This is a genomic window from Pseudomonas sp. GW822-FHT06D10 (assembly GCF_058799535.1).
Genome location: NZ_JBXALN010000001.1, coordinates 1,038,173 through 1,152,043, shown reverse-complemented (window position 1 = coordinate 1,152,043; position 113,871 = coordinate 1,038,173). Strand labels below are relative to the sequence as shown.

General features: G+C 65.1%; 94 protein-coding genes and 2 pseudogenes (1 of these 96 running past the window's edge). 38 read left to right on the top strand and 58 right to left on the bottom strand.

Features of this window, described 5'->3' with window-relative positions; genetic code table 11:
• Window positions 1-89: 89 nt before the first annotated feature.
• Window positions 90-323 carry a DUF3203 family protein gene (locus AC1RL5_RS04955; protein ID WP_011061159.1) on the bottom strand — a complete coding sequence of 78 codons (234 nt, stop codon included), beginning with the start codon at window positions 321-323 and terminating at the stop codon, window positions 90-92.
• A 257-nt stretch (window positions 324-580) separates the two neighbouring features.
• Between AC1RL5_RS04955 and AC1RL5_RS04950 the strand changes: the two genes are divergently transcribed.
• Entirely contained in the window at window positions 581-1,084 is a 504-nt protein-coding gene (locus AC1RL5_RS04950) for an MgtC/SapB family protein (RefSeq protein WP_011061160.1), read from the top strand.
• 57 nt (window positions 1,085-1,141) lie between these two features.
• Here AC1RL5_RS04950 and AC1RL5_RS04945 read toward each other — a convergent pair whose 3' ends face one another.
• Window positions 1,142-1,306, bottom strand: a complete 165-nt coding sequence (locus AC1RL5_RS04945) for a hypothetical protein (RefSeq protein WP_019095231.1) — start codon at window positions 1,304-1,306, stop codon at window positions 1,142-1,144.
• A gap of 201 nt (window positions 1,307-1,507) precedes the next feature.
• Here AC1RL5_RS04945 and AC1RL5_RS04940 point away from each other — a divergent pair, with 201 nt between their 5' ends.
• The 3 genes from AC1RL5_RS04940 (at window position 1,508) to glgB (ending at window position 9,192) form a co-directional block, all read left to right on the top strand.
• Complete coding sequence (locus AC1RL5_RS04940; RefSeq protein ID WP_072450472.1) at window positions 1,508-3,496, top strand: alpha-1,4-glucan--maltose-1-phosphate maltosyltransferase; 1,989 nt, start codon at window positions 1,508-1,510, stop codon at window positions 3,494-3,496.
• Window positions 3,497-3,616: 120 nt separating this feature from the next.
• Window positions 3,617-6,964, top strand: coding sequence for a maltose alpha-D-glucosyltransferase (gene treS / locus AC1RL5_RS04935; RefSeq protein ID WP_401332800.1), 3,348 nt, complete (start codon window positions 3,617-3,619; stop codon window positions 6,962-6,964).
• On the top strand, window positions 6,961-9,192 hold the full coding sequence (gene glgB, locus AC1RL5_RS04930; RefSeq protein WP_072450469.1) for a 1,4-alpha-glucan branching protein GlgB: 2,232 nt from the start codon (window positions 6,961-6,963) through the stop codon (window positions 9,190-9,192). The genes treS and glgB overlap by 4 nt, the downstream gene beginning before the upstream one ends.
• A 118-nt stretch (window positions 9,193-9,310) precedes the next feature.
• Here glgB and AC1RL5_RS04925 read toward each other — a convergent pair whose 3' ends face one another.
• The 24 genes and pseudogenes from AC1RL5_RS04925 to AC1RL5_RS04810 form a co-directional block, all read right to left on the bottom strand.
• Window positions 9,311-10,000 carry an alpha/beta hydrolase gene (locus AC1RL5_RS04925; RefSeq protein ID WP_015635519.1) on the bottom strand — a complete coding sequence of 230 codons (690 nt, stop codon included), beginning with the start codon at window positions 9,998-10,000 and terminating at the stop codon, window positions 9,311-9,313.
• Window positions 10,001-10,105: 105 nt separating this feature from the next.
• Entirely contained in the window at window positions 10,106-10,912 is an 807-nt protein-coding gene (locus tag AC1RL5_RS04920; RefSeq protein WP_011061165.1) for an endonuclease/exonuclease/phosphatase family protein, read from the bottom strand.
• Between the two features lie 83 nt (window positions 10,913-10,995).
• Entirely contained in the window at window positions 10,996-11,754 is a 759-nt protein-coding gene (locus tag AC1RL5_RS04915; RefSeq protein ID WP_072450467.1) for a PIG-L deacetylase family protein, read from the bottom strand.
• A gap of 282 nt (window positions 11,755-12,036) precedes the next feature.
• Window positions 12,037-12,702, bottom strand: coding sequence for a glycosyltransferase family 2 protein (locus tag AC1RL5_RS04910; protein WP_072450465.1), 666 nt, complete (start codon window positions 12,700-12,702; stop codon window positions 12,037-12,039).
• Window positions 12,699-13,298, bottom strand: coding sequence for a class I SAM-dependent methyltransferase (locus AC1RL5_RS04905; RefSeq protein WP_093403052.1), 600 nt, complete (start codon window positions 13,296-13,298; stop codon window positions 12,699-12,701). Before AC1RL5_RS04905 ends, AC1RL5_RS04910 begins: the two co-directional genes overlap by 4 nt.
• Window positions 13,295-14,053: a PIG-L deacetylase family protein gene (locus AC1RL5_RS04900; protein WP_072450462.1), complete on the bottom strand. Its 759-nt coding sequence runs from the start codon at window positions 14,051-14,053 to the stop codon at window positions 13,295-13,297. The genes AC1RL5_RS04905 and AC1RL5_RS04900 overlap by 4 nt, the downstream gene beginning before the upstream one ends.
• The gene (locus AC1RL5_RS04895; protein WP_072450460.1) at window positions 14,050-15,066 is read right to left on the bottom strand and encodes an acyl-CoA dehydrogenase family protein; all 1,017 of its coding nucleotides are present in this window, start codon (window positions 15,064-15,066) and stop codon (window positions 14,050-14,052) included. The genes AC1RL5_RS04900 and AC1RL5_RS04895 overlap by 4 nt, the downstream gene beginning before the upstream one ends.
• Before the next feature lie 2 nt (window positions 15,067-15,068).
• Complete coding sequence (glgX, locus tag AC1RL5_RS04890) at window positions 15,069-17,228, bottom strand: glycogen debranching protein GlgX (RefSeq protein WP_072450458.1); 2,160 nt, start codon at window positions 17,226-17,228, stop codon at window positions 15,069-15,071.
• A gap of 113 nt (window positions 17,229-17,341) precedes the next feature.
• Window positions 17,342-17,641 (bottom strand): DUF2934 domain-containing protein, encoded by a 300-nt coding sequence (locus AC1RL5_RS04885; RefSeq protein WP_015635523.1) that lies wholly within the window; start codon window positions 17,639-17,641, stop codon window positions 17,342-17,344.
• A 21-nt stretch (window positions 17,642-17,662) separates the two neighbouring features.
• Window positions 17,663-20,443 carry a malto-oligosyltrehalose synthase gene (locus tag AC1RL5_RS04880; RefSeq protein WP_492588861.1) on the bottom strand — a complete coding sequence of 927 codons (2,781 nt, stop codon included), beginning with the start codon at window positions 20,441-20,443 and terminating at the stop codon, window positions 17,663-17,665.
• Window positions 20,440-22,521 carry a 4-alpha-glucanotransferase gene (malQ, locus tag AC1RL5_RS04875; protein ID WP_492588862.1) on the bottom strand — a complete coding sequence of 694 codons (2,082 nt, stop codon included), beginning with the start codon at window positions 22,519-22,521 and terminating at the stop codon, window positions 20,440-20,442. The genes AC1RL5_RS04880 and malQ overlap by 4 nt, the downstream gene beginning before the upstream one ends.
• Window positions 22,518-24,314, bottom strand: coding sequence for a malto-oligosyltrehalose trehalohydrolase (gene treZ, locus AC1RL5_RS04870; RefSeq protein WP_492588863.1), 1,797 nt, complete (start codon window positions 24,312-24,314; stop codon window positions 22,518-22,520). The genes malQ and treZ overlap by 4 nt, the downstream gene beginning before the upstream one ends.
• A gap of 13 nt (window positions 24,315-24,327) precedes the next feature.
• On the bottom strand, window positions 24,328-25,896 hold the full coding sequence (gene glgA / locus AC1RL5_RS04865; protein WP_011061176.1) for a glycogen synthase GlgA: 1,569 nt from the start codon (window positions 25,894-25,896) through the stop codon (window positions 24,328-24,330).
• A gap of 558 nt (window positions 25,897-26,454) precedes the next feature.
• Complete coding sequence (locus AC1RL5_RS04860) at window positions 26,455-27,408, bottom strand: D-2-hydroxyacid dehydrogenase family protein (RefSeq protein WP_103407835.1); 954 nt, start codon at window positions 27,406-27,408, stop codon at window positions 26,455-26,457.
• 15 nt (window positions 27,409-27,423) lie between these two features.
• Window positions 27,424-28,434: an alpha/beta fold hydrolase gene (locus tag AC1RL5_RS04855; protein WP_492588864.1), complete on the bottom strand. Its 1,011-nt coding sequence runs from the start codon at window positions 28,432-28,434 to the stop codon at window positions 27,424-27,426.
• Window positions 28,435-28,612: 178 nt separating this feature from the next.
• Entirely contained in the window at window positions 28,613-29,050 is a 438-nt protein-coding gene (locus tag AC1RL5_RS04850; RefSeq protein ID WP_011061179.1) for a YqaA family protein, read from the bottom strand.
• On the bottom strand, window positions 29,047-29,496 hold the full coding sequence (locus AC1RL5_RS04845) for a DUF411 domain-containing protein (protein ID WP_072450449.1): 450 nt from the start codon (window positions 29,494-29,496) through the stop codon (window positions 29,047-29,049). The genes AC1RL5_RS04850 and AC1RL5_RS04845 overlap by 4 nt, the downstream gene beginning before the upstream one ends.
• Window positions 29,497-29,609: 113 nt before the next feature.
• Entirely contained in the window at window positions 29,610-30,515 is a 906-nt protein-coding gene (copD, locus tag AC1RL5_RS04840) for a copper homeostasis membrane protein CopD (RefSeq protein WP_072450448.1), read from the bottom strand.
• A gap of 3 nt (window positions 30,516-30,518) precedes the next feature.
• A complete protein-coding gene (gene copC / locus AC1RL5_RS04835; RefSeq protein ID WP_072450446.1) occupies window positions 30,519-30,896 on the bottom strand; it encodes a copper homeostasis periplasmic binding protein CopC in 378 nt (125 codons plus the stop codon).
• A gap of 61 nt (window positions 30,897-30,957) precedes the next feature.
• Window positions 30,958-31,839 carry a copper resistance protein B gene (locus tag AC1RL5_RS04830; RefSeq protein ID WP_083533685.1) on the bottom strand — a complete coding sequence of 294 codons (882 nt, stop codon included), beginning with the start codon at window positions 31,837-31,839 and terminating at the stop codon, window positions 30,958-30,960.
• Entirely contained in the window at window positions 31,836-33,677 is a 1,842-nt protein-coding gene (locus AC1RL5_RS04825; protein ID WP_492588865.1) for a copper resistance system multicopper oxidase, read from the bottom strand. The genes AC1RL5_RS04830 and AC1RL5_RS04825 overlap by 4 nt, the downstream gene beginning before the upstream one ends.
• A 249-nt stretch (window positions 33,678-33,926) precedes the next feature.
• On the bottom strand, window positions 33,927-34,382 hold the full coding sequence (locus tag AC1RL5_RS04820; protein WP_072450442.1) for an SRPBCC family protein: 456 nt from the start codon (window positions 34,380-34,382) through the stop codon (window positions 33,927-33,929).
• 79 nt (window positions 34,383-34,461) lie between these two features.
• Window positions 34,462-34,992, bottom strand: a pseudogene (locus AC1RL5_RS04815) (methyl-accepting chemotaxis protein); the annotation flags it as partial.
• Window positions 34,993-35,319: 327 nt separating this feature from the next.
• Window positions 35,320-36,393 (bottom strand): annotated as a pseudogene (locus AC1RL5_RS04810) (cache domain-containing protein); the annotation flags it as partial.
• A gap of 504 nt (window positions 36,394-36,897) precedes the next feature.
• On the opposite strand from AC1RL5_RS04810, the gene AC1RL5_RS04805 reads away from it, so the two are divergent.
• A complete protein-coding gene (locus AC1RL5_RS04805) occupies window positions 36,898-37,431 on the top strand; it encodes a hypothetical protein (RefSeq protein ID WP_072450441.1) in 534 nt (177 codons plus the stop codon).
• A 46-nt stretch (window positions 37,432-37,477) separates the two neighbouring features.
• Here AC1RL5_RS04805 and AC1RL5_RS04800 read toward each other — a convergent pair whose 3' ends face one another.
• The gene (locus AC1RL5_RS04800; protein WP_015635536.1) at window positions 37,478-38,473 is read right to left on the bottom strand and encodes an aldo/keto reductase; all 996 of its coding nucleotides are present in this window, start codon (window positions 38,471-38,473) and stop codon (window positions 37,478-37,480) included.
• 118 nt (window positions 38,474-38,591) lie between these two features.
• Between AC1RL5_RS04800 and AC1RL5_RS04795 the strand changes: the two genes are divergently transcribed.
• The gene (locus AC1RL5_RS04795; protein WP_041118100.1) at window positions 38,592-39,506 is read left to right on the top strand and encodes a LysR family transcriptional regulator; all 915 of its coding nucleotides are present in this window, start codon (window positions 38,592-38,594) and stop codon (window positions 39,504-39,506) included.
• A gap of 94 nt (window positions 39,507-39,600) precedes the next feature.
• On the opposite strand, the gene AC1RL5_RS04790 is transcribed toward AC1RL5_RS04795, so the two are convergent.
• Window positions 39,601-39,729, bottom strand: coding sequence for a hypothetical protein (locus AC1RL5_RS04790; protein ID WP_011061188.1), 129 nt, complete (start codon window positions 39,727-39,729; stop codon window positions 39,601-39,603).
• 171 nt (window positions 39,730-39,900) lie between these two features.
• Here AC1RL5_RS04790 and AC1RL5_RS04785 point away from each other — a divergent pair, with 171 nt between their 5' ends.
• The gene (locus AC1RL5_RS04785) at window positions 39,901-40,089 is read left to right on the top strand and encodes a hypothetical protein (RefSeq protein ID WP_041118102.1); all 189 of its coding nucleotides are present in this window, start codon (window positions 39,901-39,903) and stop codon (window positions 40,087-40,089) included.
• A gap of 17 nt (window positions 40,090-40,106) precedes the next feature.
• Here AC1RL5_RS04785 and AC1RL5_RS04780 read toward each other — a convergent pair whose 3' ends face one another.
• Window positions 40,107-40,487, bottom strand: coding sequence for a hypothetical protein (locus AC1RL5_RS04780; RefSeq protein WP_011061190.1), 381 nt, complete (start codon window positions 40,485-40,487; stop codon window positions 40,107-40,109).
• A 296-nt stretch (window positions 40,488-40,783) separates the two neighbouring features.
• On the opposite strand from AC1RL5_RS04780, the gene pvdQ reads away from it, so the two are divergent.
• A complete protein-coding gene (gene pvdQ, locus AC1RL5_RS04775) occupies window positions 40,784-43,117 on the top strand; it encodes a bifunctional acylase PvdQ (protein ID WP_093403077.1) in 2,334 nt (777 codons plus the stop codon).
• A 50-nt stretch (window positions 43,118-43,167) separates the two neighbouring features.
• Here the strand turns inward: pvdQ and AC1RL5_RS04770 are convergent, their stop codons facing one another.
• Window positions 43,168-44,181, bottom strand: a complete 1,014-nt coding sequence (locus tag AC1RL5_RS04770; RefSeq protein ID WP_011061192.1) for a FecR family protein — start codon at window positions 44,179-44,181, stop codon at window positions 43,168-43,170.
• A gap of 151 nt (window positions 44,182-44,332) precedes the next feature.
• Between AC1RL5_RS04770 and AC1RL5_RS04765 the strand changes: the two genes are divergently transcribed.
• A complete protein-coding gene (locus AC1RL5_RS04765; protein ID WP_072450438.1) occupies window positions 44,333-44,602 on the top strand; it encodes a PepSY domain-containing protein in 270 nt (89 codons plus the stop codon).
• A 201-nt stretch (window positions 44,603-44,803) separates the two neighbouring features.
• On the top strand, window positions 44,804-45,841 hold the full coding sequence (locus AC1RL5_RS04760) for an Ldh family oxidoreductase (RefSeq protein WP_072450437.1): 1,038 nt from the start codon (window positions 44,804-44,806) through the stop codon (window positions 45,839-45,841).
• Between the two features lie 58 nt (window positions 45,842-45,899).
• Here the strand turns inward: AC1RL5_RS04760 and AC1RL5_RS04755 are convergent, their stop codons facing one another.
• A complete protein-coding gene (locus AC1RL5_RS04755; RefSeq protein WP_011061195.1) occupies window positions 45,900-46,220 on the bottom strand; it encodes an ElaB/YgaM/YqjD family protein in 321 nt (106 codons plus the stop codon).
• Window positions 46,221-46,417: 197 nt separating this feature from the next.
• Between AC1RL5_RS04755 and AC1RL5_RS04750 the strand changes: the two genes are divergently transcribed.
• Window positions 46,418-46,672, top strand: a complete 255-nt coding sequence (locus AC1RL5_RS04750) for a hypothetical protein (RefSeq protein ID WP_011061196.1) — start codon at window positions 46,418-46,420, stop codon at window positions 46,670-46,672.
• On the opposite strand, the gene AC1RL5_RS04745 is transcribed toward AC1RL5_RS04750, so the two are convergent.
• A complete protein-coding gene (locus AC1RL5_RS04745; protein ID WP_103407328.1) occupies window positions 46,644-47,579 on the bottom strand; it encodes a LysR family transcriptional regulator in 936 nt (311 codons plus the stop codon). The two genes, AC1RL5_RS04750 and AC1RL5_RS04745, sit on opposite strands and share 29 nt — an antisense overlap.
• Before the next feature lie 84 nt (window positions 47,580-47,663).
• On the opposite strand from AC1RL5_RS04745, the gene AC1RL5_RS04740 reads away from it, so the two are divergent.
• Window positions 47,664-48,584 (top strand): carbon-nitrogen hydrolase family protein, encoded by a 921-nt coding sequence (locus AC1RL5_RS04740; RefSeq protein ID WP_011061198.1) that lies wholly within the window; start codon window positions 47,664-47,666, stop codon window positions 48,582-48,584.
• On the opposite strand, the gene AC1RL5_RS04735 is transcribed toward AC1RL5_RS04740, so the two are convergent.
• Window positions 48,577-49,128 (bottom strand): GNAT family N-acetyltransferase, encoded by a 552-nt coding sequence (locus AC1RL5_RS04735; protein ID WP_093403080.1) that lies wholly within the window; start codon window positions 49,126-49,128, stop codon window positions 48,577-48,579. The genes AC1RL5_RS04740 and AC1RL5_RS04735 overlap by 8 nt on opposite strands.
• A 144-nt stretch (window positions 49,129-49,272) precedes the next feature.
• Here AC1RL5_RS04735 and AC1RL5_RS04730 point away from each other — a divergent pair, with 144 nt between their 5' ends.
• Window positions 49,273-50,169, top strand: a complete 897-nt coding sequence (locus AC1RL5_RS04730; protein WP_492588866.1) for a LysR family transcriptional regulator — start codon at window positions 49,273-49,275, stop codon at window positions 50,167-50,169.
• A gap of 9 nt (window positions 50,170-50,178) precedes the next feature.
• Here the strand turns inward: AC1RL5_RS04730 and AC1RL5_RS04725 are convergent, their stop codons facing one another.
• The 4 genes from AC1RL5_RS04725 to AC1RL5_RS04710 all read right to left on the bottom strand — a co-directional run bounded on the left by AC1RL5_RS04725 (window position 50,179) and on the right by AC1RL5_RS04710 (window position 55,584).
• Complete coding sequence (locus AC1RL5_RS04725) at window positions 50,179-51,609, bottom strand: aldehyde dehydrogenase family protein (RefSeq protein WP_072450433.1); 1,431 nt, start codon at window positions 51,607-51,609, stop codon at window positions 50,179-50,181.
• Window positions 51,606-52,802: an iron-containing alcohol dehydrogenase gene (locus AC1RL5_RS04720; RefSeq protein ID WP_492588867.1), complete on the bottom strand. Its 1,197-nt coding sequence runs from the start codon at window positions 52,800-52,802 to the stop codon at window positions 51,606-51,608. Before AC1RL5_RS04720 ends, AC1RL5_RS04725 begins: the two co-directional genes overlap by 4 nt.
• Window positions 52,803-52,901: 99 nt before the next feature.
• Window positions 52,902-54,383, bottom strand: coding sequence for an APC family permease (locus tag AC1RL5_RS04715; RefSeq protein WP_072450429.1), 1,482 nt, complete (start codon window positions 54,381-54,383; stop codon window positions 52,902-52,904).
• A gap of 292 nt (window positions 54,384-54,675) precedes the next feature.
• A complete protein-coding gene (locus tag AC1RL5_RS04710) occupies window positions 54,676-55,584 on the bottom strand; it encodes a LysR family transcriptional regulator (RefSeq protein ID WP_072441906.1) in 909 nt (302 codons plus the stop codon).
• A 128-nt stretch (window positions 55,585-55,712) separates the two neighbouring features.
• On the opposite strand from AC1RL5_RS04710, the gene AC1RL5_RS04705 reads away from it, so the two are divergent.
• Complete coding sequence (locus AC1RL5_RS04705; RefSeq protein WP_011061205.1) at window positions 55,713-57,251, top strand: MFS transporter; 1,539 nt, start codon at window positions 55,713-55,715, stop codon at window positions 57,249-57,251.
• On the opposite strand, the gene AC1RL5_RS04700 is transcribed toward AC1RL5_RS04705, so the two are convergent.
• The 7 genes from AC1RL5_RS04700 to AC1RL5_RS04670 all read right to left on the bottom strand — a co-directional run bounded on the left by AC1RL5_RS04700 (window position 57,252) and on the right by AC1RL5_RS04670 (window position 67,846).
• Complete coding sequence (locus AC1RL5_RS04700; RefSeq protein WP_011061206.1) at window positions 57,252-58,505, bottom strand: ferredoxin reductase family protein; 1,254 nt, start codon at window positions 58,503-58,505, stop codon at window positions 57,252-57,254.
• Between the two features lie 377 nt (window positions 58,506-58,882).
• Window positions 58,883-59,965 (bottom strand): LLM class flavin-dependent oxidoreductase, encoded by a 1,083-nt coding sequence (locus AC1RL5_RS04695; RefSeq protein ID WP_072450428.1) that lies wholly within the window; start codon window positions 59,963-59,965, stop codon window positions 58,883-58,885.
• A gap of 36 nt (window positions 59,966-60,001) precedes the next feature.
• Window positions 60,002-62,581, bottom strand: a complete 2,580-nt coding sequence (locus tag AC1RL5_RS04690; protein ID WP_492588868.1) for a TonB-dependent receptor plug domain-containing protein — start codon at window positions 62,579-62,581, stop codon at window positions 60,002-60,004.
• 133 nt (window positions 62,582-62,714) lie between these two features.
• Window positions 62,715-64,298 carry an ABC transporter substrate-binding protein gene (locus tag AC1RL5_RS04685; RefSeq protein ID WP_492588869.1) on the bottom strand — a complete coding sequence of 528 codons (1,584 nt, stop codon included), beginning with the start codon at window positions 64,296-64,298 and terminating at the stop codon, window positions 62,715-62,717.
• Window positions 64,299-64,302: 4 nt separating this feature from the next.
• Entirely contained in the window at window positions 64,303-65,511 is a 1,209-nt protein-coding gene (locus tag AC1RL5_RS04680; protein WP_103407325.1) for an LLM class flavin-dependent oxidoreductase, read from the bottom strand.
• 15 nt (window positions 65,512-65,526) lie between these two features.
• A complete protein-coding gene (locus AC1RL5_RS04675; RefSeq protein WP_404672726.1) occupies window positions 65,527-66,750 on the bottom strand; it encodes a lipase family protein in 1,224 nt (407 codons plus the stop codon).
• A 22-nt stretch (window positions 66,751-66,772) separates the two neighbouring features.
• Window positions 66,773-67,846: an ABC transporter substrate-binding protein gene (locus AC1RL5_RS04670; protein WP_072450423.1), complete on the bottom strand. Its 1,074-nt coding sequence runs from the start codon at window positions 67,844-67,846 to the stop codon at window positions 66,773-66,775.
• A 555-nt stretch (window positions 67,847-68,401) separates the two neighbouring features.
• On the opposite strand from AC1RL5_RS04670, the gene AC1RL5_RS04665 reads away from it, so the two are divergent.
• From AC1RL5_RS04665 to AC1RL5_RS04650, 4 genes are all read left to right on the top strand, one after another.
• On the top strand, window positions 68,402-69,478 hold the full coding sequence (locus AC1RL5_RS04665) for a sigma-54 interaction domain-containing protein (RefSeq protein WP_011061215.1): 1,077 nt from the start codon (window positions 68,402-68,404) through the stop codon (window positions 69,476-69,478).
• A 112-nt stretch (window positions 69,479-69,590) separates the two neighbouring features.
• Complete coding sequence (locus AC1RL5_RS04660) at window positions 69,591-70,172, top strand: TetR/AcrR family transcriptional regulator (protein ID WP_072450421.1); 582 nt, start codon at window positions 69,591-69,593, stop codon at window positions 70,170-70,172.
• Window positions 70,173-70,321: 149 nt separating this feature from the next.
• Window positions 70,322-71,182 (top strand): NAD(P)-dependent oxidoreductase, encoded by an 861-nt coding sequence (locus AC1RL5_RS04655; RefSeq protein WP_103407321.1) that lies wholly within the window; start codon window positions 70,322-70,324, stop codon window positions 71,180-71,182.
• Between the two features lie 138 nt (window positions 71,183-71,320).
• A complete protein-coding gene (locus AC1RL5_RS04650; protein WP_065364012.1) occupies window positions 71,321-72,523 on the top strand; it encodes an MFS transporter in 1,203 nt (400 codons plus the stop codon).
• Here the strand turns inward: AC1RL5_RS04650 and AC1RL5_RS04645 are convergent.
• From AC1RL5_RS04645 to AC1RL5_RS04630, 4 genes are all read right to left on the bottom strand, one after another.
• Window positions 72,499-73,284 (bottom strand): type 1 glutamine amidotransferase domain-containing protein, encoded by a 786-nt coding sequence (locus AC1RL5_RS04645; RefSeq protein WP_123577809.1) that lies wholly within the window; start codon window positions 73,282-73,284, stop codon window positions 72,499-72,501. The two genes, AC1RL5_RS04650 and AC1RL5_RS04645, sit on opposite strands and share 25 nt — an antisense overlap.
• A gap of 92 nt (window positions 73,285-73,376) precedes the next feature.
• Window positions 73,377-74,216 carry a metal-dependent hydrolase gene (locus AC1RL5_RS04640; protein WP_065364014.1) on the bottom strand — a complete coding sequence of 280 codons (840 nt, stop codon included), beginning with the start codon at window positions 74,214-74,216 and terminating at the stop codon, window positions 73,377-73,379.
• A gap of 40 nt (window positions 74,217-74,256) precedes the next feature.
• A complete protein-coding gene (locus AC1RL5_RS04635) occupies window positions 74,257-75,156 on the bottom strand; it encodes an SDR family NAD(P)-dependent oxidoreductase (RefSeq protein ID WP_492588870.1) in 900 nt (299 codons plus the stop codon).
• Complete coding sequence (locus tag AC1RL5_RS04630; RefSeq protein WP_103407319.1) at window positions 75,143-76,711, bottom strand: flavin-containing monooxygenase; 1,569 nt, start codon at window positions 76,709-76,711, stop codon at window positions 75,143-75,145. Before AC1RL5_RS04630 ends, AC1RL5_RS04635 begins: the two co-directional genes overlap by 14 nt.
• Window positions 76,712-76,979: 268 nt before the next feature.
• On the opposite strand from AC1RL5_RS04630, the gene AC1RL5_RS04625 reads away from it, so the two are divergent.
• The 10 genes from AC1RL5_RS04625 to AC1RL5_RS04580 all read left to right on the top strand — a co-directional run bounded on the left by AC1RL5_RS04625 (window position 76,980) and on the right by AC1RL5_RS04580 (window position 90,532).
• The gene (locus AC1RL5_RS04625; RefSeq protein ID WP_072441899.1) at window positions 76,980-77,975 is read left to right on the top strand and encodes an alpha/beta fold hydrolase; all 996 of its coding nucleotides are present in this window, start codon (window positions 76,980-76,982) and stop codon (window positions 77,973-77,975) included.
• 295 nt (window positions 77,976-78,270) lie between these two features.
• The gene (locus AC1RL5_RS04620) at window positions 78,271-79,563 is read left to right on the top strand and encodes an alkane 1-monooxygenase (protein ID WP_072450412.1); all 1,293 of its coding nucleotides are present in this window, start codon (window positions 78,271-78,273) and stop codon (window positions 79,561-79,563) included.
• Between the two features lie 141 nt (window positions 79,564-79,704).
• Window positions 79,705-80,196 (top strand): alkane oxidation protein activator PraA, encoded by a 492-nt coding sequence (gene praA / locus AC1RL5_RS04615; protein ID WP_015635562.1) that lies wholly within the window; start codon window positions 79,705-79,707, stop codon window positions 80,194-80,196.
• 132 nt (window positions 80,197-80,328) lie between these two features.
• Window positions 80,329-80,835 carry an alkane oxidation protein activator PraB gene (praB, locus tag AC1RL5_RS04610; RefSeq protein ID WP_011061226.1) on the top strand — a complete coding sequence of 169 codons (507 nt, stop codon included), beginning with the start codon at window positions 80,329-80,331 and terminating at the stop codon, window positions 80,833-80,835.
• Window positions 80,836-80,957: 122 nt separating this feature from the next.
• Window positions 80,958-82,406, top strand: coding sequence for an outer membrane protein transport protein (locus AC1RL5_RS04605; protein WP_015635564.1), 1,449 nt, complete (start codon window positions 80,958-80,960; stop codon window positions 82,404-82,406).
• A gap of 278 nt (window positions 82,407-82,684) precedes the next feature.
• Entirely contained in the window at window positions 82,685-85,234 is a 2,550-nt protein-coding gene (locus AC1RL5_RS04600) for an acyl-CoA dehydrogenase (RefSeq protein WP_103407317.1), read from the top strand.
• Between the two features lie 30 nt (window positions 85,235-85,264).
• On the top strand, window positions 85,265-86,617 hold the full coding sequence (locus AC1RL5_RS04595) for a 3-oxoacyl-ACP reductase (protein ID WP_072450408.1): 1,353 nt from the start codon (window positions 85,265-85,267) through the stop codon (window positions 86,615-86,617).
• 3 nt (window positions 86,618-86,620) lie between these two features.
• Complete coding sequence (locus AC1RL5_RS04590; RefSeq protein WP_492588871.1) at window positions 86,621-87,511, top strand: MaoC family dehydratase; 891 nt, start codon at window positions 86,621-86,623, stop codon at window positions 87,509-87,511.
• Window positions 87,511-88,809, top strand: a complete 1,299-nt coding sequence (locus tag AC1RL5_RS04585; RefSeq protein WP_011061231.1) for an acetyl-CoA C-acetyltransferase — start codon at window positions 87,511-87,513, stop codon at window positions 88,807-88,809. The genes AC1RL5_RS04590 and AC1RL5_RS04585 overlap by 1 nt, the downstream gene beginning before the upstream one ends.
• Window positions 88,810-88,828: 19 nt before the next feature.
• Complete coding sequence (locus AC1RL5_RS04580) at window positions 88,829-90,532, top strand: long-chain-fatty-acid--CoA ligase (protein ID WP_015635569.1); 1,704 nt, start codon at window positions 88,829-88,831, stop codon at window positions 90,530-90,532.
• A gap of 81 nt (window positions 90,533-90,613) precedes the next feature.
• On the opposite strand, the gene AC1RL5_RS04575 is transcribed toward AC1RL5_RS04580, so the two are convergent.
• The 4 genes from AC1RL5_RS04575 to AC1RL5_RS04560 are packed head-to-tail and all read right to left on the bottom strand — an operon-like array spanning window position 90,614 to window position 95,282.
• The gene (locus AC1RL5_RS04575) at window positions 90,614-91,909 is read right to left on the bottom strand and encodes an efflux RND transporter periplasmic adaptor subunit (protein ID WP_015635570.1); all 1,296 of its coding nucleotides are present in this window, start codon (window positions 91,907-91,909) and stop codon (window positions 90,614-90,616) included.
• Window positions 91,899-93,389, bottom strand: a complete 1,491-nt coding sequence (locus tag AC1RL5_RS04570; protein ID WP_011061234.1) for a TolC family protein — start codon at window positions 93,387-93,389, stop codon at window positions 91,899-91,901. Before AC1RL5_RS04570 ends, AC1RL5_RS04575 begins: the two co-directional genes overlap by 11 nt.
• On the bottom strand, window positions 93,382-94,581 hold the full coding sequence (locus AC1RL5_RS04565; RefSeq protein WP_015635571.1) for an ABC transporter permease: 1,200 nt from the start codon (window positions 94,579-94,581) through the stop codon (window positions 93,382-93,384). The genes AC1RL5_RS04570 and AC1RL5_RS04565 overlap by 8 nt, the downstream gene beginning before the upstream one ends.
• On the bottom strand, window positions 94,578-95,282 hold the full coding sequence (locus AC1RL5_RS04560) for an ABC transporter ATP-binding protein (protein ID WP_011061236.1): 705 nt from the start codon (window positions 95,280-95,282) through the stop codon (window positions 94,578-94,580). The genes AC1RL5_RS04565 and AC1RL5_RS04560 overlap by 4 nt, the downstream gene beginning before the upstream one ends.
• 355 nt (window positions 95,283-95,637) lie before the next feature.
• Here AC1RL5_RS04560 and AC1RL5_RS04555 point away from each other — a divergent pair, with 355 nt between their 5' ends.
• Complete coding sequence (locus AC1RL5_RS04555) at window positions 95,638-96,381, top strand: TetR/AcrR family transcriptional regulator (RefSeq protein WP_011061237.1); 744 nt, start codon at window positions 95,638-95,640, stop codon at window positions 96,379-96,381.
• Window positions 96,382-96,503: 122 nt separating this feature from the next.
• A complete protein-coding gene (locus AC1RL5_RS04550) occupies window positions 96,504-97,451 on the top strand; it encodes an alpha/beta fold hydrolase (RefSeq protein WP_492588872.1) in 948 nt (315 codons plus the stop codon).
• Window positions 97,452-97,569: 118 nt separating this feature from the next.
• Here the strand turns inward: AC1RL5_RS04550 and AC1RL5_RS04545 are convergent, their stop codons facing one another.
• Genes AC1RL5_RS04545 through AC1RL5_RS04535 form a run of 3 tightly spaced genes read right to left on the bottom strand, consistent with a single transcriptional unit; the run spans window position 97,570 to window position 101,374 of the window.
• On the bottom strand, window positions 97,570-98,883 hold the full coding sequence (locus tag AC1RL5_RS04545; RefSeq protein WP_123577813.1) for an NAD(P)/FAD-dependent oxidoreductase: 1,314 nt from the start codon (window positions 98,881-98,883) through the stop codon (window positions 97,570-97,572).
• Complete coding sequence (locus tag AC1RL5_RS04540; protein ID WP_077934095.1) at window positions 98,880-99,968, bottom strand: polyamine ABC transporter substrate-binding protein; 1,089 nt, start codon at window positions 99,966-99,968, stop codon at window positions 98,880-98,882. Before AC1RL5_RS04540 ends, AC1RL5_RS04545 begins: the two co-directional genes overlap by 4 nt.
• Before the next feature lie 47 nt (window positions 99,969-100,015).
• Window positions 100,016-101,374 carry a glutamine synthetase family protein gene (locus tag AC1RL5_RS04535; RefSeq protein WP_492588873.1) on the bottom strand — a complete coding sequence of 453 codons (1,359 nt, stop codon included), beginning with the start codon at window positions 101,372-101,374 and terminating at the stop codon, window positions 100,016-100,018.
• Between the two features lie 163 nt (window positions 101,375-101,537).
• Here AC1RL5_RS04535 and AC1RL5_RS04530 point away from each other — a divergent pair, with 163 nt between their 5' ends.
• Complete coding sequence (locus tag AC1RL5_RS04530; protein ID WP_011061242.1) at window positions 101,538-102,452, top strand: helix-turn-helix domain-containing protein; 915 nt, start codon at window positions 101,538-101,540, stop codon at window positions 102,450-102,452.
• Window positions 102,453-102,482: 30 nt separating this feature from the next.
• Here the strand turns inward: AC1RL5_RS04530 and AC1RL5_RS04525 are convergent, their stop codons facing one another.
• Together AC1RL5_RS04525 and AC1RL5_RS04520 are read right to left on the bottom strand one after the other, a co-directional pair.
• Complete coding sequence (locus AC1RL5_RS04525; protein WP_492588875.1) at window positions 102,483-105,689, bottom strand: ATP-binding protein; 3,207 nt, start codon at window positions 105,687-105,689, stop codon at window positions 102,483-102,485.
• A gap of 10 nt (window positions 105,690-105,699) precedes the next feature.
• Window positions 105,700-106,326, bottom strand: coding sequence for a response regulator transcription factor (locus AC1RL5_RS04520; RefSeq protein WP_072450392.1), 627 nt, complete (start codon window positions 106,324-106,326; stop codon window positions 105,700-105,702).
• A gap of 435 nt (window positions 106,327-106,761) precedes the next feature.
• Between AC1RL5_RS04520 and AC1RL5_RS04515 the strand changes: the two genes are divergently transcribed.
• The 3 genes from AC1RL5_RS04515 to AC1RL5_RS04505 all read left to right on the top strand — a co-directional run bounded on the left by AC1RL5_RS04515 (window position 106,762) and on the right by AC1RL5_RS04505 (window position 109,059).
• Window positions 106,762-107,187, top strand: a complete 426-nt coding sequence (locus tag AC1RL5_RS04515; RefSeq protein ID WP_072450390.1) for a response regulator transcription factor — start codon at window positions 106,762-106,764, stop codon at window positions 107,185-107,187.
• A 222-nt stretch (window positions 107,188-107,409) separates the two neighbouring features.
• Window positions 107,410-108,144 carry a response regulator transcription factor gene (locus tag AC1RL5_RS04510; protein WP_072450388.1) on the top strand — a complete coding sequence of 245 codons (735 nt, stop codon included), beginning with the start codon at window positions 107,410-107,412 and terminating at the stop codon, window positions 108,142-108,144.
• A 165-nt stretch (window positions 108,145-108,309) separates the two neighbouring features.
• Window positions 108,310-109,059, top strand: coding sequence for an SDR family NAD(P)-dependent oxidoreductase (locus tag AC1RL5_RS04505; protein WP_072450387.1), 750 nt, complete (start codon window positions 108,310-108,312; stop codon window positions 109,057-109,059).
• A 3-nt stretch (window positions 109,060-109,062) separates the two neighbouring features.
• Here AC1RL5_RS04505 and AC1RL5_RS04500 read toward each other — a convergent pair whose 3' ends face one another.
• On the bottom strand, window positions 109,063-109,980 hold the full coding sequence (locus AC1RL5_RS04500) for an AraC family transcriptional regulator (protein WP_065364024.1): 918 nt from the start codon (window positions 109,978-109,980) through the stop codon (window positions 109,063-109,065).
• A 130-nt stretch (window positions 109,981-110,110) separates the two neighbouring features.
• Between AC1RL5_RS04500 and AC1RL5_RS04495 the strand changes: the two genes are divergently transcribed.
• The 4 genes from AC1RL5_RS04495 to AC1RL5_RS04480 form a co-directional block, all read left to right on the top strand.
• Window positions 110,111-111,583 (top strand): aldehyde dehydrogenase family protein, encoded by a 1,473-nt coding sequence (locus tag AC1RL5_RS04495; protein WP_072450385.1) that lies wholly within the window; start codon window positions 110,111-110,113, stop codon window positions 111,581-111,583.
• A gap of 243 nt (window positions 111,584-111,826) precedes the next feature.
• Entirely contained in the window at window positions 111,827-112,396 is a 570-nt protein-coding gene (locus AC1RL5_RS04490; RefSeq protein ID WP_083533691.1) for a fimbrial protein, read from the top strand.
• Between the two features lie 24 nt (window positions 112,397-112,420).
• A complete protein-coding gene (locus AC1RL5_RS04485) occupies window positions 112,421-113,170 on the top strand; it encodes a fimbrial biogenesis chaperone (protein WP_309475489.1) in 750 nt (249 codons plus the stop codon).
• A gap of 84 nt (window positions 113,171-113,254) precedes the next feature.
• On the top strand, window positions 113,255-113,871 hold the 5' portion of the coding sequence (locus tag AC1RL5_RS04480) for a fimbria/pilus outer membrane usher protein (protein ID WP_072450382.1). The gene runs 1,915 nt beyond the window's last position; the window shows 617 of its 2,532 coding nt (coding positions 1-617); the start codon lies at window positions 113,255-113,257; its stop codon lies beyond the right edge, outside the window.

Here is a 113,871-nt window from a genome sequence, read left to right as displayed (position 1 = left end):
ACAACTTGCCGTACCCCCTCAGGTGCCACCAGGGAGGGCTGCAGGCCGTGCTGGCACAGGGCCGCGGGGCGGGCCCTGATCCAGGTCAGTCAAATCACCGAATCACCTTCACTGGCTTTCAGATGGCGCCGGCCGTCGGTGGCGCCTGCTACGGTCAATGCGTCGGCTTCTGCTTCGGTGATGTAGACACGCTCGCCACCCAGGTCCACCGCCGACATCGACTTGGCGCTGTCGGTGATGATGGTCACGGCGCTGGCCGGGAGGTGCTGGTGCAGGGTTTCGGTGTCGAAATAGCAGGTCTGGTTTTCGATGCGCAGGCTCATGGCGGTTACCTCAAGGCAATGGCTGTACAGGTTAGGGCGCAGGGGCTGGCCAGGGTTCGACCACGGCGATCAACGGTGGCTGGGCAGGAGCAGGCTTGTGCAGGAACTGGCTGGCCAGCGAAGGCGTCCGTGGGGTTGGCAGCCGGCTTGGGGCCTCTTCTCCGGCAAGCCGGTTCCTGCGGTGGTGATGGCGGCACCTTTTGCTGGCGGGCGCGGTCCATCGCTCAGGAGCCCGCGAAGGGACGAGGAGCGATCGCATGAACACCTGGTGGCAAGAAGTCTGGCTGACCCTGCAAGACGAATTCGCCGATATCGGCGATGCCCGGCAACTGACCCAGATCACCCTGCGGCTGCTGGTGGCGGCCCTGCTGGGGGGCATTCTGGGCTTCGAACGCGAGCACCAGGGCAAGGCCGCCGGGGTTCGCACCCATATGCTGGTGGCCATGGGCGCGGCTCTGTTCGTGCTGGTGCCGAGCCTGTCCGGGGCCCAGGCCGATGCCATGAGCCGGGTGCTCCAGGGGGTCATCGCCGGGATCGGTTTTCTCGGCGCCGGGACCATCCTCAAGGGCCGTGAAGAAGACCAGGGCCAGCACGTCAAGGGCCTGACCACCGCCGCCGGGCTGTGGATGACCGCCGCCATCGGCGTGGCCGCCGGCATGGGCCGCGAGGCCACGGCGGTGCTCAGTACCTTGCTGGCGCTGATGGTCTTCAGCCTGATGCCGCTGATTGTCCGGCGCCTGGAAAAGCGCCAGGACGGCTGATGCTCCGGGCCTCCCCGCGCGGCTGTCTATGCTTGCTGGCTGGGCAGGCGCCCGGGCTCAGGCGCTGACCACCACCGGCGGCATGGTAGTGGGCGGGTCGCCCTTGGGTGGCGGGGTGCTTTCCGGCGGTTCCTGCTCCGGGATCGGCTCAGGCTCGCTGGGGGGCAGGGTCGGTTGGTCGATGTTGGGATCGGGGGTTTCTGCCGGGATCGGGATATTCATCGCGCTGGCCTCCTTTGTGCTTGCAGATGCACGGGCTCTTCTGGTGGACCGCAGCGGCGCGGATTTGATTCCCGCCGCTTGGCCGACCAATCGCGGTGAACTTTCGCCGCAGGCTTTGGCTCGGAACCTAAGTGCATTGATTCACCGGGGCCGCGGCCCCGCCACCAGAGCGTCGAAGACGTGAAAAAGGGGTGATGCTCGATGACTGTAGAAAAACCGACCGAACAGCAATACCAGGCGCACCTGCCGTTGTCCCAGGCCCTCCTGCTGCCGCGCATTGCCATCGAGAGCATCCGCCCGGTGCTCGACGGCGGCCAGTTCGCGGTCAAGGCGGTGGCCGGCCAGGAGGTAGAGGTGGCGTGCAAGGTATTCGCCGACGGCCACGACAAACTGGCGGTGCGGGTGCGCTGGCACAACGAGCAACAGGACAGCTGGGCCAGCCAGGCCCTGGAAGACCAGGGCAACGACGGTTGGCTGGGGCGTTTCACGGTGCCTGAAGTGGGGCGCTACCGCTTCTGCATCGAAGCCTGGATCGATCAGTTCGCCAGCTTCTGCTACGAGCTGGAGAAAAAGCACCTGGCCGGGGTTGCGGTCAGCCTGGAGCTGCAGGAGGGCCGCAGCCATGTGCAACAGGCCGCCGAGCGCAGCGAAGGGCCGCTGCGCGAGCAGTTGCTGGCGTTGCAGCGAGAGCTGTCCGGGTTGCTGGAGGCCGAGCAGGTGGCGCTGTTTCTCAGCGAGTCCAGCGCGCGCCTGATGGCCGAGGCCGATCACCGGCCCTACCTGAGCCTGAGCCCCGAGTACCCGCTGGATGTGGAGCGGCTACAGGCGCAGTTCGCCAGTTGGTACGAGCTGTTTCCCCGCTCGATCACCGACGATCCGGCCCGCCACGGCACGTTCAACGACGTTCATTCGCGGCTGCCGATGATTCACGACATGGGCTTTGACGTGCTGTATTTCCCGCCGATCCACCCCATCGGTCGCAGCCACCGCAAGGGGCCCAACAACTCGCTGAGCGCAGGCCCGGACGATCCCGGCAGCCCCTATGCAATCGGCAGCGAGGAGGGCGGCCACGAGGCCATCCACCCGCAACTGGGCAGCCGGGAGGACTTCCGCCGGCTGCTGGCGGCGGCCGCCGACCACGGCCTGGAGATCGCCCTGGACTTCGCCATCCAGTGCTCCCAGGACCACCCCTGGCTCAAGCAGCACCCGGGCTGGTTCAACTGGCGCCCGGACGGCACCATCAAATACGCCGAGAACCCGCCGAAGAAGTACCAGGACATCGTCAATGTCGACTTCTATGCCGCCGAGGCCATTCCCAGCCTGTGGTTGGAGCTGCGGGACATCGTCATCGGCTGGGTCGAGGAGGGGGTCAAGACCTTTCGCGTGGACAACCCCCACACCAAGCCGCTGCCGTTCTGGCAGTGGCTGATCGGCGAAGTGCGCCGCCAGTACCCGGAGGTGATCTTCCTCGCCGAAGCCTTCACCACCCCGGCGATGATGGCCCGCCTGGGCAAGGTCGGTTACACCCAGAGCTACACCTACTTCACCTGGCGCAACACCAAGAGCGAGTTGTCCAGCTACCTGGCCGAACTCAACCAGCCGCCGTGGCGCGACTGCTTCCGCCCCAACTTCTTCGTCAACACCCCGGACATCAACCCACAGTTCCTGCATGACTCGGGGCGCCCGGGGTTTCTGATCCGCGCGGTGCTGGCCACCATGGGATCCGGGCTGTGGGGCATGTATTGCGGGTTCGAGCTGTGCGAATCGGCGCCGGTGCCGGGCAAGGAGGAGTACCTGGATTCGGAGAAATACCAGATCCGCCCCCGGGACTTCTCGGCGCCGGGCAACATCATTGCCGAGATCGCCCAGCTCAACCGCATCCGCCGGCAGAACCCGGCGCTGCACAGCCACCTGGGGCTCAAGCTGTACAACGCCTGGAATGACCACATCCTGTATTTCGGCAAGCGCAGCGGCGACAACTTCGTGCTGGTGGCGGTCAGCCTCGACCCGTTCAACCCCCAGGAGGCGCATTTCGAATTGCCGCTGTGGGAAATGGGCCTGGCCGATGACGCCCAGACCCAGGGCGAGGACCTGATGAACGGCCACCGCTGGACCTGGTACGGCAAGACCCAGTTCATGCGCATCGAACCGGCGCAGCCCTTCGGCATCTGGCGCATCACCGCCACGTAGGAGCCGGCTTGGGCCCATGGGCCTTGTGCAGGCCTGGCCGACGCCTTCGCTGGCAAGCCAGCTCCCACGGTGGGGCGTGGTTTGTGGCAGCTGCGAATTCAATTTTTTCAGGAGCCCGACATGGCCAAGAAACCTCGCCCCACGACCTTTATCAAGGACCCGCTCTGGTACAAGGACGCGGTGATCTACCAGGTGCATGTGAAGTCCTACTTCGATTCCAACAACGACGGAATCGGCGATTTTCCCGGGCTGATCGCCAAACTCGACTACATCAAGGACCTGGGGGTCAACACCATCTGGCTGTTGCCGTTCTACCCCTCGCCGCGGCGCGACGACGGCTACGACATCGCCGAGTACCGCGGGGTCAGCCCCGACTACGGCACCCTGGCTGACGCCCGGCGCTTTATCGCCGAGGCCCACAAGCGCGAGCTGCGGGTGATCACCGAGCTGGTGATCAACCACACCTCCGACCAGCACCCCTGGTTCCAGCGTGCACGCAAGGCCAAGCCGGGTTCGGCGGCGCGCAATTTCTACGTGTGGTCCGACGACGACCAGAAATACGACGGCACGCGGATCATCTTTCTCGACACCGAGAAGTCCAACTGGACCTGGGACCCGGTGGCCGGCCAGTACTTCTGGCACCGCTTCTACTCCCACCAGCCGGACCTCAACTTCGACAACCCCCAGGTGATGAAGGCCGTGCTCTCGGTGATGCGCTACTGGCTCGACATGGGCATCGACGGCCTGCGCCTGGACGCCATTCCCTATCTGATCGAGCGCGATGGCACCAACAACGAGAACCTGCCGGAGACCCACCAGGTGCTCAAGCAGATCCGCGCCGAAATCGACGCCAACTATCCGGACCGCATGCTCCTGGCCGAGGCCAACCAATGGCCGGAAGACACCCAGCTGTACTTTGGCGATGTCACAGGCAGCGACGGCGACGAGTGCCACATGGCCTTCCACTTTCCGCTGATGCCGCGCATGTACATGGCCCTGGCCCAGGAGGATCGCTTCCCCATCACCGACATCCTGCGCCAGACCCCGGAGATCCCGGCCAACTGCCAGTGGGCGATCTTCCTGCGCAACCACGATGAACTGACCCTGGAAATGGTCACCGACCGCGAGCGCGACTACCTGTGGAACTACTACGCCGCCGACCGCCGGGCGCGGATCAACCTGGGGATCCGCCGGCGCCTGGCACCGCTGATGGAGCGTGACCGGCGGCGCATCGAGCTGCTCAACAGCCTGCTGCTGTCGATGCCCGGTACCCCGACCCTGTACTACGGCGACGAGATCGGCATGGGCGACAACATCTACCTGGGGGACCGGGATGGCGTGCGTACGCCGATGCAATGGTCCATCGACCGCAACGGCGGTTTCTCCCGGGCCGACCCGGCCAGCCTGGTGCTGCCGCCGATTATGGATTCGCTGTACGGCTACCCGTCAGTCAACGTCGAGACCCAGTCCGGCGATCCCCATTCGCTGCTCAACTGGACCCGGCGCATGCTGGCGGTGCGCAAGCAGTCCAAGGCCTTTGGCCGCGGCACGCTGAAGATGCTGTCGCCGAGCAACCGACGGATCCTGGCCTATACCCGGGAATACACCGGGCCTGACGGCAAGCAGGAGATCATCCTGTGCGTGGCCAACGTCTCGCGCAGCGCCCAGGCCGCGGAGCTGGACCTCTCGGCGTTCGCGGGCATGGTGCCGGTGGAGATGCTCGGCGGGAACGCCTTTCCGCCCATCGGACAGCTGAATTTCCTCCTGACCCTGGCGCCCTACGGTTTCTACTGGTTCGTCCTGGCGGCGGAAAACCAGATGCCCAGCTGGCACGTGGAACCGGCCCAGAGCCTGCCGGATTTCACCACCCTGGTGCTGAAGAAACGCCTCGAAGAATTGCTCGAAGCGCCATCGCGCACCACCCTGGAGCAGGAAGTACTGCCCAACTGGCTGCCCAAGCGGCGCTGGTTCGCCGGCAAGGACAGCGCCATCGACCAGGCGCGGATCGCCTACGGCGTGCGCTTTGGCGACCCGCAGCACCCGGTGCTGCTCAGCGAGATCGAAGTCACCAGCGCCGGGCGCAGCGAGCGCTACCAGTTGCCGTTCGGCCTGTTGGCCGAAGAGCAGATCAACAGCGCCTTGCCCCAGCAACTGGCCATGGCCCGGGTGCGTCGCGGGCGCCAGGTGGGGCTGATCACCGACGCCTTCGCCCTCGACAGTTTCGTGCGCAACGTGCTGCTGGCGCTGCAGGGCGCCACCTGCCTGGACAGCGAGCAGGGCCAGATCCGTTTCGAGGCCACCGCGCAGCTGGCGGCGCTGGGCCTGGGGGTCGACGCCGAGGTGCGCTACCTGTCGGCGGAGCAATCCAACAGCTCGGTGGTGGTGGGCGGCAGCCTGGTGCTCAAGCTGATCCGCAAGGTGGCGGGGGGCATTCACCCGGAACTGGAAATGGGCGCCTTCCTCACCGCTGCCGGCTTTGCCCACATCTCGCCGCTGCTGGGCTCGGTGCTGCGTCGCGATGCCCAGGGCGAAGACCATCTGCTGATGATCGCCCAGGGCTACCTGAACAATCAGGGCGATGCCTGGGAGTGGACCCAGAACAACCTCGAGCGGGCGATCCGCGACGAGCTGGCCGAGGCCATGTCCGAGCAGGAGCAGCACTACAACGCCTTGGGCGAGCTCCAGGATTTCGCCGGCCTGCTGGGCCAGCGCCTGGGGGAAATGCACCTGCTGCTGGCGGCCCCCAGCGACAATCCGGATTTCGCTCCCGAGCACGCCACCGCCAAGGATGCCCAGGCCTGGAACCAGCAGGTTGCCGAGCAACTGGAGCGCGGGTTGCAACTGCTTCAACAGCACCAGGCCGAACTCGCGGCAGGGGAGCAGAAATTGCTCGGCAAATTGTTGCAGCATAAGGCGCTGATCCTGGGTCACATCCAGCAACTGGCCAAACAGTTGGTGGGGGGCGTGCGGATTCGTGTCCACGGCGACCTGCACCTGGGGCAGGTACTGGTGATCAAGGGCGATGCCTACCTGATCGACTTCGAGGGCGAGCCGGCCCGGCCCCTGGCCGAGCGCCGCGGCAAGCACAGCCCGTACAAGGATGTCAGTGGGGTCCTGCGTTCCTTCGACTACGCGGCGGCCATGGCCCTGGAGGCACCGGCGGTGGACGGCGCGCAAGGCGCGGCGGCGGGGCGGCGCAAAGTGGTCACGCGCTACCTGGCCGAGGCGCGCCACGCCTTTGTCCAGGCGTATCGGCTGGCGACGGCTAATCTTGCCCATGGCTGGCAGGACCCGGCGGCCGCGGATGCCGCCCTGGCACTGTTCAGCCTGGAGAAGGCCGCCTACGAGCTGGCCTATGAAGCGGAGAACCGTCCCGCCTGGTTGCCCGTGCCGTTGCACGGCCTGGTGGGGCTGTTGCGTGAACTGAAACCCTTTTCCGATATTGAGAGTGGTGGAGAGCAGTCATGAGTTTCTCGAACAAGGAACAGGGAAAGCAGCAACCGGCATTGCTTCCTTCGGCCAAGGCCATCGACGCCCTGGTACGGGCCGAACACCGCGATCCATTCGCCATTCTCGGGCCCCACGGCGATGGCGCCGGCGGGCAATTCATCCGCGCTTTCCTGCCCGGGGCGCTGAGTGTGCAGGTGCTCGACCGCGACCAGCAGCAGGTGCTCGGCAGCCTGCAAGCCGGTGAGGTGCCGGGGCTGTTTGTCGGGCACTTTCCCGAGACCCGGCCCTATCTCTTGCGCATTCAATGGGCCGGGGGCGAACAGGTCAGTGAAGACCCCTACAGCTTCGGCCCCCTGTTGGGGGAGATGGACCTGTACCTGTTTGCCGAAGGCAATCACCGCGACCTCAGTTCCTGCCTGGGGGCGCAACTGACCACCGTGGACGGCATCGACGGCGTGCGTTTTGCGGTCTGGGCACCGAATGCCCGGCGGGTCTCGGTGGTGGGCGACTTCAATATCTGGGACGGGCGCCGGCACCCGATGCGCCTGCGCCATCCCTCCGGGGTCTGGGAGCTGTTCATCCCGCGCCTGCAGGCGGGCGAGGCCTACAAATACGAGATCCTCGGGCCCCAGGGCATCCTGCCGCTCAAGGCCGACCCCATGGCCCTGGCCACGCAGTTGCCGCCGGACACCGCCTCCAGAGTCGCGCCGCCCCTGACCATCGACTGGCAGGACCAGGAGTGGATGCTGGCCCGTGGCGAGCGCCAGCGGGTGGACGCGCCGCTGTCGATCTATGAGCTGCATGCCGGTTCCTGGCAATGCGAAGTGGACGACCTTGGAGAAGTGGCCCGCCAGTACAGCTGGGCCGAACTGGCCGAACGGCTGATTCCCTACGTCAAGGACCTGGGGTTTACCCATATCGAGCTGATGCCGATCATGGAGCACCCGTTTGGCGGCTCCTGGGGCTACCAGCCGCTGTCGCAGTTCGCCCCCAGCGCCCGCTATGGCAGCCCGCAGGATTTCGCAGCCTTCGTCGACGCCTGCCACCAGGCGGGCATCGGGGTGATTCTCGATTGGGTGCCGGCGCACTTTCCCACCGATACCCACGGCCTGGCGCAGTTCGACGGCACTGCACTGTATGAGTACGGCAACCCCCTGGAAGGCTTCCACCAGGACTGGGACACCCTGATCTACAACCTGGGGCGTACCGAAGTGCACGGTTTCATGCTGGCTTCGGCGCTGCACTGGCTCAAGCATTTCCACGTCGACGGCCTGCGGGTGGATGCCGTGGCCTCGATGCTCTACCGTGACTATTCGCGCAAGGCCGGGGAATGGGTGCCGAACCGCCACGGCGGCCGGGAAAACCTCGAAGCCATTGATTTTCTGCGCCACCTCAACGACGTCGTGGCCCTGGAGGCCCCGGGCGCCCTGGTGATCGCCGAGGAGTCCACGGCCTGGCCCGGGGTCAGCCAGCGCACCGATCAGGGCGGCCTGGGCTTTGCCTATAAATGGAACATGGGCTGGATGCATGATTCCCTGCATTACATCCAGCAGGACCCGGTGTACCGCGCCCACCATCACAACGAACTGAGCTTTGGCCTGGTGTACGCCTGGTCCGAGCGTTTCATCCTGCCGATCTCCCACGACGAAGTGGTGCACGGCAAGCACTCGCTGATCGACAAGATGCCCGGCGATCGCTGGCAGAAGTTCGCCAACCTGCGGGCCTACCTGAGCTTCATGTGGGCCCATCCGGGCAAGAAGCTGCTGTTCATGGGCTGCGAGTTCGGCCAATGGCGCGAGTGGAACCACGACCAGCAGTTGGACTGGTACCTGCTGCAGTACCCCGAGCACCGAGGGGTGCAGCAACTGGTGGGGGACCTCAACCGCCTGTATCGCCAGTACCCGGCGCTGCACGACCAGGACGACGTGCCCCAGGGTTTCCAATGGCTGATCGGCGACGATGCGATCAATAGCGTCTATGCCTGGTTGCGCTGGAGCAAGAGCGGCGAACCGCTGCTGGTGGTGGCCAACTTCACCCCGGTGCCACGCCAGGGCTATCGCGTCGGCGTGCCGGTGGCGGGGCGCTGGAGCGAGTTGCTCAACAGCGATTCGCAACTGTATGCCGGCTCCAACTACGGCAACGGTGGCGAGGCCTTCAGCGAAGAGCAGAGCAGCCATGGCCAGGCCCTGTCCCTGGTACTCAACCTGCCGCCGCTGGCCGTACTGATCCTGCGCCCTGACAGTTGACCCAGGCGTCCTGTAGCCGCTGCCGAAGGTTGTGAACGGTCTGGGCGGCGCTCCGTCGCTGGGGCGTGGGGTTTGCGAGGACGCCAACGGCTCGTCTGAAGATCGCCCAGTCAACCGGTTACAGGGAGTCGGCGGCCTCGGCGATCAGCGCGGCTACGGGCCCGGGCTGGGAAGCGAGGGAGGCGTGGCTGGCGTCCAGGTGAATGACCTTGCGGGCGTTGAGCCGGGCGGCCATGCGCTCCTGGTTCGCAGGGGCGATCATGCGGTCGGCTCGGGACACCTGGTACCAGGAAGGTTTATCGCGCCATGCCGGGGCCCCGAGGGCGTCGCCGAAGGTACTGGCCAGCGGCGCCTTCTGGGTCAGGCCCATGACCAACCCTTCCTGGGGGCTGAGATCCTGGCAGAAGCTCTGCTGGAAACGCTCCGGACGCACCCAGAGGTAGCCGTCGCTGTCGGGCGCCAGATTGGCGGCGGCTTCAGGCGGGAACTCCTGGGTCAGGCCACCGGGGCTTTCACCCTGGTCCGGGGCGAAGGCGGCGATGTACACCAGGCCCGCGACGTTTGGCGCATGCCCGGCCTGGGTGATCACCGCGCCGCCGTAGGAGTGCCCCACCAGCAGCACCGGCCCCGCTTGCTGGGCCACCAGTTTGCGGGTCCGTTCGACGTCCTCGGCGAGGGAGGTCAGGGGCAGTTCCACGGCGCGGATCTTCTCGTAACCGCGGTTCAGCAGTTCGACGATGACCCGGTTCCAGTGGGCGGCACCGCCCCAGAAACCGTGGACCAGGACAATCGTGGGTTGCTCGCTCATCGCTTGACTCCTTCTCTGGGCTCAAGGTTGGCCCGGAGGCGGGCGCCCCCAGGCTCGGGTTCGGGGAAAAGCATGGTCGACTCTGGCGGGAATACGGCTATTTATTCATGAATTCTGATGTGCGGCCCCAGGCGGCAGGTGCACTTCCACCGCCAGCGGCAGGTGATCGGAGAGATGGGTCCAGGGCTTGTTGCCGAGGATCTGCGGGCGGTGACTGTGGGCGTTGCGCAGGTAGACCCGATCCAGGCGCAGCAGCGGCCAGCGGGCCGGGTAGGTCTTGGCCGGGCGGCCATGATGGCGTTCGAAGGCTTCGTGCAGGTCGTTGCGCCGGCCCAGGGTGGCGTTGCCGTGCATCTGCCAGTCATTGAAGTCGCCGGCGATGATCACCGGTGCCTCCTCGGGCAGGGATTCGAGCAACTGGCCCAGCAGCGCCAGCTGCAACTGGCGATGGCTTTCCAGCAGGCTCAGGTGCACGCAGATGGCGTGGACCTCGGCGTGGCCGGGCACATCCAGCACGCAGTGCAGCAGGCCCCGGCGCTCCGGGCCGGTGATCGAAACATCGAGGTTGCGGTACTGGCGGATCGGAAACTTCGACAACAGGGCGTTGCCGTGATGGCCGTCGGGGTATACCGCGTTTCGCCCGTAGGCGTAGTCGCTCCACATGCTGTCGGCGAGAAACTCGTACTGTGACTGCTGAGGCCAGTTGTCCAGGCGCGAGGCATGGCGCTCGTGCTCGCCCAGCACTTCCTGGAGAAACACCAGGTCGGCCTGGGTACTGCGCACGGCCTCGCGCAGTTCCGGAAGAATGAAGCGGCGGTTCAGGGCGGTGAAGCCCTTGTGGGTGTTGACGGTCAGAACGCGTAACCGCTGGACCGCCTCGGGGTTGGGCTGGCGGGTGGAATCGCTGCTCACGCGGGCTCCTTGGAATCAGTGGCGGTTACAGATGGGACTGGCGACCGGTGCGTGCGTTCAGCTTATTTTCCACCCGCGCAGGCCTACATCAGGATGACCTCGTAGGGCAGGCGCAGGCGCTCCAGCAGCACCGGCGACAGCGACGGCTCCAGGCCGATCTCCGGCTCGCCCTGCAACTGGCTGGCATAGGCGTGGGCGGCGTGGCGCTTGCGGGCCACGGTCCAGGTGTCCAGGCGCAGCTTGCGCGCACGTTGCCAGGGGATCTGGTGCTCCTCGCGGGCCGCCCAGTGCCAGGCCCAGATCGGAATCTCATGAAAACGCGCACCCACCAGGCTCGCGGCCTTGGCCGTGGCCCGGCCCACGGCTTCGTGGTCGAGGTTGCCATCGGCGCGCCAGGTGCTGAACACCACGTCGGTGTCGCGCAGGTAGCGGCAGATGAAGGGCACCAGCTGCTGTTCCCGTTCGCTCAAGGCGCTGTCGGCAAAGCCGCCGCGGATCCACTTCAGGCTATGCAGGGGCAGGCCCAGGCGACGCAGGGCTTCGGCGCTTTCCTGGGGCCGGAACACGCTCAGGCGGCGCTTGGGCCACAGCTCCGACCCGGGATGGCTGGCGCTGCCGTCGCTGATGGAAATCAGTTGCAGAGGGTAGCCGTGGTGGGCCAGCACTTGCAGCAGGCCGCCGCTGGCGACCACTTCGTCACCGGGGTGAGGGGCGACTATCACTGCCCGGGAGCCGGCCGGAACCAGGCTGGCCAGATTGATGGCCGGCACCTCGGCCAGGCTGCGGGCACTGTTCCAGACTTGGCTGGGCCAGTTGCTGTCGATTGCGGGTATGGCTTTCATTGGGTGTCACATCCCTGTTTTCCGGGCCACGGCAATAGCGGTTGAACCTCCGTTCAGTCGCGGCCCTGGGTTTGCACGCACGCTGATTCCTTGGTACCTGCCTCAGCGTGAAGTGCCGGTGCCCCATACCTTTGGGGCACCGCGATTCGGGGGTAATCATACACAGCCTGGAGCTTTTCACGCAGTGCCAGCCCAGGCTTATTTGCTGATTACCAAGCCCGTCACAGGGTAGACGGCAATTCTCCGCCCGGGGAGGCGCACTGACCAATGCCATGCTGTACTTCACAGCCCTGCGCAAGGTTCGTTCAGGCGCTTGAGGTAATCGCCGAACCCACCTTTGGCCCGCGAATCCAGGCGCCCGCTGGTGATCACTTGCGGATGCCGGCTCCAGGCGATGCTGGCGCCGCAGCGCTGCAACTGCCGCACCAGCTGCACATCCTCGTGGCAGGCCAGGGCCTCGAAGCCGCCGGCGCGGACATAGGCTGCAGCGCTGATGCCGAGGTTGGCGCCATGGATGTGCCGGTGGCCATCGTCGTCCTGGTAGGCGTCGTGATAGCGGATCCGGGCCTGGGGTTCGAAGCCTTCGCTCCAGCGGTCGACGGTGACGGTGCCGCAGACGGCGTCGGCGCCCAGGGCCAGCTGGGCTACCAGCCAGTCTTCGGGTACGCGGCTGTCGGCATCGGTACAGGACAGCCAGCGGGCGCCGGCCTGCAGCAGCAGTTGCGCGCCCGCGGCCCGTGCCCGTCCGACATTGCGCACCTGCAATTGCAGGTGTTGCACGGCGAACTGGCGGGCAATGTCCAGAGAACCGTCGGAGCAGCTGTCGAGCACCACCAGGATCGCCACGTCTTCATTGAGCTCGGGGTGGCTGGCGGCTTTCAGGGCGCAGCGCAGGCAGTCGGCCAGCAGTTGCTCCTCGTTATGGGCGGGTATCACCACTCCGATCATCGCAGGCCCTCCAGGGTCGCGACCGAATCCGCTTCGCGGCCCCAGAGGTCGAGGAGAAAGTCCGCTTCCTGGTGCTCCAGCAAGCGTGGCAGTTGCAAATGGCGATGGAGCAGTTCGTGCACTTGTCCGGCATCCAGGGGGCACTCGGCAATGGGCGGGCGCCAGTGGCAGGCCAGTAGCTGGCCATCAGCGGCCAGGGAGCCCAGGGCCCGTGCCACCAGTTGCGCCAGGTCGGCGGCGTCCAGGTAATAGCCGATCTCGCTGATGACGATCAGATCGAAGGGCCCCTTGGGCCAGTCCTGGGGCAGGCGGCCGTGTTCCACCCGGGCGTGGGGGAAGGAGTGCAAGCGCTGCCGGGCCAGGTCCACCGCATTGCGCGCGGTGTCGTAGGCCAGCAGGCTGTCGCAGCGGCTGGCCAGTTCGGCGCTGAGTTCGCCGTTGGCACAGCCGGGTTCGAAAATGCTCCGGTAGTGGCGGCGCGGCAGGCTGGCCAGGGTGATTGCACGTTTGCGCTGTTCATACCAGCGCTGGCGAAAGGCCCAGGGGTCCTGGTCCCGGGCGAACAGCCCTTCGAAATAGCGACTGTCGACACTCATAGGAACACCACCTCAAAAGGTTGCAGCAGACGCTCGATGATGTGCGGTGCCAGCACGGGCGCCAGGCCGATCTGCGGGTCGCCCTCCAGTTGGCTGGCAAAGGCGTGGATGGCATGGCGCTTGCGGGCCACCTGGGCGGGGCTGAGCAGCACCTTGCGGGCACGCTCCCAGGGCAGCTGCCGGCCCTCGGGATCGGCCCAGTGCCAGGTCCAGATCGGCAGTTCCTTGAGGCTCGCGCCCGCGGCCCGGGCGGCCAGGGCGCAGGCCCGGCCCACGGCTTCGTGGTCGCAGTGGCCGTCCTCGCACCAGGTGCTGAACAGCACGTCACCGGCGCGCAGGCAACCCTGGATGAACTGCGTCAGGGCGGCTTCGTCCCGGGCGACGCGGCTGTCCTCGAAGCCCGCGCGCAGCCAGGTGATGCGCTGCAGCGGCAGGCCCAGGCGGCGCAAGCCTTCAGCGGACTCCTGGGGTCGCACCTGGCTCAGGCGCTGCACCGGCCAGCGCCGGGAGCCGGGATGGCTGGCGCAACCATCGGTGACCGAAATCAGCAGCAGCTCGCGCCCCTGCGCCGCCAGCAGTTGCAGGAGGCCGCCACAGCCGAGGATTTCATCGTCCGGGTGCGGGGCCACAATCACCGCCCGCGCTCCTTGCGGGACCAGGGTTCGAATATCCACCGCGGCCATGGCCTGCAGTTGCGAGGAAGCCTGCCAGGCCCGCAGCGAGGTGCCGCGACCGACAATCGGATTGGCTTTCACAGTTGCCATCCTCCCGGGTCCGCTGCAGCGTGGGCGGCGTTGGCCAGCTGTTGACCGAGAATGGCCAGGTCACGCTCGGCATGGCTCTGGCGGATGAACACCGGCAGGTCCGCCAGCAGCCGGGCGAAGTGCCGGTCCAGGCAATAGGGGCCGGCGCCCAGCGCCCGACCGACGTGGTGCAGCACGCTGTCGACGCTGGCCTCGGTCACCGCCCGGGCGCGCCGGGCCAGCAACTGGCAGTTGGCCTGGGGCGCCTGATCCAACTGCCGGGCACTGTGGCGCAGCACACAGGCGGCCTGATGCAGGGCGCTGTCCACTGCCCCCAGGTGGGCCAGGGCATGGGGCTCGTCGCGTTTGGCGCAGTGTTCGCGCAGGGGGCGTGCGATGGCCTGGGCGGCCCCCAGCCAGCAGGCGGCGATGCCGATGGCGCCTTGCCAGAAGCCCGGGCGCTGCAGGTAGTCATCCGGCCCGCCGACCCATTGGCCACGAGCCTCGTGGAAGTCAACCCGCTGGCTGCCGGTACTGGCCATGCCCACCGCTTGCCAGCTGCCGCTCTCGACCTGCACCCCGGGCTGGTCCAGGGCCACCGCCACCAGGCGTTGGTGGCCGTCGGCGTCCCAGGCGGTGAGCAGGGCATGGCTGAGCACCTCGGCCCCCGAGCACCAGGCCTTGGTGCCGCTGAGCCGGCAGTGCGGGCCATCGGCAACGGCGTGCACCCGGGCCTGGGGCGGCTCCGCGGCCCAGGTGCCCCAGGTGGTGCCGGGGGGCACGGGGCAGCCCAGTTCCGCCATGATCGCCAGGGCGTCGGTGTGCCCCTCGTAGAGCTTGCACAGGCCCAGGTCATGGCCGGCGACCCTGGCCAGGGCCTGCCAGCGTTGCAGGGTGGCGCCCCCGGCGGGCAGTGGCAGGCGGTCGAGCCCGGCGCCCACCAGGGCTCCTAGGCACAGGCCCAGGGCGCGGGTGTCGGCGTGCCCCAGGTCGGGGGAGTGATGCAGGAAGCCTTGCAGGTCCATGTTCAGTCTTCTTCCTCATGTTGCAGTTCGAACAGCAGCAGGGAGCGCCCGGTCACCGAATACTCGTGGCCGAAGGCAAAGCGTTCCTGGCCGCGCACCGCCGGCTGGTTGGTGTCGAGCATGCAGGTCCAGAACTCCCCGGCGGGCACCTCAGGCAGACGGAAGTTGACGATGTCGTGGTGGGCGTTGACCACCAGCAGCAGGGTGGCGTCGGCACCGGGGCGGCGGATCCCGGTTTCCTGGGCGCGGCCGTCCAGCAGCATGCCCAGGCAGCGACCATGGGGGTCCTGCCAGTGCTCGGTGGTCATCTCGCTGCCGTCGGGGGCCAGCCAGGTGACGTCCTTGACCCCGATGTCCTCGTTGTAGCTGCCCACCAGGAAGCGCCCACGCCGCAGGATCGGGTAGCTCAGGCGCAGCTTGATCAGGCGCTTGACGAACTTGAGCAGGGACTTGCCGTCGTTATCCAGCTCCCAGTTGACCCAGCCGATCTCGCTGTCCTGGCAGTAGGCGTTGTTGTTGCCGTGCTGGGTGCGGGCGAATTCGTCGCCGGCCACCACCATCGGCGTGCCTTGGGCCAGTAGCAGGGTGGCGAAGAAGTTGCGCATCTGGCGCAGGCGCAGGGTGTTGATCTCGGGGTCGTCGCTGGGGCCTTCGACACCGTGGTTCCAGGACAGGTTGTTGTTGCTGCCGTCCTGGTTGTTCTCGTCGTTGGCTTCGTTGTGCTTGTCGTTGTAGGACACCAGGTCGTGCAGGGTGAAACCGTCGTGGGCAGTGACGAAGTTGACCGAGGCGTAGGGCCGGCGGCCGCGCTGGTTGAACATCTCGCCGGAGGCGGTCATGCGCCCGGCAAAATCCGCCAGCTGGCCGTCATCGCCCTTCCAGAAGGCGCGCACGGTGTCGCGAAAGCGATCGTTCCATTCCACCCAGCCCGGCGGGAAGTTGCCCACCTGATAGCCGCCGGGGCCGCAGTCCCAGGGTTCGGCGATCATCTTCACCTGGCGCAGCACCGGGTCCTGGCGGCAGGCCACGAGGAAGCTGTGGCGCTCGTCGAAACCGTCGTGGTAACGCCCGAGAATGGTCGCCAGGTCGAAGCGGAAGCCGTCCACGTGCATTTCCGTGGCCCAGTAGCGCAGCGAGTCGGTGACCATCTGCAACACGCAGGGGTGGCTCAGGTCCAGGGTGTTGCCGGTGCCCGAATCGTTGATGTAGAAGCGCTTGTCGTCGGGCATCAGGCGGTAGTAGGAGGCGTTGTCGATGCCGCGCATGGACAGGGTCGGGCCTTGCTCGTTGCCTTCGGCGGTGTGGTTGTAGACCACGTCCAGGATCACCTCCAGCCCGGCTTCGTGCAGGTGGGCGACCATTTCCTTGAATTCGGCGATCTTGCCGCTGGCCAGGTAGCGCGGGTCGGGGGCGAAGAAGGCGATGCTGTTGTAGCCCCAGTAGTTGGTCATGCCCTTGTGCAGCAGGTGCTGGTCGTTGACGAAGGCGTGGATCGGCAGCAGCTCCACCGACGACACCCCGAGCTTGCGGATGTGCTCCAGCACGTCGTCCACCATCAGCCCGGCGAAGCTGCCCCGCAGGTTCTCGGGCACCGAAGGGTGGCGCATGGTGAAGCCGCGCACATGGGTCTCGTAGATGATGGTCTTGTCCCAGGGCACGCTGACCCGCTGGTCGTTGCCCCAGGTGTGGGCCGGGTCGATGACCTTGCACTTGGGCACGAAGGGCGCGCTGTCGCGCTCGTCGAAACTGAGGTCGGCATCCGGGTGGCCGATGGTGTAGCCGAACAGCGCCTCGGACCATTTCAGCTCGCCCACCAGTTGCTTGGCATAGGGGTCGATCAGCAGTTTGTTGGGGTTGAAACGGTGACCGTTGGCCGGGTCGTAGGGGCCGTGCACGCGGTAGCCGTAGATCAGCCCCGGGTGAGCGTCGGGCAGGTAGCCGTGGAAGATTTCGTCGGTGTATTCCGGAAGTTCGATGCGTTCGAGTTCCACTTCGCCGGCATCATCGAACACACAGAGCTCGACCTTGGTGGCATTGGCCGAGAACAGCGCGAAGTTGACCCCCAGGCCGTCCCAGGTGGCGCCGAGGGGGAAGGGCAGGCCTTCACGAATGCGCGAGGGTTCGCTCTCGGGAGTGGCGGCGGGCTGCTTGGATCTGCTCATGGTTGCTCCTGCAGTGAGACGGTGACGGGCCGGGCCCTTTCTTCAGGGCGAACGCGACCCTTATGGCGCGCGGGCGCGCCACGGGTTGACGAGGACGAGATGGCCGGCGGGTGTCAGTTGGCCGGCGGTTTGCGCGGCGCCCGGGGCTTCTTCGCCGCAGCGGGTTTTTCTCCCGGGGGCACTACCACGGCGGCGGCCGACTTGGCCTTGGGCTTGGCCGCGCTCTTGGCGGCGGGCTTTCCGGTGGCAGGCTTGGCCTTGCCGGCCTTGGGTGGCGTGCTTGGAGCCAGGGCTTCGGCCTCGGCGAGCTTGCGGGCCATGTCCCAGTGCCGGGCTTCCTGGCCCTCTGGCTTACCTTCCGACTCCCAGATCTGATAAGCGAATTCACGAATGCGTTTGTCGTCGGTACTCATCGCAATGCTCCTGGACTGAATTCAAGGTTGAATCAAAAGGTTGAGCGCAAAGTCTTGCAGTGCGGCGCTAAGCATCAGCTCCCTGTGGGGTGTGACTGCCACCGTGGAAAAAAGTCCATTCAGCTTTTGCCCCGAGGCGTCGAACGGTAGCTGCACCCGGGTATCGCCCCACAGCGGCGCCTCGATCAAGGGCATTGCGCGATCCCCCAGCAGGCCGGCGACCTGCACCGGCACTATCACCACTGCCCGTTGTGCACCGTGCTCGCGCATGAACGCCAGGACCCGCCCGGCATGCTGGCCAAGCACCGGCAGCGGCTGGTAGCGGCCCCGACGAAACAGCTCCGGGTACTGGCCACGCAGGTTCAGGGTGCGGGCGATCACGGCCTGCTTGATGCGTCCGTCGTGCCACTGGGCCAGCCATTGGCGTGGTTCGCCGCCGCTGTCCAGGGCCGCCTGCCGGGCCGGGTAATCCACCGGTCGGCGGTTATCCGGGTCCACCAGGCTGAAATCCCAGAACTCGTTGCCCTGGTACAGGTCGGGGACCCCAGGCACGGTCATGCGCAGCAAGGTTTGCGCCAGGCTGTTGAGGGCGCCCGCCGGGGCAATGGCCCGGGCCGCCGCGGCAATCGACTGGCGCAATGCCAGGCCCTGGGGCGCCAGCAGCAGGGCCTGGACAAAGGCCTGCACGGCCTCTTCGTATTCTGCGTTGGGCGCCGCCCAGCTGCTTTGCAGCTTGGCCTCGCGCAGGGCCTTGAGCTGCCATTGCCAGATCCTTTGTCCATAGCCTTGCAGGGCCGCCTGATCCTCGGCAGCCAGTTCCAGGGGCCAACTGCCCAGCAGGGTCTGGTAAAGGATCAGTTCGTCCCCCGCCGAAGGCGCATCCTCATGCTGGCGCAGGGGCGCGGCCAGGGTGCGCCAGTGTTCCACCTGGGCGGCATACCAGGGGGCCCGTTCGCTGAGCACTGCCAGGCGCGCGCGGCTGTCCTCGCCCCGTTTGTGGTCGTGGGTGGCGCTGGTCAGCAGGTTGTCGGGGAAGCTGGCCAGGCGTTGCTGGCAGGCCGTGTGGAAGGCGGTGATCGGCGCACTGAACTGTTCGCTGTCGAAGCCCACGTCGTTGCGCGCCAGCAGTACCGCCGAGCGGTAGAAGGCGGTGTCTTCCACGGCCTTGGCCGCGGCGGGCGAAGTCAGTTGCTGGAAACGCACGCAGGCGTGGCGCAGCAGCTTGCGCCCACGGCCCGGGGGCTGCTGGCGCCAGCCCTGGCCGCCGAGCCAGCGCTCCAGGTAGTCGAGCACCGGCCTGTCGGCCTCGCCCAGGCTCTGTCGTGCGCCTTCCAGGGCCTGCTGGAACAACTGCTGGTCCTGCTGCCCGCGGCCATAGGCGCTGATATAGGTGCGGTACACCGGGAAGTGCACGATCAGTTCCTGCAAGGCGCGGCGGATGGCCCCCAGGGTCAGGTCGCGGCTCATCAGGTCCAGGCGCGCCACCTGCAACAGGGCCTGGGCCACGCTTTCAAAATCGCTGGCCAGGGAGCCGTTGAGAATCTGCTGACGGGCCAGCAGTGCCTCTTCGGCGAACGCCGCGGGGCGCTGGCTGTGCCGGCTCCACAGTTCGGCCAGCACCGGCTGGCCTGCAGGGGCCTGCTGCAGCAGCGACAGTTGGTTCATGAACTCATAGCCGGTGCTGCCATCCACGCCCCAGTCGCGGTGCAGGGTTTCCCCGGCGCCGAGGATCTTCTCGACGTAGATCGGCAGGTGCTGGCCCGGGCGCAGGCGGTCGATCCGGCGCCGCAGCTTGCGGCAATAGCTGCGCGGGTCGGCCAGGCCGTCGATATGGTCGATGCGCAGGCCGTCCACCAGGCCACGCTGGATCAGCTCGAAGATCTTGCCGTGGGTGGCTTCGAACACCGCCGGGCGCTCGACCCGCAGCCCGCCCAGCTCGTTGACGTCGAAGAAGCGTCGCCAGTTGATGTCGTCGGCGGCGGTGCGCCAGCTGGCCAGGCGATAGCTCTGTTGCTCCAGCAGATGGTGCAGGCGCTGGAAACCTTCGTCGTGGCGTGAGTCGTAGCCTTGCAGGTGGGCGGTGACGGCCTGGTGCAGCGCCGGTTGCTGCAACAGTTGGCCCAGGGCCTGCTGCAGCGGTTGTGCCTGGGCGTGGGCGTCGCCGCTGAAACGCAGGGCGGCAAAGCTGTCGGCCAGGGGCTTGAGGGCCTGGGCGGCATCCGGCGGGCCGGCGAGGCGTAGCAGTTCCCCGAAGTCGGCGGGGCAGATGGGGAAGCAGTGTTCATAGTGGCGAACATGGAAACCGCAGCGATCGTCGTTCAGTTGCAGTTGCAGGCTGCCTTCCTGCAAGGCCTGCCCATAGTCGCTGCCGAGGAAGGGCAGCAACAACTGGCCTTCCATCAGCGGGTCCGGGGAATGCCACTGGATATCGAAGAACTCACCGTACGGGCTCAGGCGCCCCCATTGCAGCAGGTCCAGCCACCAGGGGTTGTCATTGCCGCCCACCGCCATGTGGTTGGAGACGATATCCAGGATCAGGCCCATGCCGTGCTGGCGCAGGGCATCCACCAGCCGTACCAGGGCCGCCTCGCCCCCCAGCTCGGGGTTGACCCGGGTGGGGTCCACCACGTCGTAGCCGTGCATGGAACCGGCCCGCGCGCAGAGCAGTGGCGAGGCGTAGAGGTGGCTGAGGCCCAGGCCGGCGAAGTAGGGCACCAGAGGCAGCGCATGATCCAGGGTGAAGCCCTGGTGAAATTGCAGGCGCAGGGTGGCCCGTGGCATTGGCGTGGCTGGCGGGCTCATCGGTCACGCTCCAGGGCCTGCTGTCGGGCACAGGCCAGCAGCTCCAGGCGCCGCGCAGCGTCGCTGTCGTCCAGCAGGCGCCGGCTGGCAGTGGCCAGGCGTCGGCGCCAGTTGGGGTGGCTGTCGAGGGTGCCGGGCAGGTTGGCCTGTTCGTCGATGCCCAGGGCGTCCTCCAGGGGCAGCAGCACCAGGGGCGCCCGGGTGTGGCCGAGGAAACGCACGCTGGCGTCTACCACCTGGTCGGCCTCGTGGCTTTCCTCGCGAAAGTTCTGCGGGTCCTGGGCCAGGGCGTGGCGCAGGCCGTTGCGTTCGTGCTGGCGGTGTTCGCGCCAGTGCCGCGCCGCCGCTTCGTCCACCAGGCCCAGGCGCTGGTTCCAGTCGATGTCGCGGCCATGCCACCAGCCGTTGAGGGTCGGCAGGTCATGGGTGCTGGTGGTGGCCAGGGCGTTGTCCGGCCAGTCGAGGATGGGCTTGAAGTGGCAGCCGTGGTCCTGTTCGAACAAAAGCACACGCATGCCGAGCATGGCCCGGGCGGCGAGTTTTTCCCGCAGCCCGTCGGGCACTGTGCCCAGGTCTTCGCCCAGCACTATGGCCTGGTGGCGATGGGATTCCAGGGTCAGCAGGCGCAGCAGGTCGTCCACCGGGTAATAGAGGTAGGCGCCATCGCTGGGGGGCGCGCCCAGGGGAATCACCCACAGCCGTTGCAGGCCCATCACATGGTCGATGCGCAGGCCCCCGGCATGGGCGAAGTTGGCCCTGAGCATTTCGATGAAGGCGCGGAAACCGTGGCGTTGCAGGCCTTCCGGGGAAAAGGCCGATATGCCCCAGCTCTGGCCCTGGCGGTTGAGGATGTCCGGTGGCGCGCCCACCGTCAGGTTGGCCAGTAACTGCTCCTGGCGGCTCCAGGCCTGGCTGCCGCCGCCGTCGGCGCCCACCGCCAGGTCGGCGATCAGGCCGATGCCCATGCCGCCGCTGCGGGCCGCGCTTTGCGCTCGCTCCAGGCTGCGGGCGATCAGCCACTGGCAAAAGGCATGGAAGCTGATTTCGTGGGCCTGTTCCTCGGCGAAATGAGCCAGGGCCGGGCTGGCTGGATCACGCCACTGCGGCGGCCAGTGACGCCAGTCCAGGTCCTCGCCACGGGCGGCGCGCTGGGCCTGGATGGCTTCGAAGCGGCAGTGGTTTTCCAGGGCTTCGCCGGCTGCCCGGCGGTAGCTGGCGAAGTCCTCGTGCAGCGGGTGCTCGCCCTGGCAGAAGCCTTCATACAGCGCCCGCAGTGCCCGCAACTTGGCCTGGGCCGCCAGGGGCCAGTCGATCAGCGGCAACTGTTCCAGGTCCTGCAGTTGTTCGCCCAGGCCACAGGCTTCGATCGCGGTGCGCCAGGCGCGGTCGCCGAGGATCGCGCCAGGGGCGGCATACAGGCTGTTGAGGAACAGCCGGCTGGAAGGCGAATAGGGGCTGTAGCGCAGCGGGTCGCTGCTGAACATGGCGTGCAGCGGGCTGATGGCCAGGGCATCGGCGCCGCGTTCGGCGGCCTGGCGCGCCAGTTCTTCCAGGGCCTGGGTATCGCCGAAGCCGCCATCGCCGGGGCGGCGCAGGGCGTACAGCTGCACGCTCAGGCCCCAGGCCCGCGGGGTGGGCTGGTGCACGGCGTCGGCCACGCTGAAGCAGCGTTCGGGGGCCACTGCCAGGGCAAAGTGTTCGTCGTCGATACTCACGGCGTGGTAACCCACCGGAATCGAGCCCGGCAGCCGGCTCTCGGCATCCAGGTCCAGGTGCAGCGGGCTGCCATCCTCCAGCCGCAGGACACAGGCCGTGTGCGGGGGGAAGTAGCGCGCCAGGTCCAGGCTCTGGCCGAGGTCGGCGGTCAGCAGCGGTGGCAGGTGCCGGCTCTGTTGCACCCCTTGCAATTGCAGCAGGCTCTGTTCGACCTGCTGCGGGTCTTCGGCCGGATGCCCCAGGCCGGCCAGGACAGCCCGCAGGACCCGGTCCTCGACCTTCTGGGCACGGCCGTTGGCATCGATCCAGTCCACTGCCAGGCCGGCGCGGCTGGCAAGCAGTTCCAGTTGCGCATCGCTCATAGGCATTCTCCATCTGGGTCGGTCGGGGAAGAGGTGGGGGCCAGCAGCACCAGCACGCTGTAGGCGGGCAGTTGGCCCTGGCACCAGTGCTTGAGGGTGTGCGGCGGGTATTCGAAGCACAACTGCGGTGCGGCCTCGGCGGCCAGTTCGACCTGATGCGGGCCGAGGTTGAGGTCGATGCGCAACAGGCTGCCGTCCCCCAGGCGCCAGCGCGCACTCAGGGCGCCCTCGGCCAGTACCTGGCAGCCCAGGGCCCGGGCGCCGGGCAGGCGCGGAACCAGCTCGCGGTGGCGGATCTGCAACAGGCTGCGATACAGCTCGCGGGTGGCCTCGGCCTGCCGGGACTGGGCCCGTGGGCGCGAGGCCTGGAAGGTCGAGGCCGCGTTGGGGTCGGGAATGCGCTGGCGCTGCCCGGCGTCGGCGAAGGCACTGAAGGCGGCGAATTCGTTGCGCCGACCCTCGCGCACCGCTTCGGCCAACTGGCCCTGGTGGCTGGTGAAGAACAGGAATGGTTCCTGGGCGGCCATTTCGTCGCCCATGAACAGCAGCGGAATCATCGGTGACAGCAGTAACAGCACCGTGGCCGCGTGCAGGGCCTGGGTCGGCGCCAGTTGGTTGAGGCGTTCGCCAAAGGCCCGGTTGCCGATCTGGTCATGGTTCTGCAGAAACAGCACAAAGGCGCTGGGCGGCAGGTGCCCGCTGGGTTCGCCGCGGGCCTCGCCATGGCGGTTGGCATGGCCCTGGAAGGCGAAACCCTGGCTCAGGCAGCGGGCCAGTTGCTCAGTGGGCTGCTCGGCGAAGTCGGCGTAGTAGGCGTCGGTTTCGCCGGTCAGCAGCACATGCAGGGCGTTGTGGCCGTCGTCGTTCCACTGTGCGTCGAAGCCTTGTTGCAGCAGGCTGGCCTGATTGAACTCGTTCTCCAGGTTGAGCCACACATGGCGATCGGGTGGCACTGCCTGGCGGACCCGCTGCGCCAGTTGCCGCAGGAAATCCGGATCGTCGATGGCGTGCACCGCGTCCAGGCGCAGGCCGTCGAAACGGTACTCCAGCAGCCACATCAGGGCGTTGTCGATAAAGAACTCGCTGACCTGCGGGCGGCGAAAGTCGATGGCGGCGCCCCAGGGGGTGTGCAGGTCCTGGCGAAAGAAGCCCTGGGCGTACTCCTGCAGGTAGTTGCCGTCGGGGCCGAAGTGGTTGTAGACCACATCGAGGATCACTGCCAGGCCCAGGCCATGGGCGGTATCGATCAGCGCGCGCAGCTCGTCGGGCGAACCATAGGAGGCTTCCGGGGCGTAGGGCAGCACGCCGTCGTAGCCCCAGTTGCGTTCGCCGGGAAACTCCGCCAGGGGCATCAGCTCGATGGCGGTCACCCCCAGTTCCACCAGGGCCGGCAGGGCTTGCTGCACCGCCTGATAGCCGCCCATGACCCCCACGTGGAGTTCGTAGATCACCGCCTCGTGCCAGGGCCGGCCGCGCCACTGCGGGTGCTGCCATTGATAGCGCTCGGGGTCCACCACCAGGCTTGGCCCGTGGACATCACCGAGCTGGGCCCGGGACGCCGGGTCGGGGACCTGGATCCGCTCGTCGATATTGAAACGGTAGGCGCTGCCCGCGGGGCAGCGCGCCTGGGTCATGAACCAGCCTTCGGGCTGGGGCTGCATGGGCAGCGACTGGCCGTCCGCCAGTTCGACGCTGACGCAGCGCGCATCCGGCGCCCACAGGGCGAACCGGGTGTGCTCGGCATCCAGCAGCCGCGCGCCATGAGTCCAGGTGTGCAGCGTGCTTGGGGGCATCGGTCCTTGCCTCTTACTGTCGGGCGGCCTGTCCCAGGGCCTTGGCCACCAGTTGCTCGTAGAGTTCGGCGTAGGGTTCCACCGCCTTGCACCAGTTGAAGGGCGCGGCCATGGCCCGGCAGCGCATGGCATTGAGCAGCGCCGGGTAGGCGAACACCTTGAAGGCCCGGGTCAGGGCTTCCTGGTAGCTGGCCACGGTGGATTCGTCGAAGAGGAAACCGGTGACGCCATTCTCGATGGTGTCTGCCAGGCCGCCGGTGTTGCGCGCCACCGGCAGCGAGCCGAAGCGCTGGGCATACATCTGGCTCAGGCCGCAGGGCTCGTAGCGCGAGGGCATGAGCAGGAAATCGCTGCCGGCGAACATGCGCCGGGCGTCGGTCTCGTTGAAGCCGATGTGCACCCCGATGCGGCCGGGGAAGCGCCGGGCCAGGGCGCGCATGGACTGTTCTTCCTCCGGCTCGCCGCGGCCGATGATGGCGATCTGGCCGCCGGACTGCACGATGAACTCGGCCACCGCTTCGGTCAGGTCCAGGCCTTTCTGGTAGACCAGCCGCGAGACCACGGCAAACAGTGGGCCGCTGGAGGCGTCGAGGCCGAACATCTGCCGCACATGGGCGGCGTTGGCTGCCTTGCCGTCCCAGTCGCCGATGCTGAAAGGCGTGAGCAGGTGCGCGTCGGTGGCGGCGTCCCAGCTTTCATCGATGCCGTTGGGGATGCCACTGAGCAGGCCCTGCTGGGTCTTGCTGGCGAGGAAGCCGTCGAGCCCGCAACCGAAGGCCGGGGTGGTGATTTCCTGGGCATAGGTGGCGCTCACCGTGGTGATGTGGCTGGCGTAGGCCATGCCGGCCTTGAGGAACGACAGCTTGCCGTAGAACTCCATGCCTTCCTGTTGCAGGGCATGCTCGGGGATGCCCAGTTCCGGGCACGAGGCCAGGCTGACCACGCCCTGATAGGCCAGGTTATGAATGGTGAACAGGGTCGGCGTGCGTTGCCCGCGCCAGTGCATGTAGGCCGGCGCCAGCCCGGCGGGCCAGTCATGGGCGTGCACCAGGTCGGGGCACCAGTGGATCTGCGCCAGGTTGGCCGCGATGTCGGCGGCGGCCAGCCCCAGGCGGGCGAAGCGGATGTGGTTGTCCGGCCAGTCGCGGCCGTTGTTGGCGCCGTAGGGCGTGCCTTCGCGCTCGTAGAGTTCCGGGCAGATCAGCACGTAGATCACCAGGCCGTCGGGCATGTCCATGCGCCCGATCTTGCAGGCCGGCAGTGCCGCGTGGCCACCCAGCTCCCCGATGATGTGGATCGGGTTCTCGCTATGCAGCACCTGGGGGTAGCCGGGGATCAGTACCCGCACATCGTGCAGGTGGGCCATGGCCCTGGGCAGGGCGGCAGAGACGTCGCCCAGGCCGCCGGTTTTCACCAGGTCGGCGATTTCCGAGGTGACGAACAGCACTCGCTTGCGGTTGGGATTGGGCCGCGCCAGCGGCAGCACCGTCTTGTTCCCAGGGACCGGAACCGAGGGGGCGGCGCGGTCGCCGGCCTGCTGTTGAGGGTGATCTCCCTGAGTGTCCAATACGGCGCTGATCATGTGTCTCTCCCGTTTTATTGATCTGTTCTGGTGTCTCGAGCGCCGCGCGTGGCCAATTCCTGTGGCCGGGCGCAAACGCGCCACACGTCGATCAGCCTGCGCTGCTCGAGCGTGGAAGCAGAAAGGGTGGAGGAGCCGTTGCAAGGAATGCACCAGTGGCAGCGACCCTACCTTTAACCTGACCTTGGGCCGAAGCGAAAAGTTTCGACTTTTTCTCGGTGAATGTGACTGCCCGGTCACAGTGCGAAATTCAGTCTAGGACAGAACCTAGAGCGGTGCCGGGGGAGGTGGGCGTTTCCCGGGGTTGGCAGGGCGGGCGGCGAACGCGTCCCGACGAAAGGTCGGCCATGCACTGCCCGGGAGCGGGGCCGTTGCGGCCCGGGGGCGAAAATGGGGAGGGGCTGCCAGCGGCCGGTGCCGTTGTGGTGCGACGCCGCCCAAAGAACGGGCACAGGCGGGCTCCTGCGCCCAGCGTCCCTGCGAGCCTGGTCGCCGCCGAACCTGCGAGGCTGCGAAAAGCTGCGCAGGACCTTGCCTGGCGATCGCCACGGGGGGCTTTCAGTTGAGCAGGCGGATCGGCTGGCCGGCGTGCCAGGCTTGCAGGTCTTCGATCATCTGGCCGAAGAACTGCTGGTAGTTCTGCCGGCTGACATAGCCGACATGGGGCGTGGCCAGAACATTGGGCAAGCGCCGCAAGGGGTGGTCGGCAGGCAAGGGTTCCTGGTCGAACACATCCAGTGCGGCCCCCGCCAGCCGGCCCTGTTCCAGGGCGGCAACCAGCGCGGTTTCATCGACAATCGGCCCGCGGGCGGTATTGACCAGCAGCGCCCCGGGCTTCATCCACGCCAGGGCCTGGGCGTCCACCAGGCCGCGGCTGCGCTCGCTGAGCACCAGGTGCACCGAGAGCACATCGGCCTGTTCGAACAGTTGCTGCTTGTCGACATGGGTCACGCCGGCCGCGGTCGCGCGTTCAGCGGTGAGGTTCTCGCTCCAGGCAATCACCCGCATGCCGAACACCTGGCCGAATTGCGCCACCCGTTGGCCGATGCTGCCCAGGCCGAGAATGCCCAGGGTCTTGCCGTGCAGATCGCCCCCCAGGCCCTGTTGCCAATCGCCTGCGCGCAGGGCGCAGGCTTCGCCCAGCAGGTTGCGACTCAGGGCCATGAGCAGGGCCCAGGTCAGCTCCGGCGCGGCGTGCTTGTAGCTGTCGGTGCCGCACACCTGGATCCCCAGGGCGCTGGCCGCCTTGAGGTCGATGGCGGCGTTGCGCATGCCGCCGGTGAGCAGCAGCTTGAGCTGCGGCAGGCTGCGTAGCAGGGTTTCATCGAACCGGGTGCGCTCGCGCATCACGCAGATCACCTGGAACGGTTGCAGGCGCCGGGCCAGGGTGGCGGGGTCTGCCGGGTAGTCGTGAAGGAAGCTGACCCGGCCGATGCTATCGAGCACCGACCAGTCCACTACCTCGCGCGCTACGTCCTGCCAATCATCGATTACCGCAATCTCTAGTGCCATGTTCGGGCTCCTGGCTCAGGGTTGCTTCAACCAGCCCAGCAGGGCCTGGTGGAAAGGCTCGGGTTGTTCCATTTGCGGTGCGTGGCCCAGCCCCGGGAACTGCACCAGGGTCGAATGGGGGATGCGCTGCGCCACCTTTCTGCCCAGGTCCTGGTAGTGGCCGATGCGCGCCTTGACCTCGGGCGGCGCGATATCGCTGCCGATGGCGGTGGTGTCGGCGGTGCCGATCAGCAGCAGGGTCGGCATCTTCAGGTCCTGGAATTCGTAGTACACCGGCTGGCTGAAGATCATGTCGTAGATCAGCGCCGAGTTCCACGCCACCAGGCGCTTGCCGGGGCCCTGGTTGAGGCCGGCGAGCATGTCCACCCAGCGCTGGTACTCGGCCTTCCAGCGGCCGGCGTAATAGGTCTGCTGCTCGTAGCGGCGGATACCCTCGGTGGTCTGCTTCAGCTCGCGCTGGTACCACTGGTCGACGCTGCGCCAGGGCACGCCCAGGGCTTTCCAGTCTTCCAGGCCGATGGGGTTGACCAGGGCCAGTTGCCGTACCTGATCGGGGTATTGCAGGGCGTAGCGGGTGGCCAGCATGCCACCGGTGGAATGGCCCAGCAGGCTGGCCTGGCTGACGCCAAGTTTGGCCAGCAGTTGATGGGTGTTCTGCGCCAGTTGCTGGAAGCTGTACTGGTAGTGTTCGGGCTTGCTGGAGGTACAGAAGCCGATCTGGTCCGGGACTATCACCCGGTAGCCTGCGGCGCTCAGAGCCTTGATCGAGCCCTCCCAGGTGGCGCCGCAGAAGTTCTTGCCATGCATCAGTACCAGGCTGCGCCCGTTGGCCGGGCTCTGGGGCGGTACATCCATATAGCCCATCTGCAGTGCCTGGCCCTGGGACACAAAGCTGAAGTGCTGCAAGGGATAGGGGTAGTCGAAGCCCTGCAGTTCGGGACCGTAGACCGGCGCCCGGGCGGCGAGGGCAGGCAGGGCCAGGGGCAGCAGCAAGGCACTGAGCCAGCGAGGGGTAGCAAGGGACATAAGGACACTCCGCAAGGTTGCGGGCGATGCTGTAGCCGCCGGATTAGGGCGAGGTTAAGCCACAGGCAAACCCTGGGTACCGGCTTGCCGACAAGGAAGACCTTGAGGCAGGTGGTGCCGGGGCGGGCGCTTTCGCTGGCAAGCCAGCTCCTGCGCGGTGATGGGGAGTTGCGGGCGCTCAGCCGATCCAGCCCAGGGTCAGCCACGCCAGCACGGCGTAGCGCGCGCCCTTGGCCAGGGTGACCAGCAGCAGGAAGCGCTTGAGGGGTTCGCCCATGACGCCGGCCACCAGGGTCAGCGGATCGCCGATCAGCGGCATCCAGCTCAGCAGGAGCGTCCAGTGGCCATAGCGTTGGTAAGGCCCCCGGGCCCGCTCCAGGTGACGCGGGCTGACCGGAAACCAGCGGCGCTCCTTGTAGTGTTCCAGGCGCTGGCCCAGCCACCAGTTGACCAGCGAGCCCAGGACATTGCCCAGGGTCGCCACCAGCCATAGCCCGAGCACTGCCAGTTGGCTGTTGTGCAGCAACCCCACCAGCAGCGCTTCCGATTGCAGGGGCAGCAGGGTGGCGGCGCCGAACGCCGCCAGGAACAGGCCGAAGTAGGCGCCGAAGATCAACGGGCCGGGTAGTCCGCGACGACCACGTCCTTGCCCTCGCGGGTCAGGCCAATGACCTGGAAGGCATCGGCGCCCATGCCGTCCATTTCCATCCCGGGGGAGCCCATGGGCATGCCCGGGGCGGCGATGCCCAGCAGGTCATCGCGCTTGCGCAGGGCCAGCACCTGTTCGGCCGGCACGTGGCCCTCGACGAACTTGCCGTCGATCACCGCGGTATGGCAGGAGCCCAGGCGCGGGGCGACGCCGAGCCGCTGCTTGACCGCGCTCATGTTGCTTTCCACGTGGTCGGTCACGGCAAAGCCGTTGTCCTGCAGGTGCTCGATCCACTTTTTGCAGCAGCCGCAGTTGGCGTCGCGGTGCACGTCGATGGGAATCAGTTCTCCAGCCTGGGCCAGGGAGCCGATCAGCAGGGCGGACAGGGCCGCCAGACGCAGGGAGTGTTTCATGAAGTGTCTCGTGTTGATCAAAAGAGGAGGCCCGGGAGGCCTGCGTGGATCGTCATGTATTTTGCGGTTTTTAACGCTCCAGGAGCGAGGCTTGTGTATCAAAGTTATACCAATTAACTGCGGGTGCTTTCCGGGCTCAGGATTCCCAGCCAGGCCACCAGGCAGAGCACCAGTACTGCCATCGATGCCTCCAGTGTCAGGCTGCGGCGCAGGGCGGCGATTGCTGGCCGGTGGTCGCCGGTCTGGAGCGAGCGCTGCAGTTGTGGCGTCAGGTGCCAGCGGTTGAGCGCGGCCAGCGCGAGCATGACGGCGAACAGCAGTAGCTTGAGCAGCAAAAGCGAGCCATAGAGGCTGTCCTGCAGGGTGAAGAACTCAGGACCACTGACCAGCAAGTGATTGAGTATGCCGCTCAGCAGCAGCGTGAACACGATCAGCCCACCGGCCTGTTCGAACCCCCTGAGGCGACTGGCCAGCAGGCGTACCTGTGCTTCGCCGGGTAGGTTCCTGCTGTGCAGCGAGAGGAGGAACGCGGCCAGCGCGCCGATCCAGGCTCCGGCCGCCCACAGGTGGAGGATGTCGTTGAACAGGTGCAGAACATGTCGCGCCCCTTCACTCATGGCGCCATGCCCGGCCCAGGCCAGGGTTGCCAGGGCGATACCTGCGCAGCCGAGCGCTATCCAGCGCCGGTGGGATGCCCGGGTATCGCCGGCCAGGGCCAGGACCGCCAGCAGCATCAGCAGGCGTACGCCCCAGCTCTGGCCGACGGCGGTTTGCGTCCACAGCATCCACAGCGTCCGGGCCTGCAGCTCGCTGACGTGGCTCAAGCCGCTGAGGTCCAGGGCCAGCTGCAACATGGCGGCCAGCGATAGCAACAGGCCAAGCAGCGCCAGGCCCGGCACCAGGCGTTGCAGGTGCCGCGACCGGCAGGCTGCGGGGGTGTGAAAGAGCAGCAGGCCGAACAGCAGCATCAGGTCCAGGTACAGGGCCAGGCGCAGGCCGATGGTGATGGCAGGGTCCATAGCTCAATCCACGGTAAAGGTAACGGCACCGGTGATCGGGTGGGTGTCGGCGGAAACTGCCCGCCATTCGACCTTGTAGCCACCGGCTGCCAGGCGGCTGGCGGGGGTGATGATCATGGTCCTGGGGTCGCTGCCCGGAGCGATGCCGGCCTTGATCGGCATCGGTGGGTGAGCCATGCCGGGCATGGCGGTCATCATCAGCCGGGCGCCAGAGAAGGCCGGGGTGAGGCTTTCCGAAAACTTCAGCTCGATGCGTTCCGGCGCGGGGCCGCGAGCGCCTTCGGTGGGCAGCGAGGACAGCAGTTTCGGGTGGGCCTGGGCGATTCCGACCATCAGCAGTGAGCAGCCGAGAACAAGGCTGAGTTTTTTCAGGTAGGGCATGCAAGGCTCCTGGCGACAAGGGGGAGAGGTGGGGATTGCTGTTGAGGTGTGGGGTACAGGCTCAGAACCATAGGCGCAGGCCCAGGACCCAGCGAGCCTCGCTACGCTTTTCGCCTTCATCGTGGCGATAGTCGGCGGTACTGCCATAGCTGCGGTTCCAGGTCACCCCCACATAGGGCGCAAACTGGCGGTGCAGTTCATAACGCAGGCGCAGGCCGGCTTCGATTTGCGCCAGCCCGGAGCCGCTGCCGCGCTGCGGGTCGTTGCGGCTGTAGAGGTTGACCTCGGCTGTTGGTTGCAGGATCAGCCGGTTGCTCAGCAGGATGTCGTAGTCGCCCTTGAGGCGCAGGGCGGTCTGGCCAGCTTCGCCTATATAGAAGGTGGCCTGGCTCTCGAAGTTGTACAGGGCCATGCCTTGCAGGCCGAACGCGGCCCAGGTCTGCGGTGAACCGGGCTTGAAGTCCTGGCGCACGCCACCAACCAGATCCCACCAGGGGCCGATGGCGTGTCCCCAGAGGGCCTCGAGTTCGGCTTTTTCGGTGACACCCGCGCTGCGTTCGCCTTCGCTGCGTACCCACAGGCGATCGATGTCGCCACCGACCCATCCGTTCAATTCCCAGGCCAGGGCGCTGCCCTGGTCGGCGTCCTGGTACTCCAGCTGATTGAGCAGCCAGAACGAGTTGATGGCCTTGTCATGCACGCCATGCCCGGACACTTCGGGAAAGGCGGCCCGGCGATCGGCATCGGTCGGTGTCGGTATTGGCGTGCGCGAGGTGCTGCGCGCCGGGGCGCTGTCCATGGCCTGCCAGCCATCGTCGACCATTGCGTTCATCTGCAACTGTTCGCCGACACCGGGGGCTGGCCGATGGTCGGCGGCCTGGGCGCTGCACAAGCCGATGCCGAACAGGGCCCCGGGCAAGAGGCGGGAGAGTGTGAGCTTCATGCCGGGACCCTCGCTTCCTCGATTCGTACTTCGCGGAACATACCCATCTCCATGTGGAACAGCAGGTGGCAGTGATAGGCCCAGCGGCCCAGGGCGTCGGCGGTGACCCGATAGCTGCGCCGGGTGCCTGGTGGCATGTCGATGGTGTGCTTGCGCACCAGGAAACGCCCTTGTTCATCCTCCAGATCGCTCCAGACCCCGTGCAGGTGGATGGGGTGGGTCATCATGGTGTCGTTGACCAGGGTGATGCGCACCCGCTCGCCGTAGGTCAGGCGCAAGGGCTGGGCATCGCTGAACTTGATGCCGTCAAAGGACCAGGCGAACTTCTCCATGTGCCCGGTCACGTGCAGTTCGATGGTGCGGCTTGGCTCACGGCCATCGGGATCGTCGAAGGTACTGCGCAGGTCGGCATAGGTCAGGACCCGTCGACCGTTGTTGCGCAAGCCGATGCCCGGGTCGGTGAGTTTGGGCGCAGGGCTCATGGTTTGCATGTCCACCAGCGGGTTGCCGCTTTCCGATGCCGGATGGGACTGCATCGGGGCCATGCCGCTCATTGCTCCATGGCCCATGCCGGCCATCTGGCTGTGGTCCATGTTCGGCATGCTGTCCATCCTGGACGGGGCGCTGTGGTCCATGCCGGCCATCTGCTGCTGACCCATGTCCTCCAGATCGCCGATACCGGATGAGGCACCGTGGTCCATGCCCGCCATGTTGGCGTGGTCCATGCCCATGTCGGCCATGCTGATCAATGGGCGCGGGTCCAGGGCCGGAACCGGCGCGCTGAGGCCCTGGCGCACGGCGAGCGTGCCGCGGGCATAGCCGCTACGGTCCATGGACTGGGCAAAGAGGGTATAGGCCGGCTCTCGGCCCGGCTCGACCAGCACATCGTAGGTTTCGGCCACGGCAATGCGCAGTTCGTCGACGCTGACCGGGTGCACGTATTGGCCATCGGCGGCGACCACGGTCATTTTCAGTCCGGGAATCCGGACATCGAAGTAGGTCATGGCCGAGCCATTGATCAGGCGCAGCCGCAGGGTTTCCCCCGGCCGGAATAGCCCGGTCCAGTTACTGCCGGGAGTCTGGCCGTTGAGTAGGTAGCTGTAGGTGGCGCCGCTGACATCGGCCAGATCGGTGGGGCTCATCTTCATTTCGGCCCACATCTTGCGATCGGCGACGGTGGCGGCCCAGCCGTCGCGGCTGACATCCTCGATAAAGTCGCCAACAGTACGTTTGTGCTGGTTGAAGTAGCCGGACTGCTTTTTCAGGATGTGCATCAGGCGTTCCGGTGACTGGTCGCTCCAGTCGCTGAGCATCACCACCTGTTCGCGGTCGTACCTGAAGGGTTCCGGTTCACGGGCATCGATCACCAGGGGGCCATAGACCCCGGCCTGCTCCTGCAGCCCGGAATGGCTGTGGTACCAGTAAGTGCCGTTCTGCCGTACCTGGAATCGGTATTCGTAGAGGCCATCCGGGGCAATGCCTTGGAAGCTCAGCCCCGGGACCCCGTCCATATTGGCCGGCAGGAGAATGCCGTGCCAGTGGATGGAGGTGTCCTGGTCGAGGCGGTTGTGCACACGGATGGTCACGGTGTCGCCTTCGCGCCAGCGCAGCAATGGGCCGGGTAGGCCACCGTTGATGGTCATGGCGGTGCGCGGGCTGCCGGTGAAGTTGACCGGCGTTTGCGCGATGAACAGGTCGAACTGGCGGCCGCTCAGTTGCTGGGGGTAGCTGCCGCTGTCCAGGGCCCACACTGGGGACCGCCAGAGTCCGCTGCCGGTCAGTAACGCACCGGCGGCCAGGCCTTTGATCACACTGCGTCTTGTTGGATTGCCATGCATGCCGATAGAGCCCCGTCAGTCCTGGAATTGCAGATTGGTTGCCAGGCTAATCAACGGTGGCTGTCAGCAAACTGAGGTTCAGGTTACATAATTGTCAGCACTAAGGGCTTCAGGCCCATGGCTACACGGGACCGATTCAATGGCCGCGGCATGGCCCCGTTGGCCTGGGCCGGAGATGGATTACCAAGCGCCAGGGCGATGCCCGGTTGCGGCTGTACACGGTCGCCAGGTAACCATGCCTGTTTGCCCTCAGTTGTCTGGGTCTTCCAGACGCTGCTTGAGGTTGGCCAGGGCCTGGCTCGAAAGCTGCTCCATGCGTGCTCGCAGGCCACTGAGCTGCAGGTCGGTGGCGTATTCCAGGGTGCGCCGGAACAGTGTGCCGTCGCCCTGCTTGCTCAACTGGTAGTGGATCGAACCGTCCAGCGCGGCGGAACTGAACAGGGTCTTGAACTCCTTGGGAAACACCGCCACCAGCACCCGGTAGCTGATGGGCAGTTGCACCCCCAGCAAGTCCATGGTTTCACTGAAGCGGTGGCCGGCGGGCAAGGAGCCGCACAGTCCGGTGTCGGCACGCAGGCTGGCAGGGTGCCACTCCGGCCAGCGGTCCGGCTGCGTCACGTAGTAGTAGACGGTGTCGATGCTGGCCTGGATAAACAGTTCGTGGCTGATCTGTTCATGCAACAGATGTGTCTGGCGCTGACCCATGGGGCACCTCACGTCCTTGTGACCGGAGCCTGAAATATAGTCCCGCCCCGGCGGGCTGCCAGGGGCGGGGGCAGACCGTTCAGCGGACTTTGAAGCGGCTCATCAGGTGGCTGACCTGGGCATTGGCCTGCAACAGGCTCTGGGTGTTGCTTTCCCCGGCCCGGGCGCTGTCCACCAGCTCCTCGACCATGTGTCGGATGCTCACCATGCTGCGGTTGATTTCCTCGGTCACGGCGCTCTGCTGTTCGGCGGCGGTGGCGATCTGGGTGCTCAGGCTGTTGATCTGGCTCACCGAGTCGGCCATTTCGTCGAGCCCGCTGTTGACCCGCGCCGTGGCATCCGCTGCTGACTGGCAACTGGCCTGGGTGTTTTCCATGGCGCTGACCGAGGAACTCACGCCCTGGGTCAGGCGCGCGAGCATTTCGTTGATCTGCGAGGTGCTGTCCTGGGTCCTCGCGGCCAGGGCCCGCACTTCATCGGCGACCACGGCGAAGCCGCGGCCCTGTTCTCCGGCCCGGGCGGCCTCGATCGCGGCGTTCAGGGCCAGCAGGTTGGTCTGCCCGGCGATGGCGCCGATCACCCCGAGGACCTCGGTGATGCGCTGGGCATCGGCTTGCATGGCCTCGACCTTGTGGGTGGCATCGGCGACTTCGTCGATCAACGCGATGACGCTGCCGGAGGCTTCGCCCACCACCACCCGGGAACGTTCTGCGTGTTCGTTGGCGCGGCGGGTGAAGTCTGCGGTCTGGGCGGCGTTGGCGGCAACGCTGTCGGCGGTGCTGCTCATTTCGGTAATGGCGGTCACCGTCTGATCGGTTTCCGAGGCATGGCGCAACAGGATCTGCTGGCTGTGGGCCGAGCTCTGCTGCAACTGCCCCAGGCTCCCGGCCATGGCCTCGGTGGCCTGGGTGACCTCGCCGATCATCTGCTGCAGGTACTGGATAAAGCGGTTCACCGAGTGGCCGATGGCCCCCAGTTCGTCCTCGGCGCGGATCACGATGCGCCGGGTCAGGTCGGCGTCGCCGGTGGCCAGGGCGTCGATATTGCCCTTGAGGATCTTCATACGCTGCACCAGCTGGCGGATCGCATAGACCTGCAGCAACACCAGCAGGATCACCATGGGGATCTGCAACAGGCTCAGGGTGCTCAGCACGTCGTCGCGCTGGGCGGTGATCAGCTGGGTCGGCAGGGCGCTGGCGAGAAACCAGGGCGTGCCTTCGATGGCGCGCATGAAGAAGGTGCTGGGCACCCCGGCATTGTCGAACTCGACGCGCCGTGCCCCCTGGTCACGCTGCTGCAGGGCGGCCTGGACCTGGGCGGCGAAGGGGGAGCCGGGGCTCAGGTCGCGGATGTTCTTGAGCACGATCGGGCCGTTGATCCGCGAGCTGTTGCTGATGATCTTGCCGTCGGCTTCGACGATCAGCATCTCGGCCTTGAGTGCCTGTTCCTGGCGCGCCACCAGGTCGTTGAAGAAACCCAGGGTCACGTCGATGGTGGCCACGCCCCAGGGCTGGCCGTCGCGGCGGATGGCCATGGCGCAGTTGGTGCGCGGCTCGGCGCTGGCATCGTCCTTGTAGGCCGCAGCCCAGGCGCACTGGCCGGGGGCGGTCTGCATGCCGCCCAGGTACCAGGGCTGCTCGTAGTAGTTGGGCGCCGGGTCGCTGTTCCAGAAGGTGTTGACCACCAGCTTGCCGGAGGCGTCACGGTGCCAGAAGGTGCTGTGTTTGTTGCGCCCCGGGGTGCGCTGGCCGGGGAGGGGCCAGATGCCGCCGCCGAAGACTTTCTGTTCACCGTACTGGTCCACCAGGCCCGGCAGGACCTTGTCGATGCTGTCGCTGTCGAGCAGGGGAATGGTCTGGGTGATGCTGCGTTGCTGGGCCTGGACCTTGTTCAGTTCGCCCTGGATGCGCTGCGCCACTTCGGCGATGCGGTTGAGGGCTACCTGTTCTTCGGTATGACGCAGCTTGGGCGCTACCAGTTGGCTGATGCCCACTACCGTGAGTATCAGCATCAAGACAATGAACAGGACCAGAAACAGCGTGTAGCGGGCTTGAATCGTGCGCAAAGCGGGCATGGGACCTGTCCTTACCGAGCGATTTTTATTATTCGGGAATGCGATGCGTTGTCAGGGCATCCACAGGATGTCGGCGCGGTTTTTCCGCTCTTTAGTACGATCGTCCAAAAAAAAGACATGCCCTGGAAAAAACTGCGCCCAGGGATGGTGGGGTAGGGCAAAGGCGCCCGGTCAAGGGCAAGGCCAGGCATGAAAAGATGACGCCTTGATGTACGGGAAAACTTGCCGGGCCTTTTAAACAGGGCCTTTGCGGCAATTGTGTCGAGTTTGTACAAAAATTGTAAATTCAGGAAATAAAGCGTTGTTGGTGCTTGCCACGGCGTTGATACTTGCGCCCATTCAGATGTTTCAACACGGCTTACATCCTTATTCAGGCACCTTGTCAGAAGTTTCATGGTGCTGAAAAAGGTGATTGGAAGGCCGGACTACAGGAGTTACAGCATGGCAATCGGATACGTCGGCGGCTGGACCAGCAAGGCTGGTCTGCTGGTGCAGGAAAACGGTGGCAGCTCGGCCAAACCGGTTTCGCAGAGTGCCAAGGTACGGCAGATGCTCAGCCTGGTAGGCCAGAACCCTACCGTGCTCGACATCCGCAAGATGGATCAGTTGAAGCTGCACAAGCAGATCAAGGGTTTCGATCCGACCAACGTCACCGCCAAGTCCCTGGGCGGCATGAGTACCTTTCTCAAGAACAATGGCCTGATTTCCGATGTCACGGCGCTGAACCTGATCAACGCGGGCGATCAGTTCGACCGTTTCGGGATTCCGAAGAACCCCGATCAGCCGTTCAATGCCCTCGAGTATTTCGCCATGAAGCTCGATGACATCCAGAACAACAACCTCAAGGGCAACAAGTACGCCAACTACCTGATCCCCGAGTACAAGAAAGCCATCTATGTACTTCAGGGGCTGCAGAACTATGGCAAGGGCAACGGCACCACGGTGACTGACAAGAACGTCTCCACCAAGGCCTGATCCCCATGGCGCGCACTGCCTTCCGGTGCGCGCCACAGCTCTGCCTTCAACGCCCCAGCAAGCCCATTACCTCTTCGGCATACCGGGTTCCGGCGGTGGTCTGCGGGCTGAAGATCTGCTCCAGTGACGCCAGTTCCTCGGCGCTCAGCCTCACCTCCAGCGCCGCCACGTTCTCCTCCAGATACCGCCGTTGCTTGGTTCCGGGAATCGGAATCAGGTAATCGCCCTGGGCCAGCACCCAGGCCAAGGCCAGTTGCCCGCTGCTCACCCCCTTGTCCGCCGCCAACTGCTGTACCTGTTGCACCAGGCGCAGGTTGTGCTGGAAGTTTTCGCCCTGGAAACGTGGGTTGAAACGCCGGTAGTCGTCGGCGGCGAAGTCTTCCGGGCTTTTCAGGGCCCCGGTGAGAAAACCCCGGCCCAGCGGGCTGTAGGGCACGAAGGCGATGCCCAGGCGCTGGCAGGCGGCGAGGCAGCCGTTGTCTTCCTGATCCCGGCTCCATAGCGAATATTCACTTTGCAGGGCGCTGATCGGATGCACCTTGTGCGCCCGCTCCAGGGTCGCCGCCGAGGCTTCGCTCAGGCCCAGGTAGCGCACCTTGCCGGCCTGGACCAGCTCGGCCATGGCGCCGACGGTTTCCTCGATGGCCACGTCCGGGTCGACCCGGTGCTGGTAGTACAGGTCCAGGGTGTCCACCCCCAGGCGCCGCAGGCTGCCGTCGATGGCGGCGCGGATGTATTCCGGCCGGCCGTCGACCCCGCGGGCCGCCGGGTTGGCCGGGTCGCGGACAATGCCGAACTTGCTGGCCAGGAACACCTGTTCGCGCTTGCCGCGAATGGCCCGGCCGATCAGCTCTTCGTTGCTGTGGGGGCCGTAGATGTCGGCGGTATCGAGCAGGTTGATGCCCAGTTCCAGGGCCCGATGCAAGGTGGCGACGGCTTCCCGGGGATCGTTGCCGGTGGTGTAGAAATCGCTCATGCCCATGCAGCCCAGGCCAATGGCGGAAACCTGCGGGCCGTCCTGGCCCAGTTGTCGAGTGCGCATCGATGAATGCTCCGGTAAGGGGAAAGAGCCTGCAGTGTGCTACTCGACAAAAAACCGATAAACAGGCTAAAAGTGCTATCACTATTATTAAATTCTAAATAATCCGCAGGTTTGCTCCATGGATCGTTTCAACGCCATGCGCGTCTTTACCCGTATCGTCGAGCTGGGCGGCTTTGCCAAGGCTGCCGACAGTCTGCAGATGCCGCCGGCTTCGGTGACCATTCTGATCAAGCAACTGGAGGCCCATCTGGGGGTGCAGTTGTTGCACCGCACCACCCGCCAGGTCAGCCCGACCCTGGACGGAGCCGCCTATTACCAGCGTTGCGTACGCTTGCTGGCGGACCTGGAGGAGAGTGAGGCGGCGTTCTCCCTGGCCCGGCACAACCCCCGTGGCCTGTTGCGTGTCGATATGCCGGTGGGCATCGGCCGGTTGCTGGTGATACCGGCGCTGCCGGAGTTTTCCGCGCGCTATCCGCAGATCGAACTGGAGATCGGCCTCAATGACCGCCCGGTGGACCTGATCCGCGAGGGCGTGGACTGTGCGCTGCGCGGCGGCCCGGCCCTGGACGAGAGCCTGGTGGCGCGGCCGCTGGCGCAGTTGCAGCAAGTCACCTGTGCCAGCCCCGGGTACTTGCGCCAGCGGGGGGTTCCCCGTACTCCGCAAGAGCTGCAAGGGCATCAGATGGTGGAGTATTTCTCCAATGTCAGCGGCAAGCGTTATGGCCTGGAATTCTTCTTCGCCGGCCAGTTGCAGCCGGTGCAGTTGCCCAAGCGGGTGGCGGTGAACAGCGCCGATGGCTACCTGGCGGCCTGCGAAGCCGGCTACGGGCTGATCCAGACCCCGTACTACCACGTTGCCCGGCAGTTGCAGGACGCGACCCTGCAGCGGGTGCTGGAGGACTACCCGCTGCCTGCATTGCCGCTGACCGCGCTGTACCCGCCCCAGCGGCACCTGTCGACCCGCCTGCGGGTATTCATCGATTGGCTGGTGGAGCTGTTCGCCCGCCCGGGCAATCACATTTCCTGCCCCTGAAGGGGCGGGCGCCAGACAGCAAAACGCCCGCGACAAGGCGGGCGTTGGTGGCGAGATCGGGCGGCTCATGGGGCCGATGGGCTAGCCGGGTGACTCAGCGGTGATAGTAGCCCGGGCCGCCGTCGTAGTAGCGGTGGTGCCCGCCATCGTGGGGCATGATGATGCAGCCCGACAGGGTCAGCATGGCCAGCAGGGGAATCAGCAGTGTGATTCGACGAAACATGGATCAATCCTCAAAGGGCTCGGGGAACACGGCAGGACGACAAGGAAGAAAAAACTCCTTCGCGCCTGTACCATGTGACCCCGATTTGCCCGGCTCATCCCCGAATCCGGGTATGTGCTTGGCATCGATCTTGATACACGGCAGATACAATTTCAGCTTCAGGACCCGGCAATGACTCAGAAACAACGCTTGATCTACTCGATTCTGATTTCCCTGGTGGTACTGGGAATCATGCTTGGCCTTTCCTACCTGCAGAACAACGGCGTCATCAGCGAAAAGCTGTTCCAGTACATCGCCATTGGCGTGGCGGTGGTCGTGGTGGTGATCAACGGCGTGATGCGCCGCAAGGTCAAGCCCTGAGCCCGGGCTCGACGGCCTCAGGAGAGACCGTCGAGCACCGCTGCGGCCTGCTGGTGCAGGCTGTAGCTCTTGTCTGCATTGAGGGTCAGTACACCCTCGCTGCACAGTCGCTTGAGCACCTCCCGCACACTGAGAAAGGACAGGGGAATGTCCAGTTCCAGCAGTTGGCTGTGGATGCCGCGCACCCCCAGGGAGCGGTCGCTCTGGGCCGCGGTGAGCAGGGCGTCGATGACTTTCAGGCGAATCAGGCTGGTACGCAGGCCGAAGCTTTTGAGCAGGTGCTTGATTCGTTCATTACTGTTGCGCTCGGCGTTCTTGCCGAAGACACCGGCGCCGGCATTCAGGGAAGGCGTGCTGTTCACGGTGTTGCCGTCCATTGGCAGTTGCGGGTTGTACATGCAAAAACTCCTTATCAGAGCCTGATCAGGAAAAGAATGATGGATGCTCTAGTAACTAGACGAACGAGCACGGCAAATCATGAAGTCCTGAATGTAGAAAATTTGTCGGTATCAGGTCGCTGACATGTGATGGCGGGGCTTTTGGCCTTTGCGGATTAAATTTTTTTCAAGCATTTCGTCTTTATGGGCAGGCAGGCGTCGGGTGATCCGTGCGCGGCTGGATTCCCAGACTGGCGGCGTTGCCAACCGCTCCTGCACACCAGTCCTGGTTCTGTATTTTTGCATCAGGAGTCGGCGTGATCATTTCCAGGCAGTTACCGAGTTTTTGCCTTGCAGCCCTGTTTCTAAGCTTCAGCGGTGGCGCCCATGCCTTGGCGCAGCCCGAGCAGACCCGCGCCGAGATTCGCCGCACCAGTTTTGGTGTGCCGCACATCCGTGCCGACGACGAGCGCGGCCTGGGCTACGGCATCGGCTACGCCTACGCCCAGGACAACCTGTGCCTGATGGCCAATGAGGTGCTGACGGTCAACGCCCAGCGCTCGCAATACTTCGGCGCCGAGGGCCAGACCCTGGAACAGCGCGACAACCTCAGCAGCGACCTGTTCTTCAGCTGGCTCAACACTCCCCAGGCCGTGGCGGCCTTCTGGCAGGCCCAGACCCCGGCGATGCGCGAGCGCATGCAGGGTTACGTCGAGGGCTACAACCGCCAGTTGGCGGAGCGCCAGGCCCAGGGCCTGCCCGAGCAATGCCGGGGTGACTGGGTGCGGCCGCTGGCCACCTCGGACCTGGTGAAACTGACCCGACGCCTGTTGGTGGAAGGCGGTGCCGGGCAGTTCGCCGAGGCCCTGGCCGGGGCCACGCCACCTGGAGCCACGGCCCAGGCCGGGCTGCCGGCCGAGCACTGGCAACTGGCGGCGGCACGCCAGCAGCGTTTCGCCCTGGACCGTGGCAGCAACGCGGTGGCCATCGGTAGCGAGCGTTCGTTCAACGGCCGTGGGCTGCTGCTGGCCAACCCGCATTTCCCCTGGGTCGGCGGCATGCGCTTCTACCAGATGCACCTGACCATTCCCGGGCAACTGGATGTGATGGGCGCGGCCTTGCCCGGCCTGCCGCTGATCAATATCGGCTTCAACCAGCACTTGGCCTGGAGCCACACCGTGGACGCCTCCAAGCACTTCACCCTGTACCGCTTGCAACTGGACCCCAAGGACCCGACCCGCTACCTGCTGGACGGCCGTTCGCTGCCCCTGGAGCGCCAGACCCTGACCGTGCAGAGCAAGGGCCCGGACGGCCAGTTGCAGCCGCGTACGCGCACGCTCTACAGCTCGGTCTTCGGCCCGATCGTGCAGTGGCCGGGGGAACTGGACTGGGATCATCAATATGCCTACAGCCTGCGCGACGCCAACCTGGACAACAGCCGGGTGCTGGCCCAGTGGTACGCGATGAACCAGGCCAGCAGCGTGGCCGGCCTGCAAGACAGCGTGCACCAGTTGCAGGGCATTCCCTGGGTCAACACCCTGGCGGTGGACGACCAGGGCCGGGCGCTGTACATGAACCAGTCGGTGGTGCCCAACGTTACCCAGGCCAAGCTGGCGCAGTGCAGTGATCCGCGGGCCGGCACCCGGGTCATCGTTCTGGATGGCTCGCGCAGTGCCTGCGCCTGGGATATCGACCCGGCAGCGGCGCAACCGGGGATCTTCGCCGCCAGCCAGTTGCCGCAACTGGCGCGCAACGACTACCTGCAGCATTCCAACGATTCGGCCTGGATGGTCAACCCGGCGGCGCCGCTGCAAGGCTTTTCGCCGGTGATCAGCGAGCAGGACGTGCCGCTGAAGATGCGCGCGCGCTTTGCTCTGGATCGCCTGAGCCGGATGCACAAGGCCCAGGTCAGCGACCTGCAGCACCTGGTCACGGACGATCAGGTGTACCTGGCCGGCCAGGTGATGCCCGATCTGCTGCAGTTCTGTGAGCAGGACCTGGGGGCGGATGCCCAGCGCCTGGGGCCGGTGTGCGCCAGCCTGAAAGCCTGGGACCGCAGCGCGGGGTTGCAGGCCGGCCTGGGCTTCGTGCACTTCCAGGGCATCATGCAGCCGCTGTTGCAGGACCCCAGCGTGTGGCGCGTGGCCTTTGACCCGAAAGATCCACAGCACACCCCACGGGGCCTGGCCATTGGCCGGCCAGCGGTGGCCCGGGCACTGCGCGAGTCGATGCTGGCTTCGGCGCAGCAGGTCGCCGAGGCCGGGCTGGGGAGTGACGTTCGTTGGGGCGATATCCAGCAGGTCAGCCAGGGCGGCCAGCCGACCCCGGTGCCCGGCGGCCCTGAAAGCCTGGGGGTGTACAACGCCATCCAGAGCGTGCCGGCGGTCGATGGCAAGCGTGAAGTGGTCAGCGGTACCAGCTACCTGAACGTGGTCAGCTTCGACGAGCAGGGGCCGCGCGCCCTGGGGCTGCTGGCGTTCTCCCTATCCAGCGACCCGGCCTCAGCGCATTTTCGCGACCAGACCGCTGCTTTCGCCCGCAACCAGTGGAGCGTGCTGCCCTTTACCGAAGCGCAGATCCGTGCCGATGGCCAGTATCAGTTGCAGGTGATCGAAGAGCCGCGCAAGGGGGCGGTACTGGCGCGCCAGTAACGATTGAGCGTGAGCATCAAGAGGAGGCCGCCCCGGCAACGGGGCGGCCTTCAGCTTTTTGGCGGGGACTGGGGCAGTGAGTTGATTACCGGGTTGCCATCGCGATTGCGCGTCAGGTAGACCGGCAGCACCTTGGGCAGCGAGGTCAGCAGGCTCTTGATTTCCCGGGTGTTGTAGATGCCGCCGACGCGGATCTTGCCGGTGTTGGCGTCGGCGACCTGCACCGGAGTGTCCAGGTAGCGGTTGATCAGCGGCAGGGCGTCGGTGAGGGCCAGGTTGTCCAGCACCAGCTTGCCTTCGCGCCAGGCCAGGGAGCTGTCGTTGCTGTAGGTCTGGCTGATCTGCGGCTGGTAGTCGCCGGCCTTGTAGCTGGCCTGCATGCCCGGCTCCAGGCGGAAACCTTCGCCGGGCAGGGCGGTGTTGCTGCTCACCAGGACCGAGCCCTGGAGCAGGGTGACCCGCACCTGGTCCTCGTACATCCACACATTGAACTGGGTGCCGGTGACCTTGACCTGGCCATTGGCGGCCTTGACCACGAACGGGTGGCTGGCGTCGTGGCTGACCTTGAAGAAGGCTTCGCCTTTTTTCAGGGTGACCCGGCGCTGGTCCTTGTAGTTGCTGTAGGTCAGGGTGCTGCCCAGGTTCAGTTGCACCTGGCTGCCATCGGCCAGGGTCACGCTGCGCAGGCTGTCGCCGGCTTCGAATCGCTGGTAGGAGGACGGCACCCAACCCAGTTCCCAGCCGCTGTAGGCGGCCAGGGGCAGGGCGCACAGGGCGATGGCCGCGGCCACGCCATACTGCTGCCAGGTGCGCCGGGGAACGAGCTTGACCGGTGCGGGGGCTGGTGCGGCAGTGAGGGTGGAGGGGGGCAGTTGATCGGCCACTTCCCATATTTCCCGCATCGCCTCGTATTCGAAGGCGTGCAGGGGGTCGGCATCATGCCATTGCTGAAAGGCCAGACGCTCCGCGTCGCTGCAGTCGGGTTCATGCAGGCGCATGCACCATTGGGCTGCCGCTTGGGTGATGGCGTCGTATTCGGCTTCTGAGAGGATCTGTTCGCTCATTGACTCTTCCTGATTTCCCGCATTCTACCCTCCGCGGCAAGTCTTGGAGAACAACCGTCATGGCTAATGAGCATCAAAGTGAACTTATTTTCATCTGGCACGCCCTAAAACCAGGCTCTGTATCGAAAGTGAATACACAAGGAGATGGACCATGTTGAAGAAGACGCTTGTCGCATTGCTTGCCACCGCCAGCCTGCTGGGCGCCGGAGCGGCCCTGGCCGACCGCCCGGGGGCCGGTTGGATCACCATTGAAAAAGCCATTGAAACCGCAAAGACCAAAGCCGGCTACGTGGAGATCTACAAGATCGAAGCGGACAACGATGGCTATTGGGAAGGCGAAGGGCGCAAGTCCGATGGCAGTGTCTATGAATTTCGCATCGACGGCGCCTCGGGCAATGTGCTGCGCGACCAGAAGGACTGAACCAGGCTGATACAGCCCCCTGTGCCTTGCCACGGCAGTGCACAGGGGGCTTTTTCTTGCTCCGGGGGGATGGTTGTTCCGGCCATCCTGGCACCTTCCCTGCAAGGCGCCGGCAGTGGTTGACAGGGTTGGAGTGCGGCGTTGTTTAATCGCCAGGTTCACACGCTGTCGCCCCCTCCAATAATTACTCTGGAGCTTCAGATGTCTGCATCGTCCGTGGTTGTTGAAACACCGCCCCAATACCTTTCTTTACCGGCCCTGGTGCAGTTGCTGGAAACGATTTTCCAACGCCACGGCTGCCGTGCCGAAGTGGCCCGCTGCCTGGCCGAGAACTGTGCCGGCGCCGAGCGCGACGGAGCCCACAGCCATGGCGTGTTCCGCATTCCCGGTTATGTCTCGACCCTGGCCAGTGGCTGGGTCGACGGCCAGGCCGTGCCGGTGGTGGAGGATGTGGCGGCGGCCTTTGTCCGGGTCGACGCCGGCAACGGCTTTGCCCAGCCGGCCCTGGCTGCCGCCCGCGAGCTGCTGGTGAGCAAGGCCCGCAGCGCCGGTATCGCCGTGCTGGCTATCCGCAATTCGCACCACTTCGCCGCACTCTGGCCGGATGTCGAACCCTTCGCCGAGGAAGGATTGGTGGCCCTGAGCGTGGTCAACAGCATGACCTGCGTCGTGCCCCACGGCGCCGACAGGCCATTGTTCGGCACCAACCCGATCGCCTTCGCCGCACCCCAGGCCCAGGGCCAGCCGATCGTCTTCGATCTGGCTACCAGCGCCATTGCCCATGGCGACGTGCAGATCGCCGCGCGCAAGGGCGAGCGCCTGCCGCCGGGCATCGGTGTCGACAGCCTGGGCCAGCCGACCCAGGACCCCAAGGCGATTCTTGAGGGTGGCGCCTTGCTGCCGTTTGGCGGGCACAAGGGCTCGGCTCTGTCGATGATGGTGGAGCTGCTGGCGGCAGCCCTGACCGGGGGCAACTTCTCCTTCGAATTCGACTGGTCTGGCCACCCGGGGGCCAAGACGCCCTGGACCGGCCAGTTGCTGATCGTCATCGACCCGAGCAAGGCCGCCGGGCAGAGTTTTGCCGAGCGCAGCCAGGAGCTGGTGCGGCAGATGCATGCGGTGGGGCTCAAGCGCCTGCCGGGGGATCGCCGGCATCAGCAGCGCGAGCGTTCGCAGCACGCGGGCATCGCCATTCCCGTCGAGCAGCTGCAGCAATTGCGGGCGCTGGCCCAGGACTGAAGGCATGAAAAAGGCCAGGCCGCCATTGGCGTACCTGGCCTCAACGTTGCGCGGGGGCTTAGGAACGACGGCCCAGCAACAGGCCTACCACAAGGCCGAAACCGGCGGAGATGGCCACGGTCTGCCACGGGTGGCCACCGATGTACTGCTCGGTGGCATCCACCACCGGCTTGCTGCGCTCGCGCACATTGCTGACCGAATCCAGCGCCTGCTTGAGCTTGAGGCTGACTTGCTGGCGCAGGCTCTCACCTTCTTCGCCCACCAGGCTGGCGCTGCCCTTGAGCAGCTTTTCCGATTCTTCGATCAGCGCCTGCAGTTCGCTGAAGGCCTGGTCCTTGATTTGATCGTTTTCCGCTTGCGCGGCAGATTTACGAGCCATGAAGTTTTTTCCTTGGAAATATCGCCGCTGGTGCACAACGCATCCGCCAGCGGCTACAGGTGAATGGGTAGCAAGCAATGGAGTCCGGCGCGGGGGCAAAAGTTGCAGTTGTTTTACGCCCCCTTGGCGACCCCGGGGTAAAACCCGTAGCCCCTACAGTGTAAGATGGCGCCTATTTTACGCAGCAGGAATTTCCCATGAGTTTCAATCTGGCTAACAAGACCCTGGCCGAGCGCGCCGCCATCGAGGACGAGAAGTCCCGTCTGTTCGACCTGTGGCAGAGCAACCTGGGCAAGGCCAAGGGCGAGGCCGCGCGGCTGTTCGGCGAGCGCGGCAAGCGCAAGGGCAAGTGGGCCGAGTGGGTCCGCGCCGAGCTCGACGGCATGTCGCCGCCGGAGTACTCGAACATGGTGCGCAGTGAAGTCAATCGCCTGATGGCGGCGAACAAGTAAGGGCAAAACTCTCGACAATCGCTTCGCGCACCTTCACCAGCAGCGGGTCGGTCTGCGGGCTGGTGCGCCAGCCCAGCTCGATCGGGTAGCGCGGCAGGGCCAGGGGGCAGGGCAGCAACTGCAGCCCGGTGAATTCGGCGATGCGCCGGGCGGCATGGGCCGGAATGGTCGCCACCGCCTGGCTGCCCTTGAGCAGAAAGGGCAAGGCGGCAAAGTGCGTGGTCGAGGCGCACACCTGGCGGCTCAGCCCCAGGTTGGCCAGGCCTTCATCGGTAATCCCGATAAACCCCTGGGACGACACCAGCAGGTGTTCCCGTGCGACAAACTCCTCAAGACTGATCTGCTGTTGCCCGGGGGCCAGGCTGGCCGGGTCTGCCAGGCACAGGTAATGGCCTTCCCCCAGCACCTGGCGGCTGAGCAGGCGTTCGGCAAAGCCGCCGGCACTGATGGCCAGGTCGACGCTGCGCTGCAACAGCGCCTCGGCGACGATCTGGCTGTGGCTCTGGCGAAAGATCAGCCGCAGCTTCGGCGCCCGCCGGGCCACGGCCTCGATCATCTGCCGGCCATAGGCAATCTCGAAATCATCCGACAGCCCCAGCGTTACCGAGCGGCCCTGATAGTCGGCGGTGTCGGGGGCGACCATGGCCAGGCTCTGGCGGCATTTGTTCAAGGCTTCGCTGACCACGGGCTTCAACTGATTGGCCTTGAGGGTCGGCGCCAGCCCGCGCCCGGTACGCACGAACAGCGGGTCGCTATACAGCTCGCGCAGCCGGCGCAGGGCAGCGCTCATGGCCGACTGGGTCACCCCCAGGCGCAAGGCGGCGCGGCTGGCGCTGGACTCGTCATGCAGCGCCTCGAAAGCCTTGAGCAGGTTGAGATCGACACTGGCGATATTCATCTGGTTCATATCATTAAGCATTGGAGTGGGGTTTATCGATGATCAGGGGCCGCAGCAGAATGGGCAACACCTGATTGCTCAAGGAGTCATCCCATGCCCAAGTCCGTTGTCGCTGCCCTGCAGATCGGGGCCTTGCCTGAAGGCAAGGCCGCCACCCTGGAACAGATCCTCTCGTACGAGGCCGCCATCATCGAAGCCGGCGCGCAGTTGGTGGTGATGCCCGAAGCGCTGCTGGGGGGCTACCCCAAGGGCGAAGGCTTCGGCACCCAGCTGGGCTATCGCCTGCCGGAGGGCCGCGAGGCCTTTGCCCGCTACTTCGCCAATGCCATCGAGGTCCCCGGGGTGGAAACCGATGCCCTGGCCGCGCTGTCCGCCCGTACCGGAGCCAACCTGGTGCTGGGTGTCATCGAGCGCAGTGGCAGCACCCTGTACTGCACGGCGCTGTATTTCGACCCGCAGCAGGGGCTTTCGGGCAAGCATCGCAAACTGATGCCCACCGGGACCGAACGCTTGATCTGGGGCAAGGGCGACGGCTCGACCCTGCCGGTGCTGGACACCCAGGTCGGCCGGGTGGGCGCGGTGATCTGCTGGGAAAACATGATGCCGCTGCTGCGTACCGCGATGTACGCCCAGGGCATCGAAGTCTGGTGTGCGCCTACGGTGGACGAGCGGGAAATGTGGCAGGTGAGCATGCGCCATATCGCTCACGAGGGGCGCTGCTTCGTGGTCAGCGCCTGTCAGGTGCAGGCCTCGCCCGAAGAGCTGGGGCTGGAGATTGCCAACTGGCCGGCCCAACGGCCGTTGATTGCCGGCGGCAGCGTGATCGTCGGGCCCATGGGGGACGTACTGGCCGGCCCCCTGGTGGGCCGGGCCGGGCTGATCAGCGCGCAGATCGATACCGCCGACCTGGTGCGGGCGCGCTATGACTACGACGTGGTCGGCCACTACGCTCGCCCGGATGTGTTCGAACTGACGGTGGACCAGCGCCCCCGTCCCGGGGTGCGCTTTACCTGAGCCGGCGCCATTGCTCGCGGGTGATTTCCCAGATGTCCACGGGGAATCGCCCACTGACGAACTCACCGTCCTCGGAGCGGATCAGGCGCATGCCCGCGCGTTCGGAAATCCGCCGCGAGCCCTGGTTCGGCGCGGCCTTGGGCACCCGCATCAAGGGCCGTTGCAGTACTTCGAACCAATAGTGGTCCACCACCTTGCAGGCCTCGCTCATGTAGCCCTGGCCCTGCCACGGCGGGGCCAGCCAGAAGCCGCGGTTGTTGTCGGTTTCGTCCATCAGGCTGATGCTGCCGATCATCTGCCCGGGGTTGCTGCGCAGGCGCAGCGTCCAGTGCCATTCCGTGCCCCGGGCCATCGCCGGCAGCGCCATGTCCCGCAGGAAGCTCAGGGCGCCGTCGGCCGGGTAGGGCCAGGGCACCAGGGCGTTGAGGTAGCGCACCACCTCCCACTGGGGGAATAGCTGCTGGATGGCATCGGCGTCCGCCAGTTCCAGGGGGCGCAGCAGCAAGCGTTCGGTGCACAGCGTGGGCGTGGGGTGTGAGTCCATTGGCAAGCGATCCAAGGTGGCAAGGAGGCGTTGCATAGTCCCTGCAATGTCATCGATCACGCAAGCCGCGATGGATTTGACGCGGCCCGGGCGCTGCCGTTGAATAGCCCCCTGGTTCAGCCCCGCGACTCCTGGAAACCCCCTGTGCTTAGAAACGTCACCGACATGGACCTGCGCCTGCTGCGGATTTTCTCCGTAGTGGTCAAGTGCGGCGGTTTCACCGCGGCCCAGGCCGAACTGAACATGAGCCAGTCCAATATCAGCATGCACATCTCCAGCCTGGAAAAACGCCTCGGCTATCGGCTATGCGAGCGCGGCAAGGGCGGTTTTCGCCTGACCGAGAAGGGCCAGCGGATCCTGGCGGCGGCCCAGGCGCTGTTCGGCGCGGTGGAGGCGTTCAAGAGCGAGGCCCAGGAATTGTCCGGGCGTTTGGTGGGGGATCTGTACCTGGGGCTGGCGGACAACATCGCCACCTTGCCCGCGGCACGCATCGACGCGGCCATCGCGCGCTTCTATCACCGCGAGCACGACCTGCACCTGCATGTGTTCATCAATTCGCCCACCGAGCTTGAGCGGGCGGTGATCGACGGTCAGTTGGACCTGGCCATTTCCTATTTCAGCCGCAGCCTGCCGACCCTCGACTATCAGCCGCTGTACGCCGAGGAAATCGCCCTGTTCTGCGGCGCCTCGCACCCGCTGTTTCCTGTCCTGGAGCCAGAGCTTGCGCACATCAAGGCCTGTGACTGGATCAAGCACGGTTTCCTGCCCGCCAGCCAGGTGCTGCCGGTAACGCCCCAGCGCGCCTCGGCCACCGCCTACCACATGGAGGCGGTGGTCCACGGGGTACTGGCGGGCACCCACCTGGGCTACCTGCCCAGCCACTATGCCCAGCCCTGGGTCGCGGCCGGGCAGATGCGCGTGCTGCACCCCGAGACGCTGCGCTACGAGGTGCAGCACAGCATGATCACCCACGCCGGGCATGCCCGTGGCGAAGCGCTGAAGGCCTTTATCGCCGACCTGCTGGCAGAGCATGGCGGCTGACCCCGCGCTTCAGCCCAGGCAGCGGGTCAGGTGCTTGATCGACTGATAGGCAGCCAGCCCCCAGGGGCCCAGTTCCCGCCCGATGCCGCTGCCCTTGGTGCCGCCCCAGGAGGTTTCGACGAACACCGCCTGCAGTGAATTGATCCACACGTGGCCCACGTCCAGGGCGGCGGCGACCCGTTCGGCGCGCGGCAGATCGGCACTGATCACAGTGGCCACCAGGCCGAATGCGCTGTCGTTGGCCAGGGCCAGGGCCTGTGCTTCGTCACTGAAACGGCGCATGCACAGCACCGGGCCGAAGATCTCCTCTTGCCACAACCTGCTGCTGGTGGGCACATCGGTGTACACCGTGGGCGCCACGAACCAGCCCGGCCCGGGCAGGGCATGGCCGCCCACCAGGCATTCCAGGCCCTCGCTCCTGGCCTGTTCCAGGTAGGTGCACACCGTGCGCCACTGGGCCTGGCAACTCAGGGGGCCCATGTCCACTTCCTGCTCCAGGGGGTTGCCGACCCGCAGGGCCAGCAGGGCACTGCGCAACCGCTGCAGCAAAGCATCGGCAATCGACTCGTGGACCAGCAGGCGCGAGGTGGCCGAGCACATCTGCCCGGCGTTCCAGCAAAAGCCGCCGATGATCCAGTGCACCGCCTGGTCCAGGTCGGCGTCGGCGAACACCAGGATCGGCGACTTGCCCCCCAGCTCCAGGGTCAGTGGCCGGCAGAAGGCAGCGGAGCTGGCCATCACTCGCTGGCCGGTGGCAGTGCTGCCGGTGAACGACAGCTTGTCCAGCCCCGGATGCTGGCTGAGGGCTGCGCCGGTTTCTCCGGCGCCGGCCACCAGGTTCAACACGCCCGCCGGCAAGCCCAGGGCGTCGGCGATTTCGCCGTAGACCTGTTCGATCAGAGGCGTCACTTCCGAGGGCTTGAGCACCAACGTGCAGCCCGCGGCCAGGGCCGGGGCCAGCTTCCAGGCACTGGTGACCAGGGGGAAGTTCCAGGGCACGATCAGCCCCACAACGCCCAGGGCCTCGAACCTGCAGTGGGCACTGAAGCCCGGAGCCTGCAAGGGCACCGGTTGATCCTGGCGGGCGTCCAGCTGGGCAGCGAGGCCGGCGTAGTAGTCGAAGGTGGCGATGGCGTCGTCCAGGTCCAGTTCGGCTTCGTGCCGCGGCTTGCCGTTATTGCGCATCTGCAGGGCGATCAGCCCTTCGCGGCGCTGCTGCAGGTGCCGGGCGAAGCCTTGCAGGTACTCGGCACGCCGGGCGCCGCTGAGGCTGCGCCACCCGGGCAGGGCCCGGCGCGCGGCCTGCACCGCCAGGTTCACCTGATGGGCGCTGGCCGCCGGCACCTGGGCCATGATTTGGCCCAGGGACGGGTCATGCACCGGCATCGGCGCGCCGTCGCCATCGACCCAGTGGCCATCGATAAACAAGGCCGGTTTCATGGGCGGGCTCCTGGCAGGACGCCGTGCACGGCGTTGCGGAAGATCTGGCTGTAGTCGGCGGCGCTCAGCGGTCGGGCATTGGTGTCGGAGGACGAGATATCCGCCAGGGCCTGGGTCCCGACCCACTCGGCTTCATGGCTGTCCAGGCCGATATCCGCCAGGCAGTGGGGGATGCCCAGCTCGGAGCGCAGGGCCAGGATCCAGTCCAGGAACCCCTGGAAATCCCCCCGGGGCAAGTCCAGGTAACGGGCCAGGCGCCCGATCTCCTCGGCAATCACCGGCTGGTTGGCCACCAGCACATAGGGCAGGAGGACGGCATTGAGCAGGCCATGGTGACGGTGATAGCGGGCGCCCAGCGGGTGGGCCAGGGCGTGGACGCCCCCCAGGCCCTTCTGGAAGGCCACCGCAGCCATCGCCGAGGCCACCAGCATGCCTTCCCGGGCGTCCAGGTCCTGGCCGTGGCTCACTGCCCGGCGCAGGTGCTGCTGCACCAGGCGCATGCCTTCCACGGCAATCGCGCTGGACATCGGGTGGTACAGGGGCGAGCAGAACGCCTCGATATGGTGGGTCAGGGCATCCATGCCGGTGGCGGCGGTCAGCGCGGGCGGCAGGCCGCGGGTCAGCAGCGGGTCGAGGATCACGCAGGCGGGCAGCAGTTCGGGGTGGCTGATGACCCGCTTGACCTGCTGCTGGCTGTCGGTCAGTACCGCTTCGCGGCCCAGTTCGGAGCCGGTGCCGGCAGTGGTGGGCAGGGCGATCAGGGGCGGCAGGCCCAGGTGTGGAAAGTCACTGAGGCTCGGGTAATGCTCGATCACCTGGGACCACTCGAAACGCTGCAGCCCTTGCGAGTCCACGGCGGCCAGGGCGATGCCCTTGGCGGCGTCCATGGCGCTGCCGCCGCCCAGGGCGATCAGCGAGTCGTGGCCGCCGGCCCTGAAGGCTTGGACGCCGCGCTGCACATCGTCCAGGCTCGGGTTGCTGGCCAGCTCGGCAAATACCGCAAAGCCCTGGCGGCTTTGCTCCAGGTGCGCGGTCAACAGGCCAAAGGGTTCCAGTTCGAGCATGCCCGGGTCGGTGACCAGCAAGGGCCTGGCCATGCCCAGCAGGGCGCAGCGCTGGGCCAGGCCGTGCAGGGCCTCGGCGCCGCAGAAGATCTCGGTGGGGTAATTCCAGTAATGGATGGACGGGGGCATCGATGGTCTCCAGAAACATCAGGCGTGAAGCGGCCGGCGCAGCAGGCGCCGGGCCAGTAGCGGGCAGGGAATGCGCTGTCGCTGACAGCGCATGAGGATTCAGCCGCGGTCGGATGCGCTGCTGTCGCGGCGCAGGTAGGGCTTGGCCAGGACCATGTAGATCAGGCCCAGCACGGCCAGGGTCGAGAACACCAGCACCACTGCCCAGACCTGGAACCAGGGCGCTCCGGGCGGCGCTAGGGATTCCCGGGGCCAGGCCACGTTGACGCTCTCGAACAGCAGCCAGACAAAGGCCGCGAGGTTCACCGGCAGGCCCCAGCGGCCGAGGTTGAAGACCCCGGCGTCGGGCCGCCAACGGCCACGCAGGCGATGGACCAGGGCGCAACCGATCACGATCAGGAACACCATGAAGAAGCCCCCGCTGCCGAAGGCGATCAGGGTGCCCACGGCCGTGGCGTTCAGGCCCAGGGCCAGGCCAAAACTGGCGAACAGGGTGCAAAGGAGCATGGCGGCGAAGGGCACCTTGCGCCCATCCACCCGGCGCAGGAACGCCGAGGCGGGCAGGATCGAGTCCCGGGCCATGCCGAATACCGCGCGGCCGATATAGGTCTGCACCGAGACCACGCAGGCAATGAACGCCACCAGCACCACGCCGACGAAGGGCCGCTCGGCCCAGGCGCCAAAGGCATCCACCACCGCCGGGGTGACCGGGTCCACCACCTGGCCGGCCACCAGGCCCGCGGTGTCGGTGAACGACAGGGTCACGGCAAAGGCGGTGAGCATCACCGTCAGCCCCACCAGCAGCATCGAGCGCAGGATGGCCCGCGGCGTGGAGGTACGGGCATCGGCGGTTTCCTCGGACACCTGGGAGCAGGCATCGAAGCCGAGAAAGGCCCAGCCGCCCACTGCCATGGCGGTGACGAAGCCGCTCAGGTAAGTGCCATCGCCGCTGACGCTGTTGCCCAGGCCTTCCAGCAGCAGCGACCAGGAGTGGTTGCGAAAGAACAGCAGCAACAGCACGCCGATGCCGATGGAGGCGATGGCTTCGGCGATGATCCCGGCATTGACGAAGTACTTCAGCGGGTTGATCCCCAACAGGTTGACCCCCAGCCCCAACGCCAGCAGCACGGCGCCGCTGGCCACCTGGGCATTGGCCGAAGGCGGCGTGCCGGTGACGAACAGCCACAGCCAGAACCCGCCCAGGTAGGCCACGGTAGTCAGGGAAGCCAGGGCCGAGGCCAGGTACATGAAGCCGGTGAACCAGGCCCAGCGGTCTCCAGCCAGGCGCTTGACCCATTGATAGCAACCGCCGGCCAGGGGGTACTGCGAGGCGAGTTCGGCATAGACCAGCGCCACCAGCATCTGCAGGGCCAGGCACAGGGGCACGATCCAGACCCAGGACGGGCCGGTGCTCATGGCGCCCAGGGCCATCACCGAATAGATCCCCACCACTGGCGAGACCGTGGCAAAGCCCACGGAGAACGACGACCACAGGGACAGGCCGCGGTGCAGCTCCTGGCGATAGCCCTGGTGGTGCAGCAAGTGTTCATCGGTGCCCGGAGCGGGCTGGAAGTCAGTCATGGCGCACCTCGTTCAAGGGGCGGGCGCCACGATGCAGGCCGACGCAAGGGCGGCGTGATGGGGTAGTTGACATAGCGGTTCCTGGAGTCGGCAGATCAGATTGTTATTGGGATGGCCTTTAGCTGTTGTTTTTGGCGTACCGACATTGCCTGGCCTGCAGCAGCAGGCCAGGACGAGCTTACGGCGGGCAAACATCAAGATGAATACATGGATTGGTAAGCTGGCATCTGAGTTTGCTGATGTATTGCAGGGGCCGGCGACTGCCCGGCCAGCCCCCGGCATCGAGGGGATATCAGCGGGAAGCGTGGTGCTTGCCCAGCTCCAGCCGTTCACCGAGAAAGTCGACGAACACCCGCAGCTTGGGCAGCAGGTGACGGCTGCTGGGCCAGAGGATGGAGAACTTGCCGCGCTCTTGCTGGTAGTCGTCCAGCACCGCGATCAGGCTGCCATCGGCCAGGGCCCCGCAGACCACGAACTCGGGCACGTAGGCGATGCCCAGGCCCTGGGTGGCGGCGTGGATCAGCGATTCCAGGTTGTTGCTGGTCAGGGCACTGCCCAGCACCAGCGGCGGGGCTCCGTCGGGCAGGCGCAGGCTCCATTGCTGCAGCAAGCTGCCGCCGGGGAACTTGTAGCGCAGGCAGGCATGCTGCTCCAGATCCCGGGGCGTGCACGGGGTGCCGCGCCGGGCGAAGTAGCCGGGGGCGCCGACCAGCACAAAGCCGAAGGGCCCCAGGTTCCTGGACTTGAGTTGCGAGTCCGGCAGCTCGCCACTGCGGATCACCGCGTCCACGCCTTCGGCGATCACGTCGATCAGCCGGTCGTTGAAGTCCAGGTCCAGCTCGATGTCCGGGTAGCGCGCGGAAAACTCCGGGAGGATCGGCAGCAGCATCCGATAGCCGATGGCCGGCAGGCTGACCCGCAGCCGGCCTCGGGGCTTGTCGCTGATCCGCGCCAGTTCGGCCTCGGCCTCCTGGACTTCGGCGACGATGCGCTGGCCGCGCTCATAGAACAGCGCGCCTTCATCGGTCAGGCTGATGCGCCGGGTGCTGCGGTTCAGCAGGCGCACGCCAAGGCGCTGCTCCAGGCGCGCCAGGGCCTTGCCCACCGCCGAGGCAGACAGCCCCAGGCGCTCGCCGGCGCCCACCAGGCTGCCGCTCTGGACCACGCTGACAAACACCTGCAAGCCGTTTAGGTTGTCCATCGTTCACCTCGATTGCAGCGTTTTTGTCCGTAAAGAGCGGAAGAATGCCCTGTTTTTCAGTGATTGCGGCATACCTACCATGGATTTTTCGTAGCCCACCCCTGGTTGCCAGGGCTTGAGAGGTCCGTGTGAATCCCGAACTCGAATTACCCCTGGGGCAGGCCGCCCAAAGTCGCCGGCAGTCCGCCCATGGCGTGCTGGCCGCGGTGTGCCTGGCGGCCCTGATGCTGCCCCTGACCTTTGTCGGGGTAGCGGTGGCGACCCCGGCCATCGGCCATGAACTGGGGGGCAGCCCGCTGGCCCTGAGCTGGACCACCAATGCCTTCATGCTGACTTTTGGCAGCGTGCTGATGGCCGCCGGTACCCTGGCCGACGAATTTGGCCGCAAGCGCCTGTTCAGCCTCGGCGTGGCGCTGTTCGGCCTGAGCTCCCTGGCCCTGGTGTTCGTACCGTCGCTGCTGTGGCTGAACCTCTTGCGCGGGGTCCAGGGGTTGGCCGGTGCCGCCGCCCTGGCCGGTGGTTCGGCGGCCCTGGCCCAGGCCTTCGACGGCCCGGCGCGAACCCGTGCCTTCAGCCTGCTGGGCACCACCTTTGGTGTCGGCCTGGCGTTTGGCCCGATCCTCGCCGGGGTCCTGGTGGAACAGGCCGGCTGGCGCGGGATCTTTGTCTCCGGGGCGCTGATCGGCGGCCTGTCCCTGGCCTTTGGCGTGCCGCGCATGCAAGAGTCCCGCGACCCCGACGCCCAGGGCGTGGACTGGCCGGGCACCCTGAGTTTCACCCTGGCCCTGGTGCTGCTGACCTGGGGCATCCTGCAGGCCCCGCAAAACGGCTGGAGCAGCCCTTGGGTTCTGCTGTTGCTGGCGGGGGCGCTGCTGGCACTGTGGCTGTTCATCGTCGTCGAGCGGCGTGCAGCGCGGCCGATGCTGGATCTGTCGCTGTTTCGCTATCCGCGTTTTGTCGGGGTGCAGGTGCTGCCCATCGCCACCTGCTATTGCTACGTGGTGCTGCTGATCCTGTTGCCGATCCGCTTTATCGGCGTCGAAGGCTACAGCGCCATCGATGCCGGGCTGCTGATGCTTGCCCTGTCGGCGCCGATGCTGGTGGTGCCGTTCGCCGCGGGCTGGCTCAGCCGCTGGTGCAGCGCCGGCAACCTGTCGAGCCTGGGCCTGTTGCTGGCTGCCGCCGGGCTGTGGTGGCTGAGCCGGATCGCTGCGGGCCAGGCGCCGGCCGATCGGATCTGGCCGCTGCTGCTGATCGGCCTCGGTAGCGGGCTGCCCTGGGGGCTGATGGACGGCTTGTCGGTGAGCGTGGTGCCCAAGGAGCGCGCGGGCATGGCCAGCGGCATCTTCAGCACCACCCGGGTGGCCGGCGAGGGCATTGCCCTGGCCCTGGTGGTGGCGCTGCTGGCGGGGCTGCTGCAGCACGCCCTGGCGGATCAGGCGCTGCCCGCCGAGACGTTGATGGGGGCTGCCCGGCAACTGGCCGGGGGCGACCTGCCCGGTACTCTGGCGGCCTTGCCGGCGCTGGGCCGGGAGGGGTTGCTGGCCCTGTACGGGCAGGCTTTCAGCCAGTTGTTGCAGGTGCTGACCCTGATGACCCTGCTGGCGGCGCTGGTGGTCTGGGTGACGCTGCGCGAGCCGCGCCAGCCAGGGCCGCCAGCGGCTTGATCAGCGGAACTCGAAGAATTCGTAGTGCAGGTTGCCTTGGGGAATCCGGCACTCGCTCATCAGTTCCCGGACCTGGCCCAGCAAGCCCTTGGGCCCGCAGAAGCTGACCTGGATCTGCTGCGGATCGGTTTCGGCCGCGGTGCGCTTGAGGGTCTGGGCCAGGGGCTCGGTGCCGCCGCAGTTGGCCACGAAGTTCACTCCCCGGGCCTGGGCCATGCCCTGCAGGGTGTCGACACTGGGGAAGGCCCGGGACGGGTTGTAGCAGTACACCAGGGTGGCCTTGTCGAACTGCCCGGCAGCTTCATCCTGCAGCCAGGAAATAAATGGCGAGATGCCCACGCCACCGCCGATCCAGATTTCCCGGGCAGCCGCCTGCGGCCGCTTGAAACGCCCATAGGGCGCGTAGATGTCCGCTCGCATGCCGACCTTGACCTGGCGGCGCAGGCGTTGGGTGTAGTCCCCCAGGGCGCGGATCACGAATTCGATGCGCCCGTCATGGGCCTGGGCGCTGGCGATGGTGAACGGATGGGGTTCGCGCAGGCCTTTTTCCTGCATCGACAGGAAGGCGAACTGCCCGGCCTTGAAAGGAAAGCCCCGGCCCTGGGGAATCAGCTCCAGGTGCAGGGAGTTCTTCTCCACCCGGACCGCCGTCACCTGGTATTCGCCGGCCTTGGCCACCAGGGGGTAGAGCAGCAGCTTGTACAGGGCGCCGAGCACGCCGAGGACGCAGAGCAGAGCCAGCCAGATACCCGAGGGCGAATCCAGGGTGATGGGCGATTTGAAGCTCAGCCAGTGCAGGATGACGATCAGGAACAGCGGGCCGGAGAGCTTGTGCCACCAGCGCCACTGGCTGTAGGGAATGTTGCGGTTCAGTGCCAGCAGCACGATCAGGCCCAGGGCCACGTAGCTCAGTTGGCGGACCAGGCGCGTCCAGTATTTGGACAGTTCGAGGATCGGCACGCTGTTCCATTCATCCAGGTTGGCCTTGAACACCAGGTGGTAGCTGGCGAATGCCAGGGCCCAGATGCCCAGCCACTTGTGCGCCTCGTAGACCCGGTCAAGGCCGCCGAACAGCCGTTCGACCCAGCCCCAGCGGCTGGCTAGCAGGCAGGACATCGCCATGTAGGCCAGGGCTGCGGTGCCCAGGATCATGCTCAGGGTGGCCGAGGTCAGCCAGGTGGCGGAAGGGATCTCCAGCAGCAGGGTGGCCGTGGTGATCAGCAGGATGCCGACAAGTGTGTGCCAGGTTTTCAAAGTGCATGACTCCGGTGAGGAAATGCCGTCATGGCGCAGCAAAGGGCGCGATGCATAAAGTGGATATGACAGGTTTAAAGCCAAAGGCCGGTTGGGATGTTAACGCTTTGTCGAGTATTCGTGGTGATCTGGGTCATCGGCCTGGCGCCGATAAAGTGTTGAAAATGATCGACTATCACTCGCATTCCGATTCCCCGGCCACCGCTTGCGCAGGCGCTGGCAGGCGGCCAAGGGCCCCTGAACCGGGCAGTGCTCTTGCGGGCGCCTTCGCTGGCAAGCCAGCTCCTACAGGGTTGTGAGAAAGGTCAACGCGCTTGTAGGAGCCGGCTTGCCGGCGAAAGGGCCTCCAAGCCGGATGCCAGCCTCGTAAACGCCTTCTACAGGTATTGCTTGCGGCGGGCGGCGGCTTCGCGGACGGCGGGGATGATCCAGCGCCCATAGTCGATGGTGTCGTAATAAGGGTCGTAGCCACGGTTGAGGAAGGTGGTCACGCCCAGGTCGACGTAGTCCAGCAGGGCCTGGGCCACGGTCTCCGGCGTGCCCACCAGGGCCGTGGTGTCGCCGTAGGCGCCAACGGCGCTGGCGGTGGGCATCCACAGGGCGCGGTCATGGCGGTCGCCGCGGGCTGCGGCCGCCAGCAGGCGTTCGGAGCCGGTGCCCTTGAGGCGCTTCTGCCAGGGGCCGCCGGCGGCGAACTGCGGGTTGGCGCGGATCTGCGCCAGGATCTGTTCGGCCCGTTGCCAGGCCAATTCCTCGGTGGCCCCCAGGATCAGCCGCACCGAGAGGCTGACCCGGGGCGCGGCCACCCCCGCGGCGCTGGCCGCGGCCTTGAGTTTACCGATCTGTTCGGCCACCCCCTCCAGGGGCTCGCCCCACAGGGCGTAGAGGTCGGCGTGCTTGACCGCGATCTGGTAGGCGATGTCCGAGGAGCCGCCAAAAGAGATGGGGATGTGCGGCTGCTGCAGCGGCTTGACCGGGGAAAACGCGCCCTTGAGGTTGAAGTAGCGGCCTTCGAAGTCGAAGGGTTCTTCGGCGGTCCAGGTACGGCGCACGATCTCCAGGTACTCGTCGGTGCGTCGATAGCGCTCGGTCTTGTCCAGCAGGGTGTCGCCTTCCTGGGGCTCGGCGGTGATGCCGGTAATGGCATGCAGGCGGATGCGCCCGCCGCCGGTGGTGTGGTCCAGGGTGGCGAAGGCCCGGGCCGCCACGGTGGGGGCGCTGAGGGCCGGGCGGTGGGCAATCATGAAGCCCAGGCGCTCGGTGTGGGCCGCGGCGTAGGCGGCAATCTGCAGGCTGTCGGCGCTGCCCGGGCCGCTGGCGATCAGCACCCGGTCAAAGCCCGCGTGTTCGTGGGCACGCGCGTGCTCGCGGATGAATGCCAGGTCGAAGTCCGGGCTGCGCACGCCGCGGGTTTCGGACCATTGGCGGGGAAAGATCATGCCGACGAATTCAATGCTCATGGGGAGTGTCCTGAGGTCGCAGAAGAATGAAAGTGCCTAGAAGCGGTAGTCCACCTGGGCCAGCACGGTGCGTCCGGGCATGGGCTGCAGGAAGGTATTGGTGGAGCCGGCCAGGCCGCTGACGAAGTTCAGTTCGTTGGTCAGGTTGAGCACCCGCAGGGTGGTGCTCCACTGGGGCTGGCGGTAGTACAGGGCCAGGTCGAGGTTGTATTCGTCGGGGACCTTCACCGTCTTGCTCAGGTTCAGGTACCAGCTGCTGGTCCACCAGCCGGAGAGGTCGGCGCCAAAGCCCGAGTCGAAGCGGTAGTCGAGGTAGCCGCTGGCGGTGTACTCGGGGATCTGCACCGCGTCGAAGCGCCCGGAGGGCCGCTGGTTGAGGCTGTTGTTGTCGCCGAACACGGTGCCGTTGTCGGGGATGAACCCGGCGGAGGCGAAGCCCGCCTGGGAGGTGAATTCGTTGTAGGCGCTGAGCCGGGACAGGTTGAGGCCGCTGCGCAGGTGCGGGTCTGGCTGGTAGCGCAGGGTCGCCTCGGTGCCCTTGATGATCAGCCGGGCGATGTTGTTGTTGCTGTCCGGGGACTGGTCCCGGGCCTGCTTGAAGGTGGCCAGGGTCATGAACAGCTGGTCGGGGATGGCTTCGACCTTCAGCCCCAGTTCATGCAGCACGCTCAGGCTCTGGAACGCCAGGGGGTTGAGCTGGTTGGCGCCATTGCCGCTGCCCCAGCCCAGGCCGTTGGAGAAGAACCCGGTGTTGACCGCCAGGGAGCGGTCGAAGGTGTAGTACAGGGTGCTGTTCTCGGTGGGTTTGACGTAGGGGCTGACCTGGAACGCGAACAGCCGGTAATTGTGGCTGTCGCGCCGGTCGCTGCCACCTGCAAGGACGAAGGGGTTGTCGATCCGGGCGTCGATCCAGCTGCGGCTGGCACCGATGTTCAGGCCCACCCGCTCGCCCAGGCGCAGGTTGTGCTGGCTGAACAGGGTCTTGGTGGTCCAGGTGCTTTCGGCGGTGTAGGGCGCCAGGGATTCGGCGTACAGGCCGTGGCCGGCGGGGTACATGGCCGCCAGGTTGAGCCAGCCGTAGTAGTTGGAGTATTGCGGCACCCCGGGTTGGCCGATCCAGGCGCCGTTGCCGCCGGCCGGGTTGCTGCCGGTGAGCCCCAGCAGGTCGCCGGGGTTCTTGCCCGAAGGATCCAGGGTCAGGTCGTAGGCGTTGATGGTGGAGCCGAAATGATTGTTGGCGGCGATCGACTGGTTGAACTCGCGGCGGTAGATCAGCCCGCTGTTGCTGTCGTCCCGCAGGGCCAGGCCGCCGAGCCGGGTTTCATTGCGTGAGCGGAACTCGAAACGGTTGTCCAGCAGGTTGTCCCGGGATTGCACCTGGAAGGCGCCAACGGCATCGGTCAAGTCCCTGGAGCGCTGGTAGAAGGTGCTGTTGGCCAGGGTCACGCTGGGGGACAGGTCGCCCTCGATGCGCAGTTGGGTGGTGAAGCGCCGTGAACTGCTCTGGTCTTCGCCGCGCTGGCCGGCCTGGGGCGACAGGGAGGTCAAGCCGTTGCCCGCCAGGCTCGGGTCGTAGACCCAGCCGCGCAGGGTGCCGGGGCTGGCCTGGGTGTTGGGCGAGGCCGCCTGGAAGCTGCCATCCACCACGCTGTACTGGCCCTGGGCGTTGCGCTGGCGCTGCACCCAGCCCAGGGTCGGGGCATTGGCGGCGCCGGAGGCCAGCACCGGCGACCACAGGGTGTTGCCATTCTGGATGATCGGCGTGGCGCGCCCGGCGTAGTACTGGCCGCTGTCCACCAGTTGCTGGGTGGCGCGGTTCCAGCCGTGGGTGATGTTGTAGTCGTAGTAGTTGTCGTAGCTGGCGTTCCAGTCCACCCGCAGGTTGTCGTTGCGCCAGGCCAGGGCCCCGTAGAAGGCATCGAAATTGTTGTCGACGTTGTCGTAGTAGTCCTGCTGGCGCTGCTGGGTGATGCTCACCCGGTAGGCCAGTTGGTCGCTCAGGGGGCCGGTGTTGTCGATGCTGAACTTGCGCGAGTCCCGAGACTGGCCGTCCGGCACCCAGGCACCGAGCTCGCCGCTCAGACGGGTCTTGAACCCGCTGAAATCGGGTTTCTTGCTCAGGTAGTTGACGTAGCCGCCGCTGCCGGACACCGAACCGTAGGTCACCGAAGAAGGCCCGGCGACGATGTCCGCGCCCTCGTAGGCGTTGAAGTTGGCCGGATGGCGTACGCCATAGGCGCGCTGGCCGTCCTGGAACACTTCCGAGCCCTGGGCGCGGAACTGCGGGGCGATACCGGCGTTCTGCCCGCCACCGCGGGTGATGCCCGGGGCGTATTTGACCAGATCGTCGGCGCTGCGGATCGGGTCGTTGGCCAGTTGTTCGGCGTTGATCTGGGTCACCGAGCGTGGCGTATCGAGCACCTTGGTTTCGGTGCCGCCATACACCGAGGTCGGTGGCCGGGTGGGCAGGGCATCGTCATCGGCCTGGCTGCTGGCCTGGACGGTGACGGTTTGCAACTGGGTATCGGCGGCGAAGAGCGGCGGCGCCAGGGAAGAAAACACCGTTACGGCCAGGGCCGGGCCGAATGCGGGGCGAGCGAAGGCGTTGGAGGGCATGGCACATGAGCCTCATATTGAATCGCATGAATGTTCTGTAGGAGCCGGCTTGCCGGCGAAGAGGCCCTTGAGGCTCGCGGTGCTCTTGCGGGCGCTTTCGCTGGCAAGCCAGCTCCTACGGTCGGGCGGTGGGTCAGGCGCTGTTGTTGAGCCACAACCTTTCGAAACGCCAGGTGCTGAACAGCGACTGTTCTTCCCGGGCGCCGCCCACGCGGGTGGAGACGCTGTCCAGCAGGTCGGCGTAGCCCCAGATCAGCATGCCGCCCCGTTCGTACTGGATCTGCTGGGCCTGGTGCACCAGGGCCGTGCGCCGCTGCAGGTCGGGCTGGGCCATGGCGGCGAGAAACACTTCGCTGAACTGTGGGTCGTTGAAGTGGGTCTTGTTGGATACGGCAAAGGGCGCGTCGGTGTGGATCGCGCTGGCCAGAAACGGTGCGCCGATGCTGCCGCCGGTACTCAGGGTCCAGTCATTGCGTTGCGGGCCCTGGAAGGTCGCCAGGTCCACCTGGCGGACCTTGAGGGTCACGCCGATGCGCTTGGCCTGTTCGGCCAGCACCAGGGCCGAGGTCAGGGCCGGCCCCGGGGTGGTCACCAGTTCCAGCTCGAGGTTTTCCTGGCCGGCCTCCTTGAGCAGCTGCGCCGCACGCTGCGGGTCGTGGGGGCGGGGCCCCAGGCTGTGGTTGAAGGTCGGGTCGCTGGGGGCATAGAGGTCGTTGGCCACCCGGCCCTGGCCGTTCAGGGCGCGGCGCACCAGTTCCTCGCGGTCCGCCAGCAGGCGGAAAGCCTGGCGCACCCTTGGGTCGTTGAACGGCGGCTTGTCCAGGTTCATGTCGAAGGACAGCCAGTTGCCGGTCACCGATTTCAGCAGCCGCACCCGCGGGTCGCGCTGCAGGACTTGCAACTGTTCGGTGGGCATCACGTTGGCCATGTCGATCTGCCCGGAACGCAGGGCCGCCAGGCGCGCCACCTGATCCTTGAAGTCGATGATCTCCAGTTCGTCGGCGTAGGGCTGGCCGTCCTTGTAGTAGTTGTCGAAGCGGGTGAACAGCGAGCGCTGGCCGGGGGTGAAGCTTTTCAGCTTGTAGGGGCCGGCGCCCACCGGATTGGTCACCGGGTGGTAGTCCACCGGGACGATGCCGCCGAAGTTGACCCAGGTTTCCGCCAGGGGCATGTAGCTGCGGCCCTCGCGAAAGCTCAGGCGTACGGTGCGCTCGTCGAGCCGCACCAGGTTGTCGCGATCGACCCAGTGCAGCAGCGCCGCGTAGGGCGAGGCCAGCTGCGGGTCGGTGAGGCGGCGGATGGAGAAGATCAGGTCATCGGCGTCGATGCTCTTGCCGTGGTGGAATTCCAGGCCCTGGCGCAGGCGCAGGGTCCAGCTGCTGGCATCGGCATTGGGTTCGGCGAACTCCGCCAGGGCCAGGCGTGGCTGCATCTGCTCGTCCCATTCCCAGAGTTTGCTGTACAGCGCGAAGCCTCGGACGATACCGCTGCCGATGGGTTTGTGGGCGTCCAGGTTGCCGCTCTGGTTGCCGTCGAGAATCCCCAGGCGCAGGCGCCCGCCGTAGCGCGGCTGGTCGCTGGCGACCGTGCCCGGGGCGCTGGAATTGTCCGCGTCGCAACCGGCCAGCAGGCCGCTGCCCAGCAGCAGGCCGCCGCCGAACAGCGCGCTGTGGCCGAGAAAACGACGGCGGCTCAAGCCCGAGTAGTCCTGGCTCATGGCGTCAGGCTCCTGCCGGGCCGTTGGCGCTGCGCAGCTCCAGCGGCGCTTGCGGCTGACGGCTCAGGGCCGCGCGCTCGTCGCGAAAGTGCGGCAGGATGTGCTCGCCCAGGCGGTAGGCTTCCTCTAGGTGCGGGTAGCCGGCGAGGAAGAACAGGTCGATACCGATGGCGTGGTACTCGCGGATCCGCGCCACCACGTTTTCGTAGCTGCCCACCAGGGCGCAGCCCGGCGGTATGCCGATGTAGCCGAAGCCGGTCCAGACATTGGGGTGGATGAAGAAATCCTCGAAGCCCTGGGTCTCGTTCTTCTGTGCGAAGCCGTTCTCGTAGCTGAGCTTGCGCGCGGTGCGCAGCCCGGCATGGGCGGCCACGGCCTTGACCGCGCCCTTGGCGATGCCCTCGTCGAAGAAGCGCTTGGCCTCGGTGCGTGCCAGTTCCTCGGTTTCCCGGGTGATGACGTCGATCGACAGGCCGAAGCGGATATCGCTGCGGCCGTACTGCAAGGCGCGCTCACGAATATCGGCGATCAACGCGGCGATCTCGTCCGGGTGCTCGGCGCGCATCAGGTAGAAGTCGGCATGCTTGGCGGCGAATTCCCGAGCGGCGATGGACGATCCCGCGGTGCAGATCAGCGGCAGCTCGGCCTTCTTCAAGGGGCCGCGCAGGCCACCGCCTTCGGCGCGGTAGAACTGGCCCTGGTAGTGGAAGTTCTCGTTGTGCCAGTAGCCCTTGACCACGTCCATGAACTCGGTGGCACGGGCATAGCGCTCATCGTGGTCGCTGAAGTCGCCGACCTGGCGCTGAATGGCGTCCGAGCCGCCGTTGATGATGTTCCACACCAGGCGGTTGCCGGTGGCGCGCTGGTAGGTGGCGGCCTGCTGCACCGCAACCCAGGGCGTGTAGTGATAGGGCTGGAAGGCGGTGACGAACTTCAGGGTGCGGGTTTCCCGGGCCAGCAGCGAGCACACGGTCCAGGGCTCTTCGCCGGAGGGCGCGTTGACCATCAGCGCGCCGCCGAAGCCGTTGATTTCCGCGGCCCGGGCGATCTGCCCCAGGTAGTCGATGTAGGTGAAGTGGTCGCCGACGCTGAAGCCTGAGACGGCACCGGTGCTGGGCCCGCCCCGGTGCCAGTCGCCGCGGTTGCGCGGGTCGCCGGGGAGGAACTGGGTTTCGCCGTGCAGGGGCAGGCGAGTGAAGAATTCGATGCTCATGGCTGGGCCTCCTGGCTATTGCACGCTGGGGTTGCAGACGGGGGTAATGGCTTGGCCGTTGATCACCTTGTGGGCGAACGGCACCGAGTCCTTGAGGGAGGCATTGACCGTTTCACTGTGGCCCAGGCTCTTGTACAAGTGGCCCTCGACCACCGAGCCGGCCTTGCAGGCGTCCTGCATCAGGGCCACCTGGGTGGCTGCGGCCGGGGTCTTGTCCTCGGCGCCGGTGCCGATGAACACCGGCTGGGCGGTTTTCAGGGTCGGGTAGGACACTTGTTTCTGCCAGGCCGCCAGTTGGCTGCCCTGATAGTCCTTCTTGGCGTTGGCCGGGGTCAGGCCGACCCCCACCACGTCGCTGACCAGGGACGCCAGGCAACTGGTACGGGCCTGTTCGAACAGCGGCAGGGCCTTGTCGGTGTAGAAGTCCCGGGGGTTGATGCTGGGGTCGTACTGCTGGGCGGCCAGCAAGGTGTAGAAACCGTAGGCCAGGGAGGCATCGACCTTGTTCGGGTCCTGCTCGCCGACATTCTTCGCGCCGATGGTGTAGATCACCCCGGTGCCGATGCTGCCCTTGACCCCCAGGTCTGGCGCGTAGGTGGAAGCGTAGGCGGCCGAGGCGAAGGCGCCGGCGCCGCCCTGGGACTGGCCGACGATCAGTACCTTGTTGGCCAGCCCGGGCACCCCGGCGACCACGGCTTTGGCGGCGTCGAGAATGCCGTAGGCGGCCATGCGGTTGTTCAGCAGCGGATGGCCGCCGGGCACGCCCAGGCCCTGGTAGTCGGTGGCGACAATGGCAAAGCCTTCGTCCAGCCAGCGGCTCAGGTACTGCACGTCACGGTAGGAACGGCCCTGCCAGGACGGCGCGCAGACATCCGCCACGCCCACCGTGCCATGGCCCCAGGAGGCCACCGGCCAGCCGCCGGCCGGGGCCTTGCCCTTGGGCAGGAACAAGGTGCCGGAGACCACCACCGGGGTCTTGCCGTCGATGCCGTCGGTGGAGCTATAGAGAATCCGTTGCGCGCTGGCGGCGTTGGGCAGGCTCAGGGTCGCTTCCAGGGGTTCGCTGCGCAGCAGCTTGCCCGGGGTCGGGGGGATCGCGTCCTGCCAGGTGTAGAAGGCCGAGACCCGGCCGTCGCCCTGCAACGGGTCGGGCTTGGGCGCGTAGGTCGGGCCGGCCAGGGCCGACAGGGAGAGCGCCAGGAGGCTCAGGCCAAAGGTGAATTTTGCGGACAGTTTCATCAAGAAGACTCGTGCTCAGGGTTCAGGGATGGGTGGCGACCTGGCCGCGCAGGGCGGGCCAGTAATCACTCAGGTGCAGATCGATCAGCGCCTGGTTGGTGAAACCGGTGGCCAGGGCCGGGGTGATGTCGTAGGGCGTGCGGATCAGCTGGTTGGCCAGGGCGTAGTCGCTCAGCGCCTGATAGTGGGCCTTGAGCTGCTGGTCGCTCTTGGGCGCCCAGCGCTCCTTCCAGGCCACCGGGTCGCCCTGGTCGTCGCGGCGCAGCACGCTCTCGGCGGTGCCGGCGCGGGAGGACAGTTGGTAGTAGGCGTCCTGGTTCTGTTCCTGGGAAATCCACCAGGCGGCCTTGACCCAGGCGGTGGCCAGCAGTTGGGTAACCTCCGGGTGCTGCTCGATGAAACTGTCGGTGCCCCAGAGGTCGGAGACCAGGCGCCAGTCATTGGCCCCTTGCTTGGTGGACCAGATGATCCGGCCCACGCCCTTGTCTTCCAGGGCATAGGCCTCGCTGAGCAGCACCGCGGCGTCGACCTTGCCGGCGGACACCGCCGCCGCACCGACCTGGGGGTTGAGGTTGGCGATCTTGAAGTCGTCGAGCTTCAGGCCCTTGCTGGCCAGGAAGTTGCTGAAGGCGAACTCCCAGGGCCGGCCGCGATGCAGGGCCAGGCGCTGGCCCTTGAGGTCCTCGATGCTCTTGGCCGTGGACTGGGTGGGCACCACCAGGTAGATATTGTTGCCGCTGCCGCCGGGCACGATCAGCTTGCCGGGCACGCCGCCGGCGCCGGCGATCACCGACGGCAGGTCGCCACGCACGGCGAAGTCGATGCTGTTGTTGCTGAAGCCTTCGTTGATCTGCGGCCCGGCGCCGGCGTGGGGCAGGGCGATCCACTGCAGCTTGATGCCGCGCTGGCTCAGTTGCTGTTCCAGCCAGCCATCCTCGATCACCCGCCCGGCGATGCCGCCGAACACCGGCTTGCCGCCCTGGGTGAAGGCGACGATGGCAACCTTCACCGACTCGGGGGCCGGGTTGGCCAGGGCCGTGACACTGATCAGCAGCCCGGCCATAACGGCCAGGGTATTGCGCCATAAACCTTGCATTGCACTCTCCCTCAAAAAATAAGCCCTCAGCCCCGCCAGCCCTGCGACAGATATCGCGGTGTTCTCCTGTAGGAGCCGGCTTGCCGGCGAAGAGGGCCTTGAACCTTGCCTCGCCCTTGCGGGCGCCTTCGCTGGCAAGCCAGCTCCTGCAACAGATATCGCGGTGTTCTCCTGTAGGAGCCGGCTTGCCGGCGAAGAGGGCCCTTGAGCCTTGCCTCGCCCTTGCGGACGCCTTCGCTGGCAAGCCAGCTCCTACGAGGGGCGGTGGTGGGTACTGGTGTCGGAAGGGATAGAGCAGATTGCATGCCAGGGCCGCTACAAAGCGCTGCAGGCCTTGCCTGGCAAGGGCTTCAGGCAGATCGACAGGCCCTGGCCCAAGCCGCCGCTGCTGATCTGCGAACAGGCAGGTGCTGGCCGATTGCTGCTCCAGCAGCAGGTGGGGAGCACCCTCCAGGTATATTCATAAAAGGAATATCTAAAGATTAATTAATAATTATTTAGTCTAAATATCTTCGTGCACTATTGAGCCCGCGCTTTTACTGCCAGGAATGCACCATGTCGCTGATCACTCATCCAAACGCCCGTGAATTGACCAAGTCGGTACGGGCCACCGTTCTGGTGTTCAAGGACCCGCGCTCCCAGGAATTGCTCAGTCGCATCGAGCGCCTGGCCCCCAGTGAGGCCAATACCCTGATCATTGGCGAGACCGGCACCGGCAAGGAACTGGTGGCGCGCCACATCCATCACCTGAGCCGCCGCGGGCGCGAGCCCTTTGTCGCGGTGAACTGCGGGGCCTTTGCCGAAACCCTGGTGGAAAGCGAACTCTTCGGCCATGAAAAAGGCGCCTTTACCGGCGCCACCACCCATAAGGCCGGCTGGTTCGAAGCGGCCAACGGCGGCACGCTGTTTCTCGACGAGATCGGCGACTTGCCGCTGAACATGCAGGTCAAGCTGCTGCGGGTGCTGCAGGAGCGAGAAGTGGTGCGCCTGGGCTCGCGCACGCCGATCCCGATCAATGTGCGGCTGGTGGCGGCCACCAACGTCAACCTCGCCGATGCCGTGGTGGCCGGGCATTTTCGTGAAGACCTGTTCTACCGCCTGCACGTGGCCACCATCCGCCTGCCGCCGCTGCGCGAGCGCCCGGGGGACATCCTGCCCCTGGCCGAATTCTTCCTTGAGGAACACTGCCAGCGCCTGGGCTACAACCGTGCCTCGCTGACCGAAGAGGCTGAACGCAAGCTGCTGGAGCACAGCTGGCCGGGCAACATTCGCGAACTGGAAAATGCCATCCACCACGCCTTGCTGGTGTGCCGCCAGCAACGGGTGGCACCGGGGGATCTGCACCTGGTGGACATGCGCTCCTCCGGCATCCGCCAGGAACAGGCGCCCCTGGCCGTCCCGGGGCCTCAGGCGCCGGCAGACCTGGGCCGGGCCTTGCAGGCGCTGTTCGAGCAGAACATTCCCGACCTGTACGAGCACATCGAGGAAACGATCTTTCGCGAGGCCTATCGCTACTGCCATGGCAACCAGTTGCAGACCGGGCGCCTGCTCAACATCAGCCGCAACATCGTGCGCGCTCGGCTGGAAAAGATCGGCGAGTTGAACAAGCCCCTGGCGACTTCCGCTTCCTAGATCCGCTTCCTGGACCCGAGAACCGGCCCGGGGCTTTTTTTGCCCGGGGCGGTTGACGCCTGCCGGCTTGATCTTTAGTCTTTGGAACGATCATTCCAGAAAGGTAATAGCCGTGCGTCCCAAGGAGTTCGACCCCGAGCAGATTGCCGATGCGGCCATGCAGGTGTTCTGGCAGCGCGGTTACGCCGCCACGTCCATTCAGGACCTGGTGGAAGGCACCGGCCTGAGCCGCAGCAGCCTGTACAACGCCTTCGACAGCAAGCACGGCCTGTACACCTGTGCCCTCAAGCGCTACCAGCAGATGACCAGCGCCAATATCGAGCTGCTGGGCGCCGACGCACCCGCCAGGGAACTGGTCCGGCGATTGCTGATGCACATCGTCGACAACGAGCTGGAAGACACCCGGCGCCTGGGCTGCCTGGCGGCCAATGCCTCCCTGGAAATGGCCGGGCAGGACGCGGCGGTGGCTCAGCTCGTGGCGCAGAATTTCCAGCGTATCGAGGCGGCCCTGGAGCAGGTGCTGCGTCGCGGCCAGGAGCAGGGGGAGATCGACCCGCAGAAGAATCCCCGGGCCCTGGCCAGCTTTGTAGTGTGCACCGTGCAGGGCTTGCGGGTGCTGGCCAAGGGTAGCCTGGCGGAGCAACGACGCCAGCGCCTGCTGGATGTGGTCGAGGTGGTCCTGGCCAGCCTGTAGCAGCCGGCGCGCCGGCGAAGGGCCCCTCACAATCTGCATCAGGTTCCAGGGCGTCTTCGCTGGCAAGCCAGCGCCTATAGGGCTGGGCTTTTTTTTGCCTTTTATTGGAATGATCATTCCATAATTAATTCAACACGGGAGAGACACAGATGGCCAAGCAACCAGGATCCATTGCGGTATTAGGCATCGGCATCATGGGCGCCGCAGTGGCGCGCAATCTGCGGCGCAAGGGCTTTGCGGTACGAGCCTGGAACCGCACGCTGCAGCGGGCCCAGGCGCTGATCGCGGACGATATCCAGGTATTTGCCGAGCCCGCCGAGGCGGTACGCGGGGCGCAAGTGATCATCACCCTGGGCAAGGACGGCGCCGCCGTGCTGCAAGCCATGCAGCAGGCACGGGACGGTTTCGAGCCTGGGGCGCTCTGGCTGCAGATGGCCACCGTGGGGATCGAGGCCAACGACCAACTGCAAGGCTTTGCCCGGGATGGCGGGCTGGTCTTCTACGATGCCCCGGTGCTGGGCACGCGCCAGCCTGCGGAGCAGGGCCAGTTGGTGGTATTGGGCGCGGGCCCCGAGGCTCATCGGCCGGCGTTGCAGCCGCTGCTGGAGGCCATCGCCAAGCGTGTGCTCTGGGTTGCCGAACAGCCGGGAGCCGGCAGCCGCCTGAAGCTGGCCCTCAACAGCTGGGTGCTGGCCCTGACCCACGGCGCCGCGGAAAGCCTGGCCCTGGCCAAGGGGCTGGGGCTGGACCCGGCGCTGGTGGTGGAACTGGTCAGCGGCGGGCCCCTGGACAGCGGCTATTTCCAGGCCAAGACCCGGGCCATGCTCAGTGGCGACTACAGCCCGAGCTTTACCCTGGCCAACGCCCTGAAAGACGCCGAATTGATGGTAGCGGCGGCCGCCAGAGCCGGGGTCCGGCTGGATCTGGCCGAGGCCGGAATCCAGCGTTTCCAGCGCGCCCTGGCGCAGGGCCATGGCGACAAGGACATGGCGGCCTCCTACCTCGGCTGAGCGGTTTCTTCTAGCGCTGATGCAGGCGCTGGCTTGCCAGCGAAGGCGCCCGTGAGTCGGGCGCAGGGGCTGAGGGCCTCTTCGCCGGCAAGCCGGTTCCTGCGGTGATCTCTGGTTTTCTTGTGTGAGCATTCTTTCATGAACATTTGCGTACCTTTGCCGACCGCCTCCAGCAGGCTGCCGGTCTGGCGCCTGCTGGCCTTTACCCTGGCCGGTTTCATCGCCATCGTCACTGAGACGCTGCCTGCCGGGCTGTTGCCGCAGATCAGCCAGGGCCTGGGCATCAGCGAGGCCATGGCCGGGCAGTTGATCAGCCTGTATGCCCTGGGCTCGGTGGCGGCGGCGATTCCGCTGATCGCCGCCACTCGCAGTTGGCGCCGTAGGCCCTTGCTGTTGCTGGCCATCGGCGGCCTGTTGCTGTTCAACAGCCTGACCGCGTTGTCGACCCACTACCTGCTGACCCTGGCCGCGCGCTTTGCCGCGGGCATGGCGGCGGGGCTGGTCTGGGGCCTGCTGGCCGGCTATGCCCGGCGTCTGGTGGTGCCCGAGTTGCAGGGCCGGGCCCTGGCGGTGGTGGGCGTGGGCCAGCCGATCGCGCTGTGCCTGGGGGTGCCCCTGGGGGCCTGGCTGGGCACCCGCATGGATTGGCCGCAGATCTTCTGGGGGCTGTCGCTACTGGCTCTGCTGCTGTGGTTCTGGGTGCGCCTGGCAGTGCCGGACTACCCCGGCCAGCCGGCCCACCAGCGCCAGCCGATCGCGCGGATCTTTCTCACCCGGGGCCTGCCCCAGGCGCTGCTGGTGATCTTCGTGTGGATCCTGGCCCACAACATTCTCTACACCTATATCGCGCCGTTTCTCGCGTCCCTGGGCCTGGCGGCCTCTCTCGACCGGGCGCTGCTGGTGTTCGGCCTGGCCTCCCTGGTGGGGATCTGGTTCACCGGGCTCGGGGTCGACCGCTGGCTGCGCGGGCTGACCCTGTGCAGCCTCGCCGGTTTCGCCCTGGCGTGCCTGCTGCTGGGGATCGCTGCCAGCCAGCCCTGGCTGGCCTGGCTCGGCATTGGCGCCTGGGGCCTGACCTTCGGTGGCGCCCCGACCTTGCTCCAGACCGCCGTGGCGGATGTGGCCGGGGAGGGGGCGGATGTCGCGCAATCGATGCTGGTGACCATCTTCAACCTGGGAATTGCCTGCGGGGGTATGGTCGGCGGCCTGCTCTTGCAACGCTATGGCGCGGCGTCTTTTCCCTGGGCCATGGCCGCCCTGGCGCTGGTGGGCCTGATGCTGGTCTGGGGCGCGCGCAGCCATGCCTTCAAGCCGGGTCAGCGCTCTGCCTGCTGCGCCTGAGGTTGGGCGTCGCGAGCCTGTTGCAGCAGGCTCGCCCATTCATTGGCGAAGCGGTGGCAGTCCCCGGGCCAGCGTGCGGTCAATAGATTGCGGTCGCGGACCACAAAACCGCGCTCGGGGTGCTCTGCCGAATCCCGCCGGGGCAGCCAGGGCCCGGGCAGAAAATCCGCCGGGCTGGCCAGGGCCGCCTTGATCTCTTCCTCGACGCTGTGGTCGTAGGTGCGGTAATAGCGCCCCAGCCACGGCGCGGTGACCAGCCAGGCCGCCAGTTCCATGGGGCCGGCCAGCAGGGCGGTGACCTTGCGCCCATGGAGCACCGAGCGCCCGCTGGCCGGATCGATGCAGCGTGCCAGGGCCAGGGGGCCGTGGCACACCGCGGCCACGGGTTTGTCGGCCTGGAAGAAGGCCAGGATGATCCGCCGCACCTCCTCGGATTCCAACAGGCTGCGCATGCCCCGGGCGTGACCGCCGGGAATCAGCAAGCCCTCGTAGGCCGCCGGATCGACCCCGGCATAGGGCAGAGGGCAGCAAAAGGCCGGGTCGCGGGTCATGGCGTGGTAGCGCGCCAGGTCGGCCGCCGGGGTCATCAACAACGGGTTGAGCGGGCCGAACCCCAGGCTCACCAGGCGCGAATCGGCGTAGGCCGGCATCCCCAGGGGGGTGGCGAACTGCGCGGCAAAACCGGCGTCCCGGGCAGCCTGCCAGGGCAGGCTGCTTTCGCTGGGGTCGTAGTCGGCGTGGGGCAGCAGAATCAGGATCATCGCGCGGGCTCGCAGCACCTAAGGGTGCGTTGCAGGTTAGCAGCCCCGCCAGGGGATGCCGGCACGCCGCTGTTGCGCCGTGCCGGCATTTGTCACTTGGCCGCGGCGGCGCGGGTGCGTTCGATGTCCTGCACCAGGCCGTCGATGCGTTGCAGTTGCTCGCGGTTGTCGTGGTCCCAGGGGTGAAAGCCCGGCTTGAAGAACTGCAGCCAGGGCAGGGCGATCCGCGGGAACACCCCCTTGGGGCCGTAGAGGTACTTGACCACCTGCCACAGCCCGCGCCAGTGGCCGCCGCGACGGCGGTCGGCGATCAGCATGCGCACATGGAAGTCGAACACCACCAGCCAGAAGCCCAGGGTGGTGAACAGCATGCTCCCGGTGCGGATCAGGTAACGCTTGGGCCCGGGCTTGATCACGCTGTTCCAGACGTCGTAGGACACGGCCTTGTGCTCGGTTTCCTCCAGGGCGTGCCACAGCCACATCTGCCGGTAGCCCGCCACCGAATTGCCGAAGCGGCTGGGGTCGCGCAGCAGCAGGTCGGCGAGGATTGCCGTGTAGTGTTCCAGGGCTACGGTGATCGCGAGGTTGAAGGCCGGCGGGAAGTGCTTCTTCTGGAAATCGAGGAAGAAGCGCAACCGCCGGTCCAGCAGATGGGCCGGCAGCCCGGCGTCCTGCAGCAGGTCGTTGTAGCGCAGGTGCTCGCGGCTGTGCATGGCTTCCTGGCCGATGAAACCCTGGATCTGGCGCTTGAGCTCGGGGTCGTGAATCTGTTCACGGTAGTGGCGCACGCTGTCCATGAAGAACAGCTCACCGGAAGGAAACAGCAGGGACAACGCATTGAAGAAGTGGGTCACGTGGCTGCCTTGCTCATGCCAGTCGCAGGCGCGTTCGGCAGGCAGGTCGACCTTGATGTCGCGGCGGATGGGCAGCATGGCTGTCGCTCCTCTAGACATGAAAAAAGGGTGGGCGGCACTACAGGCCGCGTTCGTCCTGGGGCTCGTAGACCGCCGGCTGCGTCTTGCCCGGCTTGGGCGCCATGCGCCGGCTGGCCCATACCACCAGGGCCTGGTAGGCGCTGGGCAGCAAGCGGATGAACAGGTCGAGCAAGTGCGCGTCGCGGCCGATCAGCACCCGGCGCTTGTTCTTGCGCACCCCCAGCAGGATCACCTTGGCGGCGGTTTCGGCGGAGGTGATGAAGAGTTTTTCGAAGTCGTCCCGGGCCTGCTGTTCGTTGTCGATCAGGAAACCCTTGACGTTGTTGCTGATACGGCTGGTGCGGGCGATATCCGTGCGGATGCCCCCCGGATGCACGCAGGTGGCGGAGACGCCGTGGCCTTGCAGATCGAGCTCCTGGCGCAGGGATTCGGTAAAGCCGCGCACGGCGAACTTGGTGGCGTTGTAGCCGCTCATGCCGGGCTGGGAGAACAGCCCGAAGACGCTGGAGGTGTTGATGATGTGACCGTCGCCGGATTGCCTGAGGTAGGGCAGGAAGGCCTGGGTGCCGTGGACCACGCCCCAGAAGTTGACGTCCACTATCCACTCCAGGTCCGCCAGGCTCGAACCTTCCACGGTGCTCGACAGCGCCACCCCGGCGTTGTTGAAGATCAGGTTGATCTGGCCGTGTTCGGCGGCGCTGGCGGCGGCCCAGGCGAACATCGCTTCGCGGTCGCCGACGTCCAGTTCCTGGCTGCTGATGCGCAGCGGCAACAGGGTCGCGGCCCGGGCCTGGGCCACGGTCTGTGCCAGGCCCTGGGGGTTCTTGTCGGCCAGGGCCAGGTGACAGCCCTCACGGGCCAGGGCGACGGCCAGGGCGCGGCCCATGCCGGAGGCGGCGCCGGTGATGGCGGCGACTTTACCGTTAAAGTTTTTCATTGAGAGCGGCCTCTTCAAGGTGCAGGGGGCGCGTGGCAGCCGGTGCGGCGGCGGGCTGGGCGTGGGGCAGGTGGCTGGCCTGGTAGTCCTGCAGCTCGAAGTGCTGCAAGGTCTTCTTGAAGCTCCAGGTGGAGCCCGGCCAGAGGGTGGTGTTCTGCCCGCTGCGCGGGTCCAGGTACCAGCTGCGGCAGCCGCCGGTGGACCAGATGGCCCCGGCCAGGCGCTGCTGCAGGCGCTGGTTGTACTGGCTTTCGACCTGGGGCCGGACTTCGATGCTGGCGATACGTTCGCGCTGCATCTGGCCCAGGGCCTTGAGGATGTAGTCCACCTGGGCCTCGATCATCAGGATCATCGAGTTGTGCCCCAGGCCGGTGTTGGGGCCGACGATCATGAAGAAATTCGGGAAGCCCGGCAGGCAGGTGCCCAGGTAGGCGTGGGCCCCCCGGGCCCAGCTGTCCATCAGGTCCTGGCCATGGCGGCCGAACAGCAGGCCCCGGGGAATCGGGTCGGTGGCCTGGAAACCGGTGCCGAAGATGATGCAGTCCACGGGGTGGCGGCTGCCGTCTGCAGTGATCACCGCGTCGCCGTCGATGCGCTGGATGTCATCAGTGATCAGCCGCACGTTGCCCCGGGTCAGGGCCGGGTAGTAGTCGTTGGAGATCAGGATGCGCTTGCAGCCGATGGTGTAGTCCGGGGTCAGGCGCTGGCGCAGCACCGGGTCGGGCACCTGTTTGCGCAGATGGCGCAGGGCCACGCGCTGCACCACCTTCATCAGTCTGGGCCGGCGGGCGAAGGCGATCACCCGGCTTTCCAGGGCCCAGTACAGCGCCGAGCGCACCAGCCGCTGGGTGAAGGGCAGGTGCTTGAAGGCCCAGCGTTCCACCGTGCTGAGCTCGCGGTCGGGCTTGGGCATGATCCACGGTGGGGTGCGCTGGAACAGCTTGAGCTGAGCCACCCGCGGGGCGATTTTCGGCACGAACTGGATGGCGCTGGCGCCGGTGCCGATCACCGCCACCCGTTTGCCTTGCAGGGCGTAGCGGTGATCCCACTGCTGGGAGTGAAACCGCTTGCCGGTGAAAGTGTCGAGCCCGGGGATGTCCGGGATCGCCGGGCGCGACAGGCCACCCATGCCGGAGATCAGTACCCGCGCGCTGACTTCCCGACCATTGCTGAAGCGCAGGTGCCAGCGCTCCCGGGCTTCATCGAAGACCGCCTGTTGCAGGCCCATGTTGAAGTGCAGGTAGGGCGCCAGGGCGAAATCCCGGGCGCAGTTTTCCAGGTATTCGCGGATTTCCGGCTGGGGCGCGAACTGCCGGGTCCAGTTCGGGTTGGGCGCAAAAGAGAAGGAATAAACGTGGGATTGCACGTCGCAGGCGCAGCCGGGGTAATGATTGTCGCGCCAGGTGCCCCCCAGGGACGCGGCGTGTTCGGCGACGAAGAAATCCTCTATCCCCGCTTGCTTGAGCTTGATCGCCATGCACAGCCCGGCGAAGCCGGCGCCGATGATGGCGATGTCAACGACCTCGGGGTCGTTGGGTGGCGAGTACGCATTCATGGTGTGTACCTCGATTGTAATGATGTTGCTGGGTGACTTTCGTCAGTGGGTGAAAACTCAGGATTGCACAATTTAAAATAATGTTTTAAAAATTAATTTAAATAAATTACCTGAAAATGTCACCTGCGCTGGTCGCCTGTGGATTTTGCGGGGCTCATCCAGGCCATGGGTGAGGCGTCACAGGCGGCACCAGGCCAGGGCGACACGCCACACCGCCAGGTCATTCCGATCACGGGCTAACGGCGCAGGGAAGCTGAGGGGGCGGGTTATGGAGTGGCTGGTAGCGGCAGCGGTATTCCTTGCGGTCAGTGCGGTGCTCTGGGTGGTGAGTTTTCGTATCAACCGCCGGATTGAAAGCCAGGTTCCGATCAACGGACGCTTTCTCGAGGTCGGTGGCGAGCGCATCCACTACACCGATGAGGGCAGGGGCCCGGCGCTATTGATGATCCATGGCCTGACCGGCTGCGGGCGCAACCTGACCCACTCCCTGGCCCCGCAGCTGCGCGAACGCTTCCGGGTGATCACCATCGATCGTCCCGGTTCGGGCTATTCCACCCGGGCCCGGGGCGCCGCGGCAGACCTGCCGGCCCAGGCCAGCCTGGTGGCCAGGTTCATTCGTACCCTGGACCTGGGCCAGCCCCTGGTGCTGGGGCATTCCCTGGGCGGTGCGGTGGCGCTGTCCCTGGCCCTGGACCATCGGCAATCGGTGTCCGGGCTGATCCTGGTGGCCCCCTTGACCCATCCGCAGCGCATGTTGCCGCTGGTGTTCCTGTCCCTGGCAGTGCGCCCGGCTTTGCTGCGGCGCTGGATGTCCCTGACCCTGGCGGCGCCCATGGCCATGCTCGGGCGCCGTGGCCTGGTCAAGTCGGTGTTCGCCCCGGACCCGGTGCCCGAGGATTTCGCCGAGCGTGGCGGCGGGTTGCTGGGGATGCGTTCGGACAGCTTCTACAACGCCTCCAGCGAAATCGCCGTGGTCAACCGTTCGCTGCCGGGCATGGTCAAGCATTACCCCAGCCTGAAGCTGCCGGTAGGGCTGATCTATGGCTCGGCGGACCCGGTGCTCAGTTACCGCCGGCACGGTGAGTCAATGGTCGGCAAGGTGCCGGGGCTGTCCCTGGAGATCGTCCAGGGCCGGGGCCACATGTTGCCCATCAGCGCAGTCGAGCGGGTGGTGGCCATGGTCCAGCACGTCGCTTCCCAGGCTGCGCCACAACGCAGCGCAACCATCCTGCACCCGCCGTTCGCGGCTTCAAGAGCAAGTTGAGGGCGTGGTGGGGGGCGGTTTCGAGCGCCCCTGCCGCGGCGTCGACAGCAGCTGTAAATGCTTCACGGGCGACATTCGAAACAAGCCGAAAAAATAGTTGACGAGCTAACGAACCCGAGCTATTTTTTTAAAAAAATGTTTTGAATGTTTTTTTTGAAAGTGCAATTGAGCGATTAAAAATAATGAAAATAACGCCATTTCACGCTTTTGTTTTTTCATCCCTTCACGCTCTGCACAGCGCAGCCGCGCTGTCCTTTATAGCACCTGTTTCGACTGCCATCCTGCGGAGGCTGCCATGACTGTTTCCGTGGCGGCACCCGGCGTCTGGACCGATAGCAAGCGTCACCTGTGGTGGCTGGGCACCTTGCCCATGATCACCCCTCTGCTGTCGGGGATCTTCGCCCTCACCACCGGGGTGCAAGTGTTCTGGTGGAGCGGGGTCCTGGTGATCTTCGGCCTGATCCCGCTGATTGACGGCCTGATGGGGGAAGATGCCAGCAACCCGCCTGAATCCGCCGTTCCCGATCTGGAAAAACAACCCTACTACCGCTTTATCGTCTACAGCTGTGCCGTGCTCTCGGTACTGTCTTTGGTGGTGACCGCCTGGATGGCCATCAGCGGGGTGGACTGGATCATCGCCGGCGGCCTGCTGCAACTGAGTGAACAACTGCACCTGCAAGGCAGCCTGGCGAGTTTCGCCGCCTTCCTCACCGAGCGTGCGCAACTGCACGGCAGTATCGGCTGGTTCACCTACCTGGGCATGGCGATGTCCACTGGCGCGGCCACCGGCATTGCCATCAACATCGCTCATGAGCTGGGGCACAAGAACCGCGGGATGGCCAAGTTCCTGGCCAAGCTGGCCCTGGCTTCGACCTTCTATGGGCACTTCTTCGTCGAGCACAACCGCGGCCATCATGTGCGGGTGGCCACCCCGGAGGACCCGGCCAGTTCGCGCCTGGGCGAATCCTTCTGGAGTTTCCTGCCGCGCACCGTGTGGTTCAGCCTGAGTTCGGCCTGGCATCTGGAAAGCCAGCGCCTGGAAAAACTCGGCCTGCCGACCCTCCACTGGAAGAACGGCGTGCTCAGCGCCTGGCTGTACAGCGTGGTGCTGTGGGGCGTGCTGATCGCCTGGCTGGGGGCGGCGGTGATTCCCTTCCTGGTGATCCAGGGGGTCTACGGCTTCTCTCTGCTGGAGGTGGTCAACTACGTCGAGCACTACGGTCTGCTGCGCCAGAAACAGCCCAACGGCCGTTATGAACGCTGCTCGCCGCGCCACTCCTGGAACAGCAACCGGATCGTCACCAACATCTTCCTGTTCCAGTTGCAGCGCCACTCCGACCACCACGCCAACCCGACCCGTGCGTATCAGGCCTTGCGTCACTTCGATGAGTCGCCACAGCTGCCCTATGGCTACGCCACCATGATCGTCTGGGCCTATGTGCCGGCCCTCTGGCGGCGCCTGATGGATCACCGGGTGCTGGCGCACTACTCGGGTGATGTACGCCTGGCCAACATGCACCCGGCCAAGCGTGACGAGTTGCTCAAGCGCTACGGCTTCAGCAACACCGATTCAGACACCGCTCTTTAGTTGTACCGCTCACCCCTGCAAGTGCTGGTGAACCGGTCGTGTTCGCCTGTGATGTGCCCGCTTGAAGGGTGAGCAACGCAGTAGGCAGTCCTTAAGCAAGTTGACCGACAACAACAATAAGCAACTGTAAGGAAGTCACGGATGTCTATTTCACCGCTATTCACTGCCCAGTTGTTCGTGGTCCTGGTGGGGATCTCCCTGATGGGCGCCGCCGAAGCCGCGCGCATTGAACCGGCCAACACCGAGTTCACCGCCAAGGGCCCCATCAGCTTTGCCAAGAGCATCATCAATGCCGACTGCACCATCCAGGTCAGCGGCAAGGTCAGCCCCGACGGCAGCTTCGCCAGCGTCGAGAAAGTCGACTTCAGCGGCGGCCTCAAGTGCGGCCAGGTGGAAGCCACGCACCTACCCTGGAAGCTGATCGCCAAGGACGAAACCAGCGGCGCCATGTCGGGTATCCAGGTCACCGTGCACGCGCCCCTGGTGGGCGGCGACTGCGGGCCGTCCACCGCCGAAGGCAGTTGGAACAACAGCACCGGCAAGTTGGAGGCGGCCCAGGTCAGCCTCGACGGTGGCTGCACCATCAAGACCGTATCGATCCAGATGCCACCCACGTTCCGGGTTGCACCCTGACGCGCACGTCACACCTTTATCGAATTGAAGATTTGGCTGGAAAGGGAAGCTCGGTCGCTGTTCTCCGTGTCGTCTCGCTCAAGGCCATTACCCCGGCGAAATGAATCGCCATACATGTGAGGAAAAACAACAATGAAAGGCATCAAAACTCTCGTGTCCGCCACCGCCATCGTTGCCTGCTTGGGAGCTGCTTCCATGGCCAGCGCTGCATCCATCGCCATTGATGGTGCGAACCCGGATGGTCCGTTCACTACCCCTGGCGGCACCATCACCGTGCGCTCGCCGTCCTCGTTCAACCAGCCCGTGACCTGCAACATCAACTTCAGCGGCAACATCGCCGGCGGCGTGGCCAGCATCACCGGCGCCACCGTCAGCGGCAGCAACGCGCTGTGCAACCTGCCGAAGATCACTGGCTTGCCATGGACCCTGAGTGCCTCCAGCACCACCGCAGGTACCGTGACCAATGTGGGTTACACCATTTCCTTCTTCCCTGCCACCAACTGCGGTCCGACCACCATCAACGTGGCCTGGAGCAACGTGACTCACTCGCTGAGCCTGAGCACGCCTCAGACCCTGAGCGGTGGCTGCTCCGTGGATGTACTGAACGCCAAACCGTCGCCACAGGTCAGCGTGATTTAAGCGTTATCAGGAACCAAGGGCTGATCACCCGCTGAAGGACACCGCCTCGCAAGAGGCGGTGATCTGCAGATCAGGAGGGCCCTGTAGTGTCGGTTGCTATCGATAATAATAAGGAGTGGGGCATGAATAATAAGAAACAACAGTTGCAGATCGCGGTGGCACTTGCCCTGTTGGGGGGCTTTGGTGCGATCGGCACTGTTCAGGCAGGCGGCTTCACCACGCCTACCTACGGCGCTCCCGGATGGGGCCGGGCCTTCGGTGGTGGTTCGTTGTTCAAGAACGACCCCAGCGCGGCTTACAACAACCCGGCGGCCATGGCGTTTATCGATCAGAACGTGGCACAGATGACGGTCGACTACGCCCGCATCAAGATGAAATACAAAGGCGATGCCTACGATTATCAAGGGAATCCGGCCACCACCTTGCCGGTGGATGCATCCGGCGTCCCCACCGGTGGCCCGGTGCCCCTGGAGGGCAATGGTGGCCAGGGCGGCTTCACCGCCTGGTTGCCGACCGGCTTCATGGTAATGCCGATCAACGATCAGTTTGCCTTCGGCCTGAGCCAGGTCGTGCCCATGGGCATGCGCAGCACCTGGGACAACGACAATTCAAAAATCCGCGACTTTTCGGTGGATACCAAGATCGAGACCGTGGGCCTGACCGGCTCGCTGTCGTTCAAGGTCAATGACGACTTCTCCCTGGGGGCCGGGGTCATCGTCCAGCACAGCAAGGGCTTCGTCAGCCAGAACCTCAACCTGACCGGTGCCGCGGCGGTATCTCCCGGCCTGGGCGGTATCCCGCTGCCGTCCGGCGTCGGGGCGAACCTGATGCGGGTCAAGGTGGACAATACCTCGGTAGGCTGGTTTACCGGCGTGGTCTGGAAACCCACCGACCGCGACACCCTGGGCCTGAACTACCACGCCAAGATCAAGAACAAGATGGACGGCAAGTACAACGTGCGTGCCGACGCGGTAGGCCGCCAGTACATGACCCAACCGGCCGGGCCCAATGGTGAAAGCCTGGTGGAACTGGCCTATCCCGGCCTGAAGCTGAACCCGGACGGCGCCAACGCCAGTGCCCAGCTGGACATTCCAGCCTCCGCCGGGCTGGACTGGGTGCACGTGTTCGATGACCGCTTCACCCTGGGCGCCAGCATGCTGTGGACCCAATGGTCGTCGTTCAAGGACCTGACCCTGAAGTCCGATGGCAATACCCTGGTCTCCATCCCGTACAAGTACAAAGACACCATGATGTATTCCCTGGGTGGCGACTACCGCTTCACCGACCAGCTGACCCTGCGGGCCGGTGTGGCGTACGACCAGACACCAACCCGCAACAGCACACGTGACCCGCGGATTCCCGACAACGATCGCTGGTTCACTTCCCTGGGCTTCGGCTATGACATCAGGGCGATCCCCGGCCTGACCATCGACGGCGCCTATTCCCGGCAATTCGTCAAGGAAGCCAAGATCAAGACCCAGAACGTGGACCGTCTCGGTGCCTCGCGCCTGGATGGCAAGGTCGACGCCAAGGGCGAGGTGGTGAGTCTCTCCGCGACCTATCACTTCTGAGGGTAAAGGCTTTACCCACGCCTCGAGATAACGGCAGTACAAAGGGATTGTGCTACTGCCGTCGGCGGGACGGGTCACCTCAGGACCCGTCTTGACCTGCCATTCCCCCAAGCCCTGGCTGACATCGTTCGGCCGTTGTGCGTTGCTGAAATCACTCAAAACAATATTTAAAAATAAAATTTGAAACGCGGCAGTTTCCTTTGTAGGGTGATCTTCGAGGGGCCGGCACAACGCCCAGGCTCCAAGTGGTCGTCTGCATAGAACAAGAGAGGTATTCCATGATTGTCTGGTTATTGGTGGGACTCGCCGCTGCGTTCGCACTGGCCTATCGGCAGGCCCCGGCATCCTGGTGGCTGGGCTCGGCCCTGGTCTGGCTGGGGGCAGGGCACTGGTTGGGCCTGGTGGGCTCGCTGGGCATCAGCCTCGCGGCGCTGCTGGTGGTGCTGCCGGCTGCGCTGCTGAGCGTCAAGCCGCTGCGTCGGGCCTTGCTCACCCGTCGTGCCCTGGTCATGTTCCGCAAGATCATGCCGGCCATGTCCGACACCGAGCGCGCGGCCATCGAATCCGGCACGGTCTGGTGGGACGCCGAGCTGTTCAGCGGCAAGCCCGACTGGTCGCGCCTGATAGGCGCCGCGCCGGCCAGCCTGAGCGCCGAAGAGCAGGCGTTCATGGACAACGAAGTGGAAACCCTGTGCGACATGGCCAACGACTGGGAAACCACCCAGGTCTGGCAGGACCTCTCGCCCAAGGCCTGGCAATACACCAAGGACGCCGGCTTCCTGGGGATGATCATTCCCAAGCAGTACGGCGGCAAAGGCTTCTCCCACTATGCCCATTCCCAGGTGGTGATGAAGCTCTCCACCCGCTGCTCGGCGGCGGCAATCTCGGTGATGGTGCCCAACTCCCTGGGCCCGGCCGAACTGCTGCTGCACTACGGCACCGAGGCCCAGCGCCAGCACTATCTGCCGCGCCTGGCCCGGGGCGAAGACATTCCCTGCTTCGCCCTGACCAGCCCCTATGCCGGCTCCGACGCCGGGGCCATTCCCGATACCGGCGTGGTCTGCAAGGGCCAGTTCGAGGGCCAGGAAGTGCTGGGCTTCCGGGTTACCTGGGACAAGCGCTACATCACCCTGGGCCCGATCGCCACGGTGCTGGGCCTGGCCTTTCGCGCCGAGGACCCGGACGGCCTGCTGGGCACCAAGGGCAGCCTGGGGATCACCTGCGCGCTGATTCCCACCACTCATCCCGGGGTCAATACCGGGCGTCGCCACTGGCCGCTGAACGCGGTGTTCCAGAATGGCCCGACCACCGGCAAGGATGTGTTCATCCCCCTGGAATGGGTGATCGGCGGTGGCGACCAGGTGGGCAACGGCTGGCGCATGCTGATGGAATGCCTGGCCGCCGGGCGCGCCATTTCCCTGCCCTCGGCCAACGTCGGCCTGGGCAAGGTGGCGGTGCGCGGTACCACCGCCTACGCGGCGATGCGCAAGCAGTTCGGCCTGCCCATCGGCAAGTTCGAAGGGGTGCAGGCGCCCCTGGCCCGCATGGCCGGGCACCTGTATGCCTGCGACGCGGTGCGCAAGGTCTCGGTGGCGTCCCTGGATGCCGGCGAGAAGCCCTCGGTGATCTCGGCCATCGCCAAGTACCACGTTACCGAGCGCGCCCGGGCCATGGTCAATGACGGCATGGACATCGTTGCCGGCAAGGGCATCTGCATGGGCCCCAACAACTTCCTGGCCCGGGCCTACCAGCAAAGCCCGATCGCCATCACCGTGGAAGGCGCGAACATCATGACCCGCTGCCTGATCATCTACGGCCAGGGGCTGATCCGTTGCCATCCCTATGTCTTTCGCGAGATGGAAGCGGCCCGGGATACCGGGCGCAAGGGCCTGGAAGCGTTCGACAGCGCGATGTTCGGCCATATCAGCTTCGTCTTCGCCAACACCGTGCGCGCTGCGGTGCACGCGGTCACTGGCGGGCGCCTGATCAAGGCCCCGGGCAACACTGACAAGGCCCTGGCCGCCTATTACCGGCAGATCCAGCGTCTGTCGGTGGTCCTCGCCCTGGCCTCGGACATTTCCATGGGCGTGCTGGGCGGTGCCCTCAAGCGCAAGGAAAGCATCACCGGGCGCCTGGGGGACATTCTGTCCCAGCTGTACATCCTGTCCTGCGTGTTGAAGCGCTTCGAGGACGATGGCCGGCCGCAGGCCGACCTGCCGCTGGTGCACTGGGCCGCCCAAGACTGCCTGCTGCGGGCCCATGAAGCCCTGGCCGAAGTGCTGGACAACTATCCGTCCAAGGCTGCCGCGCGGATCATCCGTGGCCTGAGCTTTCCCCTGGGCATTCCCCAGCGCAAGCCGTCGGACCGCCTGCTGGCGCAAGTCGCCGAACTGGTGCAGACCCCGGGCCCGACCCGCGACCGCCTGCTGGCCGACTCCTACATCCCGCAGCCGGACATCGACAAGCTGGCCTATGGCGAACTGGCGTTCCGCCTGCAGCCACAGGTGGACCTGATCGAGGCGCGGCTCAAGCCGGCGATCAAGCAGGGCACGCTGGCGCCGTTGCCGATCTCCCGCGAGGCCTTCGTGATCTGGCGGGTCAAGGCCCTGGAGCTGCAGCTGATCAGCCCGGACGAGGACGAGCTGCTGGGGCGCTATGTGGAATACGGCGACCACGCGATCCAGGTCGACGATTTCCCCCAGGACTTCGGTCTGCTCGAAGCCCTGCAACAGCGTCAGGCGCACTTCGAGCAAAGCGCCAAGCCGGCCTCGCGCAAACGCGCGGCCAGCAGCGAAGACGCGGTGGCCGCCAGCGATTCGGCCTATTGACCCTCTACAGGATTGGATCGGGATCTCTTTATGTCTGACGGTTATCTTTCGTTCGTCAATTCCGGCTGGGGCCGCTGGCTGGCCCAGCGCACCGGCCTGCCGCAACCGGTGCCGCTGCAACGGCACCGCGAGGGGCAGGGCGGCAACCTGCTCAACCCGGTGGTCCTCGCCGCAGCGCCCGAGGGGCGCCTGCTGGGCGAGCTGCAACGGATCTTCGCCGCCACCGACACCGTGGCAGCCCAGGCCGCAAGCATCACCGCGCCTTCCACGGTGAAGGTCCAGGGCCTGGTGTTCGATGCCAGTGGGGTGGCCGACATCGCCCAGCTGGACGAGCTGTACCGCTTCTTCCACGCCAATGTGCGGCGCCTGACAGCCCACGGCCGGGTGCTGGTGCTGGGTACGCCGCCGGAGCACTGCAAGGAACTGGCCCAGGCGGTGGCGCAACGGGCCCTGGAAGGCTTCGTGCGTTCCCTGGGCAAGGAGCTGCGTCGGGCCATCACGGTGCAGTTGCTGTACGTCGAGCCCGGCGCCGAAGCCGAGCTGGACAGCAGCCTGCGGTTCTTCCTGTCGCGCCGCTCGGCCTATGTATCGGGGCAGGTGGTGCGCATCGGCGAACCGGTGGAAGTGCCCCGGCACATCGATTGGCAACAGCCCCTGGGCGGGCGCCGGGCACTGGTCACCGGGGCCTGCCGCGGCATCGGCCTGGCCATTGCCAAGGTCCTGGCCCGGGAGGGCGCCCAGGTGGTGTGCCTGGACATTCCCCAGAGCGAGGCCGAGCTGCAGCAGGCGGCTGCCGGGATCAAGGGCAGCGCCCTGGCCCTGGACATCACCGCGGCCAACGCCGGCCAACGCCTGCTGGAGTTCGTCGGCGAGCACGGCGCCTTCGATATCGTGGTGCACAACGCCGGCATCACCCAGGACAAGACCCTGGCGAAGATGACCGAGGCAGCGTGGCGCAAGGTCATGGCGGTCAACCTGGAAGCGCCGCTGCTGCTCAGCCAGGCGCTGCTGGAAGGCCAGGGCCTGAATCCCGGTGGGCGCATCGTCTGCGTCTCGTCGATTTCCGGGATCGCCGGCAACCTCGGGCAGAGCAACTACGCCACCTCCAAGGCCGGGGTCATCGGCCTGGTGGAGAACCTGGGGCCCCTGGCGGCGCGTCAGCAGATCACGGTCAACGCTGTGGCACCGGGCTTTATCGAAACCCAGATGACCGCGAAGATCCCGCTGATGATCCGCGAGGCCGGGCGGCGCATGAACTCCATGTCCCAGGGCGGTCAGCCCGTGGATGTGGCGGAAACCATCGCCTGGCTGGCCCATCCGGCCTCCGGCGGGATCAATGGACAGGTGGTCCGCGTCTGCGGGCAAAGCCTGCTGGGGGCCTGAGCCATGAATGCTGATACCGCAATTCGCATCATCGAGCCGCCGCCCTCCCGGGGGCAGCTGCTTTACGACGGCATCCGCAGCCTGCGCAAGCCCAAGCCGGACGCCGCGCCCCAACTGCCGACGGAGCGCCTGGTGCGCCCGGCGGTAGAGCTCAAGGCCGACGAAATAGCCCGTTACGCCCAGGCTTGCGGCTTTCGCCGGGAACATGGGGTGCCGCTGGCGTTTCCCCACACCCTGGCGTTCCCGCTGCACCTGTTGCTACTGACCCGCCCGACGTTTCCCTACCCGGCCAGCGGCATGGTCCACCTGGCCAACCGCATCCGCCAGTACCAACGGCTGGAGGAGGGCCAGGCCCTGCGCCTGGAAGTGTTCGCCGAGCGCTGGCTGGCCCATCCCAAGGGCCAGGCGCTGTCGATTGCCACCCGGGCCCACAGTGGTGGCAGCCTGGTCTGGGAAAGCGACAGCCTGTACCTGCGCCGCGGTGTAGCCGGGCCCATCGGCGAGCCCTGGGAGGGTTCGTTGCAATGGGATGAGCAGGCCTTGGTGCGCACTCAGCGCTGGAGCCTGGGGGGCGACCTTGGACGGCGTTTCGCCCAGGTCAGCGGCGACTTCAACCCGATCCATACCTCATGGCTGGGCGCCCGGCTGTTCGGCTTCCGCCGGCCCATTGCCCACGGCATGTGGACCCTGGGCCGGGCCCTGGCGGCCCAGCAACCGCCCCATCCACTGGCGGCGGCCCAGTTGGACTGCGAGTTCAAGCTGCCGATCTTCCTGCCGGCGGCGGTGACCCTGTGGAATCGCCTGTCGGACGGCTCGCGCCATGAGTTCGAAGTGCGCAACAACGCGGGGGACAAGCCCCACATGCGCGGTCTATTTATCTGGGGAGCTCGTTGATGGCTGAGTACAGTTTCAATCCGGCGCCGGTACGCCGGGTGGCGATCCTGGGCGGTAACCGGATTCCGTTCGCCCGTTCCAATACGGTATATGCCAATGACAGCAACCAGGACCTGCTGGTGGCGGCGTTACAGGGCCTGGTGGATCGCTACGGCCTGTCGGGCCAGCGCCTGGGGGAGTTCGCCGCGGGGGCGGTGATCAAGCATTCGCGGGATTTCAACCTGGCCCGGGAAAGTCTCTTGTCCACCACCCTGTCGCCGCAGACCCCGGCCTATGACCTGCAGCAGGCCTGCGGCACCGGCCTTGAGGCGGCGCTGCTGGTGGCCAACAAGATCGCCCTGGGGCAGATCGAAGTGGGCATTGCCGGGGGCGCCGACACCACCTCCGACGCGCCCATCGGCATTAACGAAGGCCTGCGCCGCACCTTGCTCCAGGCCAATCGCGCCAAGGGCACCGGCAACAAGCTGCGCAGCCTGCTCAAGGTGCGCCCGGGGATGTTCTTCAAGCCGTTGCTACCACGCAACGGCGAGCCGCGCACCGGGCTGTCCATGGGCGAGCACTGCGAAGAAATGGCCAAGCGCTGGCAGATCAAGCGCCTGGCCCAGGATGAACTGGCCCTCACCAGCCACCACCAGTTGAATGCGGCCTACCAGCGCGGCTTCTTCGATGACCTGATCACCCCGTACCGCGGCCTGAAACGCGATAACAACCTGCGGGCCGACGCCAGCCTGGAGAAGCTCGCCGGCCTGGGCCCGGCCTACGACCGCCACAACGGCACCCTGACCGCCGGCAACTCGACCCCCCTTACCGATGGCGCCTCGGTGGTGCTGCTGGCCAGCGAAGACTGGGCGGCGGCCAACAACCTGCCGGTGCTGGCCTACCTGCGTACCGGGGAAACCGCCGCAGTGAACTTTGTCGACGGCAGTGAAGGGCTGCTCATGGCCCCGGCCTATGCCGTGCCGCGCATGCTCGCCCGGGAGGGCCTGAGCCTGGAGGATTTCGACTTCTACGAGATCCACGAAGCCTTTGCCGCCCAGGTACTGTGCACCCTCAAGGCCTGGGAGGACGCTGATTACTGCCGGGACAAGCTCGGCCTCGACGGACCTCTGGGCAGCATCGAGCGCAGCAAGCTCAACGTCAACGGCGGCTCCCTGGGCTGCGGGCATCCGTTCGCCGCCACCGGTGGGCGGCAACTGGCGACCCTGGCCAAGGCGATCCATGAGCGCGGCGGCGGCCGCGGGCTGATTTCCATCTGTGCAGCAGGCGGGCTGGGCGTAACCGCCATCGTCGAAAAATAAAATAACAAGGAGACTGCCAATGAGTGTCGTGAGCCTGCAACCCGTCGAGCGTATCTGGCTGAACGCTTACCTGCCGGGAGTGCCCAGCGATATCGAAGCCGAGATCGACCGTTACCCGTCGCTGCGGGAAGTGTTCCTCGAACACGTGGACAAGTATCGCCAACGGGTGGCCTATGTGAGCATCGGCACCGAGATGGGCTACGACCTGTGGGAGAAGCGGGTATTCGCTTTCGCCGCCTGGTTGCAGTCCAAGGGGGTGAAGAAGGGCGACCGGGTGGCGTTGATGATGCCCAACTGCCTGCAATACCCGATCTGCCTGTTCGGCACCCTGCTGGTGGGGGCCGTGGTGGTCAACGTCAACCCGCTGTACACGGCTCACGAACTGCGGCACCTGCTCAAGGACAGCGGCGCCGAGACCGTGGTGATCTTCGAGAATTTCGCCCACACCCTGGAACAGGCGATGCCGGGCAGCCAATTGAAGAACATCGTGGTGGCCGCCATCGGTGACCTGCTGGGCACCTTCAAGGGCGCAGCCCTGAACTTCGCCTTGCGCCATGTGCAAAAGCAGGTGCCGAAATTCAACCTGCCGGGGGCCATCCGCTTTCCGGCGATGATGAAGCTGGCCAGCGTGCTGGAGCACCGCCCGGTGGAACTCAAGCAGGACGACATCGCCTTCCTGCAATACACCGGCGGCACCACCGGCGATGCCAAGGGCGCCATGCTCACGCACCGCAACATCCTCGCCAACCTGATGCAGGCCAAGGCCTGGGTCGGTGACCAGCTGGACGAGAACCAGCAGGAAACCAACGTCACCCTGTTGCCGCTGTACCACGTGCTGTCGCTGACGGTGAACTGCCTGATGTTCATGTGCCTGGGCGGGCGCAACATCCTCATCGCCAACCCGCGTGATGTGAAACGGGTGCAGATGATCCTGCGCAAGGAAAAGTTCAGCGGCATCGTCGGGGTCAACACCCTGTTCAACGGCCTGCTGGAGAACGAAGAGTTTCGCGGCCGGGATTTCTCCGACCTGAAGCTGGCGATTGCGGGCGGCATGGCCACCCACACCTCGGTGGCCCGGCGCTGGAAGGAAGTCACCGGGGTGCCGATCATCGAAGGCTACGGCCTGACCGAGTGCTCGCCGGTGGTGAGCATCAGCCCGATCGACATTGCGCGCATGCGCGAAGGCGATTTCACCGGGACCATCGGCGTACCGCTGCCTTCGACCTGGGTGCGCTTCGTGCGCGAGGACGGCCAACTGGCCGAGCTGGGCGAGGAGGGCGAGCTGCAGGTACGCGGGCCGCAGGTGATGAAGGGCTACTGGCAGCGCCCGGAGGAAACCGCCAAGGTTCTGGACCGCCACGGCTGGCTGTCCACCGGGGATGTCGGGGTGATGAACGAGCAGGGCTTCATTCGCCTGGTGGACCGCAAGAAGGACATGATCCTGGTCTCCGGTTTCAACGTGTACCCCAACGAGATCGAGGATGTGGTGGCCCTGCACCCCGGGGTGGCGGAAGTGGCGGCGATTGGCGTCGAGGATGATGTGACCGGCGAGAAAGTGAAGATCTTCGTCGTGCGCAAGGACCCGGCGCTGACCCAGGACCAGTTGCTGGCCCACTGCCGGGAATACCTCACCGGCTACAAAGTGCCGCGCTATGTAGAGTTCCGTACCCAAGAGCTGCCCAAGACCACCGTGGGCAAAGTCCTGCGCCGCGCCCTGCGCTGACCCGCAGGAGCCGGCTTGCCGGCGAAGAGGCCCCTGGGCCTTGCGCCGTTCCCAAGGGCGCCTTCGCTGGCAGGCCAGCGCCTACAAGGCGTTGGGCAGGCGGACCTGGCCCGGTTGCAGGCCAAACACTTCCACGCCCTCCGGGGTCGATTGGCCCACGGTCACCGGCACCCGCTGGCCTGGTTGATCGGCCGTTGCCCGGTATTCCACGCTCATGCCGTCGGCGTCGCGCTGGATCGCCGCAGGCGGCAGCACGATGGCCTGGTCGTTGCGGTAGGTGACGATAGTCAGCCGCGCGCTCATGCCCAGGCGCACCCGTTGCAGTTGTTCGCGGCTCAGCTTGGGCACCGACAGGGTCACCGGGAATTGCGCTCCGGCACCTGCGGTTTCGTTGGGCAGGGCCAGGCTGCTGACGATATCCACCACGCCTTCCAGGCGTTCACCATCAAAGCCGTCACCGAGAATTTCCACGCGCTGCCCCTGGTGCAGTTGGTTGATGTCCAGCTCCGACACCTTGCTGACGATCTTCAGCTGTTCGATGTTGGCCAGGCCGAACAGCACTTGCCCCGGGCTCAGGCGTGAACCGGTCTGCACCGGACCGTTGGCGGCACCGGCGGTGTTCGGGCCCGCGCCACCATTGGGTGGCGGCACCACGATGCCGGCAAAGGGGGCGACCACGTTCTTGTGCTCCAGCAGCTTGCGCAGGGCGTCGTACTTGACCGTGGCGTTGGTCAACTCCATTTCGGCAATCTGCCGGTATTCCCCTGTGCCCTGGTTCAGCGCCTGCTGCAATTCACTCTGGGCGGCGGCCAGGTCCAGGCGCTGCATCTGTGCCTGTTGCTCCTGATCGTTGAGCTCGTTGCGCGGAATGATTCCGCGCTGGAACAGGTTCTGGCTTTCCCGCAGCTTGCGTTCGGTATTGGCCAGGGACATCTGCGAGTTGCGCAGGGTACGGCGGGCCCGGGTGACCACGGCGCCGTTGTTCCAGTCCTGCAGCTCCTGGACGGTGCGGCGGGCCTTGAGCAAGGTGGAAAGGGCTTCGCGCGACTGGATCTCCACCAGCCCCGGGTCCATCTGCAAAAGGACCTGGCCGGCCTCTACGCGCTGGCCCTGTTCCACCAGGCTGGCCTGCACATTGCCTTCGAACGGGGCGGTGAGGACCACGGTCTTTTGGGGTTCGATCTTGCCCACCAGGCCGATCTGGTGAGTCAGTACCGTGCCTTGCACGCTGACCCAGCGGGCCTCGCTGGCCGGAGTGCTGGCGGGGGACTGGAGGGTGACCAGGGCAGCGGCGCCCACGGCGAGGGCGACGGCCAGGGCCAGCGCTTGCAGGGTATGGCGACGGCGCTTGCTCGCCTGCGGCTTGTCAGAAGTCATTGAGCGCAATGTCCCAGCTCTCCAAAGTCATGCCCAGGGTCAGGTCCAGTTGCGTCTGGGCGTTCAGGTAGGCGATCAGCGCATTGAGCCGGGCATTCTCGGCGTTGCGCAGGTCACCCTCGAAACTCAGCACCTGGAAGTTGCTGGAACGGCCGGCACTGAGCTTTTCCCGTTCGATGTCCAGCTTGCGCTTGGACAGTTCGCTGGCGCGCTGGGCAATCTCGTACTGGCGCCAGCGGGTGCCCAGGTCGCGCACCACGTTGTTGACGTCACGCTCCAGCACCTGGCGGGCATCGGCCAGGAGGATTTCCTGGTTCTCCACATTGACCCGGGCGTGGACCTCGGCCTGGCGGGTACTCAGGTCGCCAATGGGAATCTGCACCTGGACCCCGGCGTAGCTGTCCCAGCGCCGGTCCGAACCGTTGCTGGTGTCATTGTCATAGCGGCTGCGGGTCTGGTTGGCCCCGGCCACCAGGGATACGTCCCAGCGCGACTGGTCCTTGGCGATCACCAGGTTCAGATCGGCCTGCTGGCTGCCCAGCAGGGTAGCCAGGTATTCGGGCTGCTGGATCTGCGCAAGGCGCAGGGCCTCGCGCTGGTCGATGCTGATCTTGGCCGCCTGCAGGGCCTCGCTGGCGTGGATCCGGCTGGACATGTCCAGGGCCAGCAGACGCAGCAGCGACAGGCGGTTGACGTCCACCTGGTTGCGCGCTTCCTCCACCCCCAGCTCCTGGCTGGCGATGTCGGCTTCGGTCTGCACGATCTCGAACTCGGCCATGCGCCCGGCGCTGATCAGCGCGCGGTTGACTTCCAGCAGGGCATTGGCGCGCTTGAGGGCTTCCTGGGCGATGGTCAGCTGTTCCTGGGAGCGCAGCAGCTCGCGGTAGGTGGTAATGATCGCGGTGATCGTCTGGGCGACCCCGGCCTTGAGGTTGAGGCGGTTGCTTTGTTCGGTGATGCGCGCCAGGCGCAACGGCGCGGTGGTCACGTCCCAGCCGGCGCCGCGCAGCAATGGCTGGATGATCGCCAGGTCCAGGCCGTCGCTGCGCTGGCGGCCGGCCCGATCGGCTTTGTTCAGGTCCTGGATCCAGGCCATGCTCAGGCGTGTGCCGTACTCGCTCAACAGGCTGGTGGCCGGGGCCATGTTGAGGTTCTGCGTGGTGTCGCTGCTGCCCCGGGTGGTGCGGTAGTTGCCGGTGATCAGCAGCTTGGGGTTGAACACATCCTCGGCCACCCGCAGGTCGAACTTCTGCGCCACCCGCTGCAGGTACGAACTGCGGATGCTGCGGTTGTTGCGCAAACCCAGGTAGACCGCGTCCCCCAGGGTCAGGTCGGTGACCTGCTGGCTGAGCAGGGCGCTGCGCGAGTAGTCGCTGCGCATGGTGGGAGCGGAAGGGCGATCCACCCGCTCATCGGCGCTGAGCGCCGGCAAGTACAAAAGGCACAGGCAGGCGAGTGTTCGCAGGCGCCAGTCATTCATCGCGCAACGCCTCCACCGGTTGCAGTCTGGATGCCGAAATGGCCGGGTACAGGCCGAAAAACAGGCCCACCAGCAGGGTGCTCCCGATCCCCAGCGGCAGTGCGGCTCCCGCCAGGGAGAAGTGCCAGCCGGACATCCGGGCGTAGATAAAGGCCGAGGCGACCCCCAGTATCGCCCCCGACAGGGCGCCGACTGCGGTCAGGCTGACCGCCTCCAGCAGGAACAGGTTGCGGATGTCCTTTTGCCGGGCGCCCAGGGCCATGCGGATGCCGATCTCGCGGCGGCGCTCCGAGACATTCATCAGCATCACGTTCATCACCCCCACGCCACCCCCCACCAGGGAAATGCCGCCCAGGGCCATCAGCAGGTAGCCAAAGGTGCGGCTCTGCCGGGTCATGCCGTCGATGATCTGCTGCGGGACCTGCACTTCCACCTCACGTCCGCGCAGGATTTTTTTCAGGGCCTGGGTCATGGCCGCGGCGACCTGCTCCATGTTCTGGCCACCGGCGACCCGGGTCACCACGTTGTCGATCTGTGGCGAAGGGAAAATCCTCCGCATGCTGCCCTGGGGCAGGAACACCGAGTCATTGGCCTGGATTGGCACCAGCACCGCGCTGGGCTGGTTCTGCAGGATACCGATGACCAGAAACAGGTAGTCGTTGATCCGCACCCGGTCCCCCAGTTGCAGCGGGGCCCCGGCGGCGCCCAGGGTCTGAGCCACCTGATGGCCGATCACCGCATAGATTTCGTTCTGATCGAAGTCCGAGAGAAAGCGCCCCTCACGCAACTGCAGGCGCATGGCCGGCGCCAGCTCGGCGGTCGCGCCCACCACGCTGGCGTTGGCGGAGCGGCCATTGCGGATCAGCGTGGCGCTGAGCAACACCGTCGGGGCAATGTTGACCAGGCTAGGCACCGCCTGGCTCAGCGCGCGGGTGTCCAGGGCCGCGGGCAGTGGCGTGCGGCTGTCGGCGCTGGCGGGAAAGCGGGCCACCAGGGTGTCGGTGCCCATGTTCTGGAAGATCGCCGCGGCATCCTCGGCGGCGTTGTGGCCGATGTTGATCAGTGCCACCACCGAGGAACTGCCGATGACGATGCCCAGCAGGGCCAGGATCGAACGCTTGCCCAGGGTGCGCAGGCTGACGAAGGCTTCGTGCAGCAACTGGCTGGCGCTTTGCTCGACCTTGAGGCTCATGCCGGGCAGACCTCCTGCACCACGCCATTGGTGACACGGATCTGCCGTTCCAGGCGCTGGGCGATATTGGGGTCGTGGGTGACGATGATCAGGGTCACCCGGCGCTCGCGGTTCAGCGCCAGCAGCAGGTCCATGATGTCCTGGGCGGTGTGGCTGTCGAGGTTGCCGGTGGGTTCGTCGGCGAGGATCACCGAGGGTTCGCCCACCAGTGCCCGGGCGATCGCCACCCGCTGGCGCTGGCCGCCGGAAAGGTCCGCCGGGCGGTGGTCGGCGCGTTGCCCGAGGCCTACCTGGTCGAGCATGTGCATGGCCCGCTCCAGGGAATCACGCCGGGCCACGCCGCGGTAGCTCAGGGGCAGGGCGACGTTGTCCAGGGCGCTGAGACGCGGCAGCAGGTTGAAGCTCTGGAACACGAAGCCGATCTGCTGGTTGCGGATCGCCGCCAACTGGTCGGGGCTGGCGCGGAAGATATCGTGGCCGGCAAAGTGGTAGTCGCCGCTGTCGGGCAGATCCAGCAGGCCGAGAATGTTCAGCAGGGTGCTTTTGCCGGAACCGGAGGCACCCAGGATGGCGCAGCTTTCACCGGCGTCGATGCAAAGGGAGACGTTCTTGAGAATGTGGAGCGGTTGCTCCGCCAGCCGATAGCTCTTGCCTATGCCCTGCAGGGAGATAAAACCTTGCTCGATTATCGTCTCTGTCATCGCTTACCGCGCCGGCTGGCTCGACTGGCTGCTTGAACAACCACGGGGCGCAGGGATCACGCAACAGGGGTATTCAGGGGCAGGGCCAAGCTCTGGTTTTATTTATTATTTTAAAAACATTGTTTGAATAGTAACTGCGTTCATCCTGCCACGCCAGCCGTCTGAACCGGGTAATTGAGGGCTTTTTCCAGGTTTTTTTGCGGAGAAACCCGTGGGTCACAAAAAGGCCGGTGGCCACCGTGACGGTCCCTCGGGCGCTTGCTTTTAGGGCTTCTCGCAGGTATAAAAAATCAAATTTTTTTTTAAAACACTGTTCGAACGGTCAGTTTTTCATCCCAGCAAAGGTTAGTCCTCCATGGTCGCCAAGAAACTCAGTGCCCCCAATGTCACCAAGACCCGACTGCTGGAAGCGACCGAGGCATTATTTATCAAGTACGGCTACGACGCGGTGCTGCTGCGCCAGATCACCGAGCGGGCCAAGGTCAACCTGGCGGCGGTGAACTACCACTTCGGCGACAAGGATTCGCTGATGAAGGCCCTGTTGATGCAGCGCCTGGGGCCACTCAATGATCAGCGCCTGGAACTGCTGGCCAAGTGCGAGGAACAGGCCGAGGGCCCGCTGGACTGCGAAACCCTGCTGGGGGTGCTGTTCGCCCCGGCCATGGGCCTCGAGCGCAGCGACGAGAGTGGCGGCGTGGAAGGGCGCTCGTTCATCCGCTTCCTTGGCCGGGTCTACAGCGATACTTCGCCCTTTATCCAGGAATACCTCAAGGAGCATTACCAGCCGGTGTTCGAGCGCTTCTTCAAGGCCTTTGCCCTGGCTTTGCCGGACCTGCCGCGCAACGAGCTGGGGGTGCGCCTGCAATTTGCCCTCAAGGCAATTTCCGGCGTCATGGCCGGCACCGAGCTGCGCCTGCTGATGCAGGCCATGAGCCTTGGACGCCCGGCCACCGATGCTGAAGTCATGGCCAAGCTCATCAGCCTGGTGTCGGCGGCGATTCGCGCCCCCATGCAGGACCCCGATTCCGAGCAGGCCCTGGAGAAAGTCCTCGATACCCAGCGCCTGATCCGTCAGCAATCCCATTCCCTGGCCGGCTGATTCCAGGCTGAGCCGCCCGGCCCCGACAGCGCAGCAGGATCATTCGGAGCGTCAATGATTCTCGGGGCAGGTGCCCACATCTGCTAGGTTCTGCTCCTTGCATCTGCCTTGGAGCATTCGCCATGAGTTCCTCCCAACAGCATGTTCTGGCCGTCAACGGCATCGAACTCAGTGTGCGGGTCAGCGGCCCGGAACACGGGCAGCCGGTATGGCTGCTGCACGGTTTTCCCGAGTGCTGGCATTCCTGGCGCCATCAAGTGCCGGCCCTGGTGGCAGCGGGGTTCCGGGTGTTCGTCCCGGAAATGCGTGGCTATGGCCGCAGCTCGGCTCCCGAGGCGGTGCAGGCCTACGACCTGCTGACCCTGTGCGCCGATATCCAGCAGGCCATGCACGCCTTCGGCCAGCAGCGGGTGTGCATCGTCGGCCACGACTGGGGCGCCCCCGTGGCCTGGCACCTGGCGCTGCTGGAGCCGCAGCGGGTGGCGGCGCTGGTGACCCTGTCGGTGCCCTTTGCCGGGCGGCCGAAACGCCCGGCCAGCGAGATCATGCGCCAGGTGCACGGCGAGCATTTCAACTACATCCTCTACTTCCAGCAGCCGGGAGTGGCCGAGGCGGAACTGGACGCCGATATAGACGCCAGCCTGCGCCTGTTCATGGGCAATGTCGGTGCATTGCTGCAACCCAAGCCGGCCGATGCCCGGTTGTTCGACGGGGTGACGGTCCCCGCAGGGTTGCCGCAGTGGTGCAGCGAGGAGGATTTCCAGGCCTATCGCCAGACCTTTGCCGGGCGCGGCTTTCGCGGTGCCCTGAACTGGTACCGCAATTTCGAGCGGACCTGGAAGCGCACCGAGTTCCTGGCCGATACCCAGGTCCAGCAACCGACCTTGTTCCTGCTGGGCGACCAGGACCCGGTTGGTGTACTGGAAGCCCATACCCTCAAGCGCATGCCGGGCAAGGTGGCGGACCTTGAGCAGCACCTGCTGGCGGACTGCGGGCACTGGATCCAGAACGAACGGCCACAGCAGGTCAATGCCCTGTTGCTGGATTTCCTGCAGCGCCGGTTCACCTAGGGAGCCTGCCGCCCCGCAGGAGCTGGCGTGCCAGCGAACGCGCCAGCAGGTGCGGCGCAAGGTGTTCGCCGGCAAGCCGGCTGCTACGAGGCCGGGTGGTGCCAGCGAAGGGGGCCGATCAACCGAGCATTTCCCGCATCCGGTGCCAGAGCATGCCCAGGGCCAGCAGTGGTGCCCGCAGGGCCGGGCCGCCGGGGAAGGTCATGTGCGGTACGCCGCTGAACACGTCCAGGCCGCGACTGTGGCCGGCATGGATGGCCTCGGCCAGTAGCCGCGCAGTCCAGTGGGTGACGTTCAGGCCATGCCCGGAATAGCCCTGGGCGTAGTACACATTGGGGTACTGCGACAGGCGCCCGACCTGGGGGAAGCGATTGGCGGTGATGCCGATCTTGCCGCCCCATTGGAAGTCGATCGCCACATCCTGCAACTGCGGGAAGACCTTGAGCATCTTGGGTCGCATGTAGCCGGCAATATCCGCCGGATCACGCCCCGAATAGTGGCAGGCACCGCCGAACAGCAAGCGCCGGTCCGCGGTCAGGCGGTAGTAGTCCAGGCCGACTTTCTGGTCGCACAGCGCCAGGTTGTCCGGGATCAGTTGCCTGGCCCGGGCCTCGGCCAGCGGCTCGGTGGTGATGATGTAGCTGCCCGCCGGCAGCACCTTGCCACTGAGCCGCGGCTCGAGGTCTTCCAGGTGGGCATTGCAGGCCAGCACCAGGTGCCCGGCAGTGACGGTGCCGGTCGCGCAGCGCACTTTCACACTGTCGCCGTGGGTCAGTTCCAGCACCGGGCTCTGCTCGAAGATCCTCACCCCCAGGGACGCTGCCAGCCGCGCTTCGCCCAGCACCAGCTTGAGCGGGTGCAAGTGCCCAGAGCCCATGTCCACCAGCCCCCCGGCATACGCCGAGGAGGCCACCACCTGCTGCATGTCCTGGGGCGCCACCAGCCGAGTGGGGTGGCGGTAGCCCAGCCTGACCAGGCTATCCTGCTCGGCCTGGAAGGCGGCGAACTGGGCCGGGGTGTTGGCCAGCTCACAGAAGCCCCAGCGCAGGTCGCAGTCGATGGCATGTTCGCTGATGCGCTGGCGTACCACCTCCACCGAGTCGATGCCGGCCTGCTCGAGGTATTTCACCCCTTCCTGGCCGACGTAGCGGGCAAAGCCTGTGACCTCGTGGCCAATGCCGCGGATCAGTTGGCCGCCGTTGCGCCCGCTGGCGCCCCAGCCGATGCGCCGGGCTTCCAGGAGGATCACCGAGAGCCCGTGCCGGGCCAGCTCGATGGCGGTGTTGACCCCGGTGAAACCGCCGCCGATCACGCAGACGTCGGCGCTCGGTTGGCCCTCCAGCGATGGGTAGCCGGGCAGGCTGCCGGCCGAGGCGGCGTAGTAGGAGCGGGCATGCCCGTTGGCGCTGCCCGAAAGGTTTGGCTGAATCATTTGTTGGACTTCACTTTGCTCCAGGAGCGGGTCATCAAGCGCATGATGGCCGGCGACTGGGTGGTGGAGATGTACAGCTTGTCGAGCACGGCCTGAGGTGGATAGACCTCGGGGTTGTTCACCAGGTCGGCCTCCATGTACTGCTGGGAAGCCGGGTTGGGGTTGGCGTAGCCGACATAGGCGCTGACCTTGGCGATCACTTGCGGGTCCAGCAGGTAGTTGATGAAGGCGTGGGCTTCCTTGACGTTGCCGGCATCGGCGGGAATCGCCAGCAGGTCGAACCACAGGTTGCTGCCTTCCTTGGGAATCGAGTAGGCGATGTTCACCCCGTTCTTGGCTTCCTTGGCCCGGTTGGCGGCCTGGAACACGTCGCCGGAGTAGCCGAAGGCAATGCAGATATCACCGTTGGCCAGGTCCGAAACGTACTTGGAGGAGTGGAAGTAGGTGATGTAGGGGCGCAGGGTCAGCAGCTTGGCCTCGGCCTTCTTGTAGTCCTCGGGGTTCTCGCTGCGCGGGTCCAGGCCCAGGTAGTTGAGCACCGCCGGGAACACTTCATCCGGCGAGTCCATCATCGATACCCCGCACTGCTGGAGCTTCTTGAGGTTCGCAGGCTCCAGCAGCACCGCCCAGGAGTCGATGTGGTCGATGCCCAGTACCTGCTTGACCTTGTCGACGTTGTAGCCGATGCCGTTGGTGCCCCAGAGGTAGGGCACCGAGTACTGGTTGCCAGGATCGTTCTGCTCCAGCAGGGCCAGCAGCTTGGGGTCCAGGTTCTTCCAGTTGGGCAACTGCGAGCGGTCGAGCTTGAGGAACGCGCCGGCCTTCACCTGGCGCGCCAGGAAGTGGTTGGAGGGCACTACCACGTCGTAGCCGGTGCGCCCGGCCAGTAGTTTGCCCTCCAGGGTTTCGTTGGAGTCGAAGACGTCGTAGATCACCTTGACCCCGGTCTTGCCCTGGAAGTCGGCGAGGGTGGTCTGGCCGATGTAGTCGGTCCAGTTGTACACGCTGACGCTGGGTTGTGCCTGGACGGCGGTGCTGCACAAGACCGCCAACGCTGCCGGGACCACTGCTTTCAAAAGACGCATATCGACACCTCTTCGGGTTGTTTTTGTTGATTGCAGAATGTGGGTTGTCAGACGCTGAGCAGCAGGAACTCACGCTCCCAGGAACTGATCACGCGCTTGAAGTTCTCGTGTTCGGCACGCTTGACCGCCACGTAGCCGCGCACGAACTTGCGCCCCAGGTACTGCTCGATGGTCGGGCAGTCCTCCATGTGCGCCAGGGCGTCCTCGATGGTGATCGGCAGGCGCAGGTTGCGCCGCTCGTAGGCCCGGCCTTCCACCGCGGCGCTGGGCTCGATGCCCTCGACCATGCCCAGGTAGCCGCACAGCAGGCTGGCGGCAATGGCCAGGTAGGGGTTGGCGTCGGCGCCGGGCAGGCGGTTTTCCACGCGCATGGCGTCGGGGCTTGCGGTCGGAACCCGCAGGCCCACGGTGCGGTTTTCCTCACCCCATTCGACGTTCACCGGGGCCGAGGTGTCCGGCAGGAAGCGGCGGAACGAGTTGACGTTGGGGGCGAACATCGGCAGCAATTTGGGGATGTATTTCTGCAGGCCGCCGATGTGGTGCAGGAACAGCTTGCTTTTCTCACCGTTGGCATCGACGAAGATCGGCTTGCCGGTGTCGATGTCCACCACGCTCTGGTGCAGGTGCATGGCGCTGCCGGGCTCGTCGGCCACCGGCTTGGCCATGAAGGTGGCGGTGACGTTGTGCTTGAGCGCCGCCTCGCGCAGGGTGCGCTTGAACACGGTGATCTGGTCCGCCAGGTCCAGGGCGTCGCCGTGGCGGAAGTTGATTTCCATCTGCGCCGGGCCGTCTTCGTGGATCAGCGTGTCCAGGTCCAGGCCCTGGGCTTCGCACCAGTCGTAGACATCTTCGAACAGCGGGTCGAATTCGTTGGCGGCATCGATGGAGAACGACTGGCGACCGCTTTCCGCTCGGCCGGAGCGGCCCAGGGGAGCCTTGAGCGGCAGGTCCGGGTCTTCGCAGCGCTGGGTCAGGTAGAACTCCATTTCCGGGGCGACGATCGGCTTCCAGCCCTTGTCGGTGTACAGCTGCAGCACTTTCTTCAACACGTTGCGCGGCGACAGTTCAATGGGGTTGCCGAATTTGTCGAAGGTGTCGTGGATGACGATGGCGGTGGGTTCGATGGCCCAGGGCACCAGGTAGATCGATGACGAGTCGGGGCGGCAGATCATGTCGATATCGGCCGGGTCCAGCAGTTCGTAGTACAGGTCGTCGTCGACAAAATCCCCGGTTACCGTTTGCAGCAGGACACTTTCCGGCAGGCGCATGCCTCGCTCATGCAGGAACTTGTTGGTGGGTGCGATCTTGCCGCGGGCAATGCCGGTCAGGTCGCTGACCACGCACTCTACTTCGGTAATCTTGTGATCTTTCAGCCAGGAGGAAAGCTGATCGAAAGGGGCGTTCATAAAGACCTCGATGATTGGTTTTATCTGCTCCGAGGTGAGCGGGAGTATCCCGGCAAGGCTTCCCCTGCGGCGCATTGGCGACTATCTTGGGCGAGCCTTGTTGTTCCATCTATCCACTTTAAGCAGAACCAAAACGCACCAAACGAGTGCGTAAGGTCCCCCGATGACAGCGTCCAATCCGCTTCAGGTCCAAGCGTTCAACACCTTCGATGTCGCCGATCAGATCCGTGCCACCCCGGGTTGGGTCCAGCATTACCAGCAGATGTCCCCTGGCCATTTCAACGGCCTGGTGCGCTACCTGGACCTGCAGGGCGTGGAGATCTACGAGGAATGCATGAACACCCGGGTCGAGCAGAATTTCAGTGCCCCCCAAGGCGCCCTGGCGTTCTGTTTCGACCGCAGCGACAACGCGCTGTACGTGCTCAATGGCGAGAGCCGCAATATCTGGATCACCCCGGAGAACTATCAGGAAGTGGCGGTGGTGTTCGGCCCCGAGTTCGTCCGCGGCCACGGCCTGGGTGTGGAGCGCCTCGACGGGCTGTTCATGGCGCCCCTCAACAGCCAGCAGAACGCCTTGTTCTGCCGCTGGCTGAGCTCGACCCTGACCCGCCTGTCCCAGACCCTCGACCCGCCGAGCCGCGAAGCCCTGACTCAGCAACTCCTGGAAGACTGCCTGTACATCCTCGACAACGCCTGCGTGCGCCTGGACCGCGGCGGCCTGCAACGGCGCAGCGAGGAGCGGGGGATCATGCAACGGGTAGCGCAGTGGGCCGCCGACGTGCCCGAGGAAACCCTCAACCTGCTGGAGCTGTCCCAGGTAGCCGGAGTGTCCCTGCGCCAGTTGCAGAGTGCGTTCAAGGCCTTTACCGGGATGGCCCCCAGCCAATGGCTGCGCCTGCGCCGGCTCAACAGCGCGCACCGCGAACTGCTCAGCCGAGGGCCGACTGAGACCACGGTGGCCGAGGTGGCGATGCACTGGTCGTTCTGGCACCTGGGGCGGTTTTCCAGCAGTTACCGGGCGCTGTTCAAGGAGCTGCCGAGCCAGACCTTGAAACGCAGTGCCGTGGCGCGTCGCTAGGGCGTGCGCCCGGGCCTTGCGGGCGAGCCCTCAGTACACTTGCAATGACTGGTTGAGGTCGCGCAGGGCCTTATCCAGCCGGGCCACCGCGGTGGACAATTGCTGCTCCTGGGCCGCCTCGGCCACCAGTTCTTCCAGGCTGACGCACAGCTCCAGCAAACCTTGGGTATTGAGCAGGTAGGCCGTGCCCTTGAGCTTGTGGGCGATGGCTTTCAGGGCCTGGCGATTGCCACTGGCCAGGGCCTTGCTCAAGGCCTGCAGTTCCTCGTTGTTGCTGTTGATCACGTGCTCGGCCAGAGCGGCGTGGATGTCGCCGTTCAACGACGGCACCGCGTTCTGCGCCTGGGGGGGCGTCAGGCTCAGCTTGGGGATCAGGCGGTTCAGCCCGGCAAGGCTGATCGGCTTGGCCAGGGCACTGTCCATGCCCGAAGCCAGGCAGCGTTCCAGTTCCTCAAGCTGGGCGCTGGCGGTCAGGCCGATGATGGTGCAGGGGCGCACCCCCATCTGGCCCTCCATGCGCCGGATCGCCTGGCTCATCTCATGGCCGCTCATCTGCGGCATGTTGCAGTCGGTGATGATGATATCCACGTCATGCTCCTGCCACATCGCCAGGCCTTCCAGGCCGTTGTAGGCGATCAGGGCCTCGTGTCCCAGGTAGTTGATCTGCTGGTTGAGCAGGTACTGGCTGGGCAGGTGGTCCTCGACGATCAACACGCACAGGGGTTGGTCGGTGCTGTTGAGCACCGCTTGTTCCGCGCTGTCGGTGGCGCTGCTGCGCTCGTCGGCAACGCGCTGAAAACAGGCCTTGAAGGTCATGCGGGTACCTACGCCAAGTTCGCTCTGGACTTGCAGGCTGCCGTTCATCAGCTGGGTCAGCGAATGACTGATGGACAGGCCCAGGCCCGACCCGGCGTTGGGGTTGCTGACCACGCTGTCGACCTCGAAGAACGGGATGAAGATCTTCTGGATCTGCGAAGCCGGAATCCCCGGGCCGGTGTCGATCACTTCGACATGGAAGTTGAGAAAGTGTTCATCTTTCACCTGGCCCAGGCAACGGATATGGATCTCGCCCTGTTCGGTGAACTTGATCGCGTTACTCAGCAGGTTGGAGATGATCTGCTTGAACTTCAGGCCATCGATCCACACTTGCACAGCGGCCCAGGCATCGAACTGCAGGTGGATGTCCAGGTGCTTCTGGCGAGCCAGGCCATCGAAGACATTGGCCACCGATTCGATCAGGTCCTTGAGGCTGGCGGCTTCCGGGCGCAGGGTCAGGCGCCCGGATTCGATCCGCGAGATATCCAGGATATGGCCGATCAGCGCCAGCAGGTTCTGCGCCGACTCGTAGGCGATATGCACGGAGCGGGTATTGAGTTCGCGGTCGTTGTCACGGGTCAGCACCAGCTCCAGCATGCCGACGATGGCGCTCAGCGGGGTACGGATCTCATGGCTCATGGTGGTCAGGAACACGGTCTTGCTGCGGCTGGCATGCTCTGCGGCTTCTTTGGCATCGCGCAACTGGTCGAGGATCAACTGGCGCTGCAGCAGGTCCAGGCGCTTGCGAATGATCCGTCGTCGCTGGCTCAGAATCCACCAGGCCGCCATTATCAGCATCAGGCCCAGGCTGCCCAGGATTTTCCAGGTGAAGGCCGTCACACCTTTCCAGTAGCTGTCGTCGGTGCTGCCGCTGGCGCGCCAGCGACCCAGGACCTGCAGGTATTCCTGAGGGCTGATCTCGGCCATGGCCTGGTCGATGATGGCGATCAGTTGCTGCTGGCTTTGCGGTGCGGCGAAGGCGATCCGGGCTTCCTGGCCTTGCATCATGCCGTGAATCTTCAGGCTGTTCTGGAGCCTGAAGGACAGGTAGTAGTTGGCCAGGTTGGCCGGTGCCAGGGTGAAATCCGCCTTGCCTTGGCGCACCCGGTTGAGGGCCTCGGCAACGGTGGACGTCTGCTGGACCCATAGCCGTGGATAGCGCTCGCGCAGGTCCTCGCTCTGCAGGTAGCCGGAGGCAAGCGCCACGGAGCCGATGGAGTCGCGGTTCAGCGGTGCCAGGGGCGGGGCATCGGTCTTGCGCACAATCACATAGGGCGTGGTGACGATAGGCCGGGTATACAGGTAGGACGCACGCCTGGGGTTGGCGCGGGCCAGTACGCTGAGGTCCGCACGGCCTTCGCGCAGGCGGGTGTCGACCTGCTTGAGCGAGCCGACCCGGGAGACCTCGAAGCGCAGCCCGCTCTTGCGCCGGATGAGGTCCAGAAGGTCCGAAGCGATGCCGTTGAACAGCCCGCGGCTGTTGAAAAACGCATAGGGCGCCAGGTCGTCGCTGATCACCAGTCGCACCGGCGGTGCATGCTCCAGCCAGAGACGCTGATCGGCGTCCAGGCGTTCGCGAAAACTGTTGGGTTCGCAGTTACCCGTACCCCCCCACATCTGCAGCGCCGATATCACTTGGCAGCGCTTGATGCCGCCCAGGGCTCGCTCGAGCAGCTGTTGCAGGTGGGTATTGTCACGGGCCACGGCAAACCCGACCCGGATTTCCGGCAACCGTGCACTGTGGCTGATCACCAACTGGTCGCTGAACAATTGGCTGGATAGATACCCTGTAGACAGCGAGTCCCCCAGGTAGATGTCTGCGTCGCCATCGAGTACCGAGCCCATGGCGGCGCGGGGGGAATCGTACAGCTGGATCAGGCCCCGTCCACCGGTGCGCAGATAGAGCTCCAGGGCCATGCCGCGGGTCGCGGCGATCCGTGTCCTGGAGATGTTCGCGCGATAGTCCCGCAGGTCGCCGCTCTCGGCATACAGGGCCAGTTCGGTGACCGCGTAGCTCGGGCTCAGCCGAACCTGGTAATCCTCGGCTTCCACCTGGGTAGCGCTGTCCACCAGGTCGACCTCGCCACTGCGCAAGGCGTGATAGGCGGCATCCGTATTGGGGTAGGTGCGGACTTCTACGGGGATCGCCAGCTCGCGCTGCAAGGCCCCCAGGTAGTCGGCCCCTATGCCTTCGAGTTCATGGCGCTGGTTGATTTCCCGGTAGGGGGGCAGGTCGCCACTGACGATGCCGACCAACAGGGCCTCTTTGTTACGCAGCCAGGTCTGCTCATCGATGCTGGGGCGAATATCGAGGAAGTCCAGCGGCTGGCGGGCACGGATCTTCACCCCGTCCTGCGCGAATACCGGCAGGGCCAACCACAATATCAGTACGAAAAACAGTGAGCGCGGCAGTAACCTCACATCAGGTTACTCAGACCAGTTCGTTCTGCCTGGCGATGTTCACCAGATCCACCACCGAAGTGACCCCAAGCTTGCTCAAGATATTGATCTTGTGGCCGCTGACGGTCTTGTTGCTCAGGTGCAGTTTCTCGGCGATCTCAAGATTGGTCAGACCTTCAGCGAGCAGCTTGAGGACTTCCAGTTCGCGATTGGTCAGCGCCGCCAGGACGTCGCTGCTGTGTTTGCCGCGGCCGCCATCGCTGAACGGCATCGACTTCTTTGGGAAGAACACGTAGCCCTCGACGATGGTGTCCACTGCCTTGAGCAGTTTGGTCAGGGGTTCGTTCTTGCTCACGAAACCACTGGCTCCGGCTTGCAGGCAGCGCATGGCATAGGTGTCGACGGACTGGGCGGTGAACACCAGCACCCGCACATCCAGGTTCGCCTGGGCGATGCGCTTGAGCACCGTGAGGCCGTCCATTTTTTCCAGGCTGACATCCAGGATTACGATGTCCGGCTTCAGCGACAGGATCATGTTCAGAGCGCTGATACCGTCGGCAGTTTCGCCAACAATGGAGTAGCCCTGAGTCTCCAGGGTTTTGCGAATCGCCTCACAGACTACCGGGTGATCATCGACGATCAGTACACTTTTACTCATGCCAGGTTATCCAGAATCAAAATATCTAGGTAATTAAGTGAGCCAACAACGGTCAGCGCCTTGATGAAATCTGAGGCTGGTTGAGATTTTTCTCTGACCTAGGGCGGATTTGAGGAAAGCCCAAATAAGAAAATGATGCCGAATAAGCCCCTCAGGGTCATCAGAATGTCACTGGCAGGCTAGCAGGAAGCAACCTGAGTACTGCCAAGAAAATTCCTGTTTTCGAATCCATTGCTTCGGGTTGACGGGCTCTTGGCAGCGATCTCGACTAGATGAATGCAATTCAAGACTATTCCTAAAGCCCATCCCCAACGCAGAGCCTATCTTGCCCTGTCATTCAGGCAGGCACAGGGCGAGCCTGAGTGGAGGGCTGCATTCTAGTGCACTGTGCCAGCGGTGTGACGGCCCACTATTTTCCTGAGGTCGAACCAAGCGATGTTGAAGTTAAGGGTAGGGGTACTGGAGCAACATAATATTGTCCGTCACGGCCTGTACACGCAGCTGTCCAGACAGTCGGTTCTGTGCCTGAGTGAGTTTTTCAATTTCGCCGACATGTTGGAGGCACTGGAACAAGAGCAACTGGACGTGTTGATGATCGGCCATCTGATGGATCGCGACCCGATTCATCTGGTACGGAACTTGAATATCCGTTACCCCGATCTGAAAATACTCGTGCTGCTGAACCGTCCCGATCCTGTAATTGCCTCGCGCCTGCAGGCCGTGGGCGCACATGGGGTGATGTCCAAGACGCAGTCTTTGCCGGACTACGCTGATGCGCTGCGAAGCCTGGCCCGCGGCGAGCGCTATGCCATGTTCAGCGAGGGCCGGGCAAGCATGGAAAAGCCACTCTACGACGCCTAGCCGAATAGACCGCGTCGCCCTCGATTCAAGATTTTCTTTGGAAAACTTCAAGACGTTTCTTGTTATGGCGAGGCGGCCGGCGCTCTAGAGTACCCGGCACTGGTGACCTGAAAGACTGTCGCAAGGCCGTGACAGTCGGTGGACAAGGACCACTCGGACTAGAGGCTTGAGCGGATGGAATATCCAGTTCTGAAGACCACCATCGAACGTTCTGGAGGCGCTATGTCACTTGCTGTCAACAAGCCCTTGCGCATTGCAGTGCTGGACGATCACGCATTGATTCGCATGGCAATGCAGCTACAGCTGCAGAGTGTAGGGGATTTCCAGCTGGTGGGTTTGTACGCCAGCAGTGGTGAGCTGATCTCGGCTCTGCGAGATACCGAATTGGACCTGCTGGTGCTCGATTACCAGCTGCAGGAATGCGACCTGGATGGCCTGCGCCTGATCCGCCTGTTGCGCAACAAATACCCGCATTTGCTGATCCTGGTGTCCTCGGCCACCGAGACGCCGTTTTTCGTCAAGCAGATCATCGATATCGGAGCCAATGGCTTTCTCGGCAAATCACAATCCCTGGATGACCTGATTCCGGCTATCCGCACGGTAGCCAGCAAGCGGCTCTATCTGTCGCCGTTGCTGGCTTTCGCCGTGCAGCACCCGCCAATCGGCCCCGCCGCCGAGCCGGGCAGCCCACCATTGACCAGCCTTGAGACCCTGTCCCCCAAGGAAAACGAAGTCTTGCGCTGCTTTTTGGATGGCCTGCGGATCTCGCAGATCGCCAGCAAGTTTTCCCGCAGCATCAAGACCATCAGCGGGCAGAAGCAGGCCGCGTTCAGAAAGCTGGGGATCCGTACCGACGCCGAGCTGTTCAAGGTGCAGCGCAAGCTGGACCTGCATATTGCTTCCCGCGAGCCGGCAGACGAGCTTGCCCAGGACGACGCGTCCCAACTGCCCCCTTAATTGGCCCGGAGCACTGTCCAGATCGCCGATGAACGCTCTGGACGCTGACGCAAGTTTCCTGGCTTCTCAGCCATTAACAGCCTCGTACCCCATGCTTAAGCTGAACCTCTCGTCCAGTGCCTCCGGGCAATTGGGTCATTGAACCCCGAAGGGAAAAGCTCAAGCATGAAAAGATTGGAAAAGAAAGTTGCACTGGTGACAGGGTCTTCCAAGGGTATTGGCGCGGACATCGCCAAGCAGTTGGCTCGCGACGGCGCCACGGTGATCGTCAACTACGCTCGCAGCAAGGCCGACGCCGACGCTGTGGTGGCGCAGATCTTGGAGCAGGGCGGCAGGGCCTATGCGATCCAGGCCGATGTGGCCAGGAGCCTTGAGGTCAAGACCCTGTTCAAGACCATAGGGCATCTGTACGGCCGCCTCGATATCCTGGTCAATAACGCCGGGGTCTATTCCACCGGCTCACTGGTGCAGGTCACTGAAGACGAGTTCCATCGGCATTTCGACCTAAACGTATTGGGTCTGATTCTGTGTTGCCAGGCGGCGTTGGACTGCTTCAACCCACAAGGGGCGAGCATCATCAATGTCAGTTCCAGCGTCACCTCCTTCACCCCGGCCAATTCGGCGATCTACACCGCTTCCAAGGGGGCGGTGGATGCGATAACTCGCACCCTGGCCAATGAGCTGGGACCCAGGAACATCCGGGTCAACTCGGTCAACCCGGGGCTTGTGATGACTGAGGGGGTGCTCTCCAGCGGCTTCTTCGCAGATGAGTTCCGCACCAAGATCGAGACACTCACGCCTCTGGGGCGCATTGGCGTGCCCCGGGACATTTCGCCGGCGGTGGCCTTCCTGGCCTCGGACGATGCCAGTTGGATCACTGGCGAAACCCTGGTCATCGGCGGTGGTTTGCGCTGAGCGCTACAGGCTCTGCTGGCCGCGCTGATAATGGCGCGGGGCTTCGCTCATCACGCGTTTGAAGGCGGTACTGAAGGCGCTTTCGGACTCATAGCCCAGGGAGAAGGCGATGCTGGAGATACTGTCGTCGGAATTGCGCAAGCGGTCGCTGGCCAGCAGCATTCGCCAGCGGGTCAGGTACTCCATGGGAGCAACCCCGACTACGGTCTTGAACCGCTGAGCAAAGGCCGAGCGCGACATGTTGGCCAGGCGTGCCAGTTCTTCCACGCTCCAGCGCCGCGCTGGCTCACCATGCAGTGCACTGATGGCGGCACTCAGGTGTCGGTCGGCCAGGCCGGCGAACCAGCCGGTGCCATCGCTGCCCAGGGTTCCCAGGTGAGCACGCAGCACCTCCACCAGCATGATGTGGGCCAGGTGTTCGGTCATCAATGAACGTCCCGGCTTGTGCTGGTGCAGTTCCGAAGTAAAGCGCTCCAGGGCCCAGCGCAGAATCGAGGCCTGGGCCGAGACACCGGTCAGGTGCACCAGGGACGGTAGGGTACTGAGCAGGACTTGGGCCGGGACCCCGGTGAACTCGAAGCGTCCACCTACCAACTGGGTATCGGCGCCGCAGTAGTCAAGGGTGATTTCGTCTTCAGCGATCCGTTGGAAGTAGGAGGCGGAATCCATCGGGACCTGGTTCATATCGCTGTAAAGGGCAAAGGGCACGCCCCGGGTCATGAGGAAACAGTCACCTTGTTGCAAGCGTTGCGGCTGTTGTTCGCCTGCAACTAATAGCCAGCAGCCACCTTGAACTACGGTAGTGAACTTGATTCCGGCATTCTCGGGAAAACTGAACGCCCAATCACCCGCCATTCTTAATGTTGCGGAGTGATAGTTGCGAATTCGCAATAAAGAAAGAACGCCTGAAAGCGGATCCATTGGTTGCCCTTTGAGGGTTTTGAAAATGGGAGGTGAATGTTAACACCGTGATTATCCTGATGGATATATAAAGTCGCGCATCGACTTGCCCGAAATCGTTATGAAAGTTGTAACTTGAAAAGGAATAAACATGAATATCCAATTAGATGAAGTCTATGGTCCGTTGATTAACGGTGTATTTGAGAATCGTGACAAACAGGCATTGCCCGCCCTGGATCCGGCCACCGGAAAGTGCCTGGCGACTATTCATTACTGTGACGCTCAAGACGTCGATAGAGCGGTGAATGCGGCGCAGGCGGCCTTTGCCGGATGGAATGCATTGGGTCAGCAGGAACGGGGTCGATTGCTCAATGCCCTGGCCGACGCGGTGGAAGCGGACAGTGAGCGCTTGGCGCGGATCGATGCCCATGACGTGGGGCGTTGCATCAGCGAGGTACGCAAGGATTACCAGACTGCGGTACGTCACTACCGCTACTTTGCCTCGGTGATCATGGCCCATGAAGACCATGGCCGAGAGATCCCCGGTGGCTACGCCCTGGGCAAGCGCGAGCCCCTGGGGGTGTGCGGGCAGATCATCCCCTGGAATGCGCCGGCGATCATGGCATCGTTCAAGCTGGCGCCAGCCCTGGCGGCTGGCAACACCGTGGTACTCAAGCCTGATGAAAATGCTTCGCTGTCGACCCTGGAACTGGGCAAGCACATCACGCGGATTTTCCCGGCTGGGGTGGTCAATATCGTCACCGGCCTGGGGGAAGTCGTAGGTGCAGCCCTGAGCCAGCACCCCAAGGTGCGCAAGTTGTCCTTTACCGGCAGCACCGAAGTGGGGCGCATCGTTGCGCGAGTAGCGGCCGACCGGCTGGTGCCGGCGACCCTGGAACTGGGTGGCAAGAGCGCCAACATCGTGTTCCCGGATATCGATGACCTGGATGCCGTGGTAGACAACGCCACCTTCGCAGCGATCCACAATAACGGGCAGTCATGCCTGGCCGGCACTCGGCTGTTCGTCCATGACGCTATCTTCGAGACGTTCAAGCAAAAGCTGATCGAGTCATTCCAGCGGGTCAGCGTGGGTTCGCCGCTGGATGAAAATGCGCGGGTCAGTTGCCTGGTATCGGCCAGGCAGGGTGAAAAAGTCCTGGAGTACATTGCCCTCGGAGTGCAGGAGGGGGCTGAGCTGCTGGTGGGCGGAGCCCGGGTCGAGGTGCCGGATTGCCCGGCGGGCTACTTTATCCAGCCCACGGTTTTCGAGGTCCGCAATGACATGCGCATCTGCCGGGAAGAGATCTTCGGCCCCGTGCTGTCACTGATCCGCTGGAGCGATTACGAGCAGATGATCGCCCAGGCCAATGACTCTGAATACGGTCTGGCCGCCGGTATCTACACCAGCAACCTGAAGCACGCCATGGATACCGCCAATCGCCTGGAGGCCGGTTCAGTGTGGATCAATCGCTATTCCAACATCAGCGACGGCACGGCGTTCGGTGGCTACAAGAACAGCGGTATTGGCCGCGAGTTCAGCCGCGAAACCCTGAATGCCTACACCCAGATCAAGACCATCACGGTCCAGGCTGAGGTGCCGGCGCCCTGGTTTGCACCGCGCTGAATCGCGAGTGTCATTAAACCGCCTGCTCCCTCCGGGAACAGGCGGTTTTTCTTTTGTAATCAATTAAACAAGCTATGGATTTGTAGGATTAGTCCTACATATTTAGATGATTTATCTTTAGATATAGGGCGATTCCTACGATTGTTGCACTTTCTGTCCTGGGTAAGAATTTGCTCGCTTCCTTTAAGGAGCAATTAAAGCCATCAACTTACACAGAACAAGGAAATGACAGTGTTCAATCCCATGAGAGCTATTCTGGCAATTACTGCCTCTGGCCTTGTTGCCAGTTCCGCAATGGCGGCTGACGGGACAATCAACTTCACGGGTGAAATCAGCAGCGTATCGTGCAGCATTACAGCCGGCGGAGGCACAGGCGGGGGTGGTGCTCAAACCATTACCGTGCCTTTGGGGAAAGTCAGTATTGATTCAATAAAAAACCCCGCAGAGGGCACTATCGCCTCAACTGTTCGAATCAATCTAAATCTGGACTGCGGCTCAACCGGATCGGGTCTTAGCACAGTTGATATGAAGTTTGACCCTGCTGCCGGTTCTGGCATTGATCTCAAGGACCCCAGGCTCTTGAAAACTCTGGGGGCGGGCAAAGGTGTAGGTATCGCGATCTATAATGAAAATAATCAAATAGTAAATATGTCCGCGAACGAAATCATCAGTGGAACATTGACCCAGTCACCTCCAAGTACTGGCACTTATAAGAGTAGCATCAGCTTGCGTGCCGGTTATGTTGCCAATGCTGAAGACTTTGTCGCAGGCAAGGCTGATGGCACCCTGCCGTTTAGCTTGACTTACAAGTAATAGTAAAAAAAAGAGAGGCTGAACATGCCTCTCTTGCTCACGGGTGGTGTCTATTCAATGAACGCAATTTCCAGATACTTGCTGCTGGGCTTCGCCTTGTTCGGCAGTAGCCTTGCCTGTGCCGGAATTACCCTCGATGGAACTCGAGTGATATACCCGGAAAAAAGCAAGGAAGTTTCCATCCTGGTCAGGAACACTGGTTCGCAGGACATCATGATTCAATCCTGGCTGGAAACCAATGAACTGCATAATGAACAGAGTATTCCCTTTGCTCTGACCCCTTCCTTGAGTCGCCTTGCCGGGAATAACCAACAGATGTTGAGGATCTTTTATTACGGCAAGGGTTTACCAACTGATAAAGAGTCGATCTTCTGGTTGAACGTGCAGGAAATCCCGCAAAAGTCTGCGGAACAAAATACCCTGCAAATTGCCGTGCGTCAGCGCATCAAGGTGTTCTATCGCCCGAAAAGCCTGACGGAAAACTCCCAGGAGGCAGTCGGCAACTTGAAGTGGAAAATGCTCCGCGAGAATGGGAAGAACTATTTGCAAGTTTCTAATGGTTCGCCTTATCACATCTCCTTTAGTTCGGGAGTGTTAAGTGTGGGCGAAAAGAAATATCCCGTTGAGTTGGATATGGTGAAGCCCGGAAGTGTCAGCAAGTTTGCTGTGGCAGGAGAGCCTGCGGCTCAGTCAGGCCAGCGGGCGCTTGTTGAGTTTCATAGCATTAACGACTACGGCACTCCAATCAAGGGTACGGCGACTGTCACTTATTGAAAGTGGCTGCCTCGCTGGTTTATTCGATACTTGCTTTGCAGAGAGCAGGCTGATGTTCAATCACTGGTATAAGGGATTGCGCCTGTGCACGTTTTCAGGAAAAAGCTCAATCTGAAGAATACAGGTTGTTCCTTTTTATTTTTCATGAGCATGGCCACGCCTGTGGCCGCGTTGTCAGTAGAGTTCAATGAGGTTTTCCTGAACAAGGGTGGAGCCCCGGTAGAGTTGAAGTACTTCGAATCGGGGAGTGGTATCTCCCCTGGAAACTACAACGTCGATATCTATCTCAATCAAGCGATGGTAGTTCGGCAGAGTGTCACCTTCATTGCAACAGGCAACTCGCCTGAAGTACGCCCGCAGATCAGTCTGGGCACTCTCAAAGCAATGGGCATCAATACTTCGCGGCTTGCGCAAGAGCGGCTCATTGCTACCGACAGCAGCGATGAATCGATCATCGACATTGCCAGGCTGGTCAGTGGTGCCAGCGTCGAGTTTGATGTCAGCGCTCTGGCCCTGAAGATCAGCGTGCCCCAGGCATACATCCAGCGCGGTGCCGGTCATTCGGTGGATCGCTCCCTGTGGGACGATGGTGTTACCGCGCTCTTCACCGACTATCAGTTGAACTTCAACCGCAATATCAGCCAGGGCTACCACAACGACTACCGCTTCCTGGGGTTGCGCAACGGTTTCAACCTGGGTGC

Coding starts and splice junctions, on each gene's coding strand:
- AC1RL5_RS04585 (WP_011061231.1), top strand. CDS start 87,511: ATGGCTGAGTACAGTTTCAATCCGGCGCCGGTACGCCGGGTGGCGATC.
- AC1RL5_RS04825 (WP_492588865.1), bottom strand. CDS start 33,677: ATGCATGGCAATCCAACAAGACGCAGTGTGATCAAAGGCCTGGCCGCC.
- AC1RL5_RS04855 (WP_492588864.1), bottom strand. CDS start 28,434: ATGTCCCTTGCTACCCCTCGCTGGCTCAGTGCCTTGCTGCTGCCCCTG.
- AC1RL5_RS04750 (WP_011061196.1), top strand. CDS start 46,418: ATGAGTTTCAATCTGGCTAACAAGACCCTGGCCGAGCGCGCCGCCATC.
- AC1RL5_RS04620 (WP_072450412.1), top strand. CDS start 78,271: ATGACTGTTTCCGTGGCGGCACCCGGCGTCTGGACCGATAGCAAGCGT.
- AC1RL5_RS04950 (WP_011061160.1), top strand. CDS start 581: ATGAACACCTGGTGGCAAGAAGTCTGGCTGACCCTGCAAGACGAATTC.
- glgB (WP_072450469.1), top strand. CDS start 6,961: ATGAGTTTCTCGAACAAGGAACAGGGAAAGCAGCAACCGGCATTGCTT.
- AC1RL5_RS04545 (WP_123577813.1), bottom strand. CDS start 98,883: ATGATTCAGCCAAACCTTTCGGGCAGCGCCAACGGGCATGCCCGCTCC.
- AC1RL5_RS04915 (WP_072450467.1), bottom strand. CDS start 11,754: ATGAAAGCCATACCCGCAATCGACAGCAACTGGCCCAGCCAAGTCTGG.
- AC1RL5_RS04760 (WP_072450437.1), top strand. CDS start 44,804: ATGTCTGCATCGTCCGTGGTTGTTGAAACACCGCCCCAATACCTTTCT.
- AC1RL5_RS04860 (WP_103407835.1), bottom strand. CDS start 27,408: ATGGCACTAGAGATTGCGGTAATCGATGATTGGCAGGACGTAGCGCGC.
- AC1RL5_RS04895 (WP_072450460.1), bottom strand. CDS start 15,066: ATGGACCTGCAAGGCTTCCTGCATCACTCCCCCGACCTGGGGCACGCC.
- AC1RL5_RS04515 (WP_072450390.1), top strand. CDS start 106,762: ATGTTGAAGTTAAGGGTAGGGGTACTGGAGCAACATAATATTGTCCGT.
- AC1RL5_RS04745 (WP_103407328.1), bottom strand. CDS start 47,579: ATGAACCAGATGAATATCGCCAGTGTCGATCTCAACCTGCTCAAGGCT.
- AC1RL5_RS04695 (WP_072450428.1), bottom strand. CDS start 59,965: ATGAGCATTGAATTCGTCGGCATGATCTTTCCCCGCCAATGGTCCGAA.
- AC1RL5_RS04550 (WP_492588872.1), top strand. CDS start 96,504: ATGAGTTCCTCCCAACAGCATGTTCTGGCCGTCAACGGCATCGAACTC.
- AC1RL5_RS04495 (WP_072450385.1), top strand. CDS start 110,111: ATGAATATCCAATTAGATGAAGTCTATGGTCCGTTGATTAACGGTGTA.
- AC1RL5_RS04790 (WP_011061188.1), bottom strand. CDS start 39,729: ATGTTTCGTCGAATCACACTGCTGATTCCCCTGCTGGCCATGCTGACC.
- AC1RL5_RS04740 (WP_011061198.1), top strand. CDS start 47,664: ATGCCCAAGTCCGTTGTCGCTGCCCTGCAGATCGGGGCCTTGCCTGAA.
- AC1RL5_RS04500 (WP_065364024.1), bottom strand. CDS start 109,980: ATGGATCCGCTTTCAGGCGTTCTTTCTTTATTGCGAATTCGCAACTAT.
- AC1RL5_RS04590 (WP_492588871.1), top strand. CDS start 86,621: ATGAATGCTGATACCGCAATTCGCATCATCGAGCCGCCGCCCTCCCGG.
- AC1RL5_RS04940 (WP_072450472.1), top strand. CDS start 1,508: ATGACTGTAGAAAAACCGACCGAACAGCAATACCAGGCGCACCTGCCG.
- AC1RL5_RS04945 (WP_019095231.1), bottom strand. CDS start 1,306: ATGAATATCCCGATCCCGGCAGAAACCCCCGATCCCAACATCGACCAA.
- treZ (WP_492588863.1), bottom strand. CDS start 24,314: ATGCCCCCAAGCACGCTGCACACCTGGACTCATGGCGCGCGGCTGCTG.
- AC1RL5_RS04780 (WP_011061190.1), bottom strand. CDS start 40,487: ATGTACAACCCGCAACTGCCAATGGACGGCAACACCGTGAACAGCACG.
- AC1RL5_RS04725 (WP_072450433.1), bottom strand. CDS start 51,609: ATGAAACCGGCCTTGTTTATCGATGGCCACTGGGTCGATGGCGACGGC.
- AC1RL5_RS04635 (WP_492588870.1), bottom strand. CDS start 75,156: ATGAAAAACTTTAACGGTAAAGTCGCCGCCATCACCGGCGCCGCCTCC.
- AC1RL5_RS04885 (WP_015635523.1), bottom strand. CDS start 17,641: ATGAGTACCGACGACAAACGCATTCGTGAATTCGCTTATCAGATCTGG.
- AC1RL5_RS04600 (WP_103407317.1), top strand. CDS start 82,685: ATGATTGTCTGGTTATTGGTGGGACTCGCCGCTGCGTTCGCACTGGCC.
- copC (WP_072450446.1), bottom strand. CDS start 30,896: ATGCCCTACCTGAAAAAACTCAGCCTTGTTCTCGGCTGCTCACTGCTG.
- AC1RL5_RS04795 (WP_041118100.1), top strand. CDS start 38,592: ATGGATCGTTTCAACGCCATGCGCGTCTTTACCCGTATCGTCGAGCTG.
- AC1RL5_RS04595 (WP_072450408.1), top strand. CDS start 85,265: ATGTCTGACGGTTATCTTTCGTTCGTCAATTCCGGCTGGGGCCGCTGG.
- AC1RL5_RS04520 (WP_072450392.1), bottom strand. CDS start 106,326: ATGAGTAAAAGTGTACTGATCGTCGATGATCACCCGGTAGTCTGTGAG.
- AC1RL5_RS04845 (WP_072450449.1), bottom strand. CDS start 29,496: ATGAAACACTCCCTGCGTCTGGCGGCCCTGTCCGCCCTGCTGATCGGC.
- AC1RL5_RS04670 (WP_072450423.1), bottom strand. CDS start 67,846: ATGCAAGGTTTATGGCGCAATACCCTGGCCGTTATGGCCGGGCTGCTG.
- AC1RL5_RS04650 (WP_065364012.1), top strand. CDS start 71,321: ATGAACATTTGCGTACCTTTGCCGACCGCCTCCAGCAGGCTGCCGGTC.
- AC1RL5_RS04690 (WP_492588868.1), bottom strand. CDS start 62,581: ATGCCCTCCAACGCCTTCGCTCGCCCCGCATTCGGCCCGGCCCTGGCC.
- glgA (WP_011061176.1), bottom strand. CDS start 25,896: ATGATCAGCGCCGTATTGGACACTCAGGGAGATCACCCTCAACAGCAG.
- AC1RL5_RS04625 (WP_072441899.1), top strand. CDS start 76,980: ATGGAGTGGCTGGTAGCGGCAGCGGTATTCCTTGCGGTCAGTGCGGTG.
- AC1RL5_RS04565 (WP_015635571.1), bottom strand. CDS start 94,581: ATGAGCCTCAAGGTCGAGCAAAGCGCCAGCCAGTTGCTGCACGAAGCC.
- AC1RL5_RS04560 (WP_011061236.1), bottom strand. CDS start 95,282: ATGACAGAGACGATAATCGAGCAAGGTTTTATCTCCCTGCAGGGCATA.
- AC1RL5_RS04675 (WP_404672726.1), bottom strand. CDS start 66,750: ATGAAACTGTCCGCAAAATTCACCTTTGGCCTGAGCCTCCTGGCGCTC.
- AC1RL5_RS04905 (WP_093403052.1), bottom strand. CDS start 13,298: ATGAGTGTCGACAGTCGCTATTTCGAAGGGCTGTTCGCCCGGGACCAG.
- AC1RL5_RS04800 (WP_015635536.1), bottom strand. CDS start 38,473: ATGCGCACTCGACAACTGGGCCAGGACGGCCCGCAGGTTTCCGCCATT.
- AC1RL5_RS04530 (WP_011061242.1), top strand. CDS start 101,538: ATGACAGCGTCCAATCCGCTTCAGGTCCAAGCGTTCAACACCTTCGAT.
- AC1RL5_RS04665 (WP_011061215.1), top strand. CDS start 68,402: ATGTCGCTGATCACTCATCCAAACGCCCGTGAATTGACCAAGTCGGTA.
- AC1RL5_RS04640 (WP_065364014.1), bottom strand. CDS start 74,216: ATGCTGCCCATCCGCCGCGACATCAAGGTCGACCTGCCTGCCGAACGC.
- glgX (WP_072450458.1), bottom strand. CDS start 17,228: ATGAGCAGATCCAAGCAGCCCGCCGCCACTCCCGAGAGCGAACCCTCG.
- AC1RL5_RS04785 (WP_041118102.1), top strand. CDS start 39,901: ATGACTCAGAAACAACGCTTGATCTACTCGATTCTGATTTCCCTGGTG.
- AC1RL5_RS04680 (WP_103407325.1), bottom strand. CDS start 65,511: ATGAGCATCGAATTCTTCACTCGCCTGCCCCTGCACGGCGAAACCCAG.
- AC1RL5_RS04505 (WP_072450387.1), top strand. CDS start 108,310: ATGAAAAGATTGGAAAAGAAAGTTGCACTGGTGACAGGGTCTTCCAAG.
- praA (WP_015635562.1), top strand. CDS start 79,705: ATGTCTATTTCACCGCTATTCACTGCCCAGTTGTTCGTGGTCCTGGTG.
- AC1RL5_RS04485 (WP_309475489.1), top strand. CDS start 112,421: ATGCCTCTCTTGCTCACGGGTGGTGTCTATTCAATGAACGCAATTTCC.
- copD (WP_072450448.1), bottom strand. CDS start 30,515: ATGGACCCTGCCATCACCATCGGCCTGCGCCTGGCCCTGTACCTGGAC.
- AC1RL5_RS04755 (WP_011061195.1), bottom strand. CDS start 46,220: ATGGCTCGTAAATCTGCCGCGCAAGCGGAAAACGATCAAATCAAGGAC.
- AC1RL5_RS04820 (WP_072450442.1), bottom strand. CDS start 34,382: ATGGGTCAGCGCCAGACACATCTGTTGCATGAACAGATCAGCCACGAA.
- AC1RL5_RS04570 (WP_011061234.1), bottom strand. CDS start 93,389: ATGAATGACTGGCGCCTGCGAACACTCGCCTGCCTGTGCCTTTTGTAC.
- AC1RL5_RS04925 (WP_015635519.1), bottom strand. CDS start 10,000: ATGAGCGAGCAACCCACGATTGTCCTGGTCCACGGTTTCTGGGGCGGT.
- AC1RL5_RS04830 (WP_083533685.1), bottom strand. CDS start 31,839: ATGAAGCTCACACTCTCCCGCCTCTTGCCCGGGGCCCTGTTCGGCATC.
- AC1RL5_RS04580 (WP_015635569.1), top strand. CDS start 88,829: ATGAGTGTCGTGAGCCTGCAACCCGTCGAGCGTATCTGGCTGAACGCT.
- AC1RL5_RS04770 (WP_011061192.1), bottom strand. CDS start 44,181: ATGAGCGAACAGATCCTCTCAGAAGCCGAATACGACGCCATCACCCAA.
- praB (WP_011061226.1), top strand. CDS start 80,329: ATGAAAGGCATCAAAACTCTCGTGTCCGCCACCGCCATCGTTGCCTGC.
- AC1RL5_RS04630 (WP_103407319.1), bottom strand. CDS start 76,711: ATGAATGCGTACTCGCCACCCAACGACCCCGAGGTCGTTGACATCGCC.
- AC1RL5_RS04955 (WP_011061159.1), bottom strand. CDS start 323: ATGAGCCTGCGCATCGAAAACCAGACCTGCTATTTCGACACCGAAACC.
- AC1RL5_RS04710 (WP_072441906.1), bottom strand. CDS start 55,584: ATGGACAACCTAAACGGCTTGCAGGTGTTTGTCAGCGTGGTCCAGAGC.
- AC1RL5_RS04535 (WP_492588873.1), bottom strand. CDS start 101,374: ATGAACGCCCCTTTCGATCAGCTTTCCTCCTGGCTGAAAGATCACAAG.
- AC1RL5_RS04645 (WP_123577809.1), bottom strand. CDS start 73,284: ATGATCCTGATTCTGCTGCCCCACGCCGACTACGACCCCAGCGAAAGC.
- AC1RL5_RS04510 (WP_072450388.1), top strand. CDS start 107,410: ATGTCACTTGCTGTCAACAAGCCCTTGCGCATTGCAGTGCTGGACGAT.
- AC1RL5_RS04720 (WP_492588867.1), bottom strand. CDS start 52,802: ATGCCCCCGTCCATCCATTACTGGAATTACCCCACCGAGATCTTCTGC.
- AC1RL5_RS04715 (WP_072450429.1), bottom strand. CDS start 54,383: ATGACTGACTTCCAGCCCGCTCCGGGCACCGATGAACACTTGCTGCAC.
- AC1RL5_RS04880 (WP_492588861.1), bottom strand. CDS start 20,443: ATGAGCCCGCCAGCCACGCCAATGCCACGGGCCACCCTGCGCCTGCAA.
- AC1RL5_RS04685 (WP_492588869.1), bottom strand. CDS start 64,298: ATGAGCCAGGACTACTCGGGCTTGAGCCGCCGTCGTTTTCTCGGCCAC.
- AC1RL5_RS04555 (WP_011061237.1), top strand. CDS start 95,638: ATGGTCGCCAAGAAACTCAGTGCCCCCAATGTCACCAAGACCCGACTG.
- AC1RL5_RS04490 (WP_083533691.1), top strand. CDS start 111,827: ATGAGAGCTATTCTGGCAATTACTGCCTCTGGCCTTGTTGCCAGTTCC.
- AC1RL5_RS04765 (WP_072450438.1), top strand. CDS start 44,333: ATGTTGAAGAAGACGCTTGTCGCATTGCTTGCCACCGCCAGCCTGCTG.
- AC1RL5_RS04540 (WP_077934095.1), bottom strand. CDS start 99,968: ATGCGTCTTTTGAAAGCAGTGGTCCCGGCAGCGTTGGCGGTCTTGTGC.
- treS (WP_401332800.1), top strand. CDS start 3,617: ATGGCCAAGAAACCTCGCCCCACGACCTTTATCAAGGACCCGCTCTGG.
- AC1RL5_RS04605 (WP_015635564.1), top strand. CDS start 80,958: ATGAATAATAAGAAACAACAGTTGCAGATCGCGGTGGCACTTGCCCTG.
- AC1RL5_RS04575 (WP_015635570.1), bottom strand. CDS start 91,909: ATGACTTCTGACAAGCCGCAGGCGAGCAAGCGCCGTCGCCATACCCTG.
- malQ (WP_492588862.1), bottom strand. CDS start 22,521: ATGAGCGATGCGCAACTGGAACTGCTTGCCAGCCGCGCCGGCCTGGCA.
- AC1RL5_RS04655 (WP_103407321.1), top strand. CDS start 70,322: ATGGCCAAGCAACCAGGATCCATTGCGGTATTAGGCATCGGCATCATG.
- AC1RL5_RS04805 (WP_072450441.1), top strand. CDS start 36,898: ATGGCAATCGGATACGTCGGCGGCTGGACCAGCAAGGCTGGTCTGCTG.
- AC1RL5_RS04910 (WP_072450465.1), bottom strand. CDS start 12,702: ATGATCGGAGTGGTGATACCCGCCCATAACGAGGAGCAACTGCTGGCC.
- AC1RL5_RS04735 (WP_093403080.1), bottom strand. CDS start 49,128: ATGGACTCACACCCCACGCCCACGCTGTGCACCGAACGCTTGCTGCTG.